The sequence below is a fragment of the Paraburkholderia sp. GAS41 genome (genome assembly GCF_050436545.1).
In the GTDB taxonomy this organism is placed as follows: domain Bacteria; phylum Pseudomonadota; class Gammaproteobacteria; order Burkholderiales; family Burkholderiaceae; genus Paraburkholderia.
On record NZ_JBNDMK010000008.1, the window covers coordinates 57,672 to 173,014 of the forward strand.

General features: G+C 61.1%; 98 protein-coding genes and 4 pseudogenes (2 of these 102 cut by a window edge). 49 read left to right on the forward strand and 53 right to left on the reverse strand.

Annotated elements, in window-relative coordinates:
- The 3 genes from prpF to prpC form a co-directional block, all read right to left on the reverse strand.
- Positions 1-1,083, reverse strand: partial view of a 2-methylaconitate cis-trans isomerase PrpF gene (gene prpF, locus P3T43_RS13550; protein WP_429281558.1) — the 5' portion only. The gene continues 108 nt to the left of window position 1, outside the view; only the first 1,083 of its 1,191 coding nucleotides appear in the window; it begins with the start codon at positions 1,081-1,083; the stop codon falls past the left edge of the window.
- 33 nt (positions 1,084-1,116) lie between these two features.
- A complete protein-coding gene (gene acnD, locus P3T43_RS13555; RefSeq protein ID WP_429281559.1) occupies positions 1,117-3,714 on the reverse strand; it encodes a Fe/S-dependent 2-methylisocitrate dehydratase AcnD in 2,598 nt (865 codons plus the stop codon).
- Positions 3,715-3,882: 168 nt separating this feature from the next.
- The gene (prpC, locus tag P3T43_RS13560) at positions 3,883-5,049 is read right to left on the reverse strand and encodes a bifunctional 2-methylcitrate synthase/citrate synthase (protein ID WP_429281560.1); all 1,167 of its coding nucleotides are present in this window, start codon (positions 5,047-5,049) and stop codon (positions 3,883-3,885) included.
- A 207-nt stretch (positions 5,050-5,256) separates the two neighbouring features.
- Here prpC and prpR point away from each other — a divergent pair, with 207 nt between their 5' ends.
- Entirely contained in the window at positions 5,257-7,221 is a 1,965-nt protein-coding gene (gene prpR / locus P3T43_RS13565) for a propionate catabolism operon regulatory protein PrpR (protein ID WP_429281561.1), read from the forward strand.
- A gap of 1 nt (position 7,222) precedes the next feature.
- Here the strand turns inward: prpR and P3T43_RS13570 are convergent, their stop codons facing one another.
- Entirely contained in the window at positions 7,223-7,621 is a 399-nt protein-coding gene (locus P3T43_RS13570; protein ID WP_429281562.1) for a hypothetical protein, read from the reverse strand.
- 285 nt (positions 7,622-7,906) lie between these two features.
- Between P3T43_RS13570 and P3T43_RS13575 the strand changes: the two genes are divergently transcribed.
- The 3 genes from P3T43_RS13575 to P3T43_RS13585 all read left to right on the forward strand — a co-directional run bounded on the left by P3T43_RS13575 (position 7,907) and on the right by P3T43_RS13585 (position 11,997).
- The gene (locus P3T43_RS13575) at positions 7,907-8,362 is read left to right on the forward strand and encodes a (2Fe-2S)-binding protein (RefSeq protein WP_429281563.1); all 456 of its coding nucleotides are present in this window, start codon (positions 7,907-7,909) and stop codon (positions 8,360-8,362) included.
- A gap of 1 nt (position 8,363) precedes the next feature.
- Positions 8,364-10,655: a molybdopterin cofactor-binding domain-containing protein gene (locus P3T43_RS13580; protein ID WP_429281564.1), complete on the forward strand. Its 2,292-nt coding sequence runs from the start codon at positions 8,364-8,366 to the stop codon at positions 10,653-10,655.
- Positions 10,656-10,716: 61 nt separating this feature from the next.
- Positions 10,717-11,997 (forward strand): c-type cytochrome, encoded by a 1,281-nt coding sequence (locus P3T43_RS13585; RefSeq protein WP_429281565.1) that lies wholly within the window; start codon positions 10,717-10,719, stop codon positions 11,995-11,997.
- A gap of 4 nt (positions 11,998-12,001) precedes the next feature.
- Here the strand turns inward: P3T43_RS13585 and P3T43_RS13590 are convergent, their stop codons facing one another.
- The 7 genes from P3T43_RS13590 to P3T43_RS13620 all read right to left on the reverse strand — a co-directional run bounded on the left by P3T43_RS13590 (position 12,002) and on the right by P3T43_RS13620 (position 18,480).
- Positions 12,002-12,658 (reverse strand): amino acid ABC transporter permease, encoded by a 657-nt coding sequence (locus tag P3T43_RS13590; RefSeq protein ID WP_429281566.1) that lies wholly within the window; start codon positions 12,656-12,658, stop codon positions 12,002-12,004.
- A 2-nt stretch (positions 12,659-12,660) separates the two neighbouring features.
- Positions 12,661-13,404 carry an amino acid ABC transporter permease gene (locus P3T43_RS13595; protein WP_429281567.1) on the reverse strand — a complete coding sequence of 248 codons (744 nt, stop codon included), beginning with the start codon at positions 13,402-13,404 and terminating at the stop codon, positions 12,661-12,663.
- Positions 13,405-13,466: 62 nt separating this feature from the next.
- A complete protein-coding gene (locus P3T43_RS13600; RefSeq protein ID WP_429281568.1) occupies positions 13,467-14,303 on the reverse strand; it encodes a transporter substrate-binding domain-containing protein in 837 nt (278 codons plus the stop codon).
- Between the two features lie 74 nt (positions 14,304-14,377).
- Positions 14,378-15,451 carry an ABC transporter ATP-binding protein gene (locus tag P3T43_RS13605; RefSeq protein WP_429281569.1) on the reverse strand — a complete coding sequence of 358 codons (1,074 nt, stop codon included), beginning with the start codon at positions 15,449-15,451 and terminating at the stop codon, positions 14,378-14,380.
- Between the two features lie 67 nt (positions 15,452-15,518).
- Positions 15,519-16,388, reverse strand: a complete 870-nt coding sequence (locus P3T43_RS13610) for an ABC transporter permease (RefSeq protein ID WP_429281570.1) — start codon at positions 16,386-16,388, stop codon at positions 15,519-15,521.
- A complete protein-coding gene (locus P3T43_RS13615) occupies positions 16,385-17,257 on the reverse strand; it encodes an ABC transporter permease (RefSeq protein ID WP_429281713.1) in 873 nt (290 codons plus the stop codon). Before P3T43_RS13615 ends, P3T43_RS13610 begins: the two co-directional genes overlap by 4 nt.
- A gap of 128 nt (positions 17,258-17,385) precedes the next feature.
- Positions 17,386-18,480, reverse strand: coding sequence for an ABC transporter substrate-binding protein (locus tag P3T43_RS13620; RefSeq protein ID WP_429281571.1), 1,095 nt, complete (start codon positions 18,478-18,480; stop codon positions 17,386-17,388).
- Positions 18,481-18,989: 509 nt separating this feature from the next.
- Here P3T43_RS13620 and P3T43_RS13625 point away from each other — a divergent pair.
- Complete coding sequence (locus P3T43_RS13625) at positions 18,990-19,871, forward strand: LysR substrate-binding domain-containing protein (protein WP_429281572.1); 882 nt, start codon at positions 18,990-18,992, stop codon at positions 19,869-19,871.
- Between the two features lie 27 nt (positions 19,872-19,898).
- Here the strand turns inward: P3T43_RS13625 and P3T43_RS13630 are convergent, their stop codons facing one another.
- A complete protein-coding gene (locus tag P3T43_RS13630; RefSeq protein WP_429281573.1) occupies positions 19,899-20,978 on the reverse strand; it encodes a calcium:proton antiporter in 1,080 nt (359 codons plus the stop codon).
- Between the two features lie 207 nt (positions 20,979-21,185).
- Between P3T43_RS13630 and P3T43_RS13635 the strand changes: the two genes are divergently transcribed.
- On the forward strand, positions 21,186-22,340 hold the full coding sequence (locus P3T43_RS13635) for an acyl-CoA dehydrogenase family protein (protein ID WP_429281574.1): 1,155 nt from the start codon (positions 21,186-21,188) through the stop codon (positions 22,338-22,340).
- A 59-nt stretch (positions 22,341-22,399) separates the two neighbouring features.
- Here P3T43_RS13635 and P3T43_RS13640 read toward each other — a convergent pair whose 3' ends face one another.
- The gene (locus P3T43_RS13640; RefSeq protein WP_429281575.1) at positions 22,400-22,759 is read right to left on the reverse strand and encodes a BON domain-containing protein; all 360 of its coding nucleotides are present in this window, start codon (positions 22,757-22,759) and stop codon (positions 22,400-22,402) included.
- A gap of 339 nt (positions 22,760-23,098) precedes the next feature.
- Between P3T43_RS13640 and P3T43_RS13645 the strand changes: the two genes are divergently transcribed.
- Together P3T43_RS13645 and P3T43_RS13650 are read left to right on the forward strand one after the other, a co-directional pair.
- A complete protein-coding gene (locus P3T43_RS13645) occupies positions 23,099-23,731 on the forward strand; it encodes a DNA-3-methyladenine glycosylase (protein ID WP_429281576.1) in 633 nt (210 codons plus the stop codon).
- A gap of 296 nt (positions 23,732-24,027) precedes the next feature.
- Positions 24,028-24,381: a DUF4148 domain-containing protein gene (locus P3T43_RS13650; protein ID WP_429281577.1), complete on the forward strand. Its 354-nt coding sequence runs from the start codon at positions 24,028-24,030 to the stop codon at positions 24,379-24,381.
- A gap of 196 nt (positions 24,382-24,577) precedes the next feature.
- Here P3T43_RS13650 and P3T43_RS13655 read toward each other — a convergent pair whose 3' ends face one another.
- The gene (locus P3T43_RS13655) at positions 24,578-25,018 is read right to left on the reverse strand and encodes a CBS domain-containing protein (RefSeq protein ID WP_429281578.1); all 441 of its coding nucleotides are present in this window, start codon (positions 25,016-25,018) and stop codon (positions 24,578-24,580) included.
- A gap of 299 nt (positions 25,019-25,317) precedes the next feature.
- On the opposite strand from P3T43_RS13655, the gene ribA reads away from it, so the two are divergent.
- On the forward strand, positions 25,318-25,962 hold the full coding sequence (gene ribA / locus P3T43_RS13660; protein ID WP_429281579.1) for a GTP cyclohydrolase II: 645 nt from the start codon (positions 25,318-25,320) through the stop codon (positions 25,960-25,962).
- Positions 25,963-26,098: 136 nt separating this feature from the next.
- Here ribA and P3T43_RS13665 read toward each other — a convergent pair whose 3' ends face one another.
- The 7 genes from P3T43_RS13665 to P3T43_RS13695 all read right to left on the reverse strand — a co-directional run bounded on the left by P3T43_RS13665 (position 26,099) and on the right by P3T43_RS13695 (position 31,600).
- On the reverse strand, positions 26,099-26,407 hold the full coding sequence (locus tag P3T43_RS13665) for a hypothetical protein (RefSeq protein WP_429281580.1): 309 nt from the start codon (positions 26,405-26,407) through the stop codon (positions 26,099-26,101).
- 166 nt (positions 26,408-26,573) lie between these two features.
- Positions 26,574-27,278, reverse strand: coding sequence for an SOS response-associated peptidase (locus tag P3T43_RS13670; protein WP_429281581.1), 705 nt, complete (start codon positions 27,276-27,278; stop codon positions 26,574-26,576).
- Positions 27,279-27,679: 401 nt separating this feature from the next.
- The gene (locus P3T43_RS13675) at positions 27,680-28,477 is read right to left on the reverse strand and encodes a LysR family transcriptional regulator (RefSeq protein WP_429281582.1); all 798 of its coding nucleotides are present in this window, start codon (positions 28,475-28,477) and stop codon (positions 27,680-27,682) included.
- A 383-nt stretch (positions 28,478-28,860) separates the two neighbouring features.
- Positions 28,861-29,301, reverse strand: coding sequence for a MarR family winged helix-turn-helix transcriptional regulator (locus P3T43_RS13680; RefSeq protein ID WP_429281583.1), 441 nt, complete (start codon positions 29,299-29,301; stop codon positions 28,861-28,863).
- Positions 29,302-29,340: 39 nt separating this feature from the next.
- Positions 29,341-29,601, reverse strand: a complete 261-nt coding sequence (locus P3T43_RS13685; RefSeq protein WP_429281714.1) for a DUF1272 domain-containing protein — start codon at positions 29,599-29,601, stop codon at positions 29,341-29,343.
- Positions 29,602-29,741: 140 nt separating this feature from the next.
- On the reverse strand, positions 29,742-30,620 hold the full coding sequence (locus P3T43_RS13690) for an aldo/keto reductase (protein WP_429281584.1): 879 nt from the start codon (positions 30,618-30,620) through the stop codon (positions 29,742-29,744).
- Positions 30,621-30,754: 134 nt separating this feature from the next.
- Positions 30,755-31,600: an isocitrate lyase/PEP mutase family protein gene (locus tag P3T43_RS13695; RefSeq protein WP_429281585.1), complete on the reverse strand. Its 846-nt coding sequence runs from the start codon at positions 31,598-31,600 to the stop codon at positions 30,755-30,757.
- Positions 31,601-32,069: 469 nt separating this feature from the next.
- Between P3T43_RS13695 and P3T43_RS13700 the strand changes: the two genes are divergently transcribed.
- Positions 32,070-32,450 (forward strand): hypothetical protein, encoded by a 381-nt coding sequence (locus P3T43_RS13700; protein ID WP_429281586.1) that lies wholly within the window; start codon positions 32,070-32,072, stop codon positions 32,448-32,450.
- Between the two features lie 102 nt (positions 32,451-32,552).
- On the opposite strand, the gene P3T43_RS13705 is transcribed toward P3T43_RS13700, so the two are convergent.
- The 4 genes and pseudogenes from P3T43_RS13705 to P3T43_RS13720 form a co-directional block, all read right to left on the reverse strand.
- Positions 32,553-33,254, reverse strand: a complete 702-nt coding sequence (locus tag P3T43_RS13705) for a TolC family protein (RefSeq protein WP_429281587.1) — start codon at positions 33,252-33,254, stop codon at positions 32,553-32,555.
- 104 nt (positions 33,255-33,358) lie between these two features.
- A complete protein-coding gene (locus P3T43_RS13710; RefSeq protein WP_429281588.1) occupies positions 33,359-33,580 on the reverse strand; it encodes a hypothetical protein in 222 nt (73 codons plus the stop codon).
- Positions 33,577-35,171, reverse strand: a pseudogene (locus P3T43_RS13715) (efflux RND transporter permease subunit); the annotation flags it as partial. The pseudogene P3T43_RS13715 and the gene P3T43_RS13710, both read right to left, overlap by 4 nt.
- A 235-nt stretch (positions 35,172-35,406) precedes the next feature.
- Positions 35,407-36,579, reverse strand: a complete 1,173-nt coding sequence (locus tag P3T43_RS13720; RefSeq protein WP_429281589.1) for an MFS transporter — start codon at positions 36,577-36,579, stop codon at positions 35,407-35,409.
- A gap of 148 nt (positions 36,580-36,727) precedes the next feature.
- Here P3T43_RS13720 and P3T43_RS13725 point away from each other — a divergent pair, with 148 nt between their 5' ends.
- A complete protein-coding gene (locus tag P3T43_RS13725; protein ID WP_429281590.1) occupies positions 36,728-37,099 on the forward strand; it encodes a winged helix-turn-helix transcriptional regulator in 372 nt (123 codons plus the stop codon).
- Between the two features lie 3 nt (positions 37,100-37,102).
- Here the strand turns inward: P3T43_RS13725 and P3T43_RS13730 are convergent, their stop codons facing one another.
- Positions 37,103-38,023: a LysR family transcriptional regulator gene (locus tag P3T43_RS13730; RefSeq protein ID WP_429281591.1), complete on the reverse strand. Its 921-nt coding sequence runs from the start codon at positions 38,021-38,023 to the stop codon at positions 37,103-37,105.
- Between the two features lie 366 nt (positions 38,024-38,389).
- Between P3T43_RS13730 and P3T43_RS13735 the strand changes: the two genes are divergently transcribed.
- On the forward strand, positions 38,390-38,683 hold the full coding sequence (locus P3T43_RS13735) for an H-NS family nucleoid-associated regulatory protein (RefSeq protein ID WP_429281715.1): 294 nt from the start codon (positions 38,390-38,392) through the stop codon (positions 38,681-38,683).
- 35 nt (positions 38,684-38,718) lie between these two features.
- On the opposite strand, the gene P3T43_RS13740 is transcribed toward P3T43_RS13735, so the two are convergent.
- The 3 genes from P3T43_RS13740 to P3T43_RS13750 all read right to left on the reverse strand — a co-directional run bounded on the left by P3T43_RS13740 (position 38,719) and on the right by P3T43_RS13750 (position 41,964).
- A complete protein-coding gene (locus P3T43_RS13740; RefSeq protein ID WP_429281592.1) occupies positions 38,719-39,690 on the reverse strand; it encodes a LysR family transcriptional regulator in 972 nt (323 codons plus the stop codon).
- Between the two features lie 359 nt (positions 39,691-40,049).
- Complete coding sequence (locus P3T43_RS13745) at positions 40,050-40,637, reverse strand: TetR/AcrR family transcriptional regulator (RefSeq protein WP_429281593.1); 588 nt, start codon at positions 40,635-40,637, stop codon at positions 40,050-40,052.
- Between the two features lie 403 nt (positions 40,638-41,040).
- A complete protein-coding gene (locus P3T43_RS13750; RefSeq protein WP_429281594.1) occupies positions 41,041-41,964 on the reverse strand; it encodes a DNA-3-methyladenine glycosylase family protein in 924 nt (307 codons plus the stop codon).
- Positions 41,965-42,433: 469 nt separating this feature from the next.
- Between P3T43_RS13750 and P3T43_RS13755 the strand changes: the two genes are divergently transcribed.
- From P3T43_RS13755 to P3T43_RS13780, 6 genes are all read left to right on the forward strand, one after another.
- Positions 42,434-42,940, forward strand: a complete 507-nt coding sequence (locus P3T43_RS13755; protein ID WP_429281595.1) for a DUF1993 domain-containing protein — start codon at positions 42,434-42,436, stop codon at positions 42,938-42,940.
- 395 nt (positions 42,941-43,335) lie between these two features.
- Positions 43,336-43,677, forward strand: coding sequence for a hypothetical protein (locus P3T43_RS13760; RefSeq protein ID WP_429281596.1), 342 nt, complete (start codon positions 43,336-43,338; stop codon positions 43,675-43,677).
- Positions 43,678-43,983: 306 nt separating this feature from the next.
- On the forward strand, positions 43,984-45,348 hold the full coding sequence (locus P3T43_RS13765; protein ID WP_429281597.1) for an LLM class flavin-dependent oxidoreductase: 1,365 nt from the start codon (positions 43,984-43,986) through the stop codon (positions 45,346-45,348).
- 103 nt (positions 45,349-45,451) lie between these two features.
- Positions 45,452-47,098 (forward strand): ABC transporter substrate-binding protein, encoded by a 1,647-nt coding sequence (locus tag P3T43_RS13770; protein WP_429281598.1) that lies wholly within the window; start codon positions 45,452-45,454, stop codon positions 47,096-47,098.
- 179 nt (positions 47,099-47,277) lie between these two features.
- Complete coding sequence (locus P3T43_RS13775; RefSeq protein WP_429281599.1) at positions 47,278-49,074, forward strand: FAD-dependent oxidoreductase; 1,797 nt, start codon at positions 47,278-47,280, stop codon at positions 49,072-49,074.
- 306 nt (positions 49,075-49,380) lie between these two features.
- Positions 49,381-49,827 (forward strand): tautomerase family protein, encoded by a 447-nt coding sequence (locus tag P3T43_RS13780; RefSeq protein ID WP_429281600.1) that lies wholly within the window; start codon positions 49,381-49,383, stop codon positions 49,825-49,827.
- A gap of 39 nt (positions 49,828-49,866) precedes the next feature.
- On the opposite strand, the gene P3T43_RS13785 is transcribed toward P3T43_RS13780, so the two are convergent.
- Positions 49,867-50,457, reverse strand: a complete 591-nt coding sequence (locus P3T43_RS13785) for a TetR/AcrR family transcriptional regulator (RefSeq protein ID WP_429281601.1) — start codon at positions 50,455-50,457, stop codon at positions 49,867-49,869.
- Positions 50,458-50,708: 251 nt separating this feature from the next.
- Between P3T43_RS13785 and P3T43_RS13790 the strand changes: the two genes are divergently transcribed.
- On the forward strand, positions 50,709-51,578 hold the full coding sequence (locus P3T43_RS13790; RefSeq protein WP_429281602.1) for an SDR family oxidoreductase: 870 nt from the start codon (positions 50,709-50,711) through the stop codon (positions 51,576-51,578).
- A 313-nt stretch (positions 51,579-51,891) separates the two neighbouring features.
- Here the strand turns inward: P3T43_RS13790 and P3T43_RS13795 are convergent, their stop codons facing one another.
- Entirely contained in the window at positions 51,892-52,272 is a 381-nt protein-coding gene (locus P3T43_RS13795) for a DUF3331 domain-containing protein (protein WP_429281603.1), read from the reverse strand.
- A 323-nt stretch (positions 52,273-52,595) separates the two neighbouring features.
- Here P3T43_RS13795 and P3T43_RS13800 point away from each other — a divergent pair, with 323 nt between their 5' ends.
- Positions 52,596-53,159, forward strand: coding sequence for a methylated-DNA--[protein]-cysteine S-methyltransferase (locus P3T43_RS13800; protein WP_429281604.1), 564 nt, complete (start codon positions 52,596-52,598; stop codon positions 53,157-53,159).
- A gap of 207 nt (positions 53,160-53,366) precedes the next feature.
- Here the strand turns inward: P3T43_RS13800 and P3T43_RS13805 are convergent, their stop codons facing one another.
- The 3 genes and pseudogenes from P3T43_RS13805 to P3T43_RS13815 all read right to left on the reverse strand — a co-directional run bounded on the left by P3T43_RS13805 (position 53,367) and on the right by P3T43_RS13815 (position 59,277).
- Positions 53,367-54,842, reverse strand: a complete 1,476-nt coding sequence (locus tag P3T43_RS13805; RefSeq protein ID WP_429281605.1) for an efflux transporter outer membrane subunit — start codon at positions 54,840-54,842, stop codon at positions 53,367-53,369.
- A pseudogene (locus P3T43_RS13810) lies at positions 54,839-58,030 on the reverse strand (efflux RND transporter permease subunit). The gene P3T43_RS13805 and the pseudogene P3T43_RS13810 overlap by 4 nt, the downstream one beginning before the upstream one ends.
- A complete protein-coding gene (locus P3T43_RS13815; RefSeq protein WP_429281606.1) occupies positions 58,027-59,277 on the reverse strand; it encodes an efflux RND transporter periplasmic adaptor subunit in 1,251 nt (416 codons plus the stop codon). The pseudogene P3T43_RS13810 and the gene P3T43_RS13815 overlap by 4 nt, the downstream one beginning before the upstream one ends.
- Before the next feature lie 319 nt (positions 59,278-59,596).
- Here P3T43_RS13815 and P3T43_RS13820 point away from each other — a divergent pair, with 319 nt between their 5' ends.
- From P3T43_RS13820 to P3T43_RS13830, 3 genes are all read left to right on the forward strand, one after another.
- Entirely contained in the window at positions 59,597-60,124 is a 528-nt protein-coding gene (locus P3T43_RS13820) for a winged helix-turn-helix transcriptional regulator (protein WP_429281607.1), read from the forward strand.
- A 323-nt stretch (positions 60,125-60,447) separates the two neighbouring features.
- A complete protein-coding gene (locus P3T43_RS13825) occupies positions 60,448-60,999 on the forward strand; it encodes a carboxymuconolactone decarboxylase family protein (protein ID WP_429281608.1) in 552 nt (183 codons plus the stop codon).
- A gap of 421 nt (positions 61,000-61,420) precedes the next feature.
- Positions 61,421-61,819 (forward strand): nuclear transport factor 2 family protein, encoded by a 399-nt coding sequence (locus tag P3T43_RS13830; RefSeq protein ID WP_429281609.1) that lies wholly within the window; start codon positions 61,421-61,423, stop codon positions 61,817-61,819.
- 201 nt (positions 61,820-62,020) lie between these two features.
- Here the strand turns inward: P3T43_RS13830 and P3T43_RS13835 are convergent, their stop codons facing one another.
- A complete protein-coding gene (locus P3T43_RS13835) occupies positions 62,021-62,428 on the reverse strand; it encodes a hypothetical protein (protein WP_429281610.1) in 408 nt (135 codons plus the stop codon).
- Positions 62,429-62,795: 367 nt separating this feature from the next.
- Between P3T43_RS13835 and P3T43_RS13840 the strand changes: the two are divergent.
- The 5 genes and pseudogenes from P3T43_RS13840 to P3T43_RS13860 all read left to right on the forward strand — a co-directional run.
- Positions 62,796-62,870: pseudogene (locus P3T43_RS13840) on the forward strand (hypothetical protein); the annotation flags it as partial.
- 168 nt (positions 62,871-63,038) lie between these two features.
- Positions 63,039-63,640 (forward strand): annotated as a pseudogene (locus P3T43_RS13845) (LysR substrate-binding domain-containing protein).
- A 433-nt stretch (positions 63,641-64,073) separates the two neighbouring features.
- A complete protein-coding gene (locus tag P3T43_RS13850; RefSeq protein WP_429281611.1) occupies positions 64,074-65,504 on the forward strand; it encodes a methyl-accepting chemotaxis protein in 1,431 nt (476 codons plus the stop codon).
- Positions 65,505-65,826: 322 nt separating this feature from the next.
- On the forward strand, positions 65,827-66,600 hold the full coding sequence (locus tag P3T43_RS13855) for an MBL fold metallo-hydrolase (protein ID WP_429281612.1): 774 nt from the start codon (positions 65,827-65,829) through the stop codon (positions 66,598-66,600).
- A 514-nt stretch (positions 66,601-67,114) separates the two neighbouring features.
- Positions 67,115-67,912: a carboxymuconolactone decarboxylase family protein gene (locus P3T43_RS13860; protein ID WP_429281613.1), complete on the forward strand. Its 798-nt coding sequence runs from the start codon at positions 67,115-67,117 to the stop codon at positions 67,910-67,912.
- 222 nt (positions 67,913-68,134) lie between these two features.
- Here the strand turns inward: P3T43_RS13860 and P3T43_RS13865 are convergent, their stop codons facing one another.
- On the reverse strand, positions 68,135-69,004 hold the full coding sequence (locus tag P3T43_RS13865) for an endo alpha-1,4 polygalactosaminidase (RefSeq protein WP_429281614.1): 870 nt from the start codon (positions 69,002-69,004) through the stop codon (positions 68,135-68,137).
- Positions 69,005-69,389: 385 nt separating this feature from the next.
- Between P3T43_RS13865 and P3T43_RS13870 the strand changes: the two genes are divergently transcribed.
- The 3 genes from P3T43_RS13870 (at position 69,390) to P3T43_RS13880 (ending at position 72,240) form a co-directional block, all read left to right on the forward strand.
- Complete coding sequence (locus P3T43_RS13870; RefSeq protein ID WP_429281615.1) at positions 69,390-70,634, forward strand: cyclic nucleotide-binding domain-containing protein; 1,245 nt, start codon at positions 69,390-69,392, stop codon at positions 70,632-70,634.
- An 85-nt stretch (positions 70,635-70,719) separates the two neighbouring features.
- Positions 70,720-71,484 (forward strand): flagellar motor protein, encoded by a 765-nt coding sequence (locus P3T43_RS13875; protein WP_429281616.1) that lies wholly within the window; start codon positions 70,720-70,722, stop codon positions 71,482-71,484.
- Positions 71,485-71,544: 60 nt separating this feature from the next.
- Positions 71,545-72,240 (forward strand): OmpA family protein, encoded by a 696-nt coding sequence (locus P3T43_RS13880; RefSeq protein WP_429281617.1) that lies wholly within the window; start codon positions 71,545-71,547, stop codon positions 72,238-72,240.
- A gap of 235 nt (positions 72,241-72,475) precedes the next feature.
- Here the strand turns inward: P3T43_RS13880 and P3T43_RS13885 are convergent, their stop codons facing one another.
- The 9 genes from P3T43_RS13885 to P3T43_RS13925 form a co-directional block, all read right to left on the reverse strand.
- Positions 72,476-72,787: a DUF4148 domain-containing protein gene (locus P3T43_RS13885; protein ID WP_429281618.1), complete on the reverse strand. Its 312-nt coding sequence runs from the start codon at positions 72,785-72,787 to the stop codon at positions 72,476-72,478.
- A 204-nt stretch (positions 72,788-72,991) separates the two neighbouring features.
- Positions 72,992-73,756 carry a ParA family protein gene (locus P3T43_RS13890; RefSeq protein WP_429281619.1) on the reverse strand — a complete coding sequence of 255 codons (765 nt, stop codon included), beginning with the start codon at positions 73,754-73,756 and terminating at the stop codon, positions 72,992-72,994.
- Between the two features lie 126 nt (positions 73,757-73,882).
- The gene (locus tag P3T43_RS13895; RefSeq protein WP_429281620.1) at positions 73,883-74,227 is read right to left on the reverse strand and encodes a cupin domain-containing protein; all 345 of its coding nucleotides are present in this window, start codon (positions 74,225-74,227) and stop codon (positions 73,883-73,885) included.
- A gap of 35 nt (positions 74,228-74,262) precedes the next feature.
- Positions 74,263-75,735, reverse strand: coding sequence for an NAD-dependent succinate-semialdehyde dehydrogenase (locus P3T43_RS13900; RefSeq protein WP_429281621.1), 1,473 nt, complete (start codon positions 75,733-75,735; stop codon positions 74,263-74,265).
- A 26-nt stretch (positions 75,736-75,761) separates the two neighbouring features.
- Positions 75,762-76,868 (reverse strand): tartrate dehydrogenase, encoded by a 1,107-nt coding sequence (locus P3T43_RS13905; RefSeq protein ID WP_429281622.1) that lies wholly within the window; start codon positions 76,866-76,868, stop codon positions 75,762-75,764.
- 168 nt (positions 76,869-77,036) lie between these two features.
- Entirely contained in the window at positions 77,037-77,534 is a 498-nt protein-coding gene (locus P3T43_RS13910) for an Lrp/AsnC family transcriptional regulator (RefSeq protein WP_429281623.1), read from the reverse strand.
- Positions 77,535-77,597: 63 nt separating this feature from the next.
- Complete coding sequence (locus P3T43_RS13915) at positions 77,598-78,998, reverse strand: aspartate aminotransferase family protein (RefSeq protein WP_429281624.1); 1,401 nt, start codon at positions 78,996-78,998, stop codon at positions 77,598-77,600.
- Positions 78,999-79,258: 260 nt separating this feature from the next.
- On the reverse strand, positions 79,259-80,182 hold the full coding sequence (locus tag P3T43_RS13920; RefSeq protein ID WP_429281625.1) for a 2-hydroxyacid dehydrogenase: 924 nt from the start codon (positions 80,180-80,182) through the stop codon (positions 79,259-79,261).
- Positions 80,183-80,195: 13 nt separating this feature from the next.
- Positions 80,196-81,080: a GNAT family N-acetyltransferase gene (locus P3T43_RS13925; protein WP_429281626.1), complete on the reverse strand. Its 885-nt coding sequence runs from the start codon at positions 81,078-81,080 to the stop codon at positions 80,196-80,198.
- Positions 81,081-81,533: 453 nt separating this feature from the next.
- Here P3T43_RS13925 and P3T43_RS13930 point away from each other — a divergent pair, with 453 nt between their 5' ends.
- The 14 genes from P3T43_RS13930 (at position 81,534) to P3T43_RS13995 (ending at position 100,253) form a co-directional block, all read left to right on the forward strand.
- The gene (locus P3T43_RS13930; RefSeq protein WP_429281627.1) at positions 81,534-83,114 is read left to right on the forward strand and encodes an ABC transporter substrate-binding protein; all 1,581 of its coding nucleotides are present in this window, start codon (positions 81,534-81,536) and stop codon (positions 83,112-83,114) included.
- A gap of 117 nt (positions 83,115-83,231) precedes the next feature.
- Positions 83,232-84,185 carry an ABC transporter permease gene (locus P3T43_RS13935; protein ID WP_429281628.1) on the forward strand — a complete coding sequence of 318 codons (954 nt, stop codon included), beginning with the start codon at positions 83,232-83,234 and terminating at the stop codon, positions 84,183-84,185.
- Positions 84,186-84,220: 35 nt separating this feature from the next.
- On the forward strand, positions 84,221-85,183 hold the full coding sequence (locus P3T43_RS13940; protein WP_429281629.1) for an ABC transporter permease: 963 nt from the start codon (positions 84,221-84,223) through the stop codon (positions 85,181-85,183).
- Entirely contained in the window at positions 85,183-87,117 is a 1,935-nt protein-coding gene (locus P3T43_RS13945) for an ABC transporter ATP-binding protein (protein ID WP_429281630.1), read from the forward strand. The genes P3T43_RS13940 and P3T43_RS13945 overlap by 1 nt, the downstream gene beginning before the upstream one ends.
- Before the next feature lie 42 nt (positions 87,118-87,159).
- On the forward strand, positions 87,160-89,202 hold the full coding sequence (locus P3T43_RS13950) for a hydantoinase/oxoprolinase family protein (RefSeq protein ID WP_429281631.1): 2,043 nt from the start codon (positions 87,160-87,162) through the stop codon (positions 89,200-89,202).
- A 19-nt stretch (positions 89,203-89,221) separates the two neighbouring features.
- Positions 89,222-91,231, forward strand: coding sequence for a hydantoinase B/oxoprolinase family protein (locus P3T43_RS13955; protein WP_429281632.1), 2,010 nt, complete (start codon positions 89,222-89,224; stop codon positions 91,229-91,231).
- 24 nt (positions 91,232-91,255) lie between these two features.
- Entirely contained in the window at positions 91,256-92,737 is a 1,482-nt protein-coding gene (locus P3T43_RS13960; protein ID WP_429281633.1) for an aldehyde dehydrogenase family protein, read from the forward strand.
- A gap of 297 nt (positions 92,738-93,034) precedes the next feature.
- Positions 93,035-93,703, forward strand: a complete 669-nt coding sequence (locus P3T43_RS13965) for a haloacid dehalogenase type II (RefSeq protein WP_429281634.1) — start codon at positions 93,035-93,037, stop codon at positions 93,701-93,703.
- Positions 93,704-93,775: 72 nt separating this feature from the next.
- Positions 93,776-95,053: an NAD(P)/FAD-dependent oxidoreductase gene (locus P3T43_RS13970; protein WP_429281635.1), complete on the forward strand. Its 1,278-nt coding sequence runs from the start codon at positions 93,776-93,778 to the stop codon at positions 95,051-95,053.
- A 70-nt stretch (positions 95,054-95,123) separates the two neighbouring features.
- Positions 95,124-95,432, forward strand: a complete 309-nt coding sequence (locus P3T43_RS13975; protein ID WP_429281636.1) for a (2Fe-2S)-binding protein — start codon at positions 95,124-95,126, stop codon at positions 95,430-95,432.
- Positions 95,414-96,850 (forward strand): FAD-dependent oxidoreductase, encoded by a 1,437-nt coding sequence (locus tag P3T43_RS13980; protein ID WP_429281637.1) that lies wholly within the window; start codon positions 95,414-95,416, stop codon positions 96,848-96,850. Before P3T43_RS13975 ends, P3T43_RS13980 begins: the two co-directional genes overlap by 19 nt.
- Positions 96,847-98,001: an NAD(P)/FAD-dependent oxidoreductase gene (locus P3T43_RS13985; protein ID WP_429281638.1), complete on the forward strand. Its 1,155-nt coding sequence runs from the start codon at positions 96,847-96,849 to the stop codon at positions 97,999-98,001. Before P3T43_RS13980 ends, P3T43_RS13985 begins: the two co-directional genes overlap by 4 nt.
- A gap of 20 nt (positions 98,002-98,021) precedes the next feature.
- Positions 98,022-98,399, forward strand: a complete 378-nt coding sequence (locus P3T43_RS13990) for a helix-turn-helix domain-containing protein (protein ID WP_429281716.1) — start codon at positions 98,022-98,024, stop codon at positions 98,397-98,399.
- Positions 98,400-98,675: 276 nt separating this feature from the next.
- The gene (locus tag P3T43_RS13995; protein WP_429281639.1) at positions 98,676-100,253 is read left to right on the forward strand and encodes an ABC transporter substrate-binding protein; all 1,578 of its coding nucleotides are present in this window, start codon (positions 98,676-98,678) and stop codon (positions 100,251-100,253) included.
- 142 nt (positions 100,254-100,395) lie between these two features.
- On the opposite strand, the gene P3T43_RS14000 is transcribed toward P3T43_RS13995, so the two are convergent.
- The 7 genes from P3T43_RS14000 to P3T43_RS14030 form a co-directional block, all read right to left on the reverse strand.
- Complete coding sequence (locus P3T43_RS14000; RefSeq protein WP_429281640.1) at positions 100,396-101,604, reverse strand: M20 aminoacylase family protein; 1,209 nt, start codon at positions 101,602-101,604, stop codon at positions 100,396-100,398.
- 78 nt (positions 101,605-101,682) lie between these two features.
- A complete protein-coding gene (locus P3T43_RS14005; RefSeq protein ID WP_429281641.1) occupies positions 101,683-103,140 on the reverse strand; it encodes an aldehyde dehydrogenase family protein in 1,458 nt (485 codons plus the stop codon).
- Between the two features lie 75 nt (positions 103,141-103,215).
- The gene (locus P3T43_RS14010) at positions 103,216-104,541 is read right to left on the reverse strand and encodes an NAD(P)/FAD-dependent oxidoreductase (RefSeq protein WP_429281642.1); all 1,326 of its coding nucleotides are present in this window, start codon (positions 104,539-104,541) and stop codon (positions 103,216-103,218) included.
- Positions 104,542-104,595: 54 nt separating this feature from the next.
- Entirely contained in the window at positions 104,596-105,498 is a 903-nt protein-coding gene (locus tag P3T43_RS14015; protein WP_429281643.1) for a GNAT family N-acetyltransferase, read from the reverse strand.
- Positions 105,499-105,523: 25 nt separating this feature from the next.
- A complete protein-coding gene (locus P3T43_RS14020; protein WP_429281644.1) occupies positions 105,524-106,585 on the reverse strand; it encodes an NAD(P)-dependent alcohol dehydrogenase in 1,062 nt (353 codons plus the stop codon).
- Positions 106,586-106,837: 252 nt separating this feature from the next.
- A complete protein-coding gene (locus P3T43_RS14025; RefSeq protein ID WP_429281645.1) occupies positions 106,838-107,968 on the reverse strand; it encodes a DSD1 family PLP-dependent enzyme in 1,131 nt (376 codons plus the stop codon).
- A gap of 154 nt (positions 107,969-108,122) precedes the next feature.
- Positions 108,123-109,043 carry a LysR family transcriptional regulator gene (locus tag P3T43_RS14030; RefSeq protein ID WP_429281646.1) on the reverse strand — a complete coding sequence of 307 codons (921 nt, stop codon included), beginning with the start codon at positions 109,041-109,043 and terminating at the stop codon, positions 108,123-108,125.
- 450 nt (positions 109,044-109,493) lie between these two features.
- Here P3T43_RS14030 and P3T43_RS14035 point away from each other — a divergent pair, with 450 nt between their 5' ends.
- The 3 genes from P3T43_RS14035 to P3T43_RS14045 all read left to right on the forward strand — a co-directional run bounded on the left by P3T43_RS14035 (position 109,494) and on the right by P3T43_RS14045 (position 112,550).
- Positions 109,494-110,951: a hypothetical protein gene (locus P3T43_RS14035; protein WP_429281647.1), complete on the forward strand. Its 1,458-nt coding sequence runs from the start codon at positions 109,494-109,496 to the stop codon at positions 110,949-110,951.
- A gap of 205 nt (positions 110,952-111,156) precedes the next feature.
- Positions 111,157-111,996, forward strand: a complete 840-nt coding sequence (locus P3T43_RS14040; protein ID WP_429281648.1) for an SPFH domain-containing protein — start codon at positions 111,157-111,159, stop codon at positions 111,994-111,996.
- A gap of 2 nt (positions 111,997-111,998) precedes the next feature.
- On the forward strand, positions 111,999-112,550 hold the full coding sequence (locus P3T43_RS14045) for a hypothetical protein (protein ID WP_429281649.1): 552 nt from the start codon (positions 111,999-112,001) through the stop codon (positions 112,548-112,550).
- Positions 112,551-112,622: 72 nt separating this feature from the next.
- Here the strand turns inward: P3T43_RS14045 and P3T43_RS14050 are convergent, their stop codons facing one another.
- Positions 112,623-114,026: a PLP-dependent aminotransferase family protein gene (locus tag P3T43_RS14050; protein ID WP_429281650.1), complete on the reverse strand. Its 1,404-nt coding sequence runs from the start codon at positions 114,024-114,026 to the stop codon at positions 112,623-112,625.
- Between the two features lie 307 nt (positions 114,027-114,333).
- Here P3T43_RS14050 and P3T43_RS14055 point away from each other — a divergent pair, with 307 nt between their 5' ends.
- A protein-coding gene (locus tag P3T43_RS14055) for an amino acid permease (RefSeq protein ID WP_429281651.1) crosses the window boundary here: on the forward strand, positions 114,334-115,343 show its 5' portion. 421 nt of this gene lie beyond the right edge of the window; only the first 1,010 of its 1,431 coding nucleotides appear in the window; its start codon is at positions 114,334-114,336; its stop codon lies off the right edge, out of view.

The window sequence follows — 115,343 nt, forward strand, 5'->3', positions numbered from 1 at the left end:
TGCGCCGACGCGCAGTGTGCCGGACGGATGGCCGAAGCGCACGGCCTGGCGTTCGCCGCCGCCTGCGGCGAGATTCACCAGCGTGCCCGGAATCGCCGCCGCCGTGCCGATGGCGACCGCCGCCGTGCCCATCATGGCGTGATGAAGCTTGCCCATCGACATGGCGCGCACTAGCAGGTCCACGTCACCTGCCGCAACCTGCTTGCCGCTCGACGCCACATAGGCAGTGGGCCTGGCGACGAAGGCGATTTTCGGTGTGTGCTGGCGCGCGGCGATCTCGTCGAGGCTCCTGATCAGTCCCATACGCAGGGCGCCGTGGGCACGGATCGTCTCGAACTTCTCCAACGCGCGGGCGTCGCTGTTGATCGCGTCCTGCAGTTCGGTGCCTTGATAACCGATCGCCTCGGCGTCGACAAAAATCGTCGGAATGCCCGCGTTGATCATGGTGGCCTTCAGCACGCCGATGCCCGGCACTTCCAGATCGTCGACCAGGTTGCCGGTGGGGAACATCGCGCCGCCCGCGCCGTCTTCCTCGGCGGCCGGGTCCATGAAATCGAGTTGCACTTCCGCGGCGGGAAACGTCACCCCGTCGAGCTCGAAGTCGCCGGTCTCCTGCACGACGCCATCAGTGATCGGCACGTGGCCGATGATGGTCTTGCCGATATTCGCTTGCCAGATGCGCACGGCGACCACGCCGTTGTGCGGAATGCGGCTCGGGTCGATCAGCCCGGCGCTGATGGCAAACGGCCCGACGGCGGCCGAGAGGTTGCCGCAGTTGCCGCTCCAGTCTACAAACGCCTTGTCGATCGAGACCTGGCCAAACAGATAGTCGACGTCATGCTCCGGCCGGCTGCTCCTCGCGACGATCACCGTCTTGCTGGTGCTCGACGTCGCGCCACCCATGCCGTCGATCTGTTTGCCGTAAGGGTCCGGACTGCCGATCACCCGCAACAGCAGCGCATCGCGCGCCGCGCCGGGCACCTGAGCGGCCGCGGGTAAATCCTGCAGGCGGAAGAACACACCCTTGCTGGTGCCGCCGCGCATGTAGGTAGCGGGAATCTTGATCTGGGGTATGTGGGCCATGGTGTCGTTGTCCTCGTCGTCCTCGTTGTCCTGTTAGGCCGCTGCCTTCGACGATTCCAGGAAGTCCTGAGCAAAACGCTGCAGCACGCCACCGGCTTCGTAGATCGACACTTCTTCCGCCGTATCGAGACGGCAGGTCACCGGCACCTCCACGCGTTCGCCGTTCCTGCGATGGATCACCAGCGTGAGGTCGGCGCGCGGCTTGCGCTCGCCAGTCACATCGAAGGTTTCGGTGCCGTCGATGCCGAGCGTCAAGCGGTTCACGCCCGCTTTGAACTCGAGCGGCAGCACGCCCATGCCCACCAGATTGGTGCGGTGGATGCGCTCGAAGCCTTCCGCCACGATCGCCTCGGCACCCGCCAGACGCACACCCTTGGCGGCCCAGTCGCGCGACGAGCCCTGGCCGTAATCGGCCCCGGCGATCACGATCAGCGGCTGCTTGCGCTCCATGTAGGTTTCGATCGCCTCCCACATGCGCGTGACCTTGCCCTCAGGCTCGATGCGCGCCAGCGAACCGGCCTTCACCTTGCCGTCTTCCAGCACCATCTCGTTCTTCAAGGTGGGGTTGGCGAAGGTCGCGCGTTGCGCGGTCAGGTGATCGCCGCGGTGGGTCGCGTACGAGTTGAAGTCTTCCTCCGGCAGGCCCATTTTTGCCAGATACTCGCCCGAGGCGCTGTCGGGCAGGATCGCGTTGGACGGCGACAGGTGGTCGGTGGTGATGTTGTCGCCCAGCACCGCGAGCGCCCGCATGCCTGCGAGCGTGCGTTCGCCGGCCAGTGCGCCTTCCCAGTAGGGCGGCCGGCGGATATAGGTGCTCATCGGGCGCCAGTCGTACAGCGGGTTGGCGCGTTCGCCGGTGTCGGCGGTGAGCGCGAACATCGGTTCGTACACCTTGCGGAATTGCTCGGGCTTGACGCTCGCGGCAAAGATCGTGTCGATCTCTTCGTCGGACGGCCAGATGTCCTTGAGCATCACCGGTTTCCCGTTTGCGTCGACACCGAGCACGTCCTTCTCGATGTCGAAGCGGATCGTGCCCGCAATCGCATACGCCACCACCAGCGGCGGCGAGGCCAGAAAGGCCTGCTTGGCATACGGATGGATCCGGCCGTCGAAGTTGCGGTTGCCGGACAGCACCGCCGTGGCATACAGATCGCGCTCGACGATCTCCTTTTGCAACACCGGATCCAATGCGCCCGACATGCCGTTGCACGACGTGCAGGCGTATGCCACCACGCCAAAGCCGAGTTGTTCGAGTTCCGGCAGCAGCTTCGCTTCTTCCAGATACAGGGTCACGGCCTTCGATCCTGGCGCGAGCGAGCTTTTCACCCACGGCTTGCGGGTCAGGCTGCGCTGGTTCGCATTGCGGGCCAAGAGCCCCGCGGCAATCATGTTGCGCGGGTTATTGGTGTTGGTGCAGCTCGTGATCGCCGCGATGATGACGGCGCCATCCGGCATCAGGCCCGGTTCGTTCTCGACCTTGCCGCTGATGCCGCGCGCGGCGAGCTCCGACACCGGCAAACGGCGGTGCGGATTCGACGGGCCGGCCAGCGTGCGAACCACCGTCGACAAATCGAACTTCAGCACGCGCTCGTATTGCACGTTCTTCAGGCTGTCGCTCCACAGCCCGGTTTCCTTCGCATAGGTTTCCACCAGCTTGACGAGCTGGTCGTCGCGTCCGGTCAGCTTGAGATACTTGATGGTCTGTTCGTCGATCGAGAACATCGCGGCGGTGGCGCCGAATTCCGGCGCCATGTTGGCGATGGTGGCGCGGTCGCCCAACGTGAGCTTCGCCGTGCCTTCGCCATAGAACTCCAGATACGCGCCGACGACCTTTTCCTTGCGCAGGAATTCGGTCAAGGAGAGCACCACGTCGGTGGCCGTAATGCCTTCGCCAGGCTTACCGCTGAGTTCGACCCCGACGATATCCGGCAGACGCATATACGACGCGCGCCCGAGCATCACGCTTTCAGCTTCGAGACCGCCCACGCCGATGGCGATGACGCCGAGCGCATCCACCATCGGTGTATGCGAATCGGTGCCCACCAGCGTATCGGGAAACGCCACGCCGTCTTTCACCTGCACGACCGGGCTCATCCGCTCCAGATTGATCTGGTGCAGGATGCCGTTGCCGGGCGGAATCACGTCGACATTCCTGAACGCCTTCTTGGTCCAGTTGATGAAGTCGAAGCGGTCTTCGTTGCGCCGGTCTTCAATCGCGCGGTTCTTGTCGAACGCGTCCGGATCGAAGCCGCCGCACTCCACGGCGAGCGAGTGGTCCACCACCAGTTGGGTCGGCACGACCGGATTGACCATGGCCGGATCGCCGCCTTGCGCGGCGATCGCATCACGCAGACCGGCGAGGTCGACCAGCGCGGTCTGGCCCAGGATGTCGTGGCACACCACGCGCGCCGGGAACCAGGGGAAGTCGAGCTCACGCTTGCGTTCGATGATCTGCTTGAGCGAGGCGTTCAGCGACGCCGGGTCGCAACGGCGCACGAGGTTTTCGGCCAGCACGCGCGAGGTGTACGGCAGCGTGTCGTAGGCGCCCGGCTGGATCGCCTCGACCGCGGCGCGCGTGTCGAAGAAATCCAGCTGGGTGCCGGGCAGGGGTTTGCGGTTTGCAGTGTTCATACGTGGGGAATAAGAATGATGTGCCCGGCTCCGCCTGGGACCAGAGCAGACAACGCTGGTCGACAGGGGGAGTCCCGCTGGACGTCGCCGGAGCTCAGCGACAATTTCGGCGATTATCCCCCTTTCGCGATCAGCGTTTTGGGTCAACGCTTCAGATCGACGCTTCGATCAGCGTTTCGCGAGCGGCACGAACTTGAGGTCGTCCGGACCGGTGTAGTTCGCGCTCGGCCGGATGATCTTGTTGTCGACGCGCTGCTCGATGATGTGCGCGGCCCAGCCGGCCGTGCGGGCGATCACGAAAACCGGCGTGAACATCGCGGTGGGCACGCCCATCATGTGGTACGAGACGGCGCTGAACCAGTCCAGGTTCGGGAACATCTTCTTGGCGTCCCACATCACCGTTTCGAGGCGCTCGGCGATGTCGAACAGCTTCGTGCTGCCGGCTTCCTTCGAGAGCTTCTTCGCCACTTCCTTGATGACCTTGTTGCGCGGATCGGAGATCGTGTACACCGGATGGCCGAAGCCGATCACCACTTCCTTCGCTTCGACGCGGCGGCGGATGTCGGCTTCTGCCTCGTCGGGTGTCTGGTAGCGCGACTGGATTTCAAACGCGACTTCGTTGGCGCCGCCATGCTTCGGGCCGCGCAGCGCGCCGATCGCGCCGGTCAGCGCCGAGTACATGTCCGAGCCCGTGCCTGCGATCACGCGGCCGGTAAAGGTCGACGCGTTGAATTCGTGTTCCGCGTACAGGTTCAGCGACGTATGCATCGCCTCGACCCACGACTTCGACGGCGCCACGCCGTGCAGCAGATGGAGGAAGTGACCGCCGATCGAATCGTCGTCGGTTTCCACCTCGATGCGCTTGCCGTTATGCGAGTAGTGATACCAGTAGAGCAGTATCGAGCCGAGCGAGGCCATCAGCCTGTCGGCGATATCGCGCGCACCGGGCAGGTTGTGATCGTCCTTCTCGGGCAGCACGGTGCCGAGCACCGAGACGCCGGTGCGCATCACGTCCATCGGGTGGGCAGCCGCCGGAATCCACTCCAGCGCGGCCTTGACGTTGGCGGGCAGGCCGCGCAGCGCCTTCAGCTTCGCTTTGTAGGCGCTCAGTTCAGCCTGGGTGGGCAGTTTTTCATGCACCAGCAGGTAGGCGATTTCCTCGAATTCGCAGGTGCTGGCGATGTCGAGAATGTCGTAGCCGCGGTAATGCAGGTCGTTGCCGGTCTTGCCGACCGTGCACAGGGCAGTGTTGCCCGCTGTCACGCCCGACAGGGCCACGGATTTCTTCGGCTTGAATGCGCCGGCTGCCGGTGTGCTGTTGTCTGCTTCGCTCAAGTGTGTCTCCCAGTGAGTTTGGGAGCCTTAAGTGCAAGGAGTGGGCCAGCGCGGCGTCGAGCGCTTAAGTCATTGATTACCCGGGGCTTTGCGAGATGGGTGCGTTGCCGGAATATTTCATAAGTGGAATCATGGATTTCATTAGTGAAATTGTGAGTTCATAATGGCGTGTATTCAGTTTTACGCGCTAGTGCCGCTCGCCTCGCCATGAATCGACCTTCCGAACCCGGCTCACGGCCTCGCGTCTGGGCCATCGGCATCAGCAAACTGCGTGACCTGTTCCGCGACATCGCGGACGAATACGACGCCCGCGCCGATTTGCGGCTGGTCTCGCGCGGCTACGAGGACGCGGTCAACGAAATCGCCGCCGCGGGCAAGCATCGCCCGGACATCGTGGTCGCGGCCGGCTCCAACGGGACCTATCTGAAAGCGCGGGTCGACGTGCCGGTGGTGCTGATCACGCCAACCGGTTTCGACGTCATGCATGCGCTGGCGCGGGCGCGGCGCGGCGACTCGTCGGTGGGACTCGTGACGTACGGCGAGACGCCGGCCGAAGTGCGCCGCTTCGTGGCGGCCTACGGCATCGACGTGGTGTTTGCGGCGTATCAGTCGGCGCAAGATGCTGAAGCGTGCGTGCTCGATCTGCGCGAGCGCGGCGTGAAGACGATCGTGGGACCCGGCCTCGTGACCGATCTGGCAGCGCGGGCCGGCATGGAATCCGTGTTTCTCTATTCACGCGCCTCGGTGCGCGCCGCGTTCGACACCGCGCTCGAAGTCGCCCAGGCCACATGGGGTGAAGCGGTCCGGCGCCACCGTCTGGACAACGTGTTGCAGCACTTACGCGACGGCGTGGTCGCACTCGACGCCCAGGGCCGCGTCGAAGCCATCAACCAGCGGCTTGCCCGGGTGCTCGGCATCGAGCCGGCCGCGGCGGCGGGCCGCCCGTTGCTGGAACTCGCGCCCGATCTGGTGGACGCCGTCCCGGATGCGGAGGGCGAGTCGCTCGAAACCGTGCGTGGCATCAGCTACGTGGTGCATCGGGGGCCGCTGGTCGACAACGGCGTGACGACCGGCACCGTGCTGACGTTTCAGGAATCGCGCGCGGTGGAACGCCTCGATCGCACGCTGCGTTCGCGGCAGCGCGGCCAGCAGTTCGTGGCGCGCTACCGGCTCGACGATCTGGTGGGCGCCTGTCCGGCGATCGAACGGGTGCGGCAACTCGTGCAGCGCTACGCGAAGTCCGATGCCACGGTGCTGATTCGCGGCGAGAGCGGGACCGGTAAGGAAATGGTCGCGCAGAGCCTGCATCATCTGAGCGCGCGGCGCGATTTTCCGTTCGTCGCGCTCAATTGCGGCGCCTTTCCGGAGGCGCTGCTGGAAAGCGAACTGTTCGGCTACGAGGAAGGCGCCTTCACCGGCGCGCGGCGTGGCGGGAAGGCCGGGCTGATCGAAGCGGCCCACCGCGGCACGCTGTTCCTCGATGAAATCGGCGAAATGCCGCTGCCGTTGCAAAGCCGCTTGCTGCGTGTGCTGCAGGAACGTGAAGTGGTGCGGCTCGGCTCGACGGAGCCGACGCGGATCGACGTGCGGATCGTGGCGGCGACCCATCGCGCGTTGACCGCGGCGGTGGAAGCCGGCGAATTCCGCACCGATCTCTACTACCGGTTGAATATCCTGAACATCGGGCTGCCGCCGTTGCGCGAACGACTGTCGGACATCCTGCCGCTCGCGGCTGAATTGCTGTGTCAGTCGGCGCGTCGTGAGCCGCGTCTGGCGGCACGCATTCGCACCACGCGCGATGCGTTGAGCGTGCTTGCGCCCATCAGCGAGCCGCTAGGCCGTCACGCCTGGCCGGGCAATGTGCGTGAACTGCAGAATGTGATCGAGCGGCTCACGGTCGAACTGGCGGACTCGGACCACACCGTGTTGAGCGACACGGTGTTGCAGTCGATCGCGCCCGAACTGTTCGAACGGCCCGACGCTACAACGGACGGTGCAGCGGACCCGACAACGGACGCGGCCTCATTGACGCTGCGTCAGCGCAGCCGTCGCGTCGAAGCCGACGAGATCCGTGCAGCGCTGGAAGCGTTCAACAACGACCGCGACCTGGTGTGCGAGGCGCTGGGTATCAGCAAGACCACGCTGTGGCGCAAGCTGAACGCGGCGGGGTGAACTACTTGCGCTCGAGCGTGCGCAGCACCTGCGCAACCCGCCCATGCTCATGCAGGATCTCCGGGCTCGACTGCAACAACGGCTGATAGCGCGGCAGAAAGGCATTGTTGGGCAGATCGGACGAAAACAGGCCCGTCACCGCTTCCACCGCGCCGATTCGGTCCACCGCTGTGGCCTTCTTGTCGTCGAGCGTTTCGTCGACGTTGGCGATCACCGTCGAGAGCGGCCCAAGCCAGCGAAACCCCGAGCCGTTGATCAGCACTTGCAGGAAGGCCGCCGGAGTCAGTGCGCCGAACTCCTTTTCATAGGAAGCGCGTTCGTGATCGAGAATGGCCTTGTGCAAAGACAGCAGCGGCCGGCGAACCTCAGACAGGAATTGAATGGCTTGCTCTTCGGTCATGGTTCAACTCCGGATGGGTGGGTACAAGGGCATGCTAACAAACTTGTCTTCCTGCACCCAGCGTGGCCAGGTTTTCAACGAAGTTTTTAAAGCAAAGCTACAATTTGTTGGCCCCATGCTCTGCTGCCGGCTCATCGCACCGCCGGCACGCGTCTGTTACTCGAACAGGGCAACAGCATCACTGCGCATTAGATCGGTCTGCCGAATAAATTCGGTGAAGTTCGCTGGTTTGGTCCGACGTCGTTGTACAAATCGTTCAAACAATAACCCGCAATCGGAGTCCGCATGACAACGCTCAACATCAACGGTCAGACGCACACCGTCGACGCACCGCCCGACATGCCCTTGCTGTGGGTCTTGCGCGACCTGGTCGGCCTGACCGGCACGAAGTTCGGCTGCGGCATTGCCCAGTGCGGCGCCTGCACCGTGCATCTGGATGGGGCCGCGGTGCGCTCGTGCGTCCTGCCGGTGGCGGCCATCGGCGACCGCAAGATCACCACCATCGAAGCGGTGGGCGAGACGCCGTCCGGCAAGAAGGTGCAGCAGGCATGGCGGCAGATCGACGTGGTGCAGTGCGGCTACTGTCAGTCCGGACAGGTCATGTCCGCGGCTTCGCTGCTTTCGCAGAACCCCAATCCCTCCGACGCGGATATCGACGCCGCCATGGCCGGCAACATTTGCCGCTGCGGCACGTATAACCGCATTCGCGCGGCGATCAAGCAAGCGGCAAAGGAGGCCTGACATGTCGCAAGGATTGATCGATGCGCAAGCCGGCGCCACGCCGGAGGCTGTCCAGGACGTCAACCGGGACGCGCCTAATCCGCGCTTCTCACGCCGCACGTTCCTGAAGTTCAGCGCCACGGTCGGCGCCGCAGCGGGCGGCGGCCTGCTGCTCGGCTTCAGCTTGCCGGCCTTGAGTCAGGGACAGGGGCAGGAACAGGAGCAGAAGCCGTCGGGCAAATCGGTGATCGGCGGGGACGCCAGCGAGCCCGGCCCGGCTGGCGTATTCGCGCCGAATGCGTTCATCCAGATCGACAACACGGGCAAGGTCTCGCTGGTGATCCCGAAGGTCGAAATGGGTCAGGGCGTCTATACCTCGATTCCGATGCTGATTGCGGAAGAACTCGAAGTGTCGCTCGATAGCGTCACGATCGACCACGCGCCGCCGAACGAAAAACTGTTCATGGACCCGCTGCTCGGCGGTCAGTTGACGGGCGGCTCGACCTCGATCCGGTACGCCTGGGACCCGATGCGCAAGGCGGGCGCGACGGCCCGCGTGCTGCTCATCAACGCGGCGGCACAGCAATGGCAGGTCGATCCGGCAAGCTGTCACGCGCAGGCCGGACAGGTCGTTCATACCGCGAGCCAGCGCAGTATCGGCTATGGGCAACTGGTCGATGCGGCCGCGAAGTTGCCGGCGCCGCAGGACGTGCCGCTCAAGGATCCGAAGGACTTCAAGATCATCGGCACCGCCGTCAAGCGGCTCGATTCGCCGGAGAAGGTGGATGGCACGGCCGTGTTCGGGCTGGATGTGCGCCTGCCGGACATGGTCTACGCGGCGATTTCGACCTGTCCGGTATTCGGCGGCACGCTGGGCAGTGTCGACGACACCCACGCGAAAAAGATTCCCGGCGTGCGCCAGGTCGTCAAGGCCGACAATGCGGTTGCCGTGATCGGCGACCACACGTGGGCGGCCAAACGCGGCCTCGCGGCGCTCGTCATTACCTGGAACGAAGGCGCGGGCGCGAAGATATCCATGCAGCAGATCGTCGACGATCTGGCCGCCGCAGCGGACCACGGCACCGGCGCCGTGGCGCGCAAGGATGGCGATGTGGACAAGGGCTTCTCCGACGCCAAGACACGCGTCGATGCCGTGTATCAGCAGCCGTTTCTCGCGCACGCCACCATGGAGCCGGTCAACTGCACGGTGCACGTGCGTCCCGACGGTTGCGAGATCTGGCTGGGCACGCAGGTGCCGACGCGCATCGTCGATACGGCCGTGAAAGTCACTGGTTTGCCCGCCGACAAGATCACCGTGCACAACCATCTGCTGGGCGGCGGTTTTGGCCGCAAGCTGGAGTTCGACATGGCGACCCAGGCGCTGAAGATCGGCAAGCAGGTGAACACGCCGGTCAAGGTGTTCTGGACGCGCGAAGAAGATATCCAGCACGACATGTACCGGCCGTACTACTACGACAAGATCTCCGCCGGGCTCGACGCGAACGGCAAGCCGATTGCGTGGCAGCATCGGATCGTCGGCTCGTCGATCCTCGCACGCTTCGCGCCGCCGGCCTTCAGGAACGGCGTCGACCCGGACGCGGTGGAAGTGGCGTCCGACTTGCCGTACGACCTGCCCAACCAGCTCATCGACTACGTGCGTCAGGAACCGCACGCGGTGCCCACCGCGTTCTGGCGCGGCGTCGGTCCCACGCGCGGCACCTTCGTGGTGGAGAGTTTCATTGACGAACTCGCCGCACAGGCCAAAGTGGACCCGGTGAAATACCGGCGTGATCTGCTCGGCAAGACGCCGCGTGCGCTGCACGTGCTCGACACCGCGGCTCAGGCAGCCGGCTGGGGCAGCACCAGCCTGCCGAAGGGGCAGGGGCGTGGTGTCTCGGTGATGCATGCGTTCGGCAGCTTCTTTTCGATGGTGGTGGATGTCACGGTGGATCAGGGCGAGGTCACGGTGAACCGCGTGGTGTGCGCAGTCGATTGCGGCATGACGGTCAATCCGAACACCATCGAGGCGCAGGTGCAGGGCGGCATCATCTTCGGCATCACAGGGGCACTGTACAGCGAGATCACGATCAAGGACGGCCGCGTCGAGCAGAGCAACTTCACCGACTATCGCATGCTGCGGATCGACCAGACGCCCAGCATCGACGTGCATATCGTGAAGAGCACCGAGGCGCCTGGCGGGATCGGCGAGCCGGGCACAGCCGCTCTGGCGGCGGCTTTGAGCAACGCGATCTACGCCGCGACCGGCAAACGGCTGCGACAGTTGCCGGTGGGCAGCCAGTTGCAAACCGCCTAACCGCTGTGCACGGGACGCGAGTCAGGCGCAAGCGCCGGCTCGGCCCGCCAGGAGACCGACCATGCTTGAGACACTGAAGGTTTTCGGCGCAGCGCTAGGTTTGGCGCTGCCGTTTGCGTTGCAATCATCCGCACACGCCGCGGACGACGCGTTGGTCCAGCGCGGCGCCTATCTGGCGAAGCTGGGCGACTGCGTGGCGTGTCACTCGGCGCCCAAAGGCAAGCCATTTGCGGGCGGATTGCCGATGTCGACGCCGATGGGCAAGATCTACACCACCAACATCACGCCCGATCCCGACACGGGCATTGGCCGTTACACAGAGGCGGACTTTGCCCGGGCGTTGCGCGAGGGCGTGGCCAGGGACGGTCACAACCTCTATCCGGCGATGCCGTATCCGTCCTACGCCAAGGTCAACGACGACGACGCGAAGGCGCTCTACGCGTTCTTCATGAAGGGCGTGGCGCCGGTGCAGCAGGCCAATCGCGCCTCCGACATTCCCTGGCCGCTCAGCATGCGCTGGCCGTTGGCGTTATGGAACGTGGTGTTTTTGGAGAAGGGTGTCTATCAGGACAAAGCGGGCAAGGACGTGGCGTGGAACCGCGGCGCTTATCTGATTCAGGGGCTCGGGCACTGCGGCTCGTGCCACACGCCGCGCGGCATCGCGTTTCAGGAGAAGGCGCTGGATGAAAGCGGCAGCGCGTATCTGACCGGTGGGCCGCTCGACGGCTGGTTTGCCGCCAATCTGACCGGCGAGCATAACGTGGGACTGGGACGCTGGTCGGAAGCGGATCTCGCGGCGTTTCTGAAGACCGGCGCGAATTCACACGCGTCGGCCTTTGGCTCGATGACCAGCGTGATCAACAACAGCACGCAGGCCACCAGCGACACGGATATCGCCGCCATGTCGAGCTATCTGAAGTCGCTGCCGGCTGCGGGCGGCACGGGCGCGCCGCCCTATTCGTACGACGCACAGGCGACCAAGGTATCGCTGACGCGTCCGGCGAACGATGCCGGCGCGCGCGTCTACACCGCGTACTGCATGCATTGCCACGGCATGGACGGCCGCGGTTTTGCGCCGTTGCTGGCACCGCTTGCGGGCAATCCGAACGTGCTGGAGCACGATGCGTCGTCGCTGATCAACGTCACGTTGAACGGCACCGAGGATCTGGTGATTCAGGGCATTCCGGCGCCGTATCCGATGCCGAAATACGCACCGGTGCTAAGCGACAGGCAGATTGCGGATGTACTGACGTTCGTGCGGGCCGGCTGGAATAACGGCGCGCCGGCGGTGACGGCGGACGAGGTGGCGAAGCTGCGCAAATCGACTCAGGCGGCGCGCTAGGCGCTCAGCGGTGCTGGCCGACTTTCTGGCGTTTCTCCAGCGCGCGAGCATACCAGGTGAGAGGAAAACACATCGCGAAATAGATCAGGGCCACCATCCCGTAGATTGGAAAAGGCCGGAACGCTGCGTTGGTGATCATCGTTCCGGTCTTGGTCAACTCGGTAAAACCGATGATCGATGTCAACGCGGTGCTTTTCACCACCTGCACCAGAAAGCCGACGGTCGGCGCCACGGCGATTTTGCTGGCCTGCGGCCACACGATATAGCGCAATTGCTGGCCGAATGTCATGCCGAGACTCGCGCCGGCTGCCCACTGGCCGCGCGGGACCGCCTCGACGCAGCCGCGCCAGATGTCGACCAGATACGCGCTGGTGTAGAGCGTCAGCGTGACGATGGCCGCTGTCCACGGCGAAACGTCCACGCCCAGCAGCGGCAAACCGAAGAAAGCCACAAACAGTTGCATCAGCAACGGTGTGCCCTGGAACAGTTCCACGTAGATCGACACGACACGCCGCATCCACGGCAGCGGCGAGACGCGCATCGCCAGCAGCACGAAGCCAACCACGCCGCCGCACACGAACGCGATCACCGACAGCAGCAGCGTCCAGCGTGCGGCGAGCAGCAGGTTGCGGGCGATATCCCACAGCGTGAATTCGACCATGCTCAGCGCTCCGTGGTGAAGGTGCGGGCGCCGCGCCACGCCAGCAGAAGCCGCCAGCCGCGCGGCTCGTCCGGCCGATGCGGCATGCGGCCGGCGAACAAGCCGCGGCCCAGCCAGTTGAGCAACTGCCGCAACACGATCGAAAGCACCAGATACGTCACCGTGATGATCACGTAGCTTTCGAACGAGCGGAAGTTGCGCGACTGGATGAAGTTGGCCGCGTAGGTCAGATCCGGCACGGAGATCTGCGAGACGACCGCCGAGCCGAGCATCACGATCAGCACCTGGCTTAACAACGAGGGAAACACGTTCGCCAGTGCTTGCGGCAACACGACGTAGCGGAACACCTGGCGTCCGTGCAAGCCGAGCGCCTGGGCCGCCTGAACCTGGCCGCGCGAAATCGATTCGATGCCGGCCCGTACGATCTCGATCGCGTAGGCGCCGAGATTGACCGTCATCGCCAGAATCGCGGCCTGCACTTCGTCGATATGAATTCCGAGGCTGGGCAAACCGAAGAAGATGAAAAACAGCTGCACGATGAACGGCGTGTTCCGGATCAGTTCGACGTACGCGGCAATCACCGTGCGGGCCCAGCGGGGCCCCGCCACGGCGACGCTCGCGCCGCCAATCCCCACGAGTCCGCCCAGCACGGTGGACACCGCGGTGAGCCCGAGCGTGACGGCCGTGCCGCGTGCCAGCATGCCGGCATAGACGCCGAAGCCGCTGAAATCGAACGCATAACTCATGACGTGCCGCTCATCGTGAATCGGGGTTCATCCGGTCCATACAGTGATCCGGATATGGAGGGTTATAGATCGGCCGGCAGCGACGCACGCAGCCATTTCTGCGAAATCGCGTTCATCGTGCCGTCCTTGCGGGCGCGCGCAATCGTGTCGTCGATTTTCTGCTTCAGACGCGGCTCGTTCTTGTTCAGGCCGACGTGATCGGGCGAACTGAACAGCGCGAATTTCTGCTCGGGATCGTTGGCCGGGTGGCGCGCGAGGATCGTGGCGCCCACGTCGTTGCCCACCACCATCAGCTGGACCTGGCCGGAAAGGAACGCCGAGATTGCGCCGTTTGGATCGTCGAAGCGTTTGATGGTGGCGCTGGGTGGCGCGATCTTGGTGACGCTCAGGTCTTCCAGCGTGCCGCGCGCCACCGAGATGGTTTTGCCGGCGAGGTCGCCCGCGTTCTTGACGGCCAGATTCTTCGGGCCGAAGACCGCCAGATAGTACGGCGCGTAAGGCTGCGAGAAATCAATCACCTTTTCGCGCTCGGGCGTCTGGCCGACTGACAGCAGCAGGTCGGCCTTATGGTCGGCCAGATAGGCCATGCGGTTGTCGCCCGTCACCTGTACGAGTTCGACCTTCGCGTTCAGCGCCTTGCCGATCAGGTTGGCGACGTCGATGTCATAGCCTTCCGGCTTCATGTCCGGGCCAATCGACCCGAATGGCGGATAGTCCTCGAAGACGCCGATCCGCACGACCCCCGACTTGGCGATCGAATCCAGCGCATCGGCGTGGGCGGCGGGCGCCGCGAACGCGGACAGGGCGGCGACGCCGGCGAACGCCAGCGTGGTGGCGAGCGTCGCAAAAGCGCGCTGGACACGCCCGGCACGCAGAGCAGATGAAGCGGGAAGGGTCATGGTCGTTCCTCTGTGAAAAACGTGGGTACCGGATAACACGTTGCGTCGAGCTATGCCCTCATCGAGGCATGTCTTCAGTGCGGCGCGCGGGCCGCGATCAGTTTGCAGGCATGCGGCGGCAATTCCGCGAATACCGGCATACCAAGCGCGAGGCCAGGCGTTTCGCGCGGCGTGGTGGCGGCGGTCAGCGTGAAGCCGGCGCAGTCGATGGTCGCTTCGAGCGAGGCGCCGACGTCGCGAATGAAGGTGACCGTACCGCTCAGCCGGTTCTGGCCGCTATCGGCCGGGGCGGTTTTGACGCACACATCTTCCGGACGGATCAGCAGACGAATCTCCGACGCGGAACCCGGCACGCGCGCCGGCTGCGACACGACGATCTGCTGGCCGCCCGGCAGACTCACGCCGCCTTGACCGTCGTAAGTCACGGGCAGGATATTGCCGAGGCCGATGAAGTCCGCGACGAACTCGTTGACCGGATCGCGATAAATATCCAACGGTTTGCCCACCTGCGCAATCCGGCCTTTCTCCATGACCACGATTTCATCGGCCATGGTCATGGCTTCGCGCTGGTCGTGCGTGACCATGATTGTCGTGATGCCAAGGCGCTGTTGCAGCAGGCGGATTTCCACCTGCATGGCCTCGCGCAGTTTCGCGTCGAGTGCGGAAAGCGGTTCGTCGAGCAACAGCAACTTCGGCGACGACGCGATCGCGCGCGCAATCGCGACGCGTTGCCGTTGGCCGCCCGAGAGCTGCGTCACCGGCCGGTTGGCCATATGCGGCAACTGGATCAGATCGAGCAGCGCCGCGACGCGCTGGCTTTGCGCAAGCTTGTCGGTATTGCGCAGGCGCAGCGGATAGGCGATGTTCTGTGCCACCGTCATGTGGGGAAACAGGGCGAGCGACTGGAACACCATGCCGAAATCGCGCTGGTTCGCCGGCAGATGCGTAATGTCACGGCCGGCGAAGGTCACGCTGCCTGAAGTGGGTGTTTCCAGCCCGGCGATCATGCGCAGCAACGTGGTCTTGCCGCAACCGGACGGTCCGAGGAAACACACCAGCTTGCCGTCCGGCACGCTCAGATCGACGTGATCGACGGCATATGCGGCGTTAAAGCGCTTGGTCACGGCCTGCAATGTCAGATGAGTCATGAGGAGTACCTGCTGGGCCAGAACCGCAAAGGAATCAGAACGTCATGTGCAACATCGGGGCGCGGCATCAAAGCGCCACACCTTCGTCGCCGATGAGCTTCTCGAGCAGCCAGATCAGCGCAAAGTCGATTGCGACGATAAAGACTGCGAACGAAAAAACCGTCGGATCTAGCGACGACACCGTGCGGCTGTAGAGCCACACCGGCAGCGTCATGGTGTTGATGCCGTACAGAAAAAACGTCACCGTGAATTCGTTGAACGAGATGATGAACGCGAACAGCATGCCGGCCAGAATGCCGGGGCGCATGAGCGGCAAGACGACGTCGATGAGCGCGCGGCGCGGAGTCGCGCCCATCACGCAGGCGGCTTCCTCGAACTCGGGGCCGATCGAGGCGACCGAGGCCGCGCAATTCTTGACGGTGAACGGCAGCGCCAGAATCACGTGCGCAATGATCAGACGGAATACGCCGAGCTCGACCGGCAACGCGTTGAACACCAGCAGCAGCGAGAGCCCGAGCATCACGAGCGGATAGACGAGCGGCAACGCCACCAGTTGCTCGACCGCCGGCTTGCCGCGAAACCGGTAGCGGCTCAGCGCGTAGGCCGCGGGCACGGACACCAGCGTGGCGATGATCATCGTCGAGACGGCGACGATCAGGCTGGTGGTGAGCGCGCTGCCCATCGACAGCACGTCGTTCGCATCCGGTGCGACAAAGCTGTGCCATGCCGCGCGATACCACTGCAGGCTGTAGCTGGGCGGCGGAAATTCGAGCGTGTCCGAGGCGCTGAACGACATGGTAATCATCGTCAGGATCGGCAGCGCGGCGAGGAACAGGACGATCGTGGCGAGCAGCGCGGCCGGCTTGCCGAGGCGGCCGGGCATGGTGGTCGGCAGGCGCAGCGTGCGCAATCTGGCGGGAAACGCGGGCGTGCTCATGCGGACGGCTCCTCGGGGTCGAGTCGTTGGGTGCGTCGCACGAGACTCTGCGACAGCGCCATGACCGTCAACGTCGCCACCATCAGCACCACACCGGAGGCCGACGCGGCCGGCCAGTTCAGCAACGGCGCCACCTGGTCGTGCACCAGCACGGCGAGCATCGGCACGCGCCGGCCGCCGAGCAATAACGGCACGGCGAACGCACTGGCGTTATACGCGAACACCAGCAAGGCACCGGAGACGAGCCCGGGCATCGCCAGCGGCAGCATCACATGGCGCAGGATCTGCCAGCGCGACGCGCCCAGTGTGGCAGCGGCTTCTTCGTACGAGCGCGAGACGGCGCGCATGGCGCTCGACATCGGCAGCACGGCGAGCGGGAAGGCCGTCTGGATCAACCCGAGCAACACACCGTGCTCGCGGTACAGCCACAACACGGGGCGCTCGATCAGGCCGCTCGCGAGCAACGCGTGATTGAGCAAACCGGCGGGTCCGAGAATCACCAGCCACCCATAGCCCTGCAGCAGCAGATTAACCAGCAGCGGCAGCAGCACGCCTGCCAGCAGCAGGCGCCGCGCGAGCCGCGACTCGGTGCGCGCCATCGCGAGCGCAACCGGAATGGCCAGCAACACCGCGCAGACCATGCTTTGAAACGCCAGTTTCAAGGTGATCCACAGGGATTTCACGAAGTAGCTGTCAGCCAGATCTTTGTAGTTCTGCAGCGTGAAGCCATGCCACTCGCTGCCCTGCGTGCCGAAACTCATCCGCAGCACGACGAGCGCCGCCGCTGCGAGCACGGCGAGGAACACGAGGATCGGTGTGAGCAGCAGCCATGGCCGTGCCTTTGCCCACGCGGCGCCGGGTACGGCCATGGTTGGTTCGTCGGGCGGAGCGTCGGCACCATCGGCGCCGTCGCTGCTCGAATCGCCGCGCGCGTCCGCTGCGCCGGAGGTATCCGTGGCATGGGGTGCCCGCCGCGGAGAGGGCGCCGGCATCGCGGTCATGCCGAGAAAATCTCGGTGTAGCGCTTGATCCACGCCGCCTGCACCGCAGCCAGCGCCTTGTCGTCATGCAGGACGGCCTTCTCGGCGATCTGCTTCGCGCTGGGCACGAATGCGCGGCTCTCGGCCGGGATCACCGCCTTCGAATTGACGGGGCCGTTCAGCACGTCGGCAGCCATGCGGCCTTGCACGCCGGCATCGAGCGAGTGATTGATGAAGGCATGAATCAGATCGCTGTCGCCGGGATGCGATTTGGGGATCACCGTGAACATCAACTGCGTGGCGAAGCCTTCCTTCATGCCGTACGTGACGCCCATCTTGTACTCGGGCTTGCGAATCTGATCGGGGAAAAACGCCGGCGAATAGATGCCGCCGATATCGAGCGAACCGGTGCGGAACAGGTCGGCCACCTGGTTCGGGTTCTCGCCGAGCGTCATTACGCGTTCTTTCAGTTCTGCGAGCTTTTTGAAGCCCGGGTCGATGTTCTGCTGCGAACCACCGGCCATTTTGGCGGCGATGATCGCAAGGTCGACGGCTTCGGCCCATTCGGGCGGCGGCAGGAACAGCCGGCCTGAGTACTTCGGATCCCATAGCGCTTCGTACGAACCCGGCGCGGTCTTGACGGTCGAGGTGTTGTAGATCAGGCCATCGGACCACAACAGATAGCCGACGCCGAAGCCGTCCGCGCCGGTCCGGTATTGCGGCGCCACGTCCTTCAGGTTCGGCAGTTTGTCGAGGTCGGGTTTGACCAGCAGTCCGGCATCGCCCAGTCCCGAGGCACCGACGCCCGCCAGGGTGATGACGTCGTAGGTCGGGCGATCGCCGGCGGCCTTGACCTTGGCGACCATGCCGGAGGTGCCGTCGGCGCGGTCGGCGATGACCTTGGCGCCGGTTTTGGCCGTGAAGGTGGCGGCGATATTGCGCAGGGCTGCGGCGCCCGTGTCGTCGGACCAGGTCAACAGACGCAGGGTCTTGCCGGAGAAGTTCTGCTCCTGCGCCCTCAGATTGACGAAGGGCATGGGCAGCGACGCCGCCGCCAGCGCAGCACCCAGCGTCTTGATGGCCTGGCGTCGGCCGTATTTGATGTTCTGCATGAGCGTCTCTCCGAGATTGAACAGGGCAACTTTCGCGTGAGTCGTGGCTTGCGAACGCGTTGCGGGTGGATGCACTTTAGGATTGCCAAAATCACGCAACAAACGAAATCTGTGCATGGGCGCCATGACGGAAGCTCATGCCCGCAGCGTTGTGTGCTGACGCACGCGGAAGAGCGAAAGATGGTCTCAATCGCAGAGGAGAGGGGAGATGCGGGTTTACGTTCAGGGTCCGGTAAGCGCGACCTGAAACGCGCGGTATGAGGAAACATCAAACGTGGTGCAAGAACGCGTTCGGCAGTGCCGATCTTGCCCCGTTCCAGTGCGACGGGGGCACGAGCCACGTGAATATCGGCGGCACGACACGTGGCGTCATGAACAGGATTCATGGGATTTTCGCGGGGGCGGAAGACGCGGCGTTTTTGATCGCTTATGCTAAGGGCTTGCTGGACAATGAACAGTGCGTTCGACGCATGTCCTGCGATGCATTTTTCTGATACCGGACCGCGCCCATGCGACGACTTCCCCCGCTGAACGCGCTGCAGATCTTCGAGACCGTTGCGCGGCACCGCAGCTTCACGCGTGCGGCCGACCATCTGTGCCTGACGCAAGGCGCGGTCAGCCGGCAGATTCTTGCGCTTGAAGACTACTACAAGTTTCCGCTTTTCAAACGCCAGGCGAAGGGCCTTACGCTTACAGCAGAAGGCGAGTTGCTGTTGCCGGCTGTGAAGGAAAGCTTCGCGCGGATCGAGGAAATCTCGCTGCGCCTCACGCGCCAGCGGACCGATCTGGCGTTGAAGGTACCGACCTGCGTGATGCGCTGGATGCTGCCGAAGATCATGCAGTTTCAGGCCGAATATCCGGATCTGCATGTGCAGATCACTACCACCTGGCAGCACGACGTCGATTTCCAGATCGAGCCGTTCGACGCCGCGATCATCTACGGTTCGTCGCCGGGCGCCGACGTGCAGGCCGTGCCGCTCTTCGAAGAGCGCCTGACGCCAGTCTGCGCGCCCGAGTTGCTCAACGACAGGCCGCTCGATAGCGTCGCCGATCTGGCGCGCCACACGCTGCTGCACCCGACCCGCGATCATCGCGACTGGAAGATGTGGCTCGATCACGTTGAGGCGCGCGATATCGATGCAGGCCACGGCCCGAGTTTCGACACGCTCGATCTGGCCACGAACGCGGCTTTACAGGGGTTTGGCGTCGCGATCAGCGACCTTGCGCTGATCGACGAGGACGTGGCGGCCAAACGGCTGGTGAGGCCGTTCGATACGGTGTTGATGACCGGCTGGCGCTATTACTTCGTGTATCCGGATTGCGTCGCGCATCAGCAGAAGGTCAATCTGTTCCGCGAATGGATTACGGAACACTGGACTGAGGGACGGTGAGCGACGCGCCACTCGCCTGGCACCGCCTTACGGCGCGAACGACAGAAACAGATAGGCCGCAAAGAGCGACAGGTGCACGGCGCCTTGCAGGATAGTGGTGCGGCCCGAGCTCAATGTGAGGGTGGCAATGATCAACGTCAGCATCAGCAGGACGGTTTCTTTACCGCTGATGCCGAGCACGAGCGGGTGACCGGTCCACAGAAAGACGCCGGCGACAGTGGGAATGGTCAGACCAATACTGGCTAGCGCCGAGCCGAGCGCCAGATTCAAGCTGTTCTGCAAGCGGTCGGCGCGCGCTGCGCGGATCGCAGCCAGACCTTCGGGCAACAGCACCAGCGCCGCGATCACGATGCCCACCACCGCGGGCGGCGCACCGATATTTTGCACGGCGGTTTCCACCGTCGGCGAGAGCAGTTTCGCGAGCAGCACTACGGCTACCAGACACACCAGCAGCAACACGCCACCCAGTGAGGCCTGCATGACGCTGGGCGGCTCCGCGTGAACGCTTTCGTCAGGCGTGGCGGCGAGAAAATAGTCGCGATGCCGCACCGTCTGCACGAACACAAACACGCCGTACAGCACCAGCGACGATACCCCCGCAAACGCCAGTTGTGACGACGACAGCAGCGGGCCTTCGCGCGTGGTGGTGAAGTTCGGCATCACCAGCGTCATGACGGATAGGGATGCGAGCACCGCGAGTGTGGCGGCGGCGCCGCGTGCGTGGAAGTCCTGTTCGCGATGGCGAATGCCGCCCACCAGCAGGCAGATGCCGACGATGCCGTTACACACGATCATCACTGCGGCGAACACCGTATCGCGCGCAAGGCCGGCCTTCTCGGGACCCGACGTCAACATCACCGAGACGATCAGTGCGACTTCGATCACCGTGACGGCTACCGCCAGCAGCAGCGTGCCGAACGGTTCGCCGACCCGGTGCGCAACCACCTCGGCGTGATGGACGGCGGCGAACACGGCGCCGGCCAGGGCCACGCCGACCAGCGCCAGCAGGACACCATTTCCCGGCAGTGCATAGGCTGCAGCGAGCACAAGCCAGGCGGCAATGGGCGTGGCGATGGTCCAGCGAGGCAGGGCGGGCGAAGTGGTCATGCAAACGTTCCTTTTCTAATGCGGATGGTGTGAAAACGAGGCGTGCCCGTGCTCAGGCATGGCCGGCCAGATCATGCGGAGAGGTGCATTTTTCGTTGCAACCGGAGCATGCATGCAACTTGAAGCAATGAATCAGGAGTGCGCGCTAGTACATTAAACTATAACGAATATGTATCCATAGCGAACGCGAGTTTTCAAGGAGACGTTGTGATTCGAAGTCAGGAAACCCTGAATCTGCTGCTCGATAGCATCATACGTTTTGTCCGTGAACGGCTGGTGCCGAATGAGGAAATCGTCGCTGAAACCGATCAGATTCCCGCTGCCCTGTTGCAGGAGATGAAGGACCTCGGTCTGTTCGGTTTGTGTTTGCCCGAAGAATTCGGCGGCCTGGGTCTGACCATGGAAGAGGAAGTGCTGGCCGCCATCGAGCTCGGCAAAACCTCGCCGGCGTTTCGTTCGGCAATCGGCAGCAACAACGGAATCGGCTCCACCGGTATCGTCATCGACGGCACGGATGCGCAGAAGGAGAAGTACCTGCCGCGGCTGGCATCGGGCGAGTTGATCGGCTCGTTTTGCCTGACCGAGCCGGAAGCCGGGTCGGATGCGGCATCGCTCAGAACCACGGCCGTGCTCGACGGCGATCACTATGTCCTGAACGGCACCAAGCGCTTCATTACGAACGCCCCGGAAGCGGGCCTCTTTACCGTGATGGCGCGCACGGATCCCACCGCGAAAGGCGCCGGCGCAATCTCGGCGTTCGTCGTCGAAGCGGGCACGGCGGGGCTGTCGCTTGGCAAGATCGACCGCAAGATGGGTCAGAAGGGCGCGCATACCTGCGACGTGATCTTCGAGAACTGCCGTGTGCCGGTGGCGAATCTGATCGGCGAGAAGGAGGGCGTGGGCTTCAAGACCGCCATGAAGGTGCTCGACAAGGGGCGTCTGCATATCGCCGCGGTGGCGACCGGCGCGGCCGAACGCATGCTGGCGGATGCGCTGCGCTACGCCATGGAACGCAAGCAGTTCGGCAAGGCGATCGTCGAATTCGAATTGATCCAGGCCATGCTGGCCGATAGCCAGGCGGAGATTTATGCTTCGCGCTGCATGATCGTCGACGCGGCGCGCCGTCGCGATGCAGGCGAGCGGGTCACGAGCGAAGCTTCATGCGCCAAGATGTTCGCGACGGAAATGTGCGGAAGAGTGGCGGATCGTGCCGTGCAGATCTTTGGCGGGGCGGGCTATATGAGCGAGTACGGGATCGAGCGTTTCTACCGTGACGTGCGCCTCTTTCGCATTTACGAAGGCACGACGCAGATCCAGCAGATTGTGATTGCGCGTGAGATGCAGCGCAGTTTCGAGGGTTGAAAGTAGGGGGAAGCGGGCGCAACCTTTGATCATGCAAGGTTGCGCCCGGTCTGATGCGCTTACTGTCCGATCGGACGGATCGTCAGGTCGTTCTTCACCGAGGTCACGCCTGCCACGCCTTGAGCGGCTTGCGTTGCCGGGTCGATTTGCGACTGGTCGGGCACCGAGCCTTCCAGAATAACGGCACCGTTGCGTGCGTGGACCGTGATGTTGTCGACGCTCACGCCCTTGGTCTTCGACAGCGTCTTACGCACGCTGCGTTGCAAAGCACGGTCTGCGGCCTTGGCGGACTTGGCGGTCGGAGCGGCGGACATCGCGCCCGATGCGGCCATGGCATCGCTGCTTTGAGCATATGCGTTGAGGGATGCCGCAACGATGAGCGCGCCACCGATGACCTTCATTGCCTGGATTGCTTTCATTCGAGTTTCTCCAATTGTCATGTTTCGTCACGATTCCAGAGGGAACCGCAGGATTGCACCAACGGGTACTTCGGGATCAAATCTGAGTGAAACGTTGCTGCGAGTGATGCAAACCTGTCTACTGATGAACCGGGCCGAGGCACATGCAAGCCTGCGAGAGCTGTGCGCGTGACCGGAATGTAACAATACTCCAATTGAAAGAATTTTGAACGCAAGCGTCAGTGGAAATGCTGCTTTGATACAACGGATTGCCTCACAATCGCAACAAAGAGTCAGTCATTGGGCAGAATTGCTGGCCGCTTTTCGTTGAGCGGACATCTTTTACCGGCCCACACCCCTATGACGCTTCCGTTGCTTCCGATCATCCCGTTGCGCCGCGACGACCTGCCGATCGATACGGTCGAGCTGGCTCGCTTCATGATCGGCAAATACCTCGTGCGCGATGTGCCGGAAGGCCGCATGAGCGGGCGCATCGTCGAGACCGAGGCGTATCCGGTCGGCGATTCGACCAGTTATGCGTTTATCGGCAAGCGACCGCATAACGCTGCCATGTTCCTGGCGCGCGGGCATGCCCATGTGCGCCTCACCTATGGCGTCTCGTACATGTTCAACATGTCGGGCGAGATCGAGGGGACGGGCGCCGGCATTCTGTTCCGCGCGATCGAACCGCTGGAAGGTCTCGCCTTGATCGAGGCGCGCCGCCCCGGCGTGAGCCTGCGCGATCTCGCGCGCGGGCCGGGTCGTCTTTCGACGGCGCTCGGCATCGGGCAAGCATTCGACGGCGTGGATCTGTGTACCGGCCGCGATCTCTGGGTTGGCAGGATCGAAGCGGAGGAGGTGCCGGTCGCCGTCACCACGCGCATCGGCTTGTCGCGCGAAATGCACCGGCCGCTGCGTTTCTATGTGCCGGGCAGTCCATTTGTCAGCGGCCCGCGCAAGCTTTTGACGCAGCCGTCAACGCCGGCGATCTGAGCTTGTTTCGCCACCGCGAGCCGTGACGGCGGGCCGTTCTTCAGGAGAGCGGACAATCTTGCGCTGGGCGGATTGATCGTCCGCCTACAAATATTACGAAACAGGCAATTGCTACGCGATATCCGTCAGGTCGCAGGAAATTTGGCCGGGTTCCCGATCAATCTTGCGAATTTCGCAATTATATATCTCGTAATTAAGGGTTTTCCCTTGAGAGGGTGCTGGCTAGACTGGAATTACCCGCTTTTCACATGAAGTGTCAAGCGAAGTCAAAAAACCTGATCTGGAGGTAAGCCATCATGAAGTCGCTCATTCAAGCTGTTGCTATCGCTGCCGTCCTCGCCGCGCCGGTCGCCGCCTTCGCGCAGGCAGCGGACACCGCCCAGCAGCCCGTGACGCGTGCCGAGGTGAAGAACCAGTTGATCCAGCTGGAGCAGGCGGGCTACAACCCGTCTATTTCGAACGACGCGACCTATCCGGCCGACGTCCAGGCCGCCGAGCGTCGCGTGCAGGCGGAAAGCCCGGCGGTGGCCCAGCAGCCGGTTGCGGACACCAGCGGCTATGGTCCCTCGACCACCGGTTCGTCGGCCTCGGGCTCGATGCAAACCATGCAGCCGGTGGCGCGTAACCAGCAGGTCTACTTCGGCCACTAACCGGCTCTAGCTGTGCCTGATCGCCCGGGATGGCGTTTTCCTACCCAAGGGGATGCCGCTGCAATCGATGCACGCGGCACACCTCTACTGATACGAATTGCACGAACCTCCGCTGCCGCAAGGTAGCTTTGCCCAACCCCCTCGCGGCTTGGGCTTTTTTTGCTGCCACGACGCTCGCCGTCGCGCAGCACCGGCATCAGGGATGCTCGCCCGTGATGTAGAACTCGAGTTGCTGGATCGTGAACTGCTGTTCGGCGATGATGTTCTTCACCAGATCGCCGATCGACACCATGCCGACCAGCCTGTCCTCATCGATTACCGGTAGATGGCGCATGCGCCGCTCGGTCATGAGCGCCATGCATTCGTCCGTGGTCTGGTTCAGGTGCACGAAACGCACCGCTTTGCTCATGATGTCGCGCACAGGTGTCGCTTTCGACGCGCGGTCCATCAGCACCACCTTGCGTGCATAGTCGCGCTCGGTGATGATCCCGGCAATGCTGTCGCCGTCGGTCACGACCAGCGCGCCGATCTGCTTTTCCGCCATCAGTTTGATCGCGTCATAGACGGAATCGTCTGCTGCTACCGTAAAAACGCCTTGATCCGGTTTGGATTTCAGAAGTTGCGCAACGCTAGTCATAGAGCGGCTCCGTATCGCAGTGCAGCACGTCGGCACGGGACGTGCGGTCGTATTGGAAAACAGTTTCAGTATAGGCGGCAGGCGCGCATCGGGCACTCATGGGCAAATACCTGGTGATGGGCGTTTATCCGGCTGACTTGTGCATAGGCCGATACGTGAGCTGGCATGGGCATCGCCGCGGTCCATTTAGCCGTATGTCACGCGACGGCAAGTGTCCGGGGCCGATTAGCGGTAAACTCCAGTTCCATACTTTATCCCCGGTTGTTCACGGGTTCATGACAGTGCCTTTGCCAAACGCTATGCCCACGCCTCACTCTCCGTCTGTCGCAGACGACCAACACAACGGCGAATGCGTCATTCTCGATGCGGTCGCCACGCTTCCTACCCGCTACGGCACTTTTACGTCCTACGTTTTTCGCGTGTGTGACAGCGGCACGGAACATCTCGCGCTCGTGATGGGCGAGGTCGCCGGCGACGAACCGGTGCTCACGCGCCTGCATTCGGAGTGCCTGACCGGCGACGTGCTCGGTTCGTACCGCTGTGATTGCGGCGAGCAACTGGATCTGGCGCTGCGCTATATCGCCGCCGAAGGCCGCGGCATTCTGCTCTATCTGCGTGGTCACGAAGGCCGCGGAATCGGGTTGTCGAACAAGATTCGCGCCTATGCGCTGCAGGAGCAGGGCCGTGATACGGTCGAGGCGAATCTCGATCTCGGCTTGCCTGACGATTCACGCGAATACGATTCGGCCGCCGGCATTCTGCGCACATTGAAGGTCACCTCGGTGCGCTTGATGAGCAACAATCCAAAGAAGTTCGACACCTTGTCGCAGCACGGTATTCCCGTGTGCGAGCGGGTCGCGCTGGCGATTCCGATGCGCGAGGAAAACGAACGCTATATCCGCACCAAGCAGGTCAAGTTCGGGCATTACTTCGACGAGAATTGATGCCATAGCGCTATTGCTGTGAACAGCGGTGTCTCCTGGCCATCGCTCCGTGATCTTCTTTCGATTTCGGGAATATAAGTAAGCAGGATGACTTAGCGGTTGTTCGTGGCAGCGAGCGCTGCTGAAGACAACCGGTTCAAAGCTTGCCCTTGAGGGTGAACGGGGCTAGCAGTGACTGCACGTCAACCTGTTGTCCCTGAAGTAAAAGCAGCCTTGCGTGGAGCACCGTGTTTTCCAGAACGAGCTTCGCGGTACTCAGCAGGTAAAGCGCATGGATGTCGGAGCTGGACATGCCCGCTTCCACCCGATGATGGCGCTCGACGAGCGAACTCATGACGAGACGTCTGAGTTCCTGCTCGCCGAAGGGGAGATCGGCGTAGTCGATCGGGTCGTCGGCTTCCACTTCTCGCAGCATTTCAACAAGCGCTTCTGTGTTCACTTGCATGTCGGCTCCACGATGTCGTTAAGGACCAGCATAGCCAAGCTCCCTCATCCCACAGGCTCAGATTACTGGTTCCAGAAACGGCCGTCCAGCCTGATTGTTCAGGAACTTCGGCCGTGGCATTGAGAGTCCCGATTCCCTGCGCGTGTATACCTGGCAAAATGCCGCTTCAATCGAGGAGTGATTGCTGCCCGTCTTCGGGTGGCTCCGCTTCCGGGGATTTTGTTTTCGGTGCTCGCGATGGTAGCGGAAACGCCTCAGCATCCATCTCGTCGGCGGGGTACAACTGCAGGAACGATCTCGCTTCGTCGGTGTTCCGGCACGACAGCCAATCCTCGTACGCGTCCGGCCGAATAATGACCACCGATCTTTTCTCGTCGCCAGGTTTGTGGAAGCGCCGCATCAGAGGATGTTGATCTGCGTTTACCGTGAGCATCGTGAACGACAACGATGCAGCGCCATCAGGTTCTTCCCATGCACGCCATAAACCCGCTACGGCGGTTGGCTCACTGCCGGCAACGCGGATTCGCCAGCGCACGGCCTTTCCCGTTTCGTAGTTCGGCTCAAAAAAAGTCTGGCAGGGGATGAGACAGAGTTGCAGGCGATTCCAGGCACCGTTGAAACTGCGCTTCTCACCGATCGTCTCGGCGCGTGCGTTCATCGTGTCGAACACTTTTATGTGCGGTGGAATGCGCTTGCGTGGGACCATACCGAACGTCGCTGCGTCGGTCGACCAGCCGCCCTCGATACGCCTGAAAACTGGCGCGGCATAGTCCTTGTAAATCTCGTGCCTGTAGTCAAAGTCTGGCGCAGGAAACATGCTGAAAGCGTCAAAGCGTTCAGCCGGGTTGTTTGACTCGTAGCTTGTGCACATTCAGGGCGTCCTCTTCGAAATGACATAATATTCCCATCGGGCGACATTTCTTCCTGATACCCACAGCAAGACTGCATTACGTAGCATGAGTTGGACGTGCAATAGAGCGCCTCCCAGCGTAACCACGACCCTCTGGCGTGGGCTTACGCAAATAGTGTTGACCGACATATGGACCTTTGGATTCAACCCTGCACGCGATGCGCTGACCTATACGGTCAGTCCGCAACTGAACCGCCGCACCAGGATCTCACGCTCAATGCCGCCAGTGCGGTTAAAGATGCGCGCGTGGAAGAGCACTACACCTGCGTTCGATGCCGGGGAGTGTTTGCAAGAATCATCGAAGGGTCACCGTCGCGCCGGATCTGGATGTTGTTGAACGCCGGCCAGCATTAGCGCTGCGGCTAAGCTTGCCCAGTCAACGCGTAGGCCTTGTCTGTTTCATACAGCCTCATGCATTCGCGCAAGATCGGGATGAACTGTTCCACTGCATGCGAACGGACGGAGAACTTCGGATAGATAAGGTTGATGTTGTAGGTAATGGGCTCGACGAGCGGTCTGATCAGCAGTCCTGTCCAGAGACCGTCACCCGCACAAAACTCGTCGACCACTGCCACTCCAAGGGAGCGCCGAGCTAGCGCGCATGCCAGCTCGGCGCGTGGGACTTCAAGAGTCGGTGTTATCTCGACTCCATACCCTTCGAGCGTGGAGCGGATGAGTCTTCCGAATGCAATGCCAGGTGACGGGAATATGGTCTCGTGTTCGGCCAGATCGGCTTTTTTGCTAAGCCACTCATTGGGCACATCGACGGTAAGCGTCGTAAAAAAACGAATCCGTGTCTTGGGATTACGTTTATGAAATACCTCGATGACCCGCGTTAACAGACTCATTCCCAAAGCAGGACTACAGCTGATGCTGATTTCGATCGTGGATTGATTCGCCAGATTTTCAACGAAGCGGTCTACATTGAGCGCAACATCGTAGACCGGTTGCACCTCTTCGAAGAGCGCCACCGCCGCGGGCGTCGGCAAGAGCTTCCCGCCGGTGCGCTCGAAGAGCTTGAGGCCAAGACTGGTTTCGGTATGGTTCAGCAGTCGGCTCACCGCCGGCTGCGATACGTAAAGCATTCGCGCTGCACCACTAACCGTTCCGGTCAGCATCACTGCGCGAAAGATTTCCATTTGTCGCAGCTCGAATTTCACTTCGCCTTCCTGATACGCCGAGATAGTGTCTTGTGTGAGCGACGTTGGGGCATCGCTTCCAAGGTGTGACCTCACGCATCGCGATGTTGGACGCCGGTCGATGACGCGTGACTGGTATGACGAAAAGCCGCGTCCATTTCCGTAACGCGAGGAAACGTGTCACATGCTATCCGCGAGAGATTGGGCCGTCGACTTTAACGGCATATTCCGGTGCTATTGTAATCATGCGAGGAATTGTTGTGGCGTGGGGCGCGGGATTTTCCCGTGGCCTCTCTTTTCTCCACGGGCATCCGAATGAACACGACGCTCGGCACATGCGATAAACGGGATCACGGGCGAGCGGCCGGGCAGGTGATCCATGCGGTGCAGAGGTAGCGTAGTGCCTAGTTGGTCGACACCAGTTTTTCACGGAAAACGTTCGCGACGGGCAGCAAACCGTCGCGAACAGTTGAAACGTCCGACGAATTAAATAGCTGGTCTATTTCTGCTTCGGCGGAACAGACACGGACTGCTGATAGTTCGAGTAATCTGCGTCCCTCGTCGGTCAACAAATACAGTGTCCGTCTTCTTTCATTTGCGTCCGCCCGCGATAACACAAGTCCAGTCTTCTTCAACGGTTGTAGCGTTCTTTGCAGTGCAGAGCGTTCTACGACCAGTTCGTCTGCCAGGTCCTGAAGCGCGATAGGACCGGAATGTCCCACTGCTTCGAGGATTGCATGCTGGCTGGCGGTAAGCATCATGTCGGCAAGATGCCGGTTATACACCCGGACGATGTAACGCGCCGCGCGCATAAACACTGGGCCGTATCGCTCACGATCCGTCACATCCTTCTCCTCGGCATTTCCTGATCGGCGATATGCAGGTTATTCGACTGGATGCCTGAAACGGTCGCGGCAGTCTGCATTGAACACGCGTTCGGTGGCGGCAGGAAATTTCTCGAGCATGTTGGCAGGACGTCGAGGACGGGCAACCAGATCGCCGCCGCAGTTTGGACAGATGCCCTTTAGCAGATTGTCGGTGCAATCGCTGCAAAACGTACATTCAAACGTGCATATGCGCGCATCCAGCGAATCAGGCGGTAAATCCTGATCGCAACACTCGCAACCTGGACGAATTTGTAGCATCGCTTGGTCTCCTTTCTTAAAGATGGCGGCGCTAAATTGCCAATGCGTCGCTTGGCCTCGAACGATGACGTGAACCGCGGGCGTCGGGCAGGATTGCTGGCGTGGCTGCTTAAAGCATCCACACCAGCAGCGTCCGCATTTCACGTTAAGGACGCATTGCGTCCTTGCCGGTCCAGTTCGTTGAACTCTTCATCAGTCAGCTTGACGCTTGCCCCCGCGATGTTCTCGATCAGATGATCGACGCTGCCTGTACCGGGGATCGGAAGCATGACCCTGGAGCGCTTGAGCAGCCAGGCGAGTGCGATCGCACCGGTGGTCACCCCATGTTGCTTCGCAATGGTGCTGACGATGGAACCAGGTTTTGCGAGCTCGCCGGCCGCCAGTGGAAACCACGGAATGAAGCCAATACCATGCTCGTCGCAGAAGTCGAGTACGTCTTCGCTCTTTCTATCAATGAGGTTGTACTGGTTCTGGACGGTTGCAACCTTGAAATGCTTCTGTGCTGCTTCGATGTCATCGACCGGTACTTCACTCAGCCCGACATGCCTGATCAGTCCTTCGCGCTGCATGGCTGCGACAGCGTCGAATTGTTCGTCGCGCGGCACTTTCGGATCGACGCGATGCAACTGCCAAAGATCGAATTTCTCGACACCGAGGCGTCGCAGACTCGTTAGAACGCACTGTCGCAGGTATTCCGGGCGCCCAAGGGGTGCCCAGATGTTCGGCCCGTGGCGGGTCAAGCCGCCCTTTGTGGCGACCACCAATCCCTTATAGGGGTGGAGCGCTTCCTTGATGAGGTATTCACTGTCGTACGGTCCGTACGAGTCAGCCGTATCGATGAAGTTGACGCCCACCTCAGGCAGATGCTTGAGCGTCGCGATCGCCGCATTGTGATTGGCGGGCGCGCCCCAGATGCCGGGTCCAGTAATGCGCATCGCGCCAAAACCCAGGCGATTGACGACGAGGTCACCGCCAATGGCAAACGTGCCAGCAGCGGCAGCAGAAACAGACTTGGACATTGTTTTTCCTTTAACACGTGTGGACGATCACGCTACAAACCGGAATGTCGTCGAGTAACCAAGAGGTGACGCTCGAAAAGGCGAACGACGCTCTGGCACCTGAATCGTGGACTGGCTACGTGATCGCATCCTGGCTAATGGGAAGGGGCGAAACGAGATGCCACGGCTTCCTTCACCGGTAGATCAACGAAAAGTTGCTGAATCTCCGAGTACGGCAGAGGGTTGTCATCGAGTGCTTCCGAGCGGCCACCCTCGAGAAATTGTTGCGCAAGGGCCTTGGCCTTGCCCAAAATAACCTGAGAAATGCCGCCACCCGCACTGAGCCGACGCACCCCGAGTTTGCCCAGCGTCGCAGCGTCGGCTAGACCTGGCACTGCCATGACGTTCAAGGGCAGTCGAATAGACGCCACCACCTTTTCAATGTCAGCGGGATGAACGAGGGCAGGGAGGAACAGGCCGTCAGCGCCGGCATCTGCGTAGATCTTGCCTCGCACGATCGACTCGTCGGTCTGCTTCGACTTCTCTACCAGGCTGGCAAGGAATACATCACAACGAGCGTTGATGAAGAGATCGGCACCAGACTTCGACGCTGCGTCGCGGATCGCCGAAATTTTCGCGGCCAGCAGCGAAGGGGCATCCTGCCCATCCTCGATGTTGATACCTGCGATACCCAGATCAAGCAACTGCATGACGTTGTTGGCAACGGTCTTTGGGTCGTCGGAATAGCCATTTTCTATGTCGATCGACAGAGGAACCGTCAACACCCTCGCGATCCGTCGAACGCTGCCCACTGTCTCGTTGAAGGGCAGTTCGCGACCGTCCTGGTAGCCCAAAGCCCATGAAAAACCCGCACTGGTCGTTGCAATGGCCTGGGCCCCGAGCGCCTCGACAAGTCGCGCGCTGCCAGCATCCCAGACATTAGGCAGTCGAAGTGGCGTCGAGTTGTCGTGGAGCTTGCGGAATTTGCCTGCAATGGACATGAATTTCTCCTCGTTTCGACAAACTGGTGGGACGTTCGAGCACGGATACTCCCTGCGATTGTGCATGCAACCCAAGGTACCAGGAGCGGTTAGCCGATTAAGCCACAACACGTCACGGGTGACAATTGGACGAAGGTATCGCTCAACCGCTTTTACCTGTGCTTGTTGAGTCTGGTGGTTCGGGTACAAGCCTCATCGTTGATGTCTTGTCGGTCGGTGCGGCTAAGTTGCATGAAGAAACTATAGGGAAGTCAGTGGCTTCGCGCTACTGTTCAAGTCAGGAAACTGTTCCCCAGAATATGAGCAAGTCGCGACTGTTTGAAGCCTTCAGCACAACTTCGAATTAGGAGCATACCTGTAATCTGGTGTTTTACCCAGGCGATGTCTTTTCGTTGCCGAATCCAAGCACATTTTTTTTCAGGGCTGCTATTGTTATATCAAGCAGCACAACCTTTTTCTGGAGGTCGAAATGCGTAGGAATATTGAGCTTCTCAAAGCGATACTGACGTTCATGCAGGGCGACGAGAAACCAACGCAATGCTGCAAGGATATTGAACGCGGAGTGGGAACGAGCGAAAGTGAGGGGGGAGCGAAGGGTGAGCATAGTTGGCCCGAGGTAAGACTGCACCTTGCACTGCTGAAGGACATGGGATTGGTCACCGAATGCACCACGCCTGCTGAATATCGCCTGACCAGCGCCGGATACGATGTGGTGGAAAGCGCGGACCCGGTCGAACATCTAAAAGCGTGGGCAACAATTTCTACGGGAGCGAACACGCCGGTCAGTTCGTCATTTTCGGCGACGAAACATCCTTTGCCTCCTGCGTTGCATAGCCAGCGTTTCAGCTAACTCATCGCCAAAGACTTGGCCGGCCGGCCGAGTTTTCAAATCCAGGCCGTCGATCCATGAGTCCGTCGTCGCACCAGCATGCGGCGACGGACATCCCGGAAGTCAGTTTGCCTGCGCGACCTGCTGTGGCGCATCCCATCCACCGCCCAACGCGCGGAAAGTGCGGACCGCGGCCCGCGCTGCGTCGGCTCGGGTCGCATCCAGGTCATCACGTGATTCGAGAAGTTGCCGGTCGGCGTCGAGCACATCGGTCAGCGTGATGGACCCGGCGCGATACGCCTTCTCCGATAGATCGCGCGCCTTGGTGAGCGCGGTGACTTCCTGCTGAAGCTCCTGGGCACGCAGTTCCGTTTGTGAAAGCGTCACGAACGCGTCCTCGACATCCTCGGTCGCTTTAAGCGCGGCTTCCCGGTACTGTGCCAGTGCTTCTGCATTCGCTCCGCGGGCCTGTTTAACCTCGGCATCCACCTTGCCGAAGTCGAACAGTCGCCACTGCAGGGCACCCGTGCCAACCGGCTGGAAAGACTTCGCACTGAGGAAGTGGTTGCTTGTGATGCTATCGAAGCCAAGCGCCCCTGAGAGCGAGATCTTCGGATAATAGTCGGCGATGGCCACGCCGATTTCTTCATTGGTTGCAGCGAGATGGCGTTCGGCGGCGATGATGTCCGGGCGCCGCCGCAGCACGTCGACTGGCTGGTCGCCCGTGCCGATGGCAGGAATATCGGGGATAGCGCCCGCATTCGTGCCGAGTTCCGCGGCATAGGTTCCGGGCTGTACACCCATCAGCACGTCGAAGCGGTTCAACTGGGCCTCCAGTTCGACCCGCAAGGCCGGAATACTGGCGCGGGCCTCGCTCACACGTGCAATGGCGGCCTGAAGGCTGAGGTTCTGGTCCAGCGCGCGCTGCATCACCTTTCCGGCATCTGATCATTGAAGCCGGTCCACCAGCTGTCCAGTTTCGGCGCGGGCCGCGTGGTCTGCCTGTTGGCAACGTCTTCGGTGTTATGGAAAGGCACCATGGTTGTCTTCGGCGCGACGTAGTCGGGGCCTACCGCGCAACCAGCAAGCGCCGCACTCACGATCAGGCCGGCAATAATAGTTCTTGAGGACTTCGATACAAATTGCTTCATTTCGTATCTCCGCTGCTGCTGAGCCGCTGAGGTAATGCAGGCGTGTCCCGGACACCCAGCTTGCGAACGAACGCGTAAAACGCGGGCGTAAACGCCAGTCCAAAAAAGTCACGCCGAGTATGCCAAAGAACACGGTGGTTCCCAGTGACTGGCGCATTTCCGAGCCGGCACCACTTGCAATAGCTAGCGGTGCGACACCACCAATGAACGCAAACGAGGTCATCAGGATTGGCCGCAACCGGACATGCGCAGCATGCGTGGCGACATCTTCGGGTCCAACGCCGTCTTCGTCTTGCCGTTGCCTGGCAAACTCGACAATGAGAATGGCGTTTTTAGCCGCCAGCCCTACGAGCACCACGAATCCAATCTGCGCAAGAATGTCGATTGGCATGCCGCGGATATTCAGGCCAATTGCTGCGGCGAGCAGACACATCGGTACGCTCAGCACGATCGCGAGCGGCGACAGGGTTTGCTCTTTCTGTTGATGGGCAAGATCGGTCCAATCAAACGACACGCCGTTAGGAAGCACCTGATTGGCGAGCGGCTCCATGCGATCCATCGCCTGACCCGACGAGACATCCGGTGCAGCTGCGCCCATCACATCGGCCGCTGGATACAGGTTGTAGCGCGGTATGCGGTAGGGCATGGTCTGATATTTGAACGTGGCAACGGTACCGATGGGCACCATGTCTCCGGCGGCGTTACGCGCCTTGAGTCGTCCAAGGTCCTCGGGCGCTTCGCGGAAGGCCTGATCGCCCTGCACCCGCACCTGGTAGGCGCGATTGAGATCGTTGAAATCGTTCACATACTGCGAGCCGAGATAGAGTTCCATCGTGTTGAATACATCAGTCGGAATCAGTCCGACCTTCTCGGCCTTCAGGCGATCAATATCCGCGTAGACAGACGGAGACCCTGCGTTATAGAGCGTAAACACGCCTCCGAACATCTTGTCCTTGTTGGCGGCCGCGACCAGTGCGCTTGCCGCTTGCGCGAGTGCCTGCGGACCGAGGCCGGCGCGGTCCTCCAGCATCAGCTTGAAGCCGCCAGCAGCGCCCAGACCTTGAACCGGTGGTGGATTGACCACAATGATGATGGCATCTTTGACAGTGGCAAGGCGCTTGCGAAGCGTCACCAGCATGGCGGCTGCATTGACCCCCTTGATGTGCTCGCCGTACAGCGACGGGAGCCCCGTGAAAACCGTGCCGACGTTGGGCGCGATCGTCGTGGTGGTTACATCGTAGCCAGTCACTGGCGACGTGTGATCGATACCCCTGGTTTTAAGCGCGATGTCATTCACCTCGCGCGCCACCTGGTCGGTGCGCTCAAGGCTCGAACCTGGCGGCAACAACGCAATGATCGCCTGATATCCGATGTCCTGGTCCGGGATCAAACCGGTTGGCATTCTCGACATCCGAAAGGCAGTGGCCGCAATCAGTCCCGCATAGACGATCAACATCACCGTCGTCTTACGAACCAGACGTCCCGTTATCGTGCCATAGCGGTTTGAGAGCCACTCGAACGAGGCGTTGAACCGGCCGAATACGGCATGGTGCAAACGCCCCAGTGCCGTGGATGCTGCCTCGTGGGTCTTCTCCATTTCTTTAGGCGGTGCTGCCGGAAAGGACTCTTAGATAACGGAGATGCCCGTGCGATACGGCACCCGTGGGTCGGGGCGTCAGGACGGGCGTGTGTGAAAGATATGAAGAAGGTCGGCGTGATGATGAGGCCAGCTGGGCACGTATTGTTACTTGAAACATGAATAATGATGAGGATTCGTAATGTTCAGTTCGATTTATCCGCATGATTGTCGGGCGTTCAGAACTGACTCAGGCGATGGCGCTGCTCCGGGTAATGGCGCCGGCTGCAATGCGCCTGCTCGCCAGTTCAGAGACGACGATCGCGACGGCCACCGTGATGCTAGCCAGGTAGCTCAGGTTGTGGCTGCCGATTGACGGAATGACCGCTGCACCGACCGCACCCGCGATGGATACCCCGACGTAAGTCGCCGAAGTGTTCAGACCAACCAGTACCGAGGTCATGGGCGGGTTAAGGCTGGCAAGGCGGAATTGCTGTGGCACGAGTGCTCCCCACGCACATCCACCCCAGATGGTGACGGCGATTGCGGCGCTCCACAGGTGCGCGCCAGACCACGGCATGGTGAAGATAACCGCTGCGACCGCGGTGAGCATGCCCATGACCAGCTTGCGCGAACCGACCTTGTCGAGAACACGGCCGGTCAGCAGGTTCGCACAGGTTCCCGCGAGCCCCCAAAGCACGAGCAGTCCACCCAGGACATTGGGGTTGTGACCCGTCGCCCGGTCGAACACGACCGAGAAATAGCTGAAGATCATGAAGGTGCCCACCTGTGCAAGCACCGTGGTCGCGAGCGTAAGGCCAACGCGGGTGTCAGCCAGCGGCGCGAGACGCTTCGCGAGCGAGATGGCCGGCGGCAGCGGTACTTCAGGCATGAATGCCCAGATACCCGCGAACGCGGCTACACCGAGCGCGGCCACAAAGACCATCGTCCAATGCCAGTTCGCCAATCCGCCAATAACCGCACCGATCGGCGAGCCCAATGCAGTCGCAGTCGTCAACCCGGCCACAATGATGGACAGTGCGTAGCCGCGACGTTCTGGAGGCACCAGCATCGCGCCGGTGCCGCTTGCAGTTGGCGAAAACATGGCAGCTCCGAGGCCCGCAAGAGCGCGGGTAGCGAGAGCGAGGCCGATGTTCGGCGCCACGATCGTGCCGAGGTTGGCAAGAACGAACAAGCCAATACCGCCGAGCAGTAAGCGCTTGCGTGCTACACCTGCGGCAAGCGCCGCAATGGTCGGGCCCAGCAACGCGTAACTCAGCGCATAGGCGGTTATCAATTGGCCGGCTGCACCAATGCTTACGTCAAAAGAGCGCGCAATTTCAGGCAGAATGCCGGCAAAGACAAAGCTGTCGGTACCCAGCGCAAACATACCTAGCGCGAGTGTCAGAAGACGGCGGTCCATTTCGTTTCCCTAAGTATGTCTGCGGGTTAAGTTTCGTGACGGAACTATAGAGAAGGCGGTGGCGCCATGCTACTTTTGAATTCGGGAAACTGTTCCCCATGGGATGAGGAAGTTGCGTGACAAAACTTCAGGTAGGATCAGTTTTACCATGCAACGAAAACGCTTTGATGGAATGAACTGCTCCATTGCTCGCGCCCTCGACGAAGTCGGCGAGTGGTGGACGCTTTTGATCATCCGCGAATGTACGCAAGGCAATACACGCTTCGACGAATTTCAAAGCGAGCTGGGTATATCGCGCAACATTTTGACTGCCCGGCTTGAGCGGCTGATCGAGTTAAAAATTCTGGAGCGCTTCCCGCTTCCTGAACGCGCCAAAACATTTGGATATCGATTGACGGCGAAAGGCGTGGAACTCTATCCCGTGCTGGTCGCGCTGATGCAGTGGGGCGACAGGTGGGTGCCTTTATCCGCGCGTCGAAAGGGCGAACTCACTGAGGGCGCTATCAATGAGCGCCGTTAAAACTTAGCGTCGATCCTGCTTTCCGAATCGGGACAATGATTCCCTGAGCTTTGGCGCCGCGAAGTCGATAAAATGGCGCAGCTTGATTGCCATGAGACTTCGGGATACGTGAACCAGATGGACCGGAACAGGTCCCACTTCGAACTGCGGCAGCAGGATCTGTAGCTGTTCGCCGCTGAGTGCCTGGTCGGCGTCATGCTCGAACACCAGCGTTATACCTACGCCGTCCACGGCAGCGCTGACTGCTGCATCGGGTGTCGTGACCTCGAGCCTTGGCGCGACTTCAAGTGTCAGCACCTTGTTCGTTGCCGGGAGACGGAAACGCCAAGGCGACAAATAGGGACTATTGAAGACCACGCAGGAATATTTCGCGACCTCGTCGGGCTCCTGCGGCAATCCATGTTGTTCCAGGAACGTCGGGCTCGCGCAAAGAATGGGGCGCAGCGAACCAACGCGCGTGGCGATCATATTGCTGTCCGCCAATTCGCCGATCCGCACGGCGAGATCAGCGTGCGAGTCAATCAGGTCGATATTCCGGTCGGACAACAGAAGACGAACCGTGATTTCGGGGTACTGGGTCAGGAACTGGTTAATGACCGGTAGAACATGAAGCCGTCCGAGTTGCATGGGCGCGGTAATAACCAGCTCACCTCTTGCCGATGTGAATTCGCCGGTTGCTTCGTGTTCCTGCTCGCGTACCAGATCCAGGATACGCCGCGCCGCGGCGACGTATGATGCGCCGCCGTCCGTTAGCATGAGCTTTCGCGTCGTGCGTATCAACAACCGGGTTCCAAGCATCTCTTCGAGATCCGTGACCTTTCGGGTCAGCGTGCTTACAGGAATTTTCAATTCCCGAGCGGCTGCTGACAGGCTTCCCGCGTCTACTGCGGTCAGCAGAATCTGCATAGCTTCCAGTCGATCCAAGTTGTTCGCCTCGATCAGGTTATTCAGTGAACCTTGTATTTGAATTGCTTACGCTGCCGCACTAGCGATGCGTTGCTTTGACTGCTTACGTCCCTTCCAGACTTCTGCTCTCAGTCGTGTCAGATTATTTCGATCAGTTCGAAGAATGTATTCTATTTGTTATGTTGGTACGCTATAGTTTTAGTCGATCCGGCTCGATTTCTACAACATCAGTGCTGAGGCGGAGCGCTAGATCTTCAATTTTTACCTAGAGATAAGATGGTCACGTTATCCCAGATCGAACAAAGGATTGTCCTGCTGCAGAAAAAAGCTGACGAACTGCGTCGAAAGAAATCTGCGTCGGTGGTGTCAAGCATACGAAAGATGATGGCGGAGCACGGCCTCTCCATTAAGGACATCGAAACTGGGGTGCAAGATTCAGATGCACCGCGCAAACGTGGCAGGCCAGTTGGGTCAAAAAACGGAGTTCGTACTTCAGTTGCCAGGCCTTCTGCGGTCAAGCCGGCTCCCAAGTACCGGGACCCCGCAACCGGGGCGACATGGAGCGGACGAGCACGGCCGCCAGCATGGATCAAGGACGCAAAAGATCGCAGCGTGTTTCTGATTGAACAACCTGGGGTCAAGGCGGTGTCAACGCAAGGAAGACGAAAGCGAGCCTGATCGGCAGTCAGCACAACGGTGCCGTGCATCCAGCGTTACAGGGACGATAGCAGTTCGTTAAATGGGTGCACGCCAGGGTAGTTGCGTTCGGATGTTTCTTCCGCACTCATGCCACAGCATTCTTTGAACACTTGGGCCGTCCATTCGACGAATACGCGAACCCGCCCGACCAGATGCCTATCGGATGCGTACTGCACTGACACTGGTACGGGCAGTGGCTTCCATTGGGGGAGAATTTCCACCAGTCGCCCGTCAGCGAGGTGATCCTGGAGCAGAAATGTGGGCGCCTGGATAATTCCCGCACCCACCAGCCCGCACGCCACGTAGGCTTCAAGATCGCCCAGTTTCAACGAGCTTTTCATTTTGACCTCTTTGGGCACAGCGTCGATGACGAAGTTGTGCGCAATTGTTCGGTCTGTGATGTTCGAGTGATAATGAACCGCGTAGTGGCTACGCAATTCATCGAGATCTTTTGGCATGCCGTTCCGTTCAAGGTAGATCGGACTGGCAACGGTGAGCATTGCTGCTTCACCGAGCGATCTTCTAACGAAACCCGGGTCATGACGGTAGCCTGAGCATATTACGCAATCGACGGCCGACTGGGTGCCATTCAAAGGTCTGTCGAGGAATCCCATGGACAGGTTGATGTCCGGATATCGTTCCTTGAATTCCATGATGCGTGGCGCAATGATCAGGCGCCCGATTGAACCTGGCATGTCGACGCGGAGTGGACCTTGTGGCCCCCGTCCGGTGCTGGCCAGCGCATCTTCATTTTCTTTGATGTCCGAGAGAATACGAACGCAGCGCTCGTAGTATTGCGCGCCCTCCGGCGTGAGATTCATTTTGCGGGTGGTCCGCTGCATCAGATTGACCTTGAGATGAGCTTCAAGGTTCTTGATGATGATCGTGGCAGAGGCCCGAGGCATACCGAGCACATCCGCGGCTCGGGAAAAGCTGTTCATCTCCACAATCTTGACGAACGTCTGCATTGCCTGAAGACGATCCATGCCATTCCTTCCACGATAACGACGTCGCACTTGCAAGGCGTTGCGTTGCCTCGCCGTGGATCAATGATATCAATCCAATCGAACTATTCTGGATTATAACCACTTATCAGAATTATCGTGGCGTGGAGACGGTCGGGTATGGGTGGAGGGCGCTCAGGCGCTGTTCGCCGTATTGGACGCGTGGGCTACGGGAGGAGGACATCAACACGCTGCAGGCTTCGTTAATCAATACGTTGTACGGAACATGTGGAGCTTGCCGCTGTTCGCCATGCTGGCCCCACATGAACACAATGCGCTTTTCCATTTGTTGTGTAGATACGCACTATGACGGGCAATTTTTCACAGGAATGCACTGTCCGTTATGCAGCGGCGGTTTGCGGCTTTTTGGCTGGGAAGAGGGCGATCAGTTGCGAAGACACAGCGCTCAAAATCTGACTTGAAAGCTTGGGGTCGGGTACCGCACGGGACAAGCCGATTGCACCGATGTAAGCGCTATAAATGAGGAGTGCTTTTGCCCGCAGATTTCCTTCAGTGCCCTTCGGCATCTGACTTTCAAGGAGGCTGAGACTATTCTCCAGACGCTGGGTATAGGCCTCGCGGGCGTCGTCGGTGGTGCGCGCGATGTCGTTGACTAGCAAAGCGAGCGGACATCCCGTGTCGACCTTATCCCGATGCGCTTCCGAAAGGTAAGTCTGAATGCTCTTCTTCAGGGTAGTTTGGGCCGTCAACAGGGATTGATTCATCTCATCGCACGCAGCGGCTACGGCCTCGACTACCAGATCATCGCGCGATGCAAAATGCTTGTAAAACCCGCCGACTGTCAGTCCCGCTTCATTCATGACGTCAGCAACGCTGATACCTTCCAGTCCGAGCTCACGGAACCGCCGAGAGGCAACATCGACTATTCGCTGATGGGTTTCGGCCTTTTCTGCTTGGGAATATCCCATAATTTGCTCTCCCGGGCAAAGATTGGTCTAGAGAGACATAATAATCCACATGGACTTCGTCCGTTGATCAGCAATCGCGCAATGAAGTGGTGAGAGCAATGGTGAAAACTGGGACGTAGCGGAAAAGACCACGATCCTGAATGTGGATTATAGGTGCTCACGCAATGCATCTCGCTGCTGTTTAGGTGAGCTTTTGCGGGATCGACCGAGTGGCTAACGGCGTTGGCGTTGCGGTCGGCCCTTCAAAGCGACGACGGAAGAATCGTGGAAGGGGGGCACATACGCCTTGGGTGCTCCGATGGGATGCGGGAGCTTGCGCGAAGGACGATGGGTTCTAGAGTAGTAGCGCCGCAGTCAGAACGTACGCCTTGAAATCGCTTGGCCGCTCATGGAGCGGAGCCGATTAACCACCGCCAACCCGGCCGGACTCTGCGGCGAATCCGTTCCAGAGATGGATGGCGGCGTAAGCTCGCCACGGGCGCCACGCCTCGGTTCTCGCCTTTTGCTGTGCGGGTCGCTTCAGATCAGGATCGCGTCTGAGGATCGCGTTCATGAGAACGAGGTCCGAAGCGGTCCAGGCGTCGGGATCCCGGAGTGCGCGCATCGCGACATATTCGACAGTCCACGGCCCGACGCCTGGCAGCGCAAGCAAAGATGAGCGAATCACGGTCCCGTCGGCATGCCGGTCATCAAGGGGAAGCGCGCCGCTTGCGACCGCGGAGGCCACTGCCTGAACTGTCGCGATCCGTTTGCCTGGCATACCGATGCCTGTCAGGTCGGCTGCGGCCAGCGCGGCAGGCGTGGGAAAGCGCCAGGCGGTGTCTTCATGTAGATGACCGTCAATTCGCTTGCCTACCCGCGCGACAATTCTCCCCATCACCGTTGTTGCGGCCTTTACACTGACTTGCTGTCCGACGATGGTTCGAATCACGAGTTCAAATGCTGACCAGGCGCCGGGGACAGGCAGGCCCGGCGCTGACTCGACCAGAGGCGCGAGCCATGGATCCGACGAGAAACAACGATGGATGTCGTTCGGATCCGTTTCAGTATCGAACATACGTGACAGCGGCGCGACCAATGCATCTGCATGACGAGCAATGGTGCCCTCGAGCGTGACAACCAGACATTTTCTCCGCGGATGCAAGCGGATTTCCATTGTGCCGTGGTCGTTATCCCATTCTATGGCTCGACGATACACATCGTCTTCGATCGCTTCGACGCCTGCCGACGATCGTCTGTCGAAAAAGCAAAGCATCCTGTGCCAGTCAAACGGTGGCACGAACGGCAGTTCAATCGTCGCGACGTCGAGAAAATGTGTAGGGTTCATCTAAGGTCAAAATTCGGCGGGAGCGACCTTTTTGCAGTCTTCAGTGCCTCATAGAGGCCGAATGTCAATCGCTCGCATAAGGATTCAGGACCGTCTGCGAAGGCTGTGACGTTCCTGCAATGTGGATGTCGAGTGTAATACAAATCGAGAAAATGATTGTAGAGTATCGAGACACCCGCTTGGCGCCACCGGCGGACGAATCACTGCCAAGGCAAGTCAGATCATGTCACGGTAGAGAAAGAACGTCGCTTTAGCCACACTGCGCATTCGCGGTGGTCAAGACCTCGCAATGGTCTTGCAGCAATTACGTAAAAAAGCTATGGGTCCGTGAGACCGGTAGTGGTAGAGGCCCCGCGGGGATGTCTGTGACGCTGGAGTGGACGCCTGCAGTGACGAAGGGTATCGTCAGAAGGTTGTCGGTTGCTGCCTTGTGCAGACGGATAGGCCACACAAAAAAAGGGATATTTTTATGTATTACGACGCAATTTTGCAGTGCACACAGGCGTTCCTCGCAGTGGAAACGATGCTCGATAAGGCGGCGCTCCATGCTGACCTGAAGAAGTTCGACGTCGGTGTGCTGATGAATAGCCGTCTCGCGCCGGATATGGCGCCATTCATCTATCAAATTCAGAGCGCATCTGACTACCTCAAAGCGGGTGCGGCATGGCTGTCAGGGCAAAAGCCACCAAGCTTCGAGGACAACGAGCGGACCATCGACGAGGTACGCACCCGTATCCGCAAGACGGTGGCATTCACGAAAAGCGTCATGGCCGACCAATATGCGCACGCGCGCGAGCAGCGCGTCAAGGTCTCGTGGGTGCCTGGCAAGATAATCGAAGGGCAAGACTACTTATTGCAGATGGTCATTCCGAATGTGTATTTTCACATTGCGATGGCCTATGCGATCTTGCGCAAAGACGGCGTTGATGTTGGAAAGCTGGATTTTCTTGGGCCGATGAATTTCATTGCGGAATGATCGGGTGCGCGGGTCAGCCGTGCAGTCATAGTTTGTATTGGCTGCTACATCTGTCTTCCGAGACCCGTCGCGTTTGTCGGGACGCCATAGATCATTGTCGCTTTCCGGGCGTCCTCGCTTGCCCATGCATGTAGAAGGTTTGGTTATGGGCATCTACAATTTTGCATAAGCCGCGATGAATCCACGTTGCTAACATAGCCACAAGCGCTTTGTGGCGGCTCGACCGTGCGGCGCATCTTTTTAATCGACTGCCTGCATGGATTATGATTGAAATCCATGATGGACCTTCTTGTCTGGTCGAATTCCGATTAAGGCGATTTTATCCTGCACGCAGTGGCTAAATTCGGTGCAGAGGCGGCTAGTGGCATCTGCACAAAACCGTCTACGGTAACGTCGTGCTGTTCCTCGGTTCCCTGATCGCGATCGCGGCATTGCCGCATCATTTCATTATCGCAATCATCAGCTTGCTGTGTTGGGCCCTTTCATGGGGGATGACGCCAGTGGGCACGCAGCTTTGGCTATTCAAGTCGACGCAGCATGCCCCGGAGGCCGCGCAATCCATGAACACATTGGTGTTTCAGCTCTCGATCACGTTAGGATCGCTGATCGGCGGTCTGGTCGCCGACCATATAGACCTGCATGCATCCATGTGGGCGGGCGCAGCGATCTGTGGCTTCGCAGTCCTCATGGTGATCGTGGTAGGGCGTATGGATGCGCTGGATGAAAGGGCACACTGATCTCTTGTCAGCAACCCGGCATGACAGGTTCAGCGTCGTTGTGATGCTACCGAACCTGTTTCGTGCAAACAGGCGCCTGCTCTTCAGCGATTCTGTCCATCATCCTGAGGACCCACTCATTCGCTCTTTAACTTCCTTCTTGCCCGTGCAATTCAGTGGTTTGCCGCACCACTTCTGACTCCCGCCAGGCTTGCCGTGATCGCAGGTATCTGTAAAGCACGATACCGCGCGCTGCGCGAATTCCTCGATGCCTCTAGAATCACGTCGAGCGTTACTGTCCTGTCACAAGGCATGCGTAACGAGGAAATGTCTACTACAAGTCATGGAGCAGGGATGCGGCGAGAGCAGATGATTTTGGGCGCGTTTTTCTTCAATCCGCAGGGCGATCATCGGATGTCATGGCGGCACCCTCGTGCGCCTGGCTTCGAGATTTTCGGTCTCCAGTACTACCGCGATCTTGCCGTTTTAGCAGAAACAGCGTGTCTCGACGCGTTGTTCATCGCCGATCACGTGGCAATGTGGGACACGTTCGAAAGCAATGTTGCGCACTACGCAAATGCACGGCTCGAGCCCATCACGGTGCTCTCCGCGCTTTCCGCAGTGACATCCAATCTGGGGCTGATCAGCACGCTGTCTGCTTCTTTCAGCGAGCCGTACAACGTTGCGCGCATGTTCTCTTCGCTTGACCACCTGAGCGAGGGACGGGTTGCATGGAACGTGGTGACTTCCGGCATGAACGAAGAAGCCATGAACTTCGGGCGGAGCACCACACTCGAGCATGCGCACCGCTACGAGCGTGCCGCGGAGTATCTGGACGTGGTCAAAGCCCTGTGGGACAGCTGGGAGGATGGGGCCGTGCTGCTCGACCGTGAGAGCGGATTGTTTGCGGACGCAACGAAGGTTCATAGGATCGACCATCAAGGCGAGCATTTCGACGTGCGCGGCCCTCTAAACCTGCCACGTTCGCCGCAAGGCTATCCGGTTCTGGTTCAGGCCGGTTCTTCGAATGACGGCAAGAACCTCGCCGCTGCGCACGCAGACTTGCATTTTTCGATGTGCCGTAGCCTCGAGGAAGGCATGCTTTATCGCAGGGATCTCAACGAACGTCTCGAGCGAAACGGTCGCTCGCCAAACAGTCTCAAGATTTTGCCCGGCATCCAGCCGGTTCTCGCGGCGTCCGCGGCTGAGGCAAAGGAAAAGCGTGAACTGCTGGAATCGCTGGTACCGGAACGGATGGGCGTCGATCTCGCGTCGAGCTGGTGCCAGGTTGATCTCTCCATGCTTCCGCTCGACGGGCCACTGCCACCCTTGCCGGACGAGGACAACTACAACGGACAGCGGAGCAACCTCGCGCGATTAAAGGCATTCAAGGCGCAGAACATGACCATTCGGGAGGTCGCGCGGCAGCTTTCAACGTCCGGCGCGGCACCGGTGGTGGCCGGCACTGCCGCTGAAATCGCCGACTTCATGGAAAGCTGGTTCAAGGCGGGGCTGTGTGACGGTTTCAATTTGATGTTCCCCGTGTTACCCCAAGACCTGTCCGACTTCGCGCAGAACGTGATTCCGGAATTGCAGCGACGCGGACTCGCCCAATCCAGCTACCGGCCCGGCACGCTTCGCGACAAGCTGGGTCTGGTACGTCCACCCAATCGATTCGAGGCGCGCGTCTAACGGACGTTCAATTGACATGCAATGCATGACCGATGGTTGAGCTGGGTACCCAGTCCAACAGCCCCAAACACGCTAGAACCTATAAAAAACTCTTTGATCGACCATGACCAATAAAGGCAATGTGTTCCGCACGATTCGAAACAAGGGCAACGAGATTCAGAACCATGCCGTTGATGAATTTCTCTCGGGCCGGCTATCGCGCCGCGAGCTGTTGCGTGCCGGCAGCGTGCTCGGCTTGTGGACGCTCGGTGGCGGGGCAATCTTCACGGGCCTCACCTCGCGTGCTGCGGCCGCGTCGACCGCTGTCATCCGGGTGGGCCATCCTATGCCCTCGGGGGCGATCAATCCACTCACAGCGTTCGACGTGGCAAGTCCCGCACTGCTCAACCAGAGCGGTGAATATCTGTTGAATGCCAATAGCGCAACGGTCACGTTGCAGCCAGCGCTCGCCTTGTCGTGGAGTCCGAATACAGCGGGCACGATCTGGACGTTCAAGCTACGCAAGGGGGTTCGCTTCCAGAACGGTAAGCCGCTCACCGCCAAAGACGTGGTCACCACCTTTGATCGGCTAACGGATCCCGAAACAGGGTCGGCGGCTAGTTCGACATTCAAGGGCGTGTTGTCGAAGGGCGGTACGCGGGCCCGTGACGAAGAGACAGTGGAATTTCATCTCGACACACCCAATGGTTCGTTCCCGTGGTACGTGTCCTCGGACACCGTCAATGCGGTGATCTTGCCATCGGACTTCAAAGGTCCGTACGAACAGTCCTTTATCGGCACGGGTCCTTACAAGCTCGAGCACTTTCAACCCAGGGTTGGCGCCTCGTTTGTGCGCAATGATGACTACTGGGGGCCAAAGGCACGTGTGGCTCGGGTGGAATTCAAGTTTTATGGTGACCAGCAAGGGCAGATTCTTGCCATGCAGGGACACGAGGTGGACGTCCTCACCCGCTTTACGGTGCATGGCGGCGTTGCGTTGCTGAACGACTCCGAGTTCAAGATAGCTGGGACACGGTCGAGCACACATCGTCAAATTCACATGCGCACGGATCAAGGTGCCTTCAGGGACAAACGGGTCCGACAGGCTCTTGCACTGAGTCTCGACCGGGATGCCATGGTACGCGGCCTGCTGATGGGCCGCGGCGTCGTGGCGAACGATCATCCGTTCGCCCCCGTTTTCCCTGCGTTCGATGCCTCGCTCCCGCAAAAGTCGCGCGATATTAATGGCGCAAAAGCTCGTCTGGCTGCGGCGGGCATGGCGAATGGCTTTTCTGCACAACTGACGACCGAGGCCTTCCTGGAGATGTCCGATCTCGCCGTGGTTGTTCAAAACGCCGCGAGATCGATTGGCGTGAATGTCTCGCTGAATGTCGAGTCACAGGAGGCCTACTACGGCGCCGGCACGCCCGGCAAATCAGACTGGCTCGATTCCCCTATGGGCATGACGGACTACGGTCACCGGGGCGTGCCAGACTCGTTTTTGCGCGGTCCATTGATGACCGGCGGCGCATGGAATGCAGCGCGTTTCTCGAACCCGCAATACGACAAGTTGATCATGAGCTACATGTCGACCCTGGACGTTGCGCAACAGAAGCAGGTGGCCGGTCAGGTCGAGCGGCTGCTGGCCGATGAAACACCGCTCATCATTCCGTACTTCGAAGATTCGCTCATTGTGACGCGTACGAATCTTCAAGGCGTGCGCTTCTCAGCGATGGCGCAGTTGTATCTCGATCAGGCAGATTTTGTATAACGGATTGGCAGGGCCCGGTGGCGTGACCGGACGCGCCTGCTCCATCTGGGCCCTGTTTGCAACGACATCTTTTCAGCGCTAAGCTCTACGATGTCTTTCGTTTTCGCCTGTTTGACGGGAAAGCCATGACTAGTCAGGATGAACCAGATGATCGGACGGCACCCTGCACCGATCCCACGATGACGCTGGATGAGGCGGAACCTTTGTCACGACGCTATCTGATCGACGCGTCGAATGTGATTTCGCAGCACAGCGCAGCGGAGATAGAAGCGATTGAAGCCGACGCTGCGTTTTCACCGCTGTCCAGCCGGCTTCACCAGATGCTTCCGTCGCTGTCCGCGCGCGAAGTAGAGCGCACTCGTGCATTCGGATCCGTGTCGAAATGGAAGGCGGGCGAGACGCTATTCACGATGGGATATCCCAGTCGTGGACTGATAGTCATCCTCAATGGTCTGGTGCGAGTGTCGCGAAGAGATGCGATCGGGCGAGTCCATCGCGTCGTCGATCAGCATGCCGGACATTTCCTCGGCGAAATTGCGCAGCTGTTTGGCCACCCCTGTCTCGGTGACGGTCATGCTATCGAGGATACCGAAGGTATTGTCATAGCGCCTGCGGATCTGCGAAATCTGCTTGTGACGGAAGCGGAAATCGGCGAGAAGATCATGCGGGCATTGATCATCCGGCGTGCCGCATTGATTGAAAACGGCAGCGGACCCGTACTGGTCGGCGATACGGCCGATGTCCGGATGATTACCCTGCAACGGCTGCTGCGGAGAAATGCGTATCCGCATACGGTAATCGATGCGCGGGACGATCCGGAGACGGTTCGGTTGCTGGAACGAATCTCCGCGTCAAAAGCGGATTTTCCCATCATGGTCTGTCCGGACGGCACGGTGTTGCGGGCACCCGATGAAAATCACGTAGCGGCACAACTCGGCTGGCTACCCGAATTCGATGCGGACCATACCTACGACCTGGTGATCGTCGGTGCCGGCCCGGCTGGACTGGCAGCAGCGGTCTATGCGGCCTCTGAGGGCCTGTCCGTCACCATCTTCGATAGTCGAGGTCCGGGAGGGCAGGCAAGCGCGAGCGCCCGAATCGAAAACTACCTTGGATTTCCGACCGGGGTTTCCGGGCAGGCGCTGACGGGCAGAGCGTTCATCCAGGCCCAGAAATTCGGCGTCCATATCAGCATTCCGTCCAAGGCCCAGGTCTTGCACTGCGAGTGCACGCCGATCGAAGTAGAGCTGGAAGACCACAGAGCGATCAAGGCTCACGCGGTGGTGATTGCGTCGGGAGCGGCCTACAGAAAGCCGGATATCGAAGGGCTTGAGCGCTTTATCGGGCGTGGCGTTTTTTTTGGCACCTCTCCGATTGAAGCGAAATTATGTAAAGGCCTCGATGTGGTTATCGTAGGCGGTGGTAACTCTGCCGGCCAGGGTGTCGTCTTTCTGGCGTCTCACGCAAAGCAGGTGCATCTTCTGATCCGTGCACAGGGCCTCGAAGCCAGCATGTCGCGGTATCTCATCGACAGGATTGCGCGGTTGCCCAATGTCACGCTGCATGTACAGACTGAAATTACCTCACTGAGTGGTGACGATTCAGGCCTGGCAAGGATCGACTGTCTAAAGGTCGGAGATGCCCTGTCGTTTGCGGTGAAACATCTCTTTCTCTTCACAGGCGCCGTGCCGAATACGGAGTGGCTCACAGGGTGCAACGTGACGACCGATGAAAAAGGATTCGTGCTGACAGGCTCGCGAGCGCACAGGCGCCTGGATGATACAGATCGGACGCTTGAGACGAGCGTTCCCGGCGTCTTTGCAATCGGCGACGTACGGTCAGGCTCGACCAAGCGGGTTGCGGCCGGCGTAGGAGAGGGGGCAGCTGTCGTTTCGCAGATACACGGTGTGCTTCAGGAGCGTCGGCAGCTCGCCCTTGGCGGCGCCGCTCCTACGCGAGGTGTGGGCCTGGGATGATGGTGAACTGGGTGCATGCGAGGCGATGAGCTACCGGCGTTATAGATCGACTCAGGCGACGCTATCCGCGATGTTTCGTTGCGCGAAATGTCGCGAATGATTCCATACCGGGTCCGTGCAGGTAGCTGTCACAATGCGTTGGACAAGGCGGGGTCTTCGCGATCAGGGCGCATTTCAGGCGCTCTCCAATTGCGCGGACGTGACGAAGAGCGTGAGAAATTGATCAGACGAATGGTGTCTGGATCGATCAGCCCGGTTGGATATTGCATCGCATGCTTTTAATCCATTTGCTCAAGGAGACTTCAGATGCCCACTTACTTCGTTAATGCAACGCATGGCCTTTTGACGTCTGCTCAGAAGAAGCAGGTCGCCGAAGAAATCACGCGGGCGCATAGCAGCGCGACCGGTGCGCAAGGTTTCTTTGCGCAGGTGATCTTCAATGAAATCCCAGCGGATAATCATTTCATGGGTGGCGTGTTGATCGAGACCAAACAGGTATTCGTACACGGCCACATACGGGCAGGACGCACCGAGGAACAGAAGAAACTGCTGCTCGATGACGTTATCGCGTCCATACACAAAATCACCCGGCTAGAGAGGCGTTATGTGTGGGCCTACATCGCCGAGCTTGCACCCTCGAACATGGTCGAGTACGGGCAGGTCCTGCCAAAACCAGGTTCGGAAGCCGAGTGGCTCGAAGCGCTGCCAGAGGAAGATCGTGCGTACATGTTGAGTTTGAAAGGCGCTCGATAGGGCGCATCAAGCGCGCCGCGTGCATCGGGGTTGTTTCTGTTATGCGACACGACTCGCTTCGATAGCCGGGCCTTTGGCAGGCGCCACAGGCCATGCTGACATCGCAATGTCGACGATGGTCACGAGTTCCGCATATGGCACACCGTCATGTGCCTGAATCCCGATACTTTGCACCATTGAGAAATAGAAGCGGCTCAGTGCGTTCACATCAGTTGAGCCTGGAAGCTCGCCTTCGGTGACAGCGGCTTCCAGTCGTTCACGAATAATGTCGAGCCAATCCTGCCGCGCATCTAGGATCGCAGCTATGACATCGGTCGGCATGTCTTCATCCGTCGTCGCAAAGGTGACCATGCAGCCGCCCGGATGCGCCTCGCGATTGGTCAGTTCACCTGCTGTCGCAACCAGAAGCTCGCGAATCGCCTCACGCGCCCGCTGACCATTCTCCAGGTGTTGCCACAACAGCGTGCGGGTGGCCCGCATATAAAGATCGACCGCCTCGACGTAGAGCGCCTCCTTGCTGCCAAAGGCGGCATACAGGCTTGGCATGCGAATGTTCAACGCATCGCCCAGATCACGCAAAGAGGTCGCATGAAAACCTTTGCGCCAGAAAAGCAGCATGGCCTCAGTCAACGCCTTCTCCCGGTCGAACTCTCTTGGACGCCCTCGCAACATCACTCACCCCGCTACAAAACGATATCTGTAGTGTACGTTAAAGAATTTCTTGACGCCATTCACGACGTCATCTATATTCAGTAACGTTCGTTACAGAAATTGCGCTGATGCGGGATACGGCGATTTTCTGCTCCTGATCTGTAACGAGGCTCTCACTGGAATTTCCGGCAGTTTCGACTTACTTGTAAGCATATTTTTAAGGAAATACGATGTCCAAGACGATCCTCATCACCGGTACCTCTAACGGTTTTGGCAACGACATTGCTGTGACGCTGGCTGCTGCCGGTCATCGCGTTTTCGCGACCATGCGCGACGTGCACGGCCGTCATCGCGAAGCTGCGCAGGCGCTCAATTCCAGGGGCATCGAGACGCTCGAACTCGATGTCACGGATGATGCGAGTGTCGACGCTGCATTCAAGGCGCTGTTTGCAAAGACCGGTGGCAAGCTCGATGTCCTGATCAATAACGCCGGCATCGCGGCTGGCGGGATCCAGGAAACCTTCACGCCGGAGCAGACCCGCGCGATGTTCGATGTGAATGTCTTCGGCATCCAGCGCGTGACGCGTGCCGCGCTGCCGAGCATGCACAAGGCGAGGAGTGGTCTCATCGTCAACATCGGCTCCATTCTCGGCCGCGTGACGTTGCCGTTTTTCGCGTTGTATGGCGCAACCAAACACGCCGTGGAAGCGGTGACCGAAGGCTACCGCTACGAGCTGTCGCAGCAGGGGATCGATGTCGTGCTGCTTCAGCCGGGTCCCTATCCGACGAAGCTCTACACGGCAATCCAGAAGCCGGCGGATATCGGCCGGGCGGAGAGCTACGGTGACCTCGTCAAGCTGCAGGCGGGATTCGAGGAATTTCTGGGCGGTCTGTTCAGCTCGGAAGGCGCGCCCGACCCGCATGATGTCGCAACGACGCTGGTCGACCTGATTGCGCAGCCGAGCGGTCAGCGTCCTAACCGTGTGACGGTCGGGCTGGATTTTGGCGCCAACGCTGCGAATGCGGCGATTGAGCCGATCCAGTCCAAACTGGTTGCCGACATCGGTATGGAGCACCTCAACGCGTTGAAATCCGCCTGATCCGTTGGGTGAGGCGGTCCGTCACCGGGACAATGTGCATTCGTGTCCTGGTGACTGATTGGTGGTGTTAAAGCAGGCTTTCAACAAGTACGCCTGGAAGGGCGACTGCCCGTTCACATAGCTTCGAGAATTTCAACGCCGTTTTGTGACGGTCTTTGAGCGTTCATATGGAACCTGTGGAGCGGCCTCGGTGGCTCCGTTGACGCTTTCAGGCGTGCAACTCATGAAGCTGTGTGTGACTTCTCGATTTTTGAAAGGCGCCGACGCTGGCGACTTCATCGCTGTCCGAAGTATTGCGGGTGCCCAGACCCAGCTACAGACTTTCCAATGCTTCCGCCAGTATGACGTGGCACACATTGCCCGGGCTTTGGCCTTGTGAATAAGGCTTGTAGATGGAATCCCCGCGCTGGATGGTCGCACCACTCAGCGCGCAAACAGATTTAGTGCGGGAAGTTCGCAATTTCCAGCATTGCTCTCCATATCTCCCCGTTGTCGCATCACACCAGCAAATCCACAAGACGGACCGTGAAGTTCGTTCGAGAATCGAAACATATACGGATGGCGGTATTCCGCAATCGCCGACTCGCTTCCACCAGTTATCATGAAGAATGCGGTCGTCCTGGCCAGAGTCGGATTCATCAGAATTCTTGTCCGTCGACGAGACTCGGGCAAGACCCTGAGGGTCTGCTCCCACACATTGCGTTGAGTTCCCATTTCACTCTCCACGTAGGCAACGTTGAGCACCGGACGTCATCAGAAATCACGTGGTGGTCTGCCTGACATCGAAGAACCAGTGTGGCATGACACTTCCGGATGCCACAATTAGACGAAGGTACCGCCTCCGACCCGCCGATCGATCAATATGGATTACGTATATAATCTTTCTGTGGCGCGGTCGGGCTGTGTTTTCGGCCAGATCCGCTGGCGATATGGCAGACATGGACTGTGCACGTAGAATGATGTGGAACACGGGTACAACGGTTGAATGTCACTGTTAGTCAAAAATGAGAGTCGTATATGGAGCAGCACCCATCTCCGCAGTTTCTGTACAAAACCATTTCGTCGCCGGTTGGACGGCTTACGCTGGTTACTAGCCTGGCCGCTTTGGTGGCCATTCTGTGGGAGAACGAGCGACCAGGCAGGGTCCGCCTGGGTACGCTTCACGAGGAGGCGAATGATCCGACGTTACTCAACGTGGAACGTCAGCTCGAAGAGTATTTCGCCGGCAAGCGGAACCGGTTCGAGATTCCACTCGACTTCCGGGGAACCGAGTTTCAGAAGAAAGTCTGGAACGCGCTGGTCGATATACCTTACGGGGAGACTCGTACGTATGCCGAGATCGCGGCTTCCATAGGAAGTCCCAAGGCAGTTAGAGCCGTTGGCGCCGCGAACGGGCGCAATCCGATCTCTATTGTGGCGCCTTGTCACCGCGTGATCGGATCGTCCGGCGAGCTGACTGGTTTTGCGGGTGGGCTCGATCGCAAGGAGACACTGCTGGTCCTCGAGGATGCCCGATGGGGACCGAGGGCTGCAAAAAAGACATCAGTCGTCGGTGCACAGACCCTTGATCTGTTCAGTTAGCGCCACTGATTGTTTCTGTTGAAACGAACAGACCACGCCGTCCGCCCCAAAGAATTTTCCAAAAAAAGCGAACTACGAGGTTGGCGGATTGGCGCGGAATTTTGCCTCAGCATTGCACAACATAATCGCTGAGGAAATTCGAAGAGTAGCGAAGATAGGAACATCCAGGCCATCGGGCCCTGGATGTTCCTGCTTGGTTTGGACGCGTCAGTTTGCCGCTGCAACCTGCTGAGGTGCATCCCATCCGCCGCCTAACGCACGGAATGTTCGGACCGCGGCCCGGGCTGCATCGGCCTTCGTGGCGTCAAGCTCGTCTCGCGACACGAGGAGCTGCCGGTCCGCGTCCAGCACATCAGTCAACGTGATGGAACCGGCGCGATAGGCTTTCTCAGAGAGGTCCCGTGCCCTGGTGAGCGAGTCGACTTCAAGTTGCAGTTCCTGGGCCTCGATTTCTGTCTGCGAGAGAGCAATGAACGCATCCTCGACATCCTCCGTGGCCTTGAGCGCCGCTTCTTTATACTGCGCCAGCGCTTCTGCATGCGCACCGCGGGCGTTTTTGACCTCCGCATCCACCTTGCCGAAGTCGAACAGGCGCCACTGCAGTGCTCCAGTGCCAATAGGCTCAAATGACTTCGCGCTGAGCAGATGATTGGTCGTCAGGCTGTCGAAGCCCAGGGCGCCTGAGAGCGAAATCTTCGGATAGTAGTCGGAAAGCGCAACCCCGATTTGCTCATTGGAAGCGGCCAGATGACGTTCTGCCGCAATGATGTCAGGGCGGCGGCGCAGGACGTCGACAGGCTGGTCACCAGTGCCGATCGCGGGAATATCGGGGATGACAGCGGCGTTCGTGCCGAGCTCCGCTGCGTACGTCCCGGGCTGAGCGCCCATCAGCACGTCGAGGCGGTTCAGTTGGGCCTCGAGATTCACCCGCAGTGTGGGCATCGTTGCGCGCGCCTGACGCAACAGGGCTTCGGCCTGAGCGACTTCGCGTTCGTCGGCCGCGCCGGCCTGCTTGCGTGCCTTCACCAGTTCCAGCAAGTGTGCATCGGTGTCGATCTGATCTTGCGTGACGGCAACTCGAGCCTGAAGTCCCCTGATCTGCAGATAAGCGTCAGCCGCATCGGCTGCGACCGTCACGCGCGTGCCGAGTTGTGCCGCTTCAGCGGCCTGCTCCTCGTCACGGGCAGCGGTGTGGGCACGCCGCAGCCCACCCGCCAGATCGATTTCCCAGCTGGCCGTCGCGCCGACAACGTAATCTTTCTGGTCGCGACTGTAGTTCGGGAAGGCACTGGCCAGCGCGCCGAGCGGACTTTGCGTGCTCTGGTGCTCGGCTGTATAGGATGCGTTGGCATCAACCGTCGGGAGCAGTGCGGCACCGGCAGCTTGCGCCGCTGCTCGCGCCTGGGCGACTCGCGCGATAGACGCCTGTAGATCCAGGTTCTGATCGAGCGCGCGCTGGACCACTGTCGCGAGCATGGGATCGTTGAAGCCGGTCCACCAGTTGTCCAGCTTCGGCGCGGCCAGTGTCGTTTGTCTGCTCGCGACCGCATCCTTGTTATGGAAGGGCGCGAGTTTCGTCTCAGGTGCAACGTAGTCCGGCCCAACGGCGCATCCGGCGAGGGCCGCACCGATAATCAGACTGCTGACGATTGCTTTCGATGTTTTGGATATCACGTGCTTCATTTTGCATCTCCACCGCTAAGCCTCTGGGGCAAAGGGGCTGCGCCCTTGATTCCGAGCTTGCGAACAAACGCGTAGAACGCCGGTGTGAAGGCGAGGCCAAAGATCGTCACGCCGAGCATGCCGAAAAACACAGTAGTCCCTAATGACTGTCGCATTTCTGAGCCGGCGCCTGTGGCGATGGCAAGCGGCGCCACACCGGCAATAAACGCAAACGACGTCATGAGAATGGGGCGCAAGCGCACGTGAGCCGCGTGCACTGCCGCATCTTCCGCCCCGACTCCGTCCTCCTCCTGCCTTTGCCTGGCGAACTCCACGATGAGGATGGCGTTCTTTGCGGCTAGCCCCACGAGCACGACGAAGCCAATCTGCGCGAGGATGTCGATTGGCATCCCCCGCATGTTCAGACCGATCGCAGCCGCGAGCAGACACATCGGTACGATCAGCACGATCGCGAGGGGTGTTTTCCAGCTTTCGTACTGCGCGGCGAGCACCAGGAACACGAACAATGCCGATGCCGCGAAAATCACGAGCGGAGACATGGTCTGTTCTTTCTGCTGATGAGCCAGGTCTGTCCATTCGTATGAGATGCCGTTCGGAAGAACCTGGTTTGCGAGCTGTTCCATGTGCTCGATCGCTTCACCGGACGAGAATCCCGGGCCGGCTGCACCCATGATTTCAGCTGCTGGGTACAGGTTGTAGCGCGGCACACGATACGGTTGGGTGGTGTTTTTAAAGGTGGCCACGCTGCTGATCGGCACCATATCGCCGTTAGCATTGCGGACCTTGAGCCGGCCGATGTCCTCCGGTGTCTGGCGGAACGATTCATCGCCCTGTACGCGCACCTGATAGCTGCGGCCCAGATAGTTGAAGTCATTCACGTATTGCGAACCAAGATAGAGATCCATCGTCGAGAACACATCACTCGGCGTGAGGCCGACTTTCTCTGCCTTGAGGCGGTCGATATCTGCATAGACGGACGGGGCGCCTGCGTTATAAAGCGTGAATACACCGCCAAGGACTTTGTCGTTTCTGGCTGCAGCGACAAGCGCGTTAGTCGCGTTGGCGAGAGCCTGAGGCCCCAGCCCGCCACGATCTTCGAGCATCAGCTTGAAACCGCCGGCGGAACCGAGACCCTGCACGGGCGGGGGATTGATCACCACCACCACGGCGTCCTTGATCACAGAGACGCGCTTGCGCAGCGTGACCAGCATCGAAGCCGCATTGACGCCTGGAACGTGCTTGCCATATAGCGAAGGTAGACCGTAGAACAGCGTCCCCACATTGGGCGCAATGGTGCCGGTGGTGACATCAAAGCCTGCCACTGGCGACGTATGCGTCACACCTTGCATGCCAGGTGTCGTGAGAACAATGTCGTTGATTTCGCGGATGACCTTGTCCGTGCGCTCGAGGCTGGAGCCAGGCGGGAGAAAGGCGATCACCGCCTGATAGCCGATGTCCTGATCCGGAATGAAGCCGGTCGGCATCCTCGACATCTGCAGGGCCGTCGCGCCGATCAGGCCGGCATAGACGATCAGCATGACCGTGGTCGCACGCACGAAACGACCGGTCATCTTGCCGTACTTCGACGATAACCATTCGAACGACGTATTGAAGCGGCCAAAGACGGCGTGATGCAGGCGGCCAAGGGTGGTCGTTCCGCCGTGCGTCTTTTCCATGTCGTGTGGTTTGAGCAGCACCGCGCAGAGCGCCGGGCTCAACGTGAGCGAGACGAAGCACGAGATGACGGTGGATGCGGCGATCGTGATCGCGAACTGCTTGAAAAACAGACCCGAAATGCCCGACATCAACGCCGTGGGCCCGAACACCGCGCACAGCGTCAGAGCGATGGCGATGATGGCGGTGGAGACTTCGTTCATGGTCTGATGCGCAGCCTCTCGCGGCGACATGCCCAGCGCCATGTTCCGCTCGACGTTCTCGACCACGACGATGGCATCGTCAACGACAATCCCGACCGCAAGGACAAGCCCGAATAGCGAGAGGTTATTGATCGAGGCGCCAAACAACGAAAGAATCGTGAATGTGCCGATCAGCGAAACCGGGATCGCAACCACCGGGATGATGGTCGCACGCCAGTTCTGAAGGAAGAGGTACACCACGCCCACCACCAGCAATACCGCAATCGCGATCGTCTTGATCACTTCTTCGATTGACTGGCTGACGAACGTGGTTGGGTCATAAATCTTCACGTAGTCGATGCCGGGCGGGAAGTTCTTCTTCAGTTCGGCCATCTTGTCCCAAACGGCGTGCTCGACCTGCACCACGTTCGCGTCCGGCGTGGCAATCACAAACCACGGTGTCGATGCATAGCGGTCCGCATAAGCCTTCGAGCCATAATCCACCGAACCCAGTTCAACGCGGCCAATGTCACGGATGCGCGTGACACGTCCCTGCGCATCGGACTTGATAACGACATCGCCGAACTGCTCAGGCGTGCTCAGACGGCCGAGCGCATCGATGTTGATCTGGTAGGCGCCGCTACCCTTGCTGGAAACAGGCGGTTGATTCAGCACACCTGCCGATACCGGCGCGTTCTGGGCGCGCAATGCAGTCAGAATTTCATTTGCGCGGATGTTGTAAGCCGCGGCCTTGTCCGAATCGATTCAGATCCGCATCGCGTACTGTCGCTCACCGAACAGCTGGAAGTCCGATACGCCCGGCAGACGCGCAATCTGATCGCGAATCTTGAGCATGTAGTTGGACATGTACTCGGGACTGCGCGATCCGTCCGGGGAGTAGACATGGACGCCGAGCAGTAGCGCCTGAATGGTCTTTTTAACCTGAACGCCTTGCAGCTGAACGTCTTGTGGCAAACGCGAAAGCGTGTCCTCGACGCGGCTACGCGTGAGGAGGAGCGCTGTATCCGGATTGGTCCCTACCTTGAAGATCACCGTGATCGTCAGTTGACCGTTGCCGGTCGACTGGCTCGACATGTAATCCATGTTCTCGACGCCATTGATCGACTGCTCAAGCGGCGTTGCCACGGTTCGCGCGATCACGTCCGCAGATGCACCCGGATAGGATGTCGTGATCTGGATGGTGGTGGGGACGATGTTCGGATACTGGGCAACGGGCAGCGACATCATCGTTGCGAGACCGATGAGCACTACGAATATATTAAGGACCGCTGCAAAGCGCGGATGCTCAATAAAAAAGTGTGTGAGTTTCACGATGTCGCTCCCTCGGCAGCCTGTGCGGGCGCAGGCTGAATGGTCCCTGCATGAGGAGTGATCTTGGCACCCGGCCTGACTGTGGGAATACCATCAATCACGATCTTGTCAGTGGTCGCGAGGCCCGCTCGGATGATTCTCAGACCATCGCGCAGATCGCCAATCTCCACTTTCCTTGGCGTGACGACGTTATCGTCGCCAACGACATAGACCATGTGGTCGGTCTGGTCGGCGAGCACTGCTGCGTCGGGAACAAGCAAGGCTGGTTGGGGCGCCGAAGTCGCAAGCTGGATTCGCGCAAATCCGCCGGGGGTGAGGGCGAGGTCGCTATTGGGAATCGTTGCGCGAGCGTGAATCGTGCCGCTCGAGCGGTCGAGCGAATTGTCGATGAAGTTCAGTGTCCCTTTACGCGAAAAACTGGCGTCTCCCGTTGGGGAAATGCTGACCGAGTCTTCCAGCGCACCTTTGTGTCCTGCGCGGGACTGCTGAAACGTCGCGTAGTCGTTTTCGCTCATGTCGAAGTCGAGATAGACGGGATCGAGCGAAACAATCGTTGCGAGCAGCGTCGTCGGGCTGCTTCCGGCGCGGCTTCCCGATACCAGATTGCCTGTCGACACAAGGTGCGTACCCATGCGTCCTGTGAACGGTGCATAGATCTTGCATCGGTCCAGATCGAACTTCGCGTCCTGAACCTGAGCGCCCGCATCGTCGACTGCCGCCTGAGCGGCATGCTGCTCAGCAACCTTCTGATCAACGTTTTCAACCGTACCTGCTTCAGAACGTTGCAGTTCCTGCGCACGCGCCAGTTCCCGCGTCGCGAGTGCCAAGCGGGCTTTCGCAGACTCCATTTGCGCGGTCGCTTCACTTAGCTTGATCTGATAGGGCTCAGGGTCGATCTCGAACAGAAGGTCCCCTTTGTGCACGATATCACCGTCCTTAAACGCGATCTGGGTGAGTGTGCCGCCGACCTGCGCCCGAAGTTCAACGCGGTTGACCGCGGAGAACTGCCCGAGGAAGCCAAGCCGTGCCTCGATGTTTTGCTGGAGCGGTACGCTGACCGCGACCGATGTCGCCGGTGGCGCCGCGACGGACGCCGTGCTGGATACATGCAGGTGATATGCCGTAGCTGCAACAGCAACGATCACCGCCAGGGCGATGGCCTTGCCAACCCATCTCGGTCGGCCAACGTCCGCCGATATTTTTGGGGAAAAATCACCCACCTCGGTCGGGTTAAAACGATCATTCATAAAATTCCCAAATTGTTTAGCAGGTTGGAATAATGGTCGGCGTATCGCCCAACGATGTGCTGGATGACCCATGTTCACTGTCTCGGATCAAGATTATAGACGTAAGCCACAATTTCAAGGCGCATCGCGTCAATTCACGCACTCCGTATCGCTTCGAGTCGGCGATCCATGCGGGTTTCTGTGGTTGATTCGCAGTGCAGGTTTCGTGACGAAACTATAGAAAAGACAGTTGCATCACGCTACTGGTCGAAACTGGGAAGCTGTTACCCGCAGACCGGGTAAGTGGCGTGATAAAAATTCCAGTAGTATTTAATCCATCATGTATAGAAAACGCCTTGATGGAAAAAACTGCTCGATCGCTCGCGCTCTCGATGAGGTCGGTGAGTGGTGGACGCTGTTGATCGTGCGCGAATGCACCCAAGGGAGAACGCGGTTCGATGAGTTCCAGAGCGAACTCGGCATCGCGCGGAACGTGCTGACAGTCAGGCTCGAGCGACTGATTCAGCTTGGAGTGCTTGAACGGTTCCCATTAGCGGAGCGTGCCAATGCGTTTGGGTATCGGTTAACTGATAAAGGCGAGTCGCTTTATCCTGTGCTCGTTGCGCTCATTCAATGGGGCGATCAATGGCTCTCTCCGAACGGAAAGCCACCGATCACGCTGATTGAAAACAGCAATGGACAACCCGTCGAAAGGGTTGAGGTCCGCGGTTCAGATGGCGGGCCTTTGACGTTCCGAGACGTCCGGTACATCCCCGGTCCTGGTGCAACGGCGACAACGTACGCGGTGATTAAAGACCGTAACGAACGGGTCCTCGGCAATGAGTCCAACAACTTGTCTGCAAGTTAGTCTGGATATCTGCGCGGACGTAAGTCAGGTTGCTGGCGCCGCCACACTCTACGGCGACCTTGCCGAACCTGCCACGTGCTCCTCTATCTTTCCGGCGTTGCGAAAGACCATCGCCAGTGCAATGTCCAGCCGACCAAATGCAGTCGACAGACTGTCTGCGTCTACCACGCCCGCCAGAAGAGACATCGCCTCAAGTTGATCGGTTACTCTCTCGCAATCCGAGAAAAAGATTCCCGATACTAACGGATTCTCTTTGAATCGAGGACTCCATAAGATTGCGCTCAGTTGCTCGATGCAACCTTTTTTCCAAAGGAGAGGTCATTATGGCGTCACGTATCCATACCCCCGCTACCGTCAATGACGCGCCCGCTGCGTCCCACGGCCTGCTTGAAGCTGTCAACAAACAACTCGGTGTCGTGCCGAACCTGTTCCGCATGGTCGGCAACCGCCCGGCGGCGCTCGAAGGCTATCTGAGCCTGATGGGCCCGTTGGGCAAGGGCGAACTGTCGGCACAGACGCGTGAGCGTATCGCACTGGCCGTGGCCGAGATCAATGGGTGTGACTATTGTCTGTCGGCCCATACGTACCTGGGAAAGAACGTCGTCAAGCTCGATGACGCCGAAACCATTGCTAACCGCAACGGCGGTTCAAACGATCCGAAAGCGGCCGCTGCCGTGCTGTTCGCCAAGCAGGTGACCGATGCACGCGGTCGCGTGTCGGACGTCGACCTGAAGGCCGTCAAGGCCGCCGGTTACAGCGAGCCTGCCGTGATCGAAATCGTGCTGAATGTAGCGTTCAACATCTGGACAAACTATGTCAACACGGTTGCTGACACCGAGATCGACTTCCCCGTCGTTCACGCGCAAAAGGCATGACACGTAGGGACTAAGGCGATGCCGCATAGCGGCGACAACTTGGTTGATGGCGCCGTCGGGAAATGACGGAGGGCACGATGGGTAGTTCACTACAGTATGGCCGTGACGTGGTGTTTACGCCCTCCGTCAAGTTACTTCAGATGTGTAGCGGTTCACAAAAAGCAAAGGGGCCCGCGAGCGGAGGGTTCATGGAAAACGGTCACCAAGCCGGATTGTGCGGAGGTCATTCGCTGGTAGAGGAGCGTCTTGATGTCCACGGTGGGCGATAAGGCGGCTTCTTTGCGAGGCTATTAATGTTTAACGTCACTCCTCTTGCCAACACGAAATGATGCCTGGAAATTAGGCCAGCGGGAGGTCGACAGGACTATGCCGAGTCTGCGTCGCGCGCATGACCCGAAGCGATGTCTAACTGGAGAACACGATGTCAGATACCGAGACGATTGTTCGAAATCTCTATGCTACGCTTGAACGTGGTGACGCGGCAGCGGCTCTCGCCCTGTTCAATCCGCGCATCAATTGGACGGAAGCGAAAGCCTCTCCGTACTATCAAGGTACGGTTGAAGGAGTCGATGCTGTGGTGGCAACTGTTTTTGATGGAATAAGCCGCGATTTCGAACAATTCATGATCGAGCCAGTCCAATTTCTGACCGAGAACGATCAATGCGCAGCATTCGGTCTCTACAGGGGCTCGGTGCGCGCAACAGGGCGGCACCTGGAGGCTGATTTCGTTCATGTGTGGACGGTACGCGAGGGCCGTCTCACGAGTTTCCGTCAATACACGGATGGCGCCGCCTGGAAAGAGGCTTTTGCGATGCTCTGACGTTCAGCTTAAGCTTGAACGATCCTTGCGTTTAGAACCCGTCGTTCATCGTGCCTGTCGCTTCAGCGGGTTATAAATCGGACACCCACACACAAATCCGGCCACCGTTTGCCAGTGAATCAAATGCGGGAAACGGTGACAGCGACATAGCTGATAGGCGCAATCTAACGATCGATGAATAGATAACCAACGATCGGGCAATCATCCTGTTACGCGATGCCACATCAAGCGGACGCGCCGGCCGCGATCCTCGAAGAGAAACGAGGCCGCCAGCGCCAGCAATCCCGAAACAACCCCTGTAGCCAGATGTTCGAGGGCGGGGATGCGGTAGTGGCTGGGATGTGAATACGCATCGCCCAGGGCCGTCAAACACCCCATTACGAGCGCGTTCCCATAACGGTTCTGGTAAAGCCTGGCCGCCGGTGAGAAGGTCAGCAGGACGGCCAATAGGCCGGTGAATATCCCCGTTCTGAAGGCGATCGTCCAATGCACGAGGCTGGCGATGCTCGTCCAGCTTCCTGGCATGCATGTCATGCACGCACACGTCGGTTGCCAAAGGCGCTGAAAAAATAGCGCAAGCCGCCTGGTCCAACTGAACGATTGAGTCATTTCAAGAATCTCCATACCATTGCTGATGCCAACGGCTCAGGCCTCGTCGCATCTGCGTTTCGAGGGCCGATGGGTAACCCGATGCACTATGGTAACGCCGTGTTGCAAGTCCACGGGTGGGCGTGCAACCGAGGAGCAAAAGAATGCTCTCGAGAAGGTGCAAACGGAGGGTCTTGCGAGGCGTACACCTCTTTGCGAGTCGCGATGTTTGCCTGCCCATTTGACCGTTGCGTGACCAGATGGCAGGGTCGCCTCCGGATCAGGGAAGAATCCGTTAGCATTAAGAACCTTTCTTCCGGTGATCGAGATACTCATGGACCGTTTCGAAGCGATGGCCATTCTGGTCGCGGTCGTTGATACGGGTAGCATGTCCGGGGCGTCCCGGCAGCTCGCCATGCCGCTAGCGACGGTCAGCCGCAAACTCGGCGACCTCGAAGCGCACCTGAAGACGCGCTTGCTTCATCGCACTACGCGGCAACTTTCGCTGACCGAGGCCGGCGAAGCGTACGTCGCAACCTGCCGGCGCATCCTCGAGGAGGTCGGAGAACTCGAGCGGGCGGCGACCGGCGAATACACCGCCCCCAAAGGCTATCTGGTGATCACGGCGCCCGTGGTTTTTGGTCGCCTGCACGTCGTCCCTGTCCTCGCAGCATTTCTTAAGCAATATCCGGAGATCGACGCCCGCCTGTTTCTCACGGATCGCAACGTGCATCTTTTCGACGAACATGTCGATGTCGCGGTGCGCATTGGTCAGTTGCCGGACAGCACGTTCGTTGCGTTGCGTGTCGGTGAGGCACGTTTCGTTGTATGCGGGAGTCCTGATTATCTGGCTGCCTACGGCACGCCGGACAATCCAGACGAACTGGCAATCACGCGTGCATCACCTTCGACGGACTGACTTCGCCCCGGGCGTGGACTTTGTCCGCCGGAAAATCGGACCGGGCCGTGCGGATTCACTCGCGACTGGTGACGAACACGGCGGAATCGGCAATCGATGCTGCGACGCACGGGGTTGGGCTGACGCAAGTTCTGTTATATCAGGTAGCCGATGCCTTGCGCGAGGGCCGCTTACAGCTTGTCCTGGAGAAATTCGAGCAGACACCGCGACCGATTCATCTCGTACATGCCGGGCAGGCAGCGCTGCCGCTCAAGTTGCGAGCTTTTCTCGACTTCATGTTACCGGGCCTTAAGGCGCGAATCTCTGCCGTTTGATGATGACGGTGTGCCTAGAGCGCCGGTCAGTTCAGTCCAGGCGGATTGAAGATTGCTGCCGTCATCCACCGTCGCGGCTCAGATCCCGAATCTCCCACATTGCGTCAACACGAGCCTGATTCGCCAAAAAATTCGCAATGTGCGAAATTAAATCTGCGTGAGTCGGGTTTGACTCAATAAAAGTGCTAAAGAAACCTTTCAAACTGCCGATACATCCATTGCTCGGTCAGGAAAATGCGCGCAAAACGGTGGCTTTATTTCGTCCCTCACTCGACTTTCTGGGACTCCACCCAATCGTGCCCCAACACGCGCGTGTGTACAGGTTTATCGAGTCAACTGCCTGTCGTACCTGATCCCGTCATTTCTTGACACTGCGTCAATGGCATCTGCGCGCAAAGAACGGATGTGTGCTGGCCGCGAGGAGGAGTTTGAAATGTCTGAACAAACAACGGCGCGCACGTCATGGACCGTGGAGCTCGACGCTATCGCGCGTTCTGGTGACCTCGTCCTGCTGATCGCCTTGTGTGTGTCCACTGTTCTTGCGTTGGCGGTCGGCAGTTATTACGGCGATTCGGTCCTCGCATTAGCGGTTAGTGCTCCGGCGTTACTCGTGGGCGTGGGTGCATTCGCCATGGCGCGCGGCAGCGTGGCGAGCCGTGTGCTGTTGACCGTGTGCAATGTCGCACTGGTGGCGTTGCACATCCAGTTGGCACGCGGCACCGTGGAGTTCCACTTTGGCGTTTTTGTGCTGCTTGGCTTGTTGCTGGTCTATCAGGACTGGCGGGTGCTTGTTCTTGCCGCCACGCTGTTCGTGGTTCATCACTTCCTGTTCGACCGGTTGCAGGCTCTCAGCTTTGCGGTCTACTGTACGGCCACGCCAGACCTGTGGAAGATGGTGCTTCATACCACCTATGTTGCGGGGCAGACTGGCATCGAGATGTATCTCGCGGTCTGTCTGCGCCGGGGTGCGATCGAGGCAGCCGAGTTGCAAAAGGTTGTGCACGCCATCGACCATGACGGCCAGCTCTGTCTGGACGTCGCTGCGGTGGAGGTGAGCGCGCCGACGGCCCGTTTGCTGAAGGCTGCAATCCAGAAGATGCAGACGGGTATGCGTGAAGTGAGCGCTGCCGCTGCCTCAATCGAAAATGCTGCATCCGAAATTGCACTCGGCAATCTGTATCTCAGTCAGCGCACTGAAGAGCAGGCGTCCAGCCTGCAGACGACCACGGTTTCCATGGAACGCCTGACTGGCTCTGTAACGGATACAGCACGTACCGCCGGAGAAGTCGCTGAACTCTCGGGTGCCGCGTCGGCAGCGGCTTTTGCTGGCGGCGAAGCGGTGGGCCGTGTCGTCGCAACAATGCAGGAGATTTCGCAAGCCTCGGCGCGTATCTCGGACATCAGTGGTGTGGTCGACAGCATCGCATTTCAGACCAACATCCTTGCCCTGAACGCGGCTGTGGAGGCTGCGCGTGCGGGTGCGCAGGGCCGGGGTTTCGCGGTCGTCGCGACCGAAGTGCGCTCACTCGCGCAGCGTTCGGCCAGTGCCGCGAAAGAAATCAAGGAGTTGATCGGCGATAGCACGGGCAGGGTCGGCTTCGGCGTCGAAATCGTCAACGAAGCGGGCGGCCGGATCGACCACGTGGTGCATCAGGCGAGGCTTGTCAGCGAACTGATCGGAACCATCTCGCAGAGTAGTGGCGAGCAGACGACAGGCATCACACAGGTCAGTGCAGCAGTGATGCAACTTGAAGCTGTGACGCAGCAGAATGCGGCGCTCGTCGAGCAGAGCGCTGCCGCAACGGAGAGTCTGAGGGGGCAGGCCGCCAGGCTGAATGCCGTGGTCAGCACTTTTCAGCTTTAAACCGGTCATTTCTCTCGCAGACTTTGGGTATTGGCGACTCCTCAATATCGAGCGATTGCCGGAGAACGAACTCAAAATTGATCGCAGATGGGTCGGAGATCTTGCACGCGATACCGAAGACGCAACAAGCGCGTTCGCGATGGTTGCACCTGAGGCGACGCTTAGCTTGAATATGGTAGTGGAGGGTGGGGAACAGCAGGTGCCAGCAAGAATGTCTGACGTTATGTTCCACGCACCAATCCGACGATGCCAGTCTCAACGCTCTCGAAGTGCGATGCGAAGTGTGTCAAAGTAACACCTCTTTACTCGTGAGCGACTCCGCATGACCACGCTACCGATTGCCGACCGATGGTTTGAACTCAAGCGCATCAGCGACGACATCACCCTGCTTTGGGAACCTCACGTCGTGCCGCTGATGCGCTGCAATATCTGGCATGTGCGCGGCCGCGACCGGGACCTGATGATCGACACCGGAATGGGTATCGTCAGTCTGCGGGATACGGCCAGGCACCTGCTGCAGAAAAATGTCACTGCCGTTGCGACGCACACGCATTCGGATCACGTCGGCGGACATCACGAGTTCGAACACACGCTGGTTCACGAACTGGAGGCAGAGAACCTGCGCTCGCCGCACGAGCCAGGCACGCTTCTGGCGTCGGTATTGGGCGACGCAGCAATTCGCCGGTATCGCGATGCAGGTTATCCGTTCGACGGCGATCTGATCACGGCCCTTCCCAGCGCTGATTACTCGATGTCCGACTATCGCGTGCGGGCCGCGACGGTCACGGAAATCGTCAGGGAAGGGAACATCGTCGATCTCGGCAACCGGCATTTTGAAGTCCTGCATCTGCCTGGCCACTCACCCGGCAGTATTGGCCTGTGGGAAGCGGCATCCGGCACGCTGTTCTCGGGCGATGCGATCTACGATGGCCCGCTCCTGGACGAGATAGGCGGCGCTGATATTCCCACTTATGTGCGCACGATGAAGCGCTTGCGTGAATTGCCCGTGCAAGTGGTCCATGCAGGGCACGACGGGAGCTTCGGACGAGAACGACTGGTCGAACTGGTCGATGCGTATCTGGCTAAGCGTACCTGATCGCTAGCGGGGGCGGTGGTTCGCTGTGTTGCCTGCTGGATTTCGCTTGAAGGAATTGGTCGGCGTATGCCGGACACCATCCGACATTGGACTGCCAAAGCGGAACGACTGCTTTCCGGCGTGCAAACGACATCGGACATCTGTCTGCGACAGCGGGGATTCTCTCAACAGGTAGCAAACCGCGGAATCTTGCTGCGAGAGTCGTCACTGCCAAGAAGAGTAATTCGACGTGCGGCTGCGCAAGACTGCGCTCGCGCGAGACGGCGATCAGCGCAAGGACGTCGTTGTAGCTTTCGCGACGCATTGATGAACTCATTTCATAGGTGTTTGCCGATTCCAGCGCCTAGTCGCAGACAAAGGGACACGTTAGATTGCAGATGCGGTGCAATGCCTATTTATCCCTGTTGTCTATATTGCGACTGGAGCCGGGAGAACAGCGCGTCCCGCCGGCATCGAACGGTGTCGCGACGATCGAATGATTTCAATGCGGACTGAGCTACCGGAGGGCACGCCGATGAGGATGGTTGCTGTGGTGATGCTGTCGTTGGCGCTTGGTACTGCGGCCTGCTCGCCGCTCGAAAGGAAAACGGATATGACTAGTCTGGATCGCTCACCCTCCGCGACATCGTTCGCCGGAATGCGCAACGTTTCACCCGCGCTTGAGCGCTATACGAACGATGTAGTGCTGGGTGATCTGTGGAAACATCCACACCTGTCCCCACGAGACCGTAGTGTCGTGACGCTCTCCGTGCTGATTGCCCGCAATCAGAGCGCAGAGTTGCCGTTCTATCTCGATCTCGCGCTCGAAAGCGGACTCAAGCCCAGCGAGATTTCAGAGATCCTCGCGCATCTCGCGTTTTACTCCGGTTGGGCGAACGCCACCGCTGCTGCGAAAGTAACGAATACCGTATTTGAACGACTTGGAATCACCGCCGCACAGTTGCCGGACGCGACTGTCGAGCTTCTTCCTCTCGACAAGGCTGCAGAGGCCCAGCGAGAAAGCACGGTACAGCAGAACTTCGGCAGGGTGTCGCCAGGGGTCGTTCAGTTCACCCGCGACTCGCTGTTCAATGATCTGTGGTTGAGACCCGGTCTGGCACCGAGGGATCGCAGTCTTGTCACCGTGAGCGCTCTGGTCGCAACAGGACAGGTCGGGCAACTCACCTATCACCTGAACCGCGCCATGGATAACGGCTTGACCGCGGAACAGGCGTCGGAAGTCATGACGCAGCTGGCCTTTTATGCTGGCTGGCCAAATGTCTTTACGGCGCTGCCCGTTGTGAAGGACGTCCTTGCGCGACGCCCGGGTTGATTTCGCGCCATCCAGCGTGCCGCAGCAATCGATCGATATAGCCGAGGTATTCGAATGACACTAAACCAGATGACTGAGACACTGGATGGTGCCACGCGGCTGTTTCCGATCATCGGCGATCCGATCAGATTCGTTGCCAGGGCTTTGCGGAGTCGACGCTCTACGCGGTGGAGAGCGTTTGGGAGGCGGAGTTTGCAGTTGTCTCGTGGGTGCTTGGGTCCGTCAATCGCAGCTGTAGCGGAAGCTGTCGTCGAGGGCGACCGGCAATATCAGCGTGCGTAAATTCGCGGCTCGCGCCGACTGACACAGCGCATCGCGAGCGCCATTCGTGTTTTGAACGTATTGCGTCGCGTATTCGGCGTTGAACACCGCTTTGCCCGTTGCCTGGAAAGCGGTGTAGTCGCTGCACTCGTCATACTGGTGACACTGCTCGTTGATCGCGAAGTCGAAGCTCGCGCCAAGCGTGCCGATCTGGTCGGTGTCGTTCTTGAGCGCGACGGCGAGGCCACGCATGTGCGCTGCGTTCGCGAGGAACAGGTTGTAGTCGGCTTGCGTTGCGCTGGTCAGGGGAAATCCGGGGTTGTTGGTGTAGCCATCGACGTTGTCCGGCTCGACGCCGTTGCACCCTTTGCTGAGCGCGAGGTCGAGTCTGGCCAGCATGATGTTGCGGACGTTGGTGGAGCGAGTGTCGACCCAACGCTCGCCGGCCCATCCGTCCAGGTCGTTGCCCAGATCGGCGGCCTGAAAACCGGCGTAGTCGGGGCGCCAGTTTTCCGCGCTGCCGGCGGAGAAATAGCAGACGACCTTGCGGCCCTGGGCCTTCAGGCTGTCGATGGTCGCTTGCGGCGCGTCGAACAGATCGATGTCATAGACCTGCACGTGGTACGAGGTGTCGATCGTACCGCTCAACTGCCATTGCCACGTGTCGCTGGCAGCCGGGACCCATTGCGCGGCTGACGTCGTGGCCGTCGCTGCCGTGGTGGGGGTTGCCGAAACGGTGGACGAGCTGGACGCGGCAGTCGCCGACGAGCCGTCTCCACCCCCTCCACAACCTGCCAGCACGGCCGTTACCGCGATCCAGAGCATTGCCATTCGCATCGTTCTTTTCATGTGGCTAAACCAGCGTATTTTGGTTTGTCGCGCTGCCTGGGCTGCGGCGTGTCGAGTCGCTTTCTGACACGTGTGGCCGCGTACCACTTGTGCGTCATCTGAATCAGGTGAAGAAAGACGGCACCGTACGTATGAACGCCATAACGGCCTCTCGATGCGTAACTTTAATTTGCAGGATGCTGGCATGCGTCTGACCCTTTGAACAGCTGAGCGAGTCCACAAATAAAACTGCGCATCGCGCCATGCCGCTGGCGCGCTAAAGATATGCGTATCGGATGCCGTTATTGCGCCAAACCAGGCCAACATCGAACATGCGAGCGCTCAAGATCCGCAGTTCGAAAAAAATCGACTTTTCCGGGGAATCATCTTGAATCAGCAAAAAACCTCATGGTCCCGTACGGCCGCGCCTGGCGAAGTCATCTACTCGGAAGGCTTCGCAGGCGAGCCGGTCATCTACGTGATTGCCGAAGGCAAAATCGAAATATCCACCCACTGTGACGAGAAGAAGGTCGTCCTCGCGACGCTGGGGAAGGGCGAGTTCTTTGGTGAAGCATCGTTGTTACCCGCCGAACCGCGCGCCCACACCGCGAAAGCAACCAGCTTCTGCCAGTTGACCGTCATCGCGACAAGTCTCGTCGAGGAAGAACTGGAGCGTGCCTCACCGCTTCTGCGCCACATGATTCGTACGCTGATACGACGCACGAAGAAAAAGGACGATCTTCTTGCGACCTACACGCATGCTGATTTCCTGCCGGGTGTGCTTTCTTACGCGCATGTTCTGGCACTGATGGCGAATCAGGAGTCGGCCGATTCAATCGATGCGCGTGGCCGCCGCTCGCCAGGCGATGAGTCAGCGGTGCCGTTGGCGGACGTGATCAAGAAGTTTCACGCAATCGCGGGTCACTCCAGGCCGCACGTGATGACCATGCTCAGGCGGATGGAAAAGCTCAACCTTGTCACGCTCGAGCCAGGCGGCTCCGAGCGCGTGGGGGTGTCGTCCGCACGCTACTCGGCTCGGGATGGCGCGACGAGCCGTCAGTTGGTCACGTTCGACCGTATGCGCATCACCGAGCGGGCGCAACAGGTTGCAGATGCAGATCTGGATATTTCCATCAGCAGTGAACTTGAGCTGATCGAGCTTACGGATCTGGAGGCACTGATTGGTGTCGAGAAGCAGGTCATTCTGAACAAGCTCTCCCACGGTGAGATTGCGGAGGATCTGTTCGCATTCCGTAAGACCAAGGTACTGAATTACGTGGAAGAAAAGGGCGTTGCCTATTTTTCGCGACGTAACATGCGCAGCGCAAGCGATCTGAAGACTCTCGATGATCTCGAGTCAGTCGACCAGCGCACGCTGTTCGAGGCCATCAGCGCCTTCGATACCTATGACCTTGCCAAGTTGCTGGCTGCGATCGACGGCCTGCCGGTCGCTGAACGCCTGATGTCGGCCATGACTGAGGCGCGGAAGAAAGAGGTGTCGTGGGTGATGCGACGCGACATCAAGATCGATCCGCTCGAAGTCGCGGAGATTGAAGAGCGCTTCGTCGAAGCGGTCCGCGCGATCAAATCACCCGCTGTCAGCGCAACCTCGCGCGCAGCGGTGGGCGCGTAACCTGTAACGCGTAACACGTGACTCATGCGAAGCGACCCGATTGAGCTCTGGTCGCGATTTACCTCGCCGCCGTTTGAGAGGACGTATGGATTTTTTGACGCTGTTTGGTGTGGTGTTTGGTGCCTCGGCGATCGTTGCCGGATTTACCCTTGAGGGTGGACACTTCGCGAGCCTGCTGCAGTTGCAGGCGTTCGTCATCGTGTTGGGCGGCACGCTTGGGGCGGTGATGATCCAGAACACCTGGGCGCGATTCTTTGATGGCATAAAGCAACTGCGTCTCGCCTTCGTGAAGGTGAGACCCGTCGACCAGGAAAGCCTGTCGGTGCTGCTCGAGTGGGGAGATCAGGCGAAACTCAACGGCATGATGGCATTCGAGTCAATCGATACTGCCGGCATCAACCCGTTTGCAAAGCGTGGGCTGGAGTTACTGGCGAACGGCGTTTCAACGACAGTCCTCGACGACGCGTTGCAACGCGAACTGGATGCGTATCAACGCAACCATATGACGGCGGCACGTATATGGCAGCAAGCCGGGGGCTACGCGCCGACGTTCGGCATTCTCGGTGCCGTGCTCGGTCTGATTCAGGTGACCAGCCATATGCTCGAGCCGTCGCAGCTGGGGCAAGGTATCGCTGTCGCTTTCGTGGCGACGCTCTACGGGCTCGCGCTGGCAAACCTGGTTTTCCTGCCGCTCTACGGGAAAATCCGGGCACAGGTGGATACTGAAATGCGTTTCAGATCCCTATACCGTGATGGTTTGCTGGCGATCTCGCGGAAGGAGTCGCCGCATACGATAGCAACCCGACTCGCCGGCGACGTTCGTGAACGATCCGCTGAGCTACTGGGCTAGCCTGCGTTGGCCAGTGGCAGGCGTCCGATTTGACACTCAATGAGAGCAGGCTTTACCTCGATGAATGCCTCCCCTGACAGCAAGCGCCTGGCGGCGAACAAGACCGGCTACGACGACGATACGGAGGAGCACGCCGGACGTTGGCTCATCTCGTACGCAGACCTCATTACCACCTTGATGGTGCTATTCCTCGCGCTGTATGTGATGCAGTTGGCCAGGTACCGGGAACTCGAACTCAAGCTGCTGGAGCGACAGGTTGTCAGTCAACGAACGACGGCAAAGCCCATCGCAGCGCCCACCGAGGCGGCAGCACAAGCGGTTGCCACGAGGCAGCGACTGCTTTCGCTGCTGGAGCCTCTACGCGCCAGCCAACAGATTTCGATCACTAGCGCGCCGCAAGGCGTTGAGATTGCCATCAACGCGAAGATCCTGTTCAACTCGGGCGAGGCTCACCTGTTGCCTGAATCGTCGGGGGTACTGAACAAGGTTGCTGCGATCCTGAGAGACCATTCGACCCGGGACATTCTGGTGGAAGGTCACACCGACAGTGTTCCCATTTCGAATTCGAAGTACGAGTCGAACTGGGAACTTTCGTCGGCGCGAGCAGGGGCCGTAGTACGGTTCTTTGCTGGTGAAGGCGTTGAAGCCCATCGGATGGCTGCGGTGGGTCGGGCTGACAATTTTCCGCTCGTCATTGGCGATGACCCGACTGCGAGGGCCGCCAATCGTCGCGTGACGATTTTGGTAGAGGACTGAACGGGCTTCGAGGTGGGCAGTTCGTTGGATTGAGAGAAAAGATGCCCAGACCTGACGGTCTGAGCGAAGCCATCGAGAACTCGATGGCGGAGGTATTTGAAGCGAAACAGTGTGCGATTTTGACCAAACCGGAAAGCGGGTCAATTCATTGCAAGGCGACGCGCAACGGTGCAGTGCGCGCCGCACGACCTGCTGGCGGCCAAATCAATCGCCAGCAAGTCGCCGGTCCTATTGCCTAGTGGCCACGGTAAAGCGTGCTCGAGCCGCTAAATGCCCGGACGCCAGGTGCACCCGAGTCCGACGAGCCACTTGCGACGCCGCCGACGCCGGTTGCGCCGTTTTCCGCAGCTACCTTGGCTTCAGCAGCTTGAGTCTGTACCGGATAGCTGGTGTGGTCACCTTCGCCCGGACGCCAGCCAGTCTGCTCCAGTTGCACGAGTTGGGCACGCACTTCTGCACGAGTCACAGGCTGGTTCGATTGCGCGAACACGGCAACCGGAGCAGCAAGGGCGGCAGCAACAACGACAGCTTGAATAAGGGACTTCATGATCGAAACCTCCAGACTTTGTTTATCCTGCTACGAACAGACCTGTTCGCGATTCAGTGACTCAAGTCTAGGCAGATATCGGCTTAGGGTAAATACTTAGATAATGAAATCACCTTTCTCGCAAATCGCACAATCGAACCGGTTGATGCGCGCGGCCTCGACAATGTCGGCCTGTTGTCCATTCGCCGCCCGCGTGGTTCTGCCTCAGTCGGTCAATTCCCGATGCAAGGCCCGATATTCTTGCGACAGTTTGTGCCCCGCATCGAGGTGAATGAGCGGGGTTGCCTGCTGATGCGACTCACGGATTTTCACGGAAGAAGATAGCCGTGAAGCCAGAACCGGCAAGCCCTCGCTGACAAGCTCATCGACCAGCTTTTGGGGCAGGCTCGCCCGAGGCTGAAACTGGTTGATGACAATCCCCTCTACTTCCAGTGCGTCGTTGTGATCCTGCTGGATCTCCTTCACGTTCTCCAGCAACGTGTAGAGCGCGCGACGGGAAAAATCATCACAGTCGAACGGAATCAGGCAACGCTCGGCCGCGATCAACGCGGAGCGGGTGTAGAAGTTCAACGCAGGGGGCGTGTCGATATAGATCGCGTCATACATGTCGAGTTCGTTCAGCGCGTCACGCAACTTGTAGATCTTGTAACGGGATTCGAGTTTGCCATGCAACGCGTCCAGATCAGGATGAGCGGGCATGACGTCGAGGTTTTCATACCGCGTGCCATGAATGAACGACGTGACGTCTACAGGCCTGAAGCTGAACGTCAACGCGGTTTCAAAGAAACCGGCAACGGTGGGCGTGGCCTCGTCCACTTGCGAGCCAAGAAGGTATTGGCTCGAATTCGCCTGAGCGTCCAGGTCGATGACCAGTGTGCGGATGCCTTCGCTGGCGCTGATTGCCGCCAGGTTACAAACAATGGTCGACTTACCTACGCCACCTTTCTGATTGAATACGACGCGCCGCATGTTCTCCCCTTGGACGGAGGTTGCCGAAAAGCGATCAGCATACCTGAGCCAGCCTGCAGGATTAAATGCGATGGGCTATTTTCTCGCAGGAATAATTGGGCTGGCGAGGGGCGAAGCCCGCCGTCGTCAGAGAATGACGTAGATCTTCCGCATGGTTTCATCGACTTGCCACAAGCCTTCGGTATTGGCCTCGAAAAACAGCGTGTCGCCGCCACGAAAGTGGACGGCGCTTTCTCCGTCCGGGGTGAACGACCCCGAGCCGGACAGAAGATGCATCACTTCGGCCTGCTGAACCACGCGACGATAGGTGCCGGGCGAGCATTCGAACACACCGGTGTCGACGGCCTCGCTGCCCGCAATCACGTACTGCTTGCCCGATACGCGCACCCCTGGCTGTCCGGGAAGGGCGGCGGTGCCCCAGTCCTCGAGTCCGCCAAGTTCGACGGCCTGTTTGATCTGCTGTACTTTCACGTTTCGTTATCCTGTGTGTTGACTCGGGGTGAGACTTATTCCAGTCCACCCTGGCAGAGATATTTGATCGACAGATAATCGTCGAGGCCATATTTGGAGCCTTCACGGCCATAGCCCGATTCCTTGACGCCGCCGAATGGCGCTGCTTCCGATGCGAGCGCGCCTTCATTGATCCCGACGATGCCGGCCTCCAGTGCGCGCGACACGCGCTCGATACGGCGCAGGTCCTGGCTGTAGAAATACGATGCGAGGCCGAACGGCGTGTCGTTCGATGCGTCGATGGCCTGCTGTTCGGTATCGAAACGGAATAGCGGCGCAACCGGGCCGAAGGTCTCCTCGCCGCACAACGCCATCGTCGAACCCACGTCGCCGAGCACGGTTGGCGCGAAATAGTTCGGGCCCAGTTCGGCAAGGCGTCTGCCGCCGGTCAACACGGTTGCGCCGTGCGCGACGGCATCGTCGACATGGCGCGCGATCTTGTCGACGGCACGCGCATTGATCATCGGGCCGATCTGCGACGCGGGATGGCTGGCAGGACCGACGCGCAGTTCTGCAACCCGTGCGCACAGCATTTGCGCAAAACGTTCATAGACACCCGACTGCACGTACACGCGGTTCGGGCAGACGCAAGTCTGGCCGCCGTTGCGGAATTTGGCGGCGAGCAGGCCGGTGACTGCGGCGTCGAGGTCTGCGTCGTCGAACACGATGAACGGTGCGTTGCCACCCAGTTCCAGCGACAGCTTCTTCAGTGTTCCCGCCGATTCGCGCGCAAGGTGCTTGCCGACTGGCGTCGAACCGGTGAAGGTGATCTTGCGCACGCGCCCATCGGCGAGCCAGTCCGCCACCGCCTCGACGGTCGATTTCCGGGACGCCGCGATCAGATTCAGGGCACCCTTCGGCACACCGGCCTCGTGCGCGAGATGAACGAGGGCGAGCGCAGTCAGCGGCGTGTCCTCGGCGGGCTTGGCGACGACGGTGCAACCCGCCGCGAGTGCAGGGGCGATCTTGCGCGCGATCATCGCGAGCGGGAAATTCCACGGTGTGATGGCCGCGACGATACCAATGGGCTCCTTCACCGCGCTCATCCGTTTGCCGCGTTGCTGCGCGGGAATCAGGTCGCCGTAAATGCGCGTCGCTTCATCGGCGAACCACGCGACGTACGACGCGCCATAGGCGACTTCACCGCGCGCTTCGGCGAACGGCTTGCCCTGTTCGAGCGAGATCAGCGCGCCTAGCGCGTCCTGCTGTTCGAGGATCAGCGCGTGCCAGCGATGCAGCACGGCAGCACGCTCTTTCGGCAGACGGGCACGCCAGTCCGGTAGCGCGCGGGCGGCGGCATCGGTGGCGGCGCGGGCGTCGGCGGCAGCGCTATCGGCGACTTCGACGAGCAGCGCGCCGGTCGCGGGATTCGTGACCGCGAAGCGCCGGCCGCTTTGCGCGGGCACCCATTGGCCATTGATGAAATTGTCTGCGCGGATCAACGCGGCGGCTTGCTCTTCCAGTGTCATGATCGACTCCACTTTTCATCACGCTTTCAATCGATGTGTGCTGCAGCGGCGCGCTTCGCGAGTTGCGCGGCGATCGCCGTGCCGACTTCACTCGTCGATGCGTTGCCGCCCAGGTCGCCGCTGCGCGGGCCTTCCTTGAGCACTTGCACGATGGCTTCCAGCATCGCATCGTGTGCGGCGCGCTCGACTCCTGCGCCGTTGCCAAGGAAATCGAGCATCATCGCCGCCGACCAGATCATCGCGACGGGATTGGCAATCCCCTTGCCGGCAATATCCGGCGCGGATCCATGGACCGGCTCGAACAGCGAAGGGAAGCGGCGCTCCGGATTCAGATTGCCCGACGGCGCAATGCCAATCGTGCCCGTGCAGGCGGGACCGAGATCCGACAGGATGTCGCCGAACAGATTGGAGGCGACGACCACATCGAAGCGATCCGGGTTCAACACGAAGCGTGCGCAGAGGATGTCGATATGCTGCTTGTCCCACACGACATCGGGATAATGTGCGGCCATTTCAGCGGCGCGCGCATCCCACCACGGCATGCTGATCGAAATGCCGTTGCTCTTGGTGGCGACCGTGATCTTCTTCTCGCGGCGCGCGGCCAGATCGAATGCGAACTTCAGCACGCGTTCGGTGCCGTGGCGCGAAAAGATCGCTTGCTGCATGACGATTTCGCGCTCCGTGCCTTCATACATCGTGCCGCCTACCGACGAATATTCGCCTTCGGTATTTTCGCGCACGATCATGAAATCGATGTCGCCGGGTTTGCGGCCCGCGAGCGGCGACGGCACGCCGTCAAACAGGCGGGCAGGGCGCAGATTGATGTACTGGTCGAACTCGCGGCGGAATTTGAGCAGCGAACCCCACAGGGAAATGTGGTCGGGCACCTTGTCGGGCCAGCCCACCGCGCCGAACAGGATCGCGTCGCAGCCTTCGAGTTGTGCCTTCCAGTCGTCGGGCATCATCTGGCCGTGTTGCGCGTAGTAATCGCAACTCGCCCATTCAATGTGCTGATAGTGGATCTCGATGCCAAAGCGCTGGCAGGCCACATCGAGTACGCGCAGGCCTTCGGGCATTACTTCCACGCCGATGCCGTCGCCAGGAATGACAGCGACGCGATAACTGCGAGTCATAGCGAGTTCTCCTCATTGAGCGTGCCCGCATGGCACGCGCTAAACGACGAGACTCATTCTATGCGGGTGTTCACCGCATAAAAATCTGCATTTGACTTGCGAACGCCGCATGCATTCTGAAAAACGCACGCGAACAGAATGCGTGCATTAAGCACTCAGAACGAGTACTTAATGATGATTCGGCGAGAAGAGCGTTTCGAGCGGGTAATGCGTCTTGATGAAGGGCGTTTTGATGATCACGTAGCTGAAGTATTTTTCGATGCCGATATCCCGTTCGAGCAGGCCTTCGACAATGCTCTGATAGTGACCGACGCTGCGCGTGACGAACTTCAGCAGGTAGTCGTAGCCGCCGCTTGCCAGATGACATTCGACGATTTCGTCGATGTCGCGAATCGCCGCCACGAACTTGATGAAGTCTTCGCGACGGTGATCGGCAAGGGTGACTTCGGTGAACACGATCTGCACGTCGCCGAGCTTTTCGAGCTGGATCTGCGCGCCGTAACCGACGATATAACCGGCTTTTTCCAGCCGCTTGACGCGGATCAGACAGGGACTGGGTGACAGTCCCACTGCGTCGGCAAGCTCGACGTTCGTAATACGGCCTTTCTTTTGCAGTTGCGAAAGAATGCGCAGATCAATCCGGTCGAGTTTGCAGTCGCTGCTCATGGCTTTAATTCTGTCTAGCGATCGGAAATTGTCCTGATCGGGCACGGCGATGTTATCACGAAGTTATGCGGCTGCGCGGCTCGCTCCCCGAAGCGCGGCGCGGACTTCCGCTTCGTTCAGTACATCGTCGAGCGTCTGTTTCAAACGTTCGAACATCAGCGCAAATTCGGCCTCCGAATAGCACAGCGCAGGCGCAAAGCCGAGAATGTTGTCGCCGAATGCACGGAACACAATGCGATTGCGATAGGCCGCCGTTGCGATGCGTTCCGACAGCTTCAACGACGCGTCGAAACCCTGCTTGCTGTCCTTGTTCGACACGAGTTCGAGTGCGCCGAGCAACCCGCGATGCCGCGAATCGCCCACCAGCGGATGGTCCAGCAGCGCGTCGAGCCCGGCGGCGAAATGCGGCGCCATGGCCTGGCCGTTCGCGAGCAGACCGCCTTCGTGATAGAGGCGCATGACTTCGAGTGCGATCGCCGCACTCACCGGATGCGCAGAATACGTGTGACCGTGCCCGACAATCGCCGTGCTGCCGGCGTGGCCGGCAATCCCCTGATAAATCGCGTCCGACATCAACACCGCGCCCATTGGCGCGTAGCCCGCGGTCAGGCCTTTCGCGACCGTCATCAGATCGGGTTCGACCTGCTCGCCCTCGCAGGCGAAAAGCGGGCCGGTGCGGCCGAAACCGGTGATGACCTCATCCGCGACGAACAGGATGTCGAGCCGGCGGCAGGCCTCACGCATGGCCTTGAGCCAGCCGGCCGGCGGGACGATGACACCACCCGAACCTTGAATCGGCTCGCAAAAGAAGGCGGCGACGTTATCTGCGCCAAGCTCGGCAACCTTCGCTTCGAGCGCCGCCACGGAAGAGGCGATCAATGCCTGCGAATCGCTGCCGTTCGGTCGACGATAAGCATACGGCGATGGCAGATGGTGCTGATTCGGCAGCGGCAGATCGAAATGTTGATGGAACGCGGGCAACGCCGTCAATCCGGCACCCACCGAGGAGGACCCGTGATAGCCGCGTTGCAGCGCGATCATGTGCTTCTTGGCAGGCCGGCCGGTCGCATTGTAGTAGTGCGTGATGAAACGGATCGCCGAGTCGATCGCATCCGAGCCGCCCAGCGTGAAATACACGTGCTGCAGTGAAGCCGGGGCGATCGAGACGAGTTGTTCGGCTAGCTGGATCGCGGGCTCCGAGCCGAAGTGGAAGTAGCTGGTCGCATAGGGCAGGCGCGTCATCTGTTCGGTGGCTGCCTTGACGATGCTGTCCTGACCGTAGCCGGTATTGACGCACCAGAGCCCGGAGAACGCGTCGAGCAACTCGTTACCGTCGATATCGCGCAGGAAAGCGCCATGTCCGGATTCGAGCACGGTGACGCCGCGCGCTTCGTGCGCGCGGTAGTTGATGACTGGATGGATCAGGTGCTTGCGGTCGGCTTCGATGAGCGATTGATTCGACATGGTGGGTATCTCGTCGCGGGGTGGACTGCGGGGTGGACAGTTGACCGATCCATACTATCCGCTCCCCGCTATCGGCTGCGTCGCCAAAAAAAGTCTGAAAAAGCGCAGGCGCCGCGTTTTAAGCCCCATGTGCAGCATTTTGTGCTGCACGCGCTTAAAAGCCCTGCCTGTATGGCGGCACAGCCATCGCGCGCGTGATCGTCGCAGTGAGCGCCGCAACTCGCCTGGCAATACTCAATAACCGCGCTCAACTACCGCGCTCAATAACCGCGCGTGCGGTCGATCGCGCCCCGCATCGGCTCGCCGGCGCGATAGCGGCGCAGATTGTCGAGTACCGCATCGACCGCGGTATCGGGCTGCGTCGCGCTTGCGACGTGCGGGGTGATGCGCACGCGCGGGTGATCCCACAGCGCATGGCTGGCGGGGAGCGGCTCCGGATCGGTGACATCGAGCACGGCGTTGCGCAACTGGCCGCTTGCGAGTGCGTCGAGCAGATCGGCGGTCACGAGTTGCGGACCGCGTCCGACGTGAACCAGCGAGGCGCCCGCCGGCAAAACGTCGAACACGCGTTGGCCGAGCAGGCCGCGGGTCGCGTCGGTCAGCGGCAGCAGGCAGACCAGCACATCGCAGCGGGCGAGAAAGGTGTCGAGCGTGGCTTCGCCGGCAAAGCATTGCACGCCGTCGATCTCGCGCGGCGAGCGGCTCCAGCCCGCGCAGGCAAAACCGAACAGGCGCAGTCGCTCCAGCACGGCGGTGCCGAGCATGCCGAGCCCGAGGACGCCCACCCGGCGCGTCGCGGCGGTGCGCACCGGCAGCGGCTTCCAGACGCGCCCGCGCTGCTGCAGGGCATAGTCGAACAGATCGCGATGCACGGCCAGCACGGCTTCGGTCACATATTCGACCATGCCGTCGACGATTCCCGGCTCAATCATGCGCACGACCGGTAGATGCGCCGGCACACGCGTCAGGTCGAACTGATCAACGCCGGCGGCCACCGAGAACACGATCTCCAGATTCGGCAGCGTTTGCGCCAGATCATCCGGTTGCCACGCGGCGAGATAGCGGATGCCGGCCGGATCGCCGATGTCGGGCCAGATACGGAACGGCAGTTCCGGCGCGAGCTGCGCGAAGCGCGCGGCCCATTGCGCGCCGCGAACCGGGTCGGCTTTATAGAGGAAGGTCATATGCGCAGCGTGCCTACAGCATGGCCTGGTTAACGATGCCGAACTGGCGGAAATGTTCATCGGGTGCGGCCTGGTGGCGGCCCGGATCGTCGTTGCGGACCATCTTCACCACCGTATCGACGCGCGGGATGCCGAGCCCGATGAGCCAGTCGGTGAGCCCGCTGCCAGCCGGCACGTCGATGCGGATGAACGCGCCTTCGTTGAGCGCCAGCCAGTGGCGGATCAGCGCCTTGGCGCGGCTCGAATCCGGAGAATCGGCCGCGATCACCGGGCCGATCGTGTAGCCGCGCCCGAAGCGCCGGAACAGCGAGAAGCCGAGCAGTTCGCCGTCGCGATCCAGCGCGATGCCATCCGCGCTTTGCCTCAACGCACTGAGCACGGCGTCCCGGTCGAGCCCGGTCGCACGCGAGGCCAGCGCAATCAGTCGCGGCGTGTCGTTGATGCCGAGCGGGCGCAGCCGTTCGCCGGCCGGCAGTGAGACGAGCGGCGGCTGGAACACCGCGCCCTGATGCTGATCGAGCGCGCCGCAGGCCCGGAAGCCGAGCTTTTCGTACAACGGCTCGCCCGCCGGGGTGGCGTGCAGGAAGGTGACGCGGCTGCCGGTTTCTTCCAGGATCAGTCGCATCAGCTTTGCGCCGATGCCGCGCCCCTGGTGCTCCGGCGACACGATCACCATGCCGAGCGTCGCGCGGTCCGCGCCGAACTTCCAGCACAGCGCCGTGCCGATCACCACACCGGCCTGCTCCGCGACGAAGCCGCTGCCGGCGTCGGCGGCAAAGCGCCAGTCTTCCGGCCGGTGCGGCCAGCTCACGGCCGTCGACAGGCCATGGGCGGCGGCAATGTCGTCAGGGGTAAAGCGTCGGTAGGTCAGGGCCCCACTTTCCGATGATCCAGACACGGCGAACTCCTTCGTTTTGACGTCACGCTGTCTCGCGACTGTCGCACTTCGGCTGCGTGCTTAATAGGACGATCTTTCTATCTTGCCCAGTTCGCGGTCCCGCTGCGTCGAGACGATGCAAAACAGCTGTCCAACCCGTCTGAACGCGCGGGTTGTGCTGAATTGGCATTTTTGTCGGCGGCATATATCAGTCGTGTGACTTTACGATTGATGTCAGGACGCAGCCCCGCCACGCTGCCGCAGCGCCTGTCCCGGGCGCAGCCGCCACGGAGCGCATGCTGCGCCGCACGGCAATTCGTGCTGCGCGAGCCGCTGAAAACCGCCGAATCGAATGGTTGCAACGTCCCGATTGCGACAACAGGCACTTTTTTGGGGTGCTTAAATCAAGTTGAGCGCCGCGCACGCCGGACGCCGTGACCAGATCTACCCTTGTTATTGTTAGGAGCAGTTCGCATGAAGGACGACGAAGTCAAAAATGGTTTCAGCCGCCGCGACATGATGCGCGTGCTGGCTGCGGGGAGCATGCTCGCGACCGGCGCGGGTGGACTGCTGGGGGGCGCCAGATCGGTATTCGCCGCGCCAGCGCCGGCGCCGAAGAAAGGCGGCACGATTCGCGTGGCCTACGACGTGGGCTCGACGGCCGACACGCTCGACCCGGCGAAAGGCTCGGCGGGCTCCGACTACATCCGCTATTTCATGTTCTACAGCGGCCTCACGCAGCTCGACGAAAGCCTGACGCCGCAGATGAATCTGGCCGAAGCGCTCGACACGCGCGACGCCAAGGTCTGGGTCATCAAGCTGCGCAAGGGCGCGACCTTCCACGACGGCAAAGCCCTCACGCCCGCGGACGTGGTGTACTCGCTCAACCGCCACAAGATTGCCGCGACGGCATCGAAGGTGAAAACGCTGGCCGACCAGTTCGCGGAGATCAAGGCGAGCGGCCCGAACGAAGTGACCCTGACGCTGACGAGCCCCAACGCCGATCTGCCGGTGATCCTCGCGACGCCGCAGTTCGTCATCATCAAGGACGGCACCACCGATTTCACGACGGCGGTCGGTACCGGTCCCTACAAGGTCAAGACCTTCAAGCCGGGTGTGACGACCGTGGGTGTGCGCAACAACAGTTACTTCAAGCCGGGTCTGCCGCATCTCGACCAGATCGAACTCATCAGCATCAGCGACAACGCCGCACGGGTGAACGCGCTGCTGTCCGGCGACGTGCACCTGATCAACTCCGTCGATCCGCGCTCCACGCAGCGCATCGCGTCGACGCCGGGCTATGCGGTGAAGGAAACCAAATCGGGTCTTTATACCGATCTGATCATGCGCCGCGACAATACGCTCGCGGGCAACCCTGATTTCGTGCAAGGCATCAAATATCTGTTCGATCGCGACCAGATCCGCTCGGCCGTATTCCGTGGCTATGCGGTGGTCGGCAACGATCAGCCGATTCCGCCGGGCCATCGCTATTTCGATGCGTCGCTGCCGCAGCGTCAGTTCGACCTCGACAAGGCCAAGTTCCATCTGCAGAAGGCGGGTGCGCTCGGTCCGGCGTTGCCGCCGATCTATGCCACGGCCGACGCGAACGGCTCGATCGAAATGGCCGAATTGCTGCAGCAAACGGGCGCGAAGATCGGCGCGAACATCACCATCAATCGGGTGCCCACGGACGGTTACTGGTCGAATCACTGGATGAAGCATCCGCTGGGATTCGGCAGCGTGAATCCGCGTTCGAGCGCCGATGTGCTGTTCACGCAGTTCTTCAAATCGGATGCCGCGTGGAACGAGTCGGGCTGGAACAATCCGAAGTTCGATCAGCTGCTGATGTCGGCGCGTTCGGAAACCGACGAAGCCAAGCGCAAGCAGATGTACGGCGACATGCAGGTGATCGTGGCGGATCAGGGCGGTATCGGCATTCCTGCGTTCATCAGCCTGCTCGATGCCTACGACCAGCATCTGCAAGGGCTCGGCTCGATCCCGAGCGGCGCGATGATGGGCTTCTCGTTCGCCGAACACGTGTGGTGGAACGCCTGATGTAACGCAGTAGCCGCATTGCGGCAAACCTGACCCGCGCGTGCCGTGTGCGCCGGGTCAGTCCGGCGCCCCCCACGCGCCGGTTCCGGCAGGTGTCATTTTCAGGAGATCTGGACGATGAACCAGAACATAGCCGCACTGATAGTCCGACGCATCGCGGTAACGGCACTCACACTGCTGATCGTGTCCGCGATCATCTTCACGATCACCAACCTGCTGCCGGGCGACGCCGCGCAAGCCGCGCTCGGGCAGTCCGCGACCCCCGAAACGGTCGCGGCGCTACGCCTGCAGTTCGGCCTCGATCAGCCGGCCTATCTGCGCTACGCGCACTGGCTGTTCGGGCTCCTGCACGGCAACTTCGGCGTATCGCTGTCGGACAACTTGCCGGTCTCGGAGCTGATAGAAGGCCGTCTGCCGAAATCGCTGATCCTCGCCGCCATCACGACGGCGGTCTCGGTGCCGATCGCGGTTTCGTTTGGGATTCTCGCGGCGGTCAATCGCAATTCGCTGATCGATCGCGTCGTCAGTCTCGGCACGCTATCGCTCGTCGCGACGCCTGAATTCCTGATTGCGACGATTGCGGTGCTGATTTTCGCGGTGAAGCTGCACTGGCTGTCGGCGCTCTCGTACGGCGGCGAAATCGATAACTTCAACCAGTTCCTGCGCGCCTATGCGATGCCGGTGCTGACGCTGTGCGCGGTCGTGATTGCGCAAATGGCGCGCATGACGCGCGCAGCGGTGATCGAACAGATGGGTTCGTCGTATGTGGAAATGGCCGTGCTGAAAGGCGCGAGCCCCGCGCGCGTGGTGTTGCGTCATGCGCTGCCGAACGCGATCGGTCCGATCGCCAACGCGATTGCACTGAGCCTGTCGTATCTGCTGGGCGGCGTGATCATCGTCGAGACCATTTTCAACTATCCGGGCCTCGCGAGCCTGATGGTCGATGCGGTCAGCAACCGTGACTTTCCGCTGGTGCAAGCCTGCACGCTGCTGTTCTGTCTCGGCTATCTGGTGCTGGTGCTGCTGGCCGACCTGTGCGCGATCATCTCCAACCCGAGGTTGCGCACATGAACTTCAACCGACCCTTTCCGCAGGAGGTGCGGCCCATGACCACGCCCGATCTCGTTCAACGCAGCAGCGCCTTGCCGCCCGGTACGGACGGTCCGCAGCCGTTCGGCGGCGGTCCGACGCCGCCGGCCCAGCCGCGCCCGGCGCGCCGCCGCTCGCTTGCCTCGCGCATGAGGCTGTCCACGGGCGGCTGGATCGGCTTCGGCATGGTGTGCCTCGCGCTGTTCGTCGCGGTGTTTGCGCCGTTGATCGCGCCGCACGAGGTGGGCTCGATTGTCACCACCGACGTGTTCGCGAGCTTCAGCGCGAAGCTGCCGCTCGGCTCGGACTATCTCGGCCGCGACATGCTGAGCCGCATCATCTACGGCACCCGGCTGACGGTGTTGCTGTCGCTCGCGGCGGCGCTGCTGGCCGCCGTTACCGGCACGACGCTCGGTCTGCTCGCCGCCGTCGCGGGGCGCGCGATCGACGAAACGATGAGCCGTCTGCTCGATGCGATCACGTCGATTCCTTCCAAGATGTTCGCGCTGATGATCGTGGCCGCGTTCGGCTCGTCGTTGACGCTGCTGATCCTGACCGCCGCGATCAGCTATATGCCGGGTTCGTACCGGATTGCGCGTTCGCTGGCGGTCAATATCAGCCAGCTCGAATACGTGCAGGTGGCGCGGGCGCGCGGCGAAAGCGCGCTGTATATCGCATGCGTCGAAATGCTGCCGAACATGCTGCACCCGATGCTGACCGATACCGGGCTGCGCTTCACCTTCGTCGTGCTGCTGCTGAGCGGCCTGAGCTTCCTCGGTCTGGGCGTGCAACCGCCGTTCGCGGATCTCGGCTCGCTGGTGCGCGAAAACATCGCCGGGCTCGGCGATGGCGCGCCGGTCGTGATCATGCCGGCGCTCGCCATCGCCATCCTGACGGTCGGCGTGAACCTGCTGATCGACGGTCTGCCGCATCGCGGCGGCAAAAGCAAGGTGGCACGCAGCGCCGACGGAGGTCATTGATGAAAACGAAACTGAAGACGAAACCGGCCACGCCGGTCGATCCGGCCTCGCGCAACCTGGTTGAAGTACGCGGACTGCGCGTGGTCGGCAGCCGTCCGGGCGAGCCGGATACCACGATCGTGCACGACATCGATTTCGACGTGGCGTGCGGCGAAGTCCTCGCGCTGATCGGCGAATCGGGCTCGGGCAAGACCACCATCGCCTTGTCGCTGATGGGACATGCGCGCAGTGGTTGCCGGATCGCGGGCGGTTCGATCCGCGTCGGCGAAACGGACGTGCGCGCGCTGTCGCCGAAGGGGCTCGCCTCGTTGCGCGGCCGCACGGTCGCCTATATCGCGCAGAGCGCGGCGGCCGCCTTCAACCCGTCGCGGACGATTCTCGATCAGGTGATCGAGAGCGCGCTGATTCACGGCACGCTAAGCAAGCGCGCTGCCCAGGCCAAGGCCATCGACCTGTTTCGCGAACTGGCGTTGCCCGAGCCGGACACGATCGGCAAGCGCTATCCGCACCAGGTCTCCGGCGGCCAGCTGCAACGTCTGATGGCGGCCATGGCGCTGATCACCGATCCTGAACTCGTGATTCTCGATGAGCCGACCACGGCACTCGACGTCACCACGCAGATCGATGTACTGATGGCATTCAAGCGCGTCATCAAGAAGTGCGGGATGACGGCGGTTTATGTGTCGCATGATCTGGCGGTGGTCGCGCAGATGGCCGATCGTATTCTCGTGCTGAGCGACGGTGCGGTCCGCGAGGCGGGCGAGACCGAACAGATCCTGCATGCACCCGCGCATCCGTACACGCAGAGCCTGATCGCGGCGGTCACGCCGGATGGCGCATCGACCCCTTGCCACGCGCACAGCGAGGCCGCCAAGGACACGCAAGCGGCCGCCGGTGCCTCGACGCCTCTGCTGGAAGTGCGCCGCCTGATGGCCGGCTATGGCCGCCGCAACGCGAAAGGCTGGCCCGCCAAACCGATCCTGACCGACGTCGATCTGAAGATCGGCCGCGCGCAGACGGTTGGCGTCATCGGCGAATCGGGCTCGGGCAAGACCACGCTCGCGAAGGTGATCGCCGGGCTCGTGACGCCGTCCGGCGGCAATCTTCTGCTGGATGGGCAACCGCTCGCGGGCGACCTGAACAGGCGCACCAAAGATCAGTTCCGCCGCATCCAGATCGTGTTCCAGAACGCCGACACCGCCCTGAATCCGGTGCACAGCGTGGAACGCACCCTGGCGCGGCCGCTTGCGTTCTATCACGGCATGAAGGGTGCGCGCGCCAGGGCACGGGTGGCGGAACTGCTGGAACTGGTGCGGCTGCCGGCGTCGGTGGCGTCGCGCTGTACGGCGGAGCTGTCGGGCGGCCAGAAGCAGCGCGTGAATCTGGCGCGCGCGCTCGCGGCCGAACCCGACCTGATCCTGTGCGACGAAGTCACGTCCGCGCTCGATACGGTCGTGGGTGCGGCGATTCTCGATCTGCTGCGCGATCTGCAGAAGAAGCTCGGCGTGTCGTATCTGTTCATTACGCATGACATCGCCAAGGTCCGCGCCATCAGCGACGACATCGTCGTGCTGTATGCCGGTCATCGCGTCGAGACAGGCAATCGCGCCGCGTTGTCGGCGCCGCCGTTCCATCCGTATTCGCATCTGCTGGTGTCGTCGGCGCCGGAGTTGCGCGCGGGCTGGCTCGATGAAGCGAGCGAACGCTGTCACCGCGAACTGACGCCCATCGGGCCGTCGAACGACAGTCCGGAGCTGTGCACGTTCGTCTCGCGCTGTTCGATGCGCATCGACGGTGTATGCAACCGGACCACGCCAACGCTGCGCACGCTCGAAAACGGCGCCCAGGTGCTGTGTCATGGCAGCGAGGCTGAACTGATCCGCTTCCAGGCGCCACTCGAACCGCTGTCGGTGGAACATGTGGAGCGCGCCTGATGCGGGGAAGCTGGCAAAGCGGTTTTACGAAAAGGAAACGTCATGGGCTTGAGAATCGGGGTGGATATCGGCGGCTCGTTCGCGGATTTTGCCGTGCTGAACGACGCGACCGGCGAGCTGAAAACGCTCAAGGTTTTTTCGCGGCCCGACAGTCCGGGCAGCGAAGTGCTGCGCGGGATGGAGCAACTCGCCGAACGCTACGGGATTGCGCCGCGCGATGTCGATTACTTCACGCACGGCACGACGGTTGGCGTGAACGCCGTCGTGCAGCGCAAGGGTCTGCGCCTCGGTCTGATCACGACGCGCCACTTCGAAGACGTGCTCGACCTCGCGCGCCTCAAGGGTCCGGACATGTACAACCTGCTGTCGAAGCGCCCCGCGCCGCTGGTGCCGCGCGAGCGCGTGTTCGGCGTGGTCGAGCGGCTGACGGCGGAGGGGCTGGTCGAGACGCCGGTCGACGAAACCAGCGTGCTCGAGGCCGCCGCGAATCTGCAGCGCGCCGGTTGTGAAGGTGTGGTCGTGTCGCTGTTGCATTCGTATCGCAATCCGGCGCACGAACATGAAGTGAAAGCGCTCATCGAGCGCGCGCTGCCCGGCTTTTTCGTGTCGTGTTCAAGCGACGTGTGGCCGATCATCCGCGAATATGAACGCACCTCGACGGCGGTGATCGGCGGCTATGTGCAGCCGAAGGTCTCGCACTATCTCAGCTCGTTGCAACGCGCGCTGCTCGAAACCGGTGTCCGCGCCGACATGAAAGTCACCAAGTCGAACGGCGGCGTGATGAGCGCGGAAGCGGGCAAGACCAACTGCGTGCAGATGATCCTGTCGGGCACCGCCTCGGGCGTGATCGGCGCGGCGTACGTCGCGCGGCAAAGCGGTCTGAAACAATGCATGAGCCTCGACATCGGCGGCACGACGGCCGACGTCGCGCTGATCGTCGATGGCGAGCCGCAATACGCGAGCGGCGAATACATCGGCGACTTCCAGATTCACATTCCATCGGTCTCGGTATCGTCGATCGGCGATGGCGGCGGCTCGATTGCATGGGTCGACGATTTCGGCGTGCTCAAGGTCGGCCCGGAAAGCGCGGGCTCGAATCCCGGCCCGGTCTGCTATGGACGCGGCGGCACACGCGCGACCATCACCGACGCGTTCGTCGTGCTCGGAGTCATCGGCAACGCGAGCCTCGGCTACAACTCGGTGAAGGTCGATCACGACGCGGCCCACCGTGCCGTCGAGGTGCTCGCCAACCAGCTTGGCAGCAACGTCTACAAGACCGCCGAGGCGATCGTCAACGTCGCGGTGTCGGGCATGTATGCCGGCGTGAGCCGGATCGTGTCGCGTTTCGGCATCGACCCACGCACGTTTTCGCTGCTGCCGTTCGGCGGCGCGGGACCGATGCTCGCGTGCTACTTCGCCCGCGCGATCGGCATGGAAGAGATCGTCGTGCCGACCGCGCCGGGCGTGCTGAGCGCGCTTGGCGGGCTGATCGCGGACACCCGAAATGACTTCGTCAAGACGACCTATTACGACCTCGATAGCGCCTCGATGGCGTGTCTTGCCGACGACGTCCGCGCGCTGGAGACGTCGGCGCGCGCCTGGATGAGCGGCCAGACCGGCGACGCCGGCGCGGCGCGCATCGTCGTTTCGGCGGATATGCGTTACAAGGGCCAGTCTTTCGAAATCGATACGCCGCTCGAGACCGGCTGGCTCTCCGACCAGGATCTCGGCGCAGTGCGTGAAGCGTTTCATCGCGAGCACGAACGCTTATACGGTCATCGCGATGCCGCGGCCAGCGTTCAGGTGGTCGCGCTGCGTCTCGTGATCACCGCGGCGACGCCCAAACCGAAGCTGCAAGCCATCGAGTCGAGCGATCAGCCGCCGACGCCGGCGGGCACGATTCGCGTCTTCATGGACGCCGTGTTCCACGACGCCGCGCTCTACCACCGCGCCGACCTGAAGGCGGGTCAGCAGATCGAAGGCCCCGCGGTGATCGCGCAGGACGATTGCACGACGAGCGTGCTGCCGGGTTATCGCGGTCGTGTCGACGAATACGGCAATCTGGTCTTCACGGTCGTCAACTGATTTCGGACGGAGCATCGCAATGCAATTCGACAAGGCAGTGCTGCAGATTTTCGCCAACTACTGCGTGGCCGCAGCCGAGAGCATGGCGTACACGCTGGTGCGTACCGCGCACTCGACGTTCGTCAAGGAAACCGAGGATTTCTCCTGCGCCATCATGACGCCGGAGGGCCTCACGTTCGCGTCGCCCAAAACGCTCGGCGCCACATGGTATGTCGGTCTCGACTACGGCCCGGTGATCGCGATGATCGACAACTACGAGCCGGGCGACATCTGCATGACCAACGACTCGTATAGCGGTTTCGTCGCCACCCACACGCCCGATATCGTGATCTGGAAGCCGGTGTTTCATGGCGGCGAGCTGATCTGTTTCGTCGGCGGTCATATTCACAACACGGATATGGGCGGCGCGGTGCCCGCTTCGCTGTCGCGCACCTTGACGGAAATCGAACAGGAAGGGATTCGCTTTCCGCCGTGCAAGATCGTGCGCGCAGGGGTGTTCGACGATTCGATCGTGAAGATCATGGCGGCGAACGTGCGCGTGCCGGGGCAGAATATCGGCGACCTGCAGGCGCAACTGGCGTCGCTGCATACCGGCGAGCGGCGCGTGCTGGAGATCATCGAGCGGTTCGGCATCGACGGTTTCAAGGCCGGCATGGGCGCGCTGCTCGACTATTCGGAAGAGCAGGCGCGCACGATTTTGCGTGGCATTCCAGACGGCGACTATTTCTTCGCCGAATACGCCGACGAAGATTCGGTGCGCGGCAAACCAATGCGCGTCGCGCTCACGTTGCGGATCAGGGGCGGCTCGGCGGAGCTGGATTACACCGGCAGCGACCCGCAACTGCAGTCGTCGCTCAACATTCCGACTGGCGGCCGGGAGCGCCATGCACTCGCACTGGTCGGGTTCGTCTATGTGCTGTACACGCTCAATCCCGACATCCTGCTCAACACAGGGCTGCTACGCGCCGCGCGCTGCATCCTGCCAGCCGGCACCGTGGTCAATGCGACCAAACCGGCGGCGGTTGGCATGCGCAGCCTGACCTGCAAGCTGCTGCATCTGCTGACCTTCGGCGCGTTCGCGCAGGCGGTCCCGGACCGGCTCGCGGCCTGCCCGGCGGGCGGTCTGTCGATTCTCAGCGTGAAGACGCTCGACCGCCAGGGCGCGACGGTGATGGCGTCGATCGGACCCATCGGCGGCGGCGCAGGCGGGAGTCTATCGGACGACGGCGAAGACGGCTCGGGTGCCAACAATGCGTTCCTGCGCAACACGCCGGTCGAGATCAACGAAACCGAGGTGCCGATCCGCATCACCCGCTATGGCGTGGCGCCCGGTTCGGGCGGTGCGGGGCAGTATCGCGGCGGTCAGGGCCTCGTGATGGAATTCAAGGTGTTCTCGCCGAATACGCTCGTAACCGCGCGTAACCGCGACCGCACGCGCTTTGCCTCGTGGGGCATCCGCGGCGGGCACGCCGGTGGCAACGCGCGCTTCACGCGCAATCCGGATACGCCGCACGCGGAAGAACTGGATAACAACGATCTGGTCGTCTGCATGCCGGGCGATGTGATCCGGCTGGTCGGCGCGGGCGCGGGAGGCTATGGCCGGCCCACCGATCGCGATCCGCAGAAAGTGCGCGAGGATGTTTTACGCGGCTATGTGAGCGTGGCTGAAGCGCGCGATGTCTACGGCGTCGCGCTCGACGGCGACACCCTGGATGCGGCACGCACACAACAATTGCGCGACGCAGCACGCGCGCGACTTGGCACCGCGGCGGCGCCTGAGTTTTCGTTCGGCCCGTATCGCGAGGCGTTCGAGGCGAAGTGGACCCGCGAACGCTATGCCGCGTTGACCGCGATCCTCGCAGACGTGCCGGTGCAGTGGCGTTACTTCATCAAGCATCGGCTGTTCGACGCGCTCGATAAGCGGATCGCGTCCGATCCGGCTCTCCTGGAAGAGGGCGGCGGCGAGATCGTGCAGACGATGTTCGCGGAGCTGCGTCGCGAGTATCCACAGTTGAATGCGCGCGGTTGAATGCGCTTATCTGGAACGCATAGAATGGAAAGCTTCGACCCCAATCGAGTCAGCGTGCGCAGCGCGCATTTCATCGGCGGCCAGTATGTGGATGGCAACGGCGCACTCGACGTCACCCGGCCTTCCGACGGCGTCTTTTATGCGGCGGTGCCGCTCGCCGATGCGGCGCTGGTGGACCGCGCGGTGGAAGACGCATGGCGCGCGTTCAAAACCAGCGACTGGACGCGCCGTGCGCCACGTGAGCGGGCCCGCACGATGCGCCGCTGGGCCGAGCTGATCGAAGCCGATCTGGCGACCCTCGCGCCGCTCGAAGCGCTCGGCTCGACGCGCCCGATCGCCGACGCGGCGCGCTGGGACATCCCCTTCACCGCCGAAGGCATCCGCTTCTACAGCGAATTCGCGGACCGGATCGGCGGCGAGGTTGCTGCGACCCGGCCCGATCATCTGGGCATGACGATCGCCGAACCGTATGGCGTGATCGCCGCGATTGCGCCGTGGAATTTCCCGCTCGTGATGGCTTCGTGGAAGATCGCACCGGCGCTCGCGGCGGGCAATGCGGTCGTGCTCAAGCCTTCGGAGCTGACGCCGTTTTCGGTGCTGCGCCTGGCTGAACTGGCGATCGAAGCCGGCATTCCGCCGGGCATCTTCAATGTCGTGCAAGGCGATGGGCGGACGACGGGCGACGCACTGTGCCGTCATCCGAAGGTTGCGAAAGTCACCTTCACCGGCTCGACGCAAACTGGCGCGGCGATCATGGCGGCTTGCGCGCAGAGCGGCACCAAGCCCGTGACGCTGGAACTGGGCGGCAAGAGCCCGCAACTCGTGTTTGCCGATGCGCCGGATCTCGACCGGGTGGCGCGCCGCGTCGCGGCCGCGATTGCCGGCAACGCAGGGCAAGTGTGCGTGGCGGGCTCGCGACTGATGGTCGAGCGCAGTGCCGCGCCGCGTCTGATCGACGGCATCGCCAGTGCGTTCGCTGCGCTGAAGCCGGGCAAGACCTGGGCGCCGGGCACCACCTTGCCGCCGATCATCTCGGCGCCGCAACTGCAACGGATCGACGGCATCGTGCGCCGCACACTCGAAAGCGGGGCGCAGGCGGCCGCGGGCGGCGCGCGGATCGAACTGGACGGCGACGGCGCGTTCTACGCGCCGACCATCCTGACCGGCGTGACCCCGGCATCCGAAGCGGTGCGCGAGGAGATTTTCGGGCCGGTGCTGACCGTCCAGACCTTCGATGACGACGACGAAGCGCTCGCGCTTGCCGCGCATGAAAAGTACGGTCTGGCAGCGGGCGTGCACACGGCGAATCTGGGCCGCGCGCTGCGCATGATGCGCGGCATCGAAGCCGGTACGGTGTGGATCAACCGCTACGGGCGCACGGCCGATTTCGTGATCCCGACCGGCGGCTACAAACAGTCGGGCATCGGCAAGGATTTGGGCCGCCAGGCATTCGAGGCGAATCTGCGCTTCAAGAGCGTGCTGATCGACCTCACGGACGGCGCGTGACACCGGCCGCGACGGCACAAAAAGCCCGTTAAAACCGTGCCGCATAGTGTGCTGCACAGGGCGCGAAAAACGGTGGATTCTGTGCCGCCAGGCCGCCAATACACGGTAACTCGGCTTTTTTGAGGTGATTTAATGTTTCTCAGCAAGCGACGCTGTGAACGGCTTTCTCCCGCGCCGCGCTGCCGGCACGCTGAGGTTCAACGGCGGCGTGTCGTTGACGTTCGTTGCGCCGGCGCGGTTTCAGAACGCGCCCGTTTCCGGCTCTGGCTTGATCTTCGCTGACTACAGGGACTCGACATGACCCGTTTCAAACCCAAATACATCACGTTCGACTGCTACGGCACGCTCACCCGCTTTCGTATGGGCGACCTGGCGCGCGATATCTTCGCCGACCGCGTTCCGGCCGAGCGGATGGACCAGTTCGTCAAGGACTTCTCGGCATACCGTTTCGACGAAGTGCTCGGCGCGTGGAAGCCGTATCAGGAGGTCGTGAAGAACGCCGTGCGCCGTACCCTCAAGCGCTGGAACATTGAATATATCGACGCCGAAGCGCAGAAGTTCTACGACGCCGTGCCCACGTGGGGTCCGCATCCGGACGTACCGGAAGGCCTCGCGAAGGTGGCGAAGGAAATCCCGCTCGTGATCCTGTCGAACGCGTCAAACGACCAGATCCAGAGCAACGTCGACAAGCTCGGCGCGCCGTTCCACAAGGTCTTCACTGCGCAGATGGCGCAGGCGTACAAGCCGCGTCTGCAGGCGTTCGAATATATGTTCGACAATCTCGGCTGCGGTCCCGAGGATATCCTGCATGTGTCGTCGAGCCTGCGCTACGACCTGATGTCGGCTAACGATCTCGGTGTGATGAACAAGGTGTTCGTGGCGCGCGGCCATGAGCCGTCAACACCGTTCTACAACTACACGGAAATCAAGGACATCGGCGGGCTGGCGGGCGTGGTTGGTCTGTAGATGCGGGTGCCGTCATACCGTGAGCGCCTGCTGGTCAACGTGAACCTCGCTGAACGTCGCTGAAGGGATGGGATGAAACTCGAATCGTACTGGCTGGATACCCGCCCGGCCTTTCGCGGCGGTCGCGAAGGACCGGTGGAGGGACACGCCGAGGTCGTCGTGATTGGCGGCGGTTTCACCGGCTTGTCGGCGGCGCTCGAACTCGCGTCGCGCGGCGTAGAGGTGACGGTCCTCGAAGCCGGGCAGATCGCCGGCGAAGCCTCGGGGCGCAACGGCGGCCAGTGCAACACCGGCCTCGCGCACGACTACGCGTCGCTGGCGCAGAAGATCGGTGCGCCGCAGGCAAAGGCGTTCTATCGCGCGTATGAGAGTGCCGTGGCGACGGTCGATTCGATCGTCACCACGCAGCGGATCGATTGCGATTTTCTCCGTACCGGCAAGCTCAAGCTGGCCGCCAAGCCTGAGCATTTCGCAAAGCTCGAAAAGACCTATGAGGTCCTGCTGCGCGAAGTCGATCAGAACATCGAACTGATTCCGCGCGAGCGTCTGCGCGACGAGGTCGGCTCGGATGGTTTTTACGGCGGCCTGTTGCAGCGCAACGGCGCGCAGATGCACATGGGCAAATTCGGCGTCGGGCTCGCGCAGGCTGCGGTGCGGCACGGCGCGCGAATCTTCGAGCAGGCCCCCGTCACGCAGATGAAACGGCTCGACGGCGAACGCTACGAGATTACCTGCGCGCGCGGCACGATCCGCGCGGATCGGGTGCTGGTGGCAACCGGCGCATCGCAGCTCGGACCGTTCCAGTGGTTTCGCCGACGCATCGCGCCGGTGGGCAGCTTTATCGTGGTGACCGAACCGTTGCCGGCCGAGCAACTGAATCGCCTGTTCCCGAATCGTCGCGCGTATGTGACCTCGCGCCATATCGGCAACTACTTTCGCGTGACGCCCGATAACCGGCTGCTGTTCGGCGGCCGCGCGCGTTTTGCGATGTCGAGTCCCAGCTCCGATGAAAAGAGCGGCCAGATTCTGCGCGCCGGCATGGCCGCGTATTTCCCCGAACTGGCGAAGGTGCGGCTCGACTACTGCTGGGGCGGTCTGGTCGATATCACCGCTGACCGTCTGCCGCGCGCGGGTCAGCATGAGGGTCTTTTTTATTCGATGGGTTATAGCGGCCATGGCGTGCAGATGTCGGTACACATGGGCCGGGTGATGGCCGATGTGCTCTACGGTGCGGGCGCGGGCAACCCCTGGCGCGATCTGGAATGGCCGGCTATCCCCGGACACTTCGGGCACGCGTGGTTTCTGCCGCTGGTCGGCGCGTATTACCGTCTGCAGGACATCCTGCATTGATGACCATGCCGGCCTTCAACGACATTCACGCTCTGCGTCGCGGCGTCGGCGCGCAACTGGAGTCACACGCATGAAGTCCAGATTCGTCCGGCTCGCCGAAACCGGCCGCGCGACCGTCTCGTTTCGTATCGACGGCGAAGTGGTCGACGGTCTCGAAGGCGACACGCTGCTCGTGGCGATGTTGTGCAATACCGGTCACGTGCGGCAGTCCGAGTTCGGTCCGGAAGTGCGCGCGGGTTTCTGCATGATGGGCGCGTGCCAGGATTGCTGGGTCTGGACTGCCGATGGTCAACGGATTCGCGCCTGCACGACGGTGCTCAGCGAGACACTCGATGTCGTCACCCGACAACCGGAGCTGCAATGGCCCAACCTCGTGTAATCGTCGTCGGTGCCGGACCGGCCGGGATTCGCTGTGCGGAGGCGCTGGTCGCGGCGGGCCGGCGGCCCCTCGTGATCGACGAAAGCCGGCGCGATGGCGGGCAGATCTATCGTCGCCAGCCCGAACAGTTTTTGCGGCCTTATAGCAAGCTCTATGGCACCGAAGCGGCCAGTGCGCAGAGTCTGCATGAGAGTTTCGAGCGGTTGCGCGCGCAGGTCGACTACGCGCCGGAGACCCTCGCGTGGAACGTCTCCGGCGGCAAGCTCTATACGGCGCGCGACGGTGTGGCCAACCATCATGCGTTCGACGCGCTGGTCCTGTGTCCCGGCGCGACGGACCGGTTGATGCCGGTCAAGGGCTGGCAACTGGCCGGCAGTTACAGCCTTGGCGCGTCGCAGATCGCGCTGAAGGCGCAAGCCTGTTCGATCGGCGGCAACGTGGTGTTCATGGGCTCCGGGCCGCTGCTGTATCTGGTCGCGAACCAGTACGTGCAGGCCGGCGCAAAGGTGGCCGCCGTGCTCGACACGTCGCCCGCCGGCAAGCGTCTGCGAGCGCTGCCGAAGCTGCTCGCGCGGCCCGACGTGCTGCGCAAGGGAGCGGCGCTCGTGGCGTCGCTGAAGAAGCGCGGCGTGAAGATCGAGCAGGGCGTTGAGCCGTTGGAGATTCACGGCGACGCCGAACGCGGCGTCGAATCCGTCAGCTATCGCGATAAGCGCGGCGCGCATCAGCAGATCGCCTGCGATGCCGTCGCGATGGGTTATCACCTGCGCCCTGAAACGCAGCTTGCGGACCTCGCTGGCTGCGCGTTCGAGTTCGATGCGTCGACGCGTCAGTGGTTGCCGCAACTCGACCCGATGGGCCGCAGTTCGATCGAGCGCGTCTATCTGGCTGGGGACGGCGTGCGTGTGCTCGGCGCCGATGGCGCGGAGATCGCCGGCAAGCTCGCTGCGCTCGCCGTGTTGCAGGACCTCGGACATTCCGTCGACGCCTCGCAGGTCGCCTCGCTCGCTCGCGAGCGTTCGAAGATGGACCGGTTTCGCGCCGGGCTTGCGCAGGCATTTCCCTGGCCTGCGCAACAGGCCGCGCGCTTGTCCGACGATACGATCGTGTGCCGTTGCGAAGGGATCAGTGCGGGCGAATTGCGCCGCGTGATTCGCGACGAAGGCGCACGCGAAGCGAATCGCGCGAAGGCGTTCAGCCGGGTCGGCATGGGGCGCTGTCAGGGCCGCTACTGCGGCCACGCGGCGGCCGAGGTCATTGCCGATGCGGCGGGCGTGCCGCTCGAACAGGTCGGCCGCTTGCGCGGGCAGGCACCGGTCAAGCCGTTCGCGATGTCGACGGTGGCCGGCTGGCAACCCGTGGCAGCGGTCCCGGCCGCGGCACCGTCGAATGCAGCCAGCACGGTGGAGGAAGAATGAAACGGACCGAGGCAGATGTCGTGATCGTGGGTGGCGGGTTCATGGGTGTCGCGGCGGCGTTCTTTCTGCGTCAGCGCGGCCGCTCGGTGATCCTGCTGGAACGCGGCCTGGTCGGTCAGCAGGCGAGCGGCGTCAACTTCGGCAACGTCCGCCGGCAGGGCCGCTATCTGCCGCAGTTGCCGCTGGCGAATCGCTCGCGCGAAATCTGGGGAAAACTGCCGGAGCTGATCGGTCATGATGCCGAGTTCCTGGCGACCGGTCATATTCGCGTGTGCTATCGGCAGGAACAGGACGAAGCCTTCGACGTGTACGCGCGTGAAGCCGCACAGTATGGTCTGAAGCTCGATGTCTATCGGGGCGCCGCGATGCGCGCGAAGTTTCCGTTTCTGGGCCCGGAGGTGCGGGCCGCCTCGCATGCGCCGATCGACGGACACGCCAATCCTCGTCTTGCAGCACCGGCTTTTGGGCGCGCGGCGGTGAGAGCCGGGGCGCAGATCGAGGAAAACACCGAGATCGCGACGGTCGAGAAAGACGGCGACACGTTCCGCGCAACCAGCATCGACGGCCGCGTATTCTGCGCGCCGAACCTGCTGATCACCGCCGGCGCGTGGGGCAGCCGGCTGAGCGCGCAGTTCGGCGAAGCCGTGCCGATTGCGATTCATGGCCCGCAGATGGCGGTCACCGAACCGGTACCGTACGGTCTCACGCCCGTGGTCGGCGTGTCGTCGCCGCATATCGAAGAAGTCGTGTACTTTCGTCAGGTGAAGCGCGGCAACATCGTGATCGGCGGTTGCGCGCGCGGTCCCGCTTTTCTCGACGAACGTCGCGCGAAAGTGTTGCCCGAGAGCACGCTGCTGCAGTTCCGCCAGGCGGCGCGCGTGGCGCCGGCGCTGTCACGCCTGAACATCATTCGCGTATGGAGCGGCGTCGAAGGCTACATGCCGGACGACCGTCCGATCATGGGACGCAGTGGCAAGGTGGACGGTCTGTACTACGCCTTCGGTTTTTGCGGACACGGTTTCCAGCTCGGGCCGGGCGTCGGCGACGTGATGGCCGAACTGATCGACACCGGCGCGACCCGTACCCCCATCGAGCCTTTCGCGATCGAGCGCTTCGCCGTTGCGGCGAACGCCGCGCCGCTCGTCGCGTAGCGCAGACAATCGTGGCGAAAATGCTCATCTATGCCGCAGGCGAACGTCCGGTTAGCGAACCGGGAGCACCGTCGCGCGCGGTGGCGCGAGCGATGGCGTTCATCGAAGCCTCGTTTGCGCAGCCGGTCAGTCTGGCGATGCTCGCCGCGACGGCGGGCTTGAGCGTATCGCGGTTTGCGACGCTGTTTCGCCAGGAAGTCGGCATCTCGCCGCATCGCTATGTCTGTCTGGTGCGCGTGCGGCATGCGCAGACCCTGCTGCGTAATGGTGTGCCGCCGTCGGTGGTGGCGACCGAGGTGGGCTTTTTCGACCAGAGCCATCTCGGCCGTCATTTCCGGCGCACCGTCGGTGTGACGCCGGGCAATTATGTGGCGCGACCCTCTCTGGGTCCCTGTTGAGCGTCCGCAGCGGGTCTCGCCGTGGCCGGCACAGCAATTGATGCTGAAAAGCATCGCTAAAACGATCGCTTGTGCTGGCGTGGTGGCATCGAACGGAACACTCTCGATATTCTGGAATGTTGAAATTCAATCATGACGAGCGCTTCTCGATCGGGGTGACCGGGGACGCGGCAACGAGCAGGTTGGCTCTGGTTTAAACGCCGCTGGCAGGCGTGTACGACAAGCTGCAGCACTACCGACGCACATTCCTTCCCGAATGTTTTCAGGAGCACTCGTATGAACGACGACGATATCAAACAGGGTGGCGTCACTCGCCGCGACATGATGCGTATGCTGGCTGCAGGCGGCATGATGGCGAGCGGCGCAGGCGGGCTGCTGGCCGGCGCGAAAAACGCCTTCGCAGCCGATGCGCCGAAGCGGGGCGGCAAGATCCGGGTGGCTTACGAATCGAGTTCGACGGCCGACACACTCGATCCCGCGAAGGGTTCCGCAGGCCCCGACTACATCCGCTTCTTTCTCTTTTATAGCGGCCTCACGCAGCTGGACGAAAGCCTGACGCCGCAGATGAACCTCGCCCAGTCGCTCGATACCAGCGACGCGAAGACGTGGGTCATCAAGCTGCGCAAAGGCGTGACGTTTACGGACGGCAAGGCGCTCACTCCGGCTGACGTCGTGTATTCGTTGCTGCGTCACAAGAACCCGGCGACGGGGTCGAAGGTCAAGTCGGTGGCTGACCAGTTCGCCGACGTCAAGGCGACCGGTCCCGACGAAGTGACGATCACGCTGACCGTGCCGAACGCGGACCTGCCGGTGATTCTGGCGACGCCGCAACTGGTGATCATCAAGGACGGCACGAGCGATTTCACGACCGCCGTCGGCACCGGCCCGTACAAGCTGAAATCGTTCAAGCCCGGCGTGTCGACGATCGGCGTGCGCAACGACGGCTTCTGGAAGCCGGGGAAGCCGTATCTCGATCAGGTGGAACTGATCGGGATCAGCGACGACTCCGCGCGCGTCAACGCGCTGCTGTCGGGCGACGTGCATCTGATCAGCGCCGTCGACCCGCGTGCGACGCAGCGGGTGGCATCGACGGCCGGCTATGCGGTCAAGGAAACCAAGTCCGGCTTGTACACCGACCTCATCATGCGGCACGACAACACGCTGACCGGCAATCCGGATTTCGTGCTCGGCATGAAGTACCTGTTCGATCGCGAGCAGGTCCGCACGGCAATCTTTCGCGGCTACGCGGTGATCGGCAACGACCAGCCGATTCCGCCGGGCCATCGTTACTTCAATGCGTCGCTGCCGCAGCGTCCGTACGATCTCGACAAGGCGAAGTTCTACCTGCAAAAGGCCGGTGCAATCGGTACGCCGATTCCACCGATCTATGCCACGTCGGACGCCAATGGTTCGATCGAGATGGCGGTGCTGATGCAGCAGTCGGCGCAAAAGATCGGCGTGAATCTCACCGTGAATCGCGTTCCGGCCGATGGCTACTGGTCCAATCACTGGATGAAGCATCCATTGGGATTCGGCAGCATCAACCCGCGTCCGAGCGCCGATGTGCTGTTCACACAGTTCTTCAAATCGGACGCGCCGTGGAACGAGTCGGGCTGGAACAATCCGAAATTCGATCAGCTGCTGATCGCCGCGCGCGCCGAAACCGACGAAGCAAAACGCAAGCAGATATACGGTGACATGCAGGTGATCGTCTGCAACGAAGGGGGCATCGGCATTCCGTCGTTCATCAGTCTGCTGGACGGCTACGACAAGCGTCTCCAGGGGCTCGGGTCGATCCCGACCGGCGGGCTGATGGGATTCTGCTTCGGCGAGTATGTGTGGTGGCAGGGCTGATGTGATGGCGTGCCGCGGGAAACCGTTGTCGACGGTTTCCTGCGGTGCGTGGCGGCTGCTGGCGTTCGAGAGGTTCGCGAGGTTCGTGAGGTTCTTGAGGTGGCGCCTGCGCGTGCTGCGATGTCTCGCCACTCATCCCGGTTCAACCGCTGCTCACCCCCCCCGGCTCGCGCGTCTGGAAATACTGCTGTGCCAGTGCGATCCAGTAGCGGACGCCGGCCGGAATGATGTCGTCGTTGAAGTCGTACTTCGGGTTGTGCAGACCCGGCGCGCTCGCACCGACGTGGGCGTTGCCGATCAACACATAGGTGCCGGGCCGCTTTTCCAGCATGAAGCCGAAGTCTTCCGATGTCATGTTGGCCGGCACGTCGGCATGCGTCCTTTGATCGCCGAAACTCGCGCGAATGACCGCTTCGCATAGCGCGGTCTCGGCCCGCGTGTTGATGGTCGCGGGATAGTACTGGAAGTAGGTGACCTCGACCTGCGCCCCATGAGCGGCTGCGAGCCCTTCGCACATGCGCTGGATGTCGCGCTGTAATTGTTGCTGTAACTCCGAGGACAGCGTGCGGATCGTTCCGCGCAACTCGGCGCTGTCCGGAATGACGTTGTCGGTATCGCCCGCGTGGATCATGCAGACGGAGATCACGGCGGGGTCGACCGGGTCCTTGTGACGTGCCGCAATCGTCTGACAATGCAGCACCATCGAACAGGCGAGCGGAATCGGATCGAGGCCAAGATGCGGTTGCGCCGCGTGACCGCCCTTGCCGGTGATGGTGATCCGAAAGCGCGAGCCGGCCGCCATGATCGGGCCGGTACGCAAACCGAAATGCCCGGCTGGCAAGCCTGGCCAGTTGTGCATGCCGAACACCGCCTCGGTGGGATACTGCGCGAACAGTCCATCGTCGATCATCTTGCGTGCGCCCGCGCCGCCTTCTTCTCCTGGTTGAAACACGAAATGAACGCTGCCGGGCAATTGCGGCATGCCCTTCAGGATACGCGCGGCGCCCAGCAACATCACCGTGTGGCCGTCATGTCCGCACGCATGCATGATTCCATGCGTGCCGGACGCGTGCGTGAAATCGTTGGCCTCGTGGATGGGCAACGCGTCCATGTCCGCTCGCAGCACGATGCCCCAATCTGGATTCGCGCCGGGCAGGCTCGCGACCACGCCGGTCCCGCCGAGCCCGCGCGACACCGTATAGCCGAGATCCTCAAGCTCACGCGCGACGACGTCAGCCGTCCTGTGTTCTTCGAAGCGCAACTCGGGATGCGCGTGAAGGTCGCGGCGCAACTTCGCCCAATGCAGCTGATGCGCGCTCAACGATGTATCGGGAAGATCGGCGGTTTCCAATTTCAATCCCTTGCGAAGCCGTACGGTTTCAGAGTGGCGGCGCCATGGCGTGACGCCTCACGGTCGTTCAATGGTCGTTCAATTGTAATACCCGAGGATCGACTTCACCTCCATGTACTCTTCCATGCCTTCGATCCCGTACTCGCGTCCATTCCCGGATTGCTTGTAACCGCCGAACGGCGCTTGCGGATCCCACGCCGGGTAGTTCAGATGCACCTGGCCCGACTGGATGCGCGCGGCGACTGCGCGCATCTGCGCCTTGTCCGAGCCCTGAACATGCGCACCGAGGCCGTACACGGTGTCGTTCGCGATGGTGATCGCTTCTTCGATCGTGTCATAAGCCAGGATCGCGAGGACGGGCCCGAAGATCTCCTGCTGGGCAATCGGCATGTCGGTGCGCACGTCGGAGAATATCGTCGGTCGTGCATAGAAACCGTGGCTCAATCCGGCGGGTCTGCCGGGGCCGCCCGCGATCAGCTTCGTGTCATTGTCGATACCCGCTTCGATCATCTGCTGCACCCGGCCGAACTGGGCGCGATTCGCCAGCGGACCATGGGTCGTCGCCTCCGCGAAAGGATCGCCGACCACCATCTGCCGGGTCGCCGCCGCGGCGAGTTCGTCGACCTGGGCCATGACGCCGCGCGGGACGATCAGACGGGTGGGCGCGCTGCACGACTGTCCCATGTTGCGAAACGCAGCCGCTACGCCGAGCGCTACGGCGCGAGGCAGATCTGCATCGGGCAAGACGACGTTCGGCGACTTGCCGCCGAGTTCCTGCGCGACACGCTTGAGCGTCGGCGCGGCGGCCTGTGCCACCAGCACGCCCGCGCGCGTCGAACCGGTGATCGACACCATGTCGACCAACGGATGGGACGCGAGGGCCGTCCCCACTTCCGGACCCGTGCCGCTCACGAGGTTGAATACGCCCGCGGGAATGCCCGCATCAGCGACGACTTCCGCAAACAGCAGGGCGCTCAACGGCGACAACTCGCTCGGCTTGAGCACGACGGTGCAGCCGGCAGCCAGCGCCGGTCCGACCTTCGCGGTGATCTGATAGATCGGCCAGTTCCACGGCGTGATGAGCGCGCATACGCCGATCGGCTCGCGGGCAATGGCGGTGGTGCCACGCTGGACGACGAATGGGTAGGTCGCCAGGTTGTCGCGGGCGACGCGGATGTGTTCGGCCGCGAGCGGCACGTGTGCAGTGCGCGCGTAGTTGATCGGCGCGCCCATTTCCATCGAGAGGGCCGTCGCGAACAGCTCGGCCCGTTCGAGAAACAGCGCATGAACGCGGTCAAGCAGCGCGGCGCGCGCTTGCGGCGATGTCATCGGCCAGCTCACGAACGCTTTGCGTGCGGCCTGCACGGCCCGTTCGACGTCGTTCGCGTCCCCAAGCGGGATCTCGCAGAGCGTCTCTTCCGTTGACGGGCAAACCACGGCGGCGCGCGCTGTGCCGGATGGCGTCACCCATTCGCCGTCGATAAAAAACCGCTCGAGATGGTTGGCCTGAATCAGATGATGAAGCGGTGATTGCATTGCTGGGTGTCCTTTGAGTCGATACGCTACGGCCGCCAGAGGCGGAAAGCGTGCAGGCGAAAGTGCAAGCTGCTGTCAGAAGTCGGCGACTTTGCCCCACACCGATTTTTCGAACCGCTCCGGACGGTAAGGCGCGGGATCGACAATCGGCGTCGCGCTGGTGACCAGATCCGCCACCAGGTGACCGCATCCCGGCCCAATGCCGAAACCGTGGCCGCTGAGTCCGGCGGCCAGCACGAAGCCAGGCAGCGACTGTACTTCGCCGATGGCGGGGATGCCGTCCGGCGTCATGTCGATATAGCCGGCCCAGGAAGCGGCCACGCGTGCTTCGCCGATCACCGGGCAGAGCTCGATTGCGCGCCTGTGAATCTCGTTGAGGGTGGCTTGATCGACACCGGGGTCCAGCACGCGCATCTTTTCCATCGGCGTGGGCTGATCGAGCCGCCAGCGGTTCATGCCTTCATGGCCGGCGCGCACGCCTTCGAGACCGCCCGGGCTGAGACTGCGCCAGCGACGCGCGACCATCGGCAGAAAGTCCTTTGCATAGCGGGCTTTTTGCAGCGTAGGGTCCAATTTTCCCAGCCCGCTGATGGCGAGGGAATACGCCTCGTCGCCGCGTCGCGTGATGGTGATGTCCTTGGTGTGCAACGCGTCCGGTAACGTGCCGCGTGCGAGCGAGACAGACATGACCGACGCGCGAATGGTGGCCTGCGGCAAGCGGATGCCGAGTTGCCGGCAAAAGGTCGAGGCCCACGCGCCGCCCGACAGCACCGCGATCTTCGTGCGGATCACGCCGTGCTCGGTCACCACACCGCTAACCCGGCCGCCCTCGGTTTCGATGCCGCGTGCCGCGCAGTTCTGGTGCACCGTGCCACCCAGCCTGATGATGCTGCGCGCGACAGCCGGCGCGGCGTTGGCCGGGTCGGCGGTGCCGTCGGTCGGCGCAAACACGCCGCCTTTCCAGTGGCGCCCGGTCGCGGCGGCACGCTCGTTGGCCTGCTTGCTGCCGAGTACCTCGGTCCTGACGCCAGCGGTGCGTGCGAATTCGCACCAGCGCGTCCATCCTCCGAGTTCGTCGTCGTCATTGCTCAGGTACAGCAGACCGCTGCGGCGAAAGCCGGCGGATTCACCGGATTCGTCCTCGAACTGCTGCCACAGACGCAAGCTTTCGGTCGCGATCGGCAATTCGCGCGCATCGCGGTTCTGTTGCCGGCACCAGCCCCAGTTCCGGCTGGATTGCTCGCCGCCGACGCTGCCTTTTTCGATCAGCGCGACTTTGACGCCACGCCTCGCGAGAAACCATGCGGTGAATACGCCGACGATGCCCGCGCCTATCACGACGACATCGGCGCTATCGGGCAGCGTCGGGGTGGTATCAATGAGGGTCAACGGTACGCGCATCGGTTAGCGCTCCTTCATGAGTCGCGTGTCGGGTCGAACGGGGTGTTGGAGCATCTAGAGCATCGCCTGGCTCACGAGCCCATACAAGCGGTAGACCGGATCGGGTGCGCCTTGATGCTCGATGGCGGGGGCATTGCGGACCATCCTGATCGTGGTATCGACGCATTTCAGTCCTTGCGCGGCCAGCCAGTCGGTCAGACTCGCGCCCGCCGGCACGTCGATTCGAATGAATTCGCCTTCGCGGCGGTTCAGCCAATAAGCAATCAAGGCTTTCGCACGAAGATCGTCGGGCGAGCCCATCGCGACCATCGGGCCGATGACGAGGCCTCTGCCAAAGGGTCGCAGGATCGAAAATCCAATGATCTCTTTGTCGCGCTCCAGCACTACGGTGTCGCCCGTTTTCAGCAATGCGGACACCATCGCGTTCCGCTCGAGGCCCGAAGCGCGCGTCGCGAGTTCGATGAGGGCAGGGAAGTCGGCGGTGGTCGCGCTGCGCAGTCGTTCACTGTCGGGCAAAGTGACAGGCAAAGTGTTGCCGACATTTCCCTGATGCTGGTCCAGCGAATCGCACACGCTGAAACCGAGCTTTTCGTAAAGCGGACGACCTGCCGGTGTGGCGTGCAGAAACGTGATGCGCGGCCCCAGTGCTTCGAGGACACACTCCATCAGCTTGCGGCCGATGCCGCGTCCCTGATGTTCCGGCGAGACGATCACGAGACCGAGCGACGCACGGTCCGCGCCGAACTTCCAGCACAACGCCGTGCCAATCACCACGCCGTTTTCTTCGGCGACAAATCCCGTGCCTTGCTCCGCGGCGAACTGCCAGTCTTCGGCGCGGTGCGGCCAACTGAAGGCAGCCGACAAACCACGCGCCACCGGAATATCCGCCGGGGTGAAGCTTCGATAGTGAAGCGCTTGCGTTGAAGGCGTAGCGCTGACGGCACAATCAGGGTTCATTAGAATTCCTTCCCAATGCTGGACTTCAGATCTCGGACTTCAGCGAGCCGAGATCGATCACAAACCGATATTTAACGTCGCTTCGGAGCATCCGCTCGAAGGCTTCGTTGACCTGTTGAATATCGATCATTTCTATTTCGCACGTGATGCCATGCTCGCCGCAAAAATCGAGCATGGCTTGCGTTTCGGCAATTCCGCCGATGAACGAGCCCGCCACCGATTTCCGTTTGGAGACCATCGGCGACGAATTCAGCGCCGGTTCGAGCGGGCCGAAATAGCCCACGAGCACCAGCGTGCCGCCTGAATCGAGCGTGGCAACGTAAGGATTGAGGTCGTGCTGATACGGAATGGTGTCGATAATCAGATCAAAGCGGCTTTTTGCCGCGTTCATCTGCTCGGCATCGCTCGACAGCACGACATCGCAAGCGCCGAGCGCGCAGGCATCCGCCTCTTTGCCCGGCGATCGCGTGATCAGGGTCACTTCTGCGCCCATCGCGCTGGCCAGCTTGATCGCCATATGACCGAGGCCGCCCAGGCCGATGACGGCCACCCGTGACCCCACGCCAACGTTCCAGTGCCGCAACGGCGAATACGAGGTGATGCCCGCACACAACAGCGGTGCCGCGCCCTTGAGATCGAGGTTATCCGGCATCCTGAGGACGAACTTCTCCGACACGATGATCTGGTCGGCATACCCGCCTTGCGTCCGCGATTGATCATGCCGGTCGGTATTGTTGTAGGTCGAAGTCGCACCGTTCTCGCAATACTGTTCGAAGCCATTCCGGCACGTCTTGCAGTGCTGGCAGGAATCCACCATGCAACCTACGCCTACGGCGTCGCCTACCTTGAAACGCGTCACGTCGGCGCCGAGTTCCTTGACCTTTCCGACGATCTCATGGCCCGGCACCATCGGATATCTGGCGTTGCCCCAGTTGTTGCGCGTGCTATGCAGATCCGAATGACACACGCCGCAGTACAACACCTCGATCACGACATCATTGTTTCGCGGCGTGCGGCGCTCGAAGTCGAACAGGCTCAACGGCGTCGTCGCTGAAGTGGCAGCGTATCCTCGTGCGGCACGTCCCATCTGTCTGTCCTCGATTAATCCGTGGTGAGATTGCCTGCGTCGAAAGAGGCTTGCAGTCGAGTCCGATGCGCGCGCGGATCAGGAAAATTTCGCCGGGCGCCATAGAGGCTGATCGCGTCTTCATGTTACGCGTTCACTATCGCGCGACCACGCTCGAAAAAAATTTCAAAAGAGTATGAAAACCGCGTTTAACGTGGCTCGCGCAGCATTTTATGTGGCTCGCGCTTCGATATGACGCGCCGGAGCGGCGAATCACCAGCCATAGAACCTCGGCCAGGTTTCAATCGTGCCATCTGGCATGATGGCCTGATAGGCCGGATGCTGCGCCCCCGTGGCACAGGCGTGATTGGGCAAAATGCGCAGGCGCGTTCCAAGCGGAAAGTGCGTCTCGATCTCGTGGTCCGGCGCGCCGGATCGGGAAATGATGCCGTGCTCCTGATTCGCGCCGCTCATGACATAGTCGCCCAGCACTTCGCCGTTTTCCCGACACACGGCCCCATAGCCAAAGTCGTGCTTCTGGCGTTGCGTGCCGCGATCGCGGCTCATGGCCATCCATCCCGCATCGACGATGGCCCAGCCTTTTTCGCGCTGGTGGCCGATCACGGTGGTCAGGACGCTCAGCGCGATTTCCGACATCTGATTGACGCCAACGCCGTGCATGACGAGATCGAACATCACGTAGACCCCGGCGCGAACTTCGGTTACGCCTTCGAGATGTTCGGCGGACAGCGCGGTCGGCGTCGAGCCGATACTGACGACCTCGCATGGCACGCCCGCCGCACGAAGACGCTGTGCGGCGCGCACGCAGCCCGAACGCTCCTGTTCGGCAATGCGGACCAGTTCGTCGTGCGTGTCGTAGTCGTAGCTGGAGCCCGCGTGAGCGATCACACCGCCCACGTGCATGTTGCCGTCTGTGAGCGTCTGCGCGACCTTGAGGAGCAGGTCGTCATCGGGCGCGATACCCGACCGATGACCGTCCACATCGATCTCGATCCAGACTTCGAAGCTTTCCTGATGTTCCTGCCCGAAGGAAACGATGGCCTGCGCGCAGGCGATGCTGTCGGCGACGATTTTCAGCGCGCAGCCTTGCCGTCTCAGCGCCAGTGCCTGCGGCAGCCTGGCGGGCGCCATCCCCACGGCGTAGACGATGTCAAGCATGCCGCTGGCGAAGAACTGTTCGGCTTCCTTCAGCGTGGACACGGTGATGCCGCGCGCTCCTGCGTCGATCTGCGCCCGGACCACCTGTTCGCACTTGGTGGTCTTCACGTGCGGGCGAAAGCGCACGCCCAGAGCGTCCAGACGCCGCTGCATCCGCTCGATGTTGTGCTTCATGCGCGCGACATCAATCAGTGCTGCGGGGGTGTTCAACGACGGCAAATCCATCTGCGGCTCCTCGCTGCGATTCTGTGCTTCAGTGGTGTGCTGGCATCGGCTGGGTGCCGTGCGGATGGAAACCACTATAGGAGAGCAGAGCCAGCGTGTGATTAACGAAGCATAAAGCGATCGTTAAGGCCAGTTAAATGGAGCGGCCATCACGTCATTTGCGCCAGGGGACGGGGTCGAAGGCTCGTTTGGCGGTTTCGAGAAAGACGGACTGGCGGATCGTCAAGCCGTGACGCGTGGGCGTCAGGGCCATGATGGGGGCCGCTTCAAGCCGCCATGCCGGCAATACGCGCTTGAGTTTTCCCGTCGCGATCAGCCGCGCGGCATCCCATTCGGATCGCTCGACCATGCCGAGGCCGTCGACGGCCCAGTCGCTGACGACCGTGCCGTCGTTCGACGACAAGGCGCCGTCCAGCCGGATCGTGACCGACTTGCCGCCGCGTTTGCCGTCGGCTTCGGATTGGGTGAAGCGCAGGCGGGTCACGTCGTCGTCGTTCTCGCGCAACGTCAGCCAGTCGTACTGTGTGAGTTGGGACGGATGGTCGAGCTTCGACAGACGGCGCGCGAGGGACGGACTTGCGCAAAGAAAGCGCTCGTTGGGCGCGAGGTAGTGTCCGACCCACGACGACCCCTTGAGGTTGCCGATGGACACGACCACGTCGGCACCCGCTGCTGCCGTGAGCGGACTGTCGGACAGGATCAGCGAAATCGCGAGATTCGGATGCGCGCGGTGCAGGTCGCGAAGCAGCGGCGCGACATGGGCGCGCCCAAAGCCAAACGGCGCGACCACGCGCAAATGACCGCCGACGCCGGCTGTCTCGCCGGAGACTCGTGACGCAATCGACTCGATCCGCTCGAGGATCTCGAGCGCTTCCTGAACGAGTTGCTGGCCCTCATGGGTGAGCGAGATGCCTCTCGCTTCGCGCGTCACGAGTCGAACGCCCAGCCGTGCTTCGATGCGCTGCAAACGTACCGTGACGGCGGGCGGTGTGAGGTTCAGCATCCGCGCCGCCGCGGCGAGTGACTGTGACGCACCGAGAGCGCGAAACAGTCGCATGTCATCCAGATCGATCATTAAGCAGCCGTTAAGGGAAAGCAGGTTAGGTATTAAACCTCGGGAAAAGGCATTTTTCCAGAGAGAAAACGCGTGAAAGAAGGGCGGAACAAGCGTGAAAAAGCCAGAACCTTCGGCCGTCTTCCCTTCGCAAGCATATCGATGCGATTCGCACCGATAGAGACGAACGCGCCGACGCTCCTCATGATCGGCCTGTCAGCAAGCCATCTTGCGGCGAATATCACACTCGGATGTATCAATATTGAAAGGTTGCTGACCTGGACTCCGGGGATCGATGGCCGGCGCGGGTACCCCTCGCGCATGCCGTACCAACAAAGCCTCGCAAAACCGCTGACGGTGCATGGTTGTCCTGAACGACGGCAATAGGCGTCATCGCGTGCCAGCGGTGAGGCTTGCCGGTAGGAGAACGCCCTTGCACGTCGACGCGTTGCGCGTGCAATGGAGATCATCATGGCCGTTTTTCAGTGGACAGGAAGTGCGAGTACAGGCGATTTCTCGACAGCCAATAACTGGTCACCCGCAGCCGGTGCGCCGCCCGGCCCCACGGACATGGCGCAGATCGAAGGCGCCGCCGTGCCGATTACAGGAACGGGCAATCCGCAGATCCTGTACATCTCAGGCACGGTCAAACTCGCGGGGCACTTCACCGCGGCCTATGGCAGCCCCGTCAATGCACAGCAGTTGACCTTGCTGCCGGGTGCCGTGCTGACTACGCCGATGCTGCACTTCGTCGTGAGTATCCAGTCGCCCGCTCCCCCGTTCGGCAATATGACGGTGGGTGTGGGCAGCGCTCTCGTGATCGCGGGAAGCCACACGCCGGACAACTACGCGATTGAAATGTCCGAACTCGGCGGATCGAACTCGAGTCTGGTGGTGGAGGGCGCAGGTGCGGTCGTCAACGGCGGCAATCTGCCGATGTCCGTGGGACAGGCCGGTCCGAGCCTGCTGACGATCAGGGACGGCGCCGTCGTGAGCGTCGGGAATGCGGACCCGCTCATCTACCCGTGGTGTCTCGTGATCGGCAATCACGCGGGGTCCAGCGGCACGGTCCAGGTGCAGCGCGCGACGCTGCTTGGGCACGGCCAGATCATCGTTGGCCGCAATGCGAGCGGAACGCTGAACGTGGACGAAGGCGGTCTGGTCGTGGCGGAGGATCTCGCGATCGGCTGGGACGCGGAAAACCCGCAAGTGCCGCCGCCGACCGGGGGTATCGGCGCGGTGACGGTCAAAGGGCGGGACGCACGGCTGATCGTCGATAACCAGCTGGAAGTCCAGCACATGGGCACCGGCTCACTGACGATCGCGGATCATGGCTTCGTGTCGGCGGGTATCAGTATTCTGGTGAACGGCACGCTATCGCTAGCGAATGGCGTGATCGATACCCAGGCGTTGGGCGTCAATGGAGGCGGGACGCTGTCGGGCCACGGGACTGTGATCGCCGCGCAGGGCATTGCCAACAACGGCGGAACGATCACGGCTGTCGGCAAACTGATCCTCATCGGCGACGTCGACAATGCTGCCATCAAGCATGGCAGTTCGATGACGGTCGCCGCCAACGGCGAACTGCAATGTTTCGGCGCCTTGACCGATGACGGCACACTGTCGCTTCAGGCGCACAGCGTGGCATCGCTCGAAGCGGTTGCAGCCGGGCAGACCATCTCGTTCGGCGGTTCGCACGCGAGGCTCGTCCTGCGAAGTCCCGGCGTGTTCGGCGGCTCGATCAGCGGCTTCGCGGCGACTCACAAAATCGTGGTGGAAGCCGAGGTGACCAGCATCGCGTTCGGTGGCGGCGAAATCACCATGAATGGGCCAGGCGGCCTCGTCGGGACACTCCTGATGAACGGCCCGTATGATCCTCCCAACCTGCACCTTGACCCGGGGTTCCCTGGCGTCATTACGGTTGCATAGTGGGCTCATAGAGCGCTTGCCTTACTTAGGGTCGCTGAGTGATTTTTCTAATCGAAGCCGCGCCGCTTCCGTTATCCTGCATACCAGCAACAATGAATCAAGCAGACGCACATGAACCGGCCGTTCCCGACAGGGCAGTTCCGTGTATGGCCGGTTGCGACCCCTCCCGCAGTTCAACCAGTAAGGCGAAGACGAGGAGCAGGATATGGCGATAACACGGCAGGTCATCACGTCACTTCAGCGCGACGGCACCGATATGCTGGGGACCAAGGGGCTGGCGGTCAAGATCGTGGATGAAAGCATCGTTTCCGGCTCGCTGCTGACGGTCGAAAGCAATCACTTTTGCGTGCTGAAGTCGCGCGGCGCAGTGCTGAATGTCTACGAGACCGGCCAGTACGCGCTGACGACGCCTGACAAGCCGCTTCTGGGCTCGATCGCGCAAGGATTCTTCGGCGGTTCCTCGCCGTGGGTTTTCGAAGTCATCTATATCAACCGTTCCAAGCTGCTGATTCGCAGCCAGGGCGTCGCGACCAGCGCCGAGATGGCCGAGATGGCGTATCAGGTTGATTACTACATTCATATCGATACCAAGGAAGCGGCGCTCGATCTGATTACGCACCTGCCGTTCAACGGCAACTTCATCGATACGCAGGAAGTCGCGGATTATGCCGGCCCTGCGATCGAACAGGCGATCAACCAGATCGTCCAGGTGACGAAAATGGAGAATATCAACGAGCATATCAACGAGATTCGCGAGTCGGTCAAGACGCATCTCTCCGACTTCCTGAGAACGTTCGGCATCATGCTGAATGACCTCAAGGTCCTGATCGTGCCGAAGGACGAACGGATGCGCGAACTCATTTCCCTGCAAGCCATTGGCCTCTCGCCGATCGAGGCAGTGCGTTACTACCTTGCACTGCGCATGGCGGAAAAGGGCCTGGTGTCGGCGCCGAATGCGGCGGCGGGCTTGCCCTTCCAGATCGGCGCTCCCGCGACTGGAATCTATCCGCTCGGACATGAAGCAGGGCTCTCGGGGAACAGCTAGCCATGGACTCCCGTTTCTACGACGAAGGTGCGCTCCGGCAAGCGGCGCTCAACCTGTTTCACGGTTGGGGCTACAACTTCTACCGCACCGAAAATCAGCTTCGCGCCGACGATCAACTCGTGCGCAGCAAGGCAGGATGGCTGCTGGGGATCGCGCGCGCCAGTGTCGAACAGGCTGAAGCCGGCTACCGGCGCGAGTTCATTGGTGCGCCAACCCGGGAGAAGCCGTTTCCGAATCCGTCGAATATGGCCGCCGCCCAGAAGCTGGAGCGCCTCGCGGGCAACATCGGCACGATCAGTGGCCGGCTTCAGTCGCAGCCGGTCCCGGAGAACGACCGGATGACGCAACGCTATCGTCAGGAGGCCGACACACTTCAGGTGTTGATCAGTTGCGACGAGCGGCTCGTGGGCCAGTGTTCATTGCTTCACGCCATGCTCGATGGGCGAAACGGTCTGTGGATGCTGGAGCATCTCGACGAAGTCGAAGACGGTTTGGCCGCGCTCCAGCAGACATTGCGCAGTCGCGAGGCTGCATTGTTCAATCGCAGCGGCTGATTCGGGCGCAATGCGCGAGGCTATGAACGGCCGCGCCTAAGAACAGGGTCGCGCTGCGCGGCTCGTCTTCAGTCAAATCGTGCCAAATAGCGCTCTCGGCCGGTCTTTGAGCGTTCCGGTCAACAGCCGTAACGCACTCACCAGTTGATCGCGGCTCGTCGCGCAGGCGAGGTTGATGCGCACGCCGTGTTCGATCTCCGAGCGATCCACGGCAAACGTCGACGAGGGCATGACCACCACGCCGCGCGCCTTTGCGTTGGCGGCAAAGTCGTCGGCACGCCATGGCGGCGGCAACTTGAGCCACACGAACATGCAGGCCGGATCGGCTTGCAGCCATTCCTGCGGCAACAGTTCACGCGCCAGATCCTGGCGCGCGCGAATTTCGGCGAGCTGCGCGTCCATGATCTGGCGCGCGGTGCCGTCCTCGATCCAGATGGAGGTGATCAGCATCGACATGGGCGCGGGCATCCATGCCGTTGTGCGAACGGCCTCTGCACACAGCGCGGAGACGTCAGGCGGACTGAGCAGATAGCCAAGCCGCAGACCGGGCGCGAGAATCTTCGAGGTCGATGCGATGTGGAACGTCAGTTCCGGACAGAGGCTCGCGATGGTCGGCAGGCGCTGCGACACCAGCGGTCCATAGACATCGTCTTCGATGATGGCCACGCCATGCCGGCGCGCGATGTCGACGAGCGCCATGCGGCGTTCGAGACTCATGGTGGTGACGGTCGGGTTCTGCAGATTCGGCACGGTGAAGATCGCCTTGACCGGCATGCGGCGACAGGCTCGCTCGACCTCGTCGGTCAGCAGGCCGTCGCGATCGCTAGGAATGCCGACGATCTCGAACTGGAACACCGGCGCCAGCGCTTTCAGTCCGTAGTAGGTCAACTGATCGGCGAGGATCACGCCGTCCGTGCCGATCAGGCTGTTGAGGACGGCATACAGGCCGTGCTGCGCGCCGCTCGTCACCACGACATGATCGGCGGAGGGCTCGAACCCGGATGCGGCCATCCAGCGGGCGCCCGCGGCGCGCGCCCATAGCGGCCCTTGCGGAGGCTGATATTCCTGCAGTTGCGGGTAGCGCGGATCGCGCGGCAATTCCGCCAGGGTGCGTGCGAGACAGTTCAGGAATTCGCCCGTGGCGGGGCGGTTCACAGTCAGATCGATCGCCGAATTGCCCGCCGTCTGCGTAGGCTCGACGCTCGGCATCGCGCCGCCCGTTACCAGCGACCCGCGCCGTGTGCTGCCGATCACGAGCCCACGCAACTGCAATTCTTTGTATGCACGCGAGACCGTCGACACGTTGATGCCCAGTTCGGTAGCGAGTTGCCGTTGCGGAGGCAGGCGGCTGCCAGGCGGATATACGCCGCTGCGGATCTCGTTTTCGATCGAACTGGACACCTCGACGTACGTGGAGCGCTTCGCCTGGGCCGGCGCGCCGTTGGCGCCTCGCGTTGCGTCTTTACCAGAAGCCATAAGAACGGGTGTCTCCATACAAAACTGGCTTTGTCCGCGATTGTGCGGAGTTGTGGCGATTCTATACCACCTGCATGGCGACGCAAACCTCGCTGACAGGCATCCAGCTTGACGACGATGCGCCATGCTGTTTTCCAGCAAGCTCCACACCAGAGACCATCCAGGGAAAATGCCAGGGCCACACAATGGCGTTTTTAATTGCACACAAAAAAATATTGTGTGAATCTAGATGCCATGGTTTGTCTGGTGGCGCGTGTCCGACACCGCCGCTGCAAAGAATTCAGGCATCTGTTACCAGGAGATTCATATGAGTTATCCACCGTCCCCCGAAGCGGGCGGCACGCCGAAACTCGGCGGCGCCCTGCGCCAGCGCCACGTCACGATGATTTCGCTCGGCGGCATCATCGGCGCCGGGCTGTTCGTCGGCAGCAGCGCGACGCTCGGCACGGTCGGCCCGGCGGCCTGCGTGTCGTACCTCGTGGCCGGAATCGTCGTATTGATGGTGATGCGCATGCTCGGCGAGATGGCGCTTTCGGTGCCGGGCGTCGGCTCGTTCACCGAATACGCGCGGATCGGCCTTGGCAACTGGGCGGGTTTCACCAGCGGTTGGCTCTACGGGTACTTCTGGGTCATCGTGGTCGCCGTGGAAGCGGTGGCGGGGGCGGCGATCCTGCAGCGCTGGATTCCCGCGCCGGTGTGGGTGATCGGGCTGGTGCTGCTGTCGCTCATGACGTTCATCAATCTGCTGTCCGTGAAATCGTATGGCGAATTCGAGTTCTGGTTCGCGTCGATCAAGGTCGCGGCGATCATCGTTTTTATCGCGGTGGGCGCCTCGTATCTGTTCGGCTTTGGCCATACCGGCAGCGCCATCGTCAATCTGACCGGCAATCGCGGTTTCATGCCGTTCGGCGCGATGTCCATCTTCGCGGCGGTGCCGACGGTGATCTTTGCGGTGGGCGGCGCCGAGATCGCCACGATCGCCGCCGCCGAATCGGACGATCCGGCCAAAAGCGTCGCGGCAATGACGCGCTCGGTCATCCTGCGGGTCATGACGTTCTACGTGGGATCGATGTTCCTGATTGCCTGCATCGTGCCATGGGGCAGTATCGTCACGGGACACTCACCGTTCGTGGCCGCGCTGGAAACCATGCGGATTCCCGGCGCTGCCGACATCATGAACGCCATCGTGCTGGTCGCCGTGCTGTCCGCGCTCAACTCGGGGCTATACGTCTCGTCGCGGATTCTGTTCCGTCTCGCAGAGCGTGGCGACGCGCCGAAGTCGCTGTTGAAGCTGACGTCGAACAAGGTGCCGCGTCT

What these genes read in the sequence shown, in the direction of transcription:
- acnD (WP_429281559.1), bottom strand. Translation starts at nt 3,714, where the DNA reads ATGAACACTGCAAACCGCAAACCCCTGCCCGGCACCCAGCTGGATTTC.
- prpR (WP_429281561.1), top strand. Translation starts at nt 5,257, where the DNA reads ATGAATCGACCTTCCGAACCCGGCTCACGGCCTCGCGTCTGGGCCATC.
- P3T43_RS13570 (WP_429281562.1), bottom strand. Translation starts at nt 7,621, where the DNA reads ATGACCGAAGAGCAAGCCATTCAATTCCTGTCTGAGGTTCGCCGGCCG.
- P3T43_RS13575 (WP_429281563.1), top strand. Translation starts at nt 7,907, where the DNA reads ATGACAACGCTCAACATCAACGGTCAGACGCACACCGTCGACGCACCG.
- P3T43_RS13580 (WP_429281564.1), top strand. Translation starts at nt 8,364, where the DNA reads ATGTCGCAAGGATTGATCGATGCGCAAGCCGGCGCCACGCCGGAGGCT.
- P3T43_RS13585 (WP_429281565.1), top strand. Translation starts at nt 10,717, where the DNA reads ATGCTTGAGACACTGAAGGTTTTCGGCGCAGCGCTAGGTTTGGCGCTG.
- P3T43_RS13590 (WP_429281566.1), bottom strand. Translation starts at nt 12,658, where the DNA reads ATGGTCGAATTCACGCTGTGGGATATCGCCCGCAACCTGCTGCTCGCC.
- P3T43_RS13595 (WP_429281567.1), bottom strand. Translation starts at nt 13,404, where the DNA reads ATGAGTTATGCGTTCGATTTCAGCGGCTTCGGCGTCTATGCCGGCATG.
- P3T43_RS13600 (WP_429281568.1), bottom strand. Translation starts at nt 14,303, where the DNA reads ATGACCCTTCCCGCTTCATCTGCTCTGCGTGCCGGGCGTGTCCAGCGC.
- P3T43_RS13605 (WP_429281569.1), bottom strand. Translation starts at nt 15,451, where the DNA reads ATGACTCATCTGACATTGCAGGCCGTGACCAAGCGCTTTAACGCCGCA.
- P3T43_RS13610 (WP_429281570.1), bottom strand. Translation starts at nt 16,388, where the DNA reads ATGAGCACGCCCGCGTTTCCCGCCAGATTGCGCACGCTGCGCCTGCCG.
- P3T43_RS13615 (WP_429281713.1), bottom strand. Translation starts at nt 17,257, where the DNA reads ATGGCCGTACCCGGCGCCGCGTGGGCAAAGGCACGGCCATGGCTGCTG.
- P3T43_RS13620 (WP_429281571.1), bottom strand. Translation starts at nt 18,480, where the DNA reads ATGCAGAACATCAAATACGGCCGACGCCAGGCCATCAAGACGCTGGGT.
- P3T43_RS13625 (WP_429281572.1), top strand. Translation starts at nt 18,990, where the DNA reads ATGCGACGACTTCCCCCGCTGAACGCGCTGCAGATCTTCGAGACCGTT.
- P3T43_RS13630 (WP_429281573.1), bottom strand. Translation starts at nt 20,978, where the DNA reads ATGACCACTTCGCCCGCCCTGCCTCGCTGGACCATCGCCACGCCCATT.
- P3T43_RS13640 (WP_429281575.1), bottom strand. Translation starts at nt 22,759, where the DNA reads ATGAAAGCAATCCAGGCAATGAAGGTCATCGGTGGCGCGCTCATCGTT.
- P3T43_RS13645 (WP_429281576.1), top strand. Translation starts at nt 23,099, where the DNA reads ATGACGCTTCCGTTGCTTCCGATCATCCCGTTGCGCCGCGACGACCTG.
- P3T43_RS13650 (WP_429281577.1), top strand. Translation starts at nt 24,028, where the DNA reads ATGAAGTCGCTCATTCAAGCTGTTGCTATCGCTGCCGTCCTCGCCGCG.
- P3T43_RS13655 (WP_429281578.1), bottom strand. Translation starts at nt 25,018, where the DNA reads ATGACTAGCGTTGCGCAACTTCTGAAATCCAAACCGGATCAAGGCGTT.
- ribA (WP_429281579.1), top strand. Translation starts at nt 25,318, where the DNA reads ATGCCCACGCCTCACTCTCCGTCTGTCGCAGACGACCAACACAACGGC.
- P3T43_RS13665 (WP_429281580.1), bottom strand. Translation starts at nt 26,407, where the DNA reads ATGCAAGTGAACACAGAAGCGCTTGTTGAAATGCTGCGAGAAGTGGAA.
- P3T43_RS13670 (WP_429281581.1), bottom strand. Translation starts at nt 27,278, where the DNA reads ATGTGCACAAGCTACGAGTCAAACAACCCGGCTGAACGCTTTGACGCT.
- P3T43_RS13685 (WP_429281714.1), bottom strand. Translation starts at nt 29,601, where the DNA reads ATGCTACAAATTCGTCCAGGTTGCGAGTGTTGCGATCAGGATTTACCG.
- P3T43_RS13690 (WP_429281584.1), bottom strand. Translation starts at nt 30,620, where the DNA reads ATGTCCAAGTCTGTTTCTGCTGCCGCTGCTGGCACGTTTGCCATTGGC.
- P3T43_RS13695 (WP_429281585.1), bottom strand. Translation starts at nt 31,600, where the DNA reads ATGTCCATTGCAGGCAAATTCCGCAAGCTCCACGACAACTCGACGCCA.
- P3T43_RS13700 (WP_429281586.1), top strand. Translation starts at nt 32,070, where the DNA reads ATGCGTAGGAATATTGAGCTTCTCAAAGCGATACTGACGTTCATGCAG.
- P3T43_RS13710 (WP_429281588.1), bottom strand. Translation starts at nt 33,580, where the DNA reads ATGAAGCAATTTGTATCGAAGTCCTCAAGAACTATTATTGCCGGCCTG.
- P3T43_RS13720 (WP_429281589.1), bottom strand. Translation starts at nt 36,579, where the DNA reads ATGGACCGCCGTCTTCTGACACTCGCGCTAGGTATGTTTGCGCTGGGT.
- P3T43_RS13725 (WP_429281590.1), top strand. Translation starts at nt 36,728, where the DNA reads ATGCAACGAAAACGCTTTGATGGAATGAACTGCTCCATTGCTCGCGCC.
- P3T43_RS13735 (WP_429281715.1), top strand. Translation starts at nt 38,390, where the DNA reads ATGGCGGAGCACGGCCTCTCCATTAAGGACATCGAAACTGGGGTGCAA.
- P3T43_RS13740 (WP_429281592.1), bottom strand. Translation starts at nt 39,690, where the DNA reads ATGGATCGTCTTCAGGCAATGCAGACGTTCGTCAAGATTGTGGAGATG.
- P3T43_RS13745 (WP_429281593.1), bottom strand. Translation starts at nt 40,637, where the DNA reads ATGGGATATTCCCAAGCAGAAAAGGCCGAAACCCATCAGCGAATAGTC.
- P3T43_RS13750 (WP_429281594.1), bottom strand. Translation starts at nt 41,964, where the DNA reads ATGAACCCTACACATTTTCTCGACGTCGCGACGATTGAACTGCCGTTC.
- P3T43_RS13755 (WP_429281595.1), top strand. Translation starts at nt 42,434, where the DNA reads ATGTATTACGACGCAATTTTGCAGTGCACACAGGCGTTCCTCGCAGTG.
- P3T43_RS13765 (WP_429281597.1), top strand. Translation starts at nt 43,984, where the DNA reads ATGTCTACTACAAGTCATGGAGCAGGGATGCGGCGAGAGCAGATGATT.
- P3T43_RS13770 (WP_429281598.1), top strand. Translation starts at nt 45,452, where the DNA reads ATGACCAATAAAGGCAATGTGTTCCGCACGATTCGAAACAAGGGCAAC.
- P3T43_RS13775 (WP_429281599.1), top strand. Translation starts at nt 47,278, where the DNA reads ATGACGCTGGATGAGGCGGAACCTTTGTCACGACGCTATCTGATCGAC.
- P3T43_RS13780 (WP_429281600.1), top strand. Translation starts at nt 49,381, where the DNA reads ATGCCCACTTACTTCGTTAATGCAACGCATGGCCTTTTGACGTCTGCT.
- P3T43_RS13790 (WP_429281602.1), top strand. Translation starts at nt 50,709, where the DNA reads ATGTCCAAGACGATCCTCATCACCGGTACCTCTAACGGTTTTGGCAAC.
- P3T43_RS13800 (WP_429281604.1), top strand. Translation starts at nt 52,596, where the DNA reads ATGGAGCAGCACCCATCTCCGCAGTTTCTGTACAAAACCATTTCGTCG.
- P3T43_RS13805 (WP_429281605.1), bottom strand. Translation starts at nt 54,842, where the DNA reads ATGAAGCACGTGATATCCAAAACATCGAAAGCAATCGTCAGCAGTCTG.
- P3T43_RS13815 (WP_429281606.1), bottom strand. Translation starts at nt 59,277, where the DNA reads ATGAATGATCGTTTTAACCCGACCGAGGTGGGTGATTTTTCCCCAAAA.
- P3T43_RS13820 (WP_429281607.1), top strand. Translation starts at nt 59,597, where the DNA reads ATGTATAGAAAACGCCTTGATGGAAAAAACTGCTCGATCGCTCGCGCT.
- P3T43_RS13825 (WP_429281608.1), top strand. Translation starts at nt 60,448, where the DNA reads ATGGCGTCACGTATCCATACCCCCGCTACCGTCAATGACGCGCCCGCT.
- P3T43_RS13830 (WP_429281609.1), top strand. Translation starts at nt 61,421, where the DNA reads ATGTCAGATACCGAGACGATTGTTCGAAATCTCTATGCTACGCTTGAA.
- P3T43_RS13835 (WP_429281610.1), bottom strand. Translation starts at nt 62,428, where the DNA reads ATGACTCAATCGTTCAGTTGGACCAGGCGGCTTGCGCTATTTTTTCAG.
- P3T43_RS13850 (WP_429281611.1), top strand. Translation starts at nt 64,074, where the DNA reads ATGTCTGAACAAACAACGGCGCGCACGTCATGGACCGTGGAGCTCGAC.
- P3T43_RS13855 (WP_429281612.1), top strand. Translation starts at nt 65,827, where the DNA reads ATGACCACGCTACCGATTGCCGACCGATGGTTTGAACTCAAGCGCATC.
- P3T43_RS13860 (WP_429281613.1), top strand. Translation starts at nt 67,115, where the DNA reads ATGAGGATGGTTGCTGTGGTGATGCTGTCGTTGGCGCTTGGTACTGCG.
- P3T43_RS13865 (WP_429281614.1), bottom strand. Translation starts at nt 69,004, where the DNA reads ATGGCAATGCTCTGGATCGCGGTAACGGCCGTGCTGGCAGGTTGTGGA.
- P3T43_RS13875 (WP_429281616.1), top strand. Translation starts at nt 70,720, where the DNA reads ATGGATTTTTTGACGCTGTTTGGTGTGGTGTTTGGTGCCTCGGCGATC.
- P3T43_RS13880 (WP_429281617.1), top strand. Translation starts at nt 71,545, where the DNA reads ATGAATGCCTCCCCTGACAGCAAGCGCCTGGCGGCGAACAAGACCGGC.
- P3T43_RS13885 (WP_429281618.1), bottom strand. Translation starts at nt 72,787, where the DNA reads ATGAAGTCCCTTATTCAAGCTGTCGTTGTTGCTGCCGCCCTTGCTGCT.
- P3T43_RS13890 (WP_429281619.1), bottom strand. Translation starts at nt 73,756, where the DNA reads ATGCGGCGCGTCGTATTCAATCAGAAAGGTGGCGTAGGTAAGTCGACC.
- P3T43_RS13900 (WP_429281621.1), bottom strand. Translation starts at nt 75,735, where the DNA reads ATGACACTGGAAGAGCAAGCCGCCGCGTTGATCCGCGCAGACAATTTC.
- P3T43_RS13905 (WP_429281622.1), bottom strand. Translation starts at nt 76,868, where the DNA reads ATGACTCGCAGTTATCGCGTCGCTGTCATTCCTGGCGACGGCATCGGC.
- P3T43_RS13910 (WP_429281623.1), bottom strand. Translation starts at nt 77,534, where the DNA reads ATGAGCAGCGACTGCAAACTCGACCGGATTGATCTGCGCATTCTTTCG.
- P3T43_RS13915 (WP_429281624.1), bottom strand. Translation starts at nt 78,998, where the DNA reads ATGTCGAATCAATCGCTCATCGAAGCCGACCGCAAGCACCTGATCCAT.
- P3T43_RS13920 (WP_429281625.1), bottom strand. Translation starts at nt 80,182, where the DNA reads ATGACCTTCCTCTATAAAGCCGACCCGGTTCGCGGCGCGCAATGGGCC.
- P3T43_RS13930 (WP_429281627.1), top strand. Translation starts at nt 81,534, where the DNA reads ATGAAGGACGACGAAGTCAAAAATGGTTTCAGCCGCCGCGACATGATG.
- P3T43_RS13935 (WP_429281628.1), top strand. Translation starts at nt 83,232, where the DNA reads ATGAACCAGAACATAGCCGCACTGATAGTCCGACGCATCGCGGTAACG.
- P3T43_RS13940 (WP_429281629.1), top strand. Translation starts at nt 84,221, where the DNA reads ATGACCACGCCCGATCTCGTTCAACGCAGCAGCGCCTTGCCGCCCGGT.
- P3T43_RS13945 (WP_429281630.1), top strand. Translation starts at nt 85,183, where the DNA reads ATGAAAACGAAACTGAAGACGAAACCGGCCACGCCGGTCGATCCGGCC.
- P3T43_RS13950 (WP_429281631.1), top strand. Translation starts at nt 87,160, where the DNA reads ATGGGCTTGAGAATCGGGGTGGATATCGGCGGCTCGTTCGCGGATTTT.
- P3T43_RS13955 (WP_429281632.1), top strand. Translation starts at nt 89,222, where the DNA reads ATGCAATTCGACAAGGCAGTGCTGCAGATTTTCGCCAACTACTGCGTG.
- P3T43_RS13960 (WP_429281633.1), top strand. Translation starts at nt 91,256, where the DNA reads ATGGAAAGCTTCGACCCCAATCGAGTCAGCGTGCGCAGCGCGCATTTC.
- P3T43_RS13965 (WP_429281634.1), top strand. Translation starts at nt 93,035, where the DNA reads ATGACCCGTTTCAAACCCAAATACATCACGTTCGACTGCTACGGCACG.
- P3T43_RS13970 (WP_429281635.1), top strand. Translation starts at nt 93,776, where the DNA reads ATGAAACTCGAATCGTACTGGCTGGATACCCGCCCGGCCTTTCGCGGC.
- P3T43_RS13975 (WP_429281636.1), top strand. Translation starts at nt 95,124, where the DNA reads ATGAAGTCCAGATTCGTCCGGCTCGCCGAAACCGGCCGCGCGACCGTC.
- P3T43_RS13980 (WP_429281637.1), top strand. Translation starts at nt 95,414, where the DNA reads ATGGCCCAACCTCGTGTAATCGTCGTCGGTGCCGGACCGGCCGGGATT.
- P3T43_RS13985 (WP_429281638.1), top strand. Translation starts at nt 96,847, where the DNA reads ATGAAACGGACCGAGGCAGATGTCGTGATCGTGGGTGGCGGGTTCATG.
- P3T43_RS13990 (WP_429281716.1), top strand. Translation starts at nt 98,022, where the DNA reads ATGCTCATCTATGCCGCAGGCGAACGTCCGGTTAGCGAACCGGGAGCA.
- P3T43_RS13995 (WP_429281639.1), top strand. Translation starts at nt 98,676, where the DNA reads ATGAACGACGACGATATCAAACAGGGTGGCGTCACTCGCCGCGACATG.
- P3T43_RS14005 (WP_429281641.1), bottom strand. Translation starts at nt 103,140, where the DNA reads ATGCAATCACCGCTTCATCATCTGATTCAGGCCAACCATCTCGAGCGG.
- P3T43_RS14010 (WP_429281642.1), bottom strand. Translation starts at nt 104,541, where the DNA reads ATGCGCGTACCGTTGACCCTCATTGATACCACCCCGACGCTGCCCGAT.
- P3T43_RS14015 (WP_429281643.1), bottom strand. Translation starts at nt 105,498, where the DNA reads ATGAACCCTGATTGTGCCGTCAGCGCTACGCCTTCAACGCAAGCGCTT.
- P3T43_RS14020 (WP_429281644.1), bottom strand. Translation starts at nt 106,585, where the DNA reads ATGGGACGTGCCGCACGAGGATACGCTGCCACTTCAGCGACGACGCCG.
- P3T43_RS14025 (WP_429281645.1), bottom strand. Translation starts at nt 107,968, where the DNA reads ATGGATTTGCCGTCGTTGAACACCCCCGCAGCACTGATTGATGTCGCG.
- P3T43_RS14030 (WP_429281646.1), bottom strand. Translation starts at nt 109,043, where the DNA reads ATGATCGATCTGGATGACATGCGACTGTTTCGCGCTCTCGGTGCGTCA.
- P3T43_RS14035 (WP_429281647.1), top strand. Translation starts at nt 109,494, where the DNA reads ATGGCCGTTTTTCAGTGGACAGGAAGTGCGAGTACAGGCGATTTCTCG.
- P3T43_RS14040 (WP_429281648.1), top strand. Translation starts at nt 111,157, where the DNA reads ATGGCGATAACACGGCAGGTCATCACGTCACTTCAGCGCGACGGCACC.
- P3T43_RS14045 (WP_429281649.1), top strand. Translation starts at nt 111,999, where the DNA reads ATGGACTCCCGTTTCTACGACGAAGGTGCGCTCCGGCAAGCGGCGCTC.
- P3T43_RS14050 (WP_429281650.1), bottom strand. Translation starts at nt 114,026, where the DNA reads ATGGCTTCTGGTAAAGACGCAACGCGAGGCGCCAACGGCGCGCCGGCC.